Consider the following 109,939-nt stretch of genomic DNA (forward strand, 5'->3'; position numbering starts at 1 on the left):
CTGCCCCAGCGCGACGTCCATGTGCACGATGCCGGTCCGGCGTGCCCGCACCCAGCCGCTGCGCCAGCAGATGTCGCTGGGGCTCTCGGCCGGGTCGACGGTGACCTCCTCGGGGTCGATCATCCCGAGGTGCGCCAGCACCCGCAGGACCCCGTCCACCCCCGCGACGATCGCCCACTCGTCGAAGCGCCAGGCCTCGCCGCCCTCGTAGAGCAGCACCCGGGCACCCCGCTCGCGGGCGGCATACCGCAGCGAGCCGTCCCGGAGCTTGGCGTGGTAGGCCACCGGCGCGCCGAAGGCCTCGGCGAGCGCCCGCGTCTGCTCGTCCTCGAGGTCGCAGCGGATCTGCGGCAGGTTGGAGCGGCGGTCGGCGCCGGTGTGCAGGTCGATGCCGACATCGGAGGGGCCGATGACCTCGGTCATCATCAGGTGCGCGATGCGGCCGGCGAGCGACCCGCGGGCCGACCCGGGGAAGCTGCGGTTGAGGTCGCGCCGGTCGGGCAGGTAGCGGTCGCCCGACATCACGCCGAGCACGTTGACGATGGGCACGGCCAGCACGGTGCCCCGGATGGTCTTGGGGTCCAGCCGGGCCAGCACCCGCCGCACCACCTCGATGCCGACGACCTCGTCGCCGTGGATCGCGGCGGAGAGCCACAGGGTCGGGCCGTCCTCGTGGCCGTGCAGCACGTGCACCGGCAGGCTCACCTCGGCCCCGGTGACCAGGCGCGAGATCGGCAGCGACACCTCGCGACGGCTGCCCGTCCGCACCTTGACGGTGCCGATGGGGAAGGAGGGCCGCAGCTGGCGGGAACGCCGGGCCGGGGTCCGCGCGGCGGCTCCGCCGACAGCGTCCGGGCCGCCGTCGGTCCTCGCCGCGCTCACCGCTTGCCCCAGTTGCGCCGCCGCACGGCCCGGTCGGGCCGCCCGCCCGCATAGCTCAGCGCCGGGTCCACGAGGAACCCCTGCACCAGCGCCTCCCGCCCCACGAGCATCCGGAAGCCCATCTCGTCACGATCGGTCAGCGTGACCTCGGCCCGCACCTCACGGCCACCGAGGACCAGGGGGAGGAGCACGACATACCTCTGCTCCTCGTGCCCGGAGGACGAGCGGACCGAGCGCGAGTCGTGCACCGGCAGCTCGACGGAGACGGAGTCCTCGGCGCTGGCCTGCCAGGGGTGGACGCTGAAGCTCACCCAGTCGCGTCCACCGCGGTCGAAGCCGCGCAGGTCGAAGGCGTGGATCGCCGAGGTCTTGGCGCCGGTGTCGATCTTCGCCTTGATCCACGGGACGTCGATCTGCGGCATCTGCACCCACTCCCGCCACCCGACGACCCTCTGGTCTGTGGTGAGATGGTCTGGCCCTGTCACCCGCACATCCTCTCAGGACGCCTCGATGAAGCTCGCCATCCTGTCCCGGTCCCTGCGCGCCTACTCCACGCAACGGCTGCGGACCGCCGCGCTCGAGCGCGGGCACCAGGTCAAGGTCCTCGACACCCTGCGCTTCGGCATCGACCTGTCCGGGGACGAGCCCGACCTGCACTTCCGCGGGCGTCCGCTGTCGACGTACGACGCGGTCCTGCCCCGCGTCGGCGCGTCGGTGACCTACTTCGGGACGGCGGTGGTGCGCCAGTTCGAGCAGATGGACGTCTACACGCCCAACACCGCCAACGGCATCATGAACAGCCGCGACAAGCTGCGCGCCACGCAGATCCTCTCGCGGCACAACATCGGTATGCCGGCCACCGCCTTCGTGCGCAACCGCGCCGAGATCCCGCACGCCATCGAGATGGTCGGCGGGGCCCCGGTCGTCGTCAAGCTGCTCGAGGGCACCCAGGGCATCGGCGTCATCCTCGCCCCGACGATGAAGGTCGCCGAGGCCATCATCGAGACCCTGCACGGCACCAACCAGCAGGTGCTCATCCAACGCTTCGTCAAGGAGTCGAAGGGCAAGGACGTGCGAGCCCTCGTCGTCGGCGACCGGGTCGTCGCGGCGATGCGGCGGCGCGCGCAGGGCGATGAGTTCCGGTCCAACGTGCACCGCGGCGGGAGCGTGGAGCGCGTCGAGCTCGACCCGGAGTACGAGGAGATCGCCGTCCGCGCCGCCCACATCATGGGCCTGCGGGTCGCCGGCGTCGACATGCTGGAGGGCAACGACGGCCCCCTCGTCATGGAGGTCAACTCCTCCCCCGGCCTGCAGGGCATCGAGGCCGCCACCAAGCTCGACGTCGCCGGCGCGATCGTCGACTACATCGCCGACCAGTCCGGCTTCCCCGACATCGACGTGCGCCAGCGGCTCGCCGTGTCGACGGGGTATGGCGTCGCCGAGATCGCGGTCCTGTCCGGGTCCGACATGGTCGGTCAGACGATCGAGGCCTCCGGCCTGTGGGAGAAGGACATCCAGGTGCTGACCCTGCACCGCGGCACCCGGGTGGTGCCGAACCCCGCGGGCGCCAAGGTGCTGGAGGACGGCGACCGGCTGCTGTGCTTCGGCAAGCACGAGCACATGCGCTCGCTCATCCCGGCGCGGTCGCGGCGACCCCGGCGGGTCCGCACGCTGCCGAAGACCCCGATCCTCGAGGACGTGCCCACGGGCTGAGGGACGACGAAGGCCAGGCCCGGGATGCCCGGGCCTGGCCTCGCCGTCTGTGGCTCTTGGCCGTGCTGCCTGTCGGTCAGGCCTTGCCGGCGACCGCGTCCAGGGCCTCGGCGATGGGGGTGGGCCCGCCCAGGAACTCGATCATCCGGCCGGTGAGGTCGTCGCGGTCCAGCGCGAGCGCGAGCAGGGCGGCGACGTCGGCGCGGGGCACGTCACGACCCTCGGCGCCCTCGACCGTGCCGGTGCCGTCGCCCATGACCTCGATCTGGCCGGTGCCGGCGTCCAGGCTCAGGGCGCCCGGGGCGACGATCGTCCAGTCGAGCTGGGAGGAGCGCAGGTGGGCATCTGCGGCGGCCTTGGCCTCGGCGTAGGCGAAGAACGGGTTGTCCTCGGGCACACCGTGGTCGGTGCGGGCGCCCATGTAGCTGACCATGAGGTAGCGCTCCGCGCCGGCCTCCTGGGCGGCGTCCATGGAGCGGATCGCGGCGTCCCGGTCGACGGCGTAGGTGCGGTCCGGGTCACCGCCCCCGGCCCCGGCCGTCCACACGACGGCGTCGTGCCCGCGGAGCACCTCGACGAGCTGCTCGCGGCTCATGGTCTCGATGTCCGCGACGACCGGTCGCATGCCGGCGGCCTGGACGTCGGCCTCGTGGTCCGGGTTACGGACCACCGCGTCGACGTCGTGCCCGGCCAGCAGGGGGCCCAGCTGCAGGGCGATCTTGCCGTGTCCTCCGATGATGGCGATACGCATACCGGGGCCAACACCGCGGCGGCCGGTGCTGTTCCGTTCGGTGCTGCCCCTTCTGCAGCGACCCCATCGCAGCTGTCCGTCCGGTGCCGTTGCCTCAGCCGGCGGGGCGGGCGAGTCCGGCCCGCGCCGAGCGCATCATCAGCGCGTGGTTGGCGCGCAGCGCCCAGCGGGCCGGCGGCAGGGCGGCGAGGTGGCGCACCCCGGGCTTGGCCAGCAGCACCCGCTGCTCCCAGACCATCCGGCACCCGCCGGGGGCGGGCGCGACGTGCACCTCGACATACCCCTGCAGGTCACCCTCGATGCCCACCCGCAACCGCCCCGCCTGCCGGTCCTCGTGCTCGCGGACGAGGACGAGGTCCAGCGGGACGGGCAGGAGGCTGCGGGCCCGGACCCGAGCCCGGTCCGAGCTGAGCTGCTCGACCGAGCGCACCTGCCGCCACCACGTCGGGTAGGCCGCGAGGTCGACGAGCCGGTCGAGCACCGCCTCGGGAGCGACGGGCAGCGTCCAGTCCTCGCGGAAGGTGAACCAGCGGCCCCGGTCGGGGGTCTGGGGTGGTGTCGGCACACCTCCATCCTCGCGCAACCGGCCGGGGCCCCCGGGGGTCAGACGTGGCCGAAAGTTCATGGTCGCCGCCCCGTGACCTGCCTAGCGTCGTGGGTGTTCGACCGGCGGACCGTCCGCCGCAACGACCAGAGGAGAACGTCATGACCGCCGTCACCGCCGAGTCCATGCGGACTCACCACCCCGCACCGCTGGCCAGCCAGATCCGCTCGGAGACGCCACCCGGCCGCCGGCCGCTCACCCTCGCGGAGCGCACGCTGGCCATGATGCTGCTCATCAGCACCAGCCCCGCGTCCGCCATGGAGTCCCTCCAGGAGCGTCGCCGCAACAGTGCCGGCCCGATCGTGGTCATCTTCGTCGTCGCCATCGCCGTGCTCCTGGTCCTGGCCGCGGCGATGTCCGTCGCCGTGGTCATCTACTGCGCCAACAAGGCCATGGACTTCGAGTGGTTCGTCAAGACGAGCTGGTTCGAGGTCAAGATCGCCTGCAGCACCTGAGCACGCCGCTGCCGCCCAGCCCTCGTCCGACCCTCGTTCCGCCAGCAAGGAGGAGACAATGACCACCATGGTGGGATCACCCTCAGACAGCAACGGCGCCCTGATGCGGCGCACCGTCGGCTTCAGCGCCCTCGGGGCCCTGGCCGGCTTGCTCCTGGGCGTCGTGGTCACCCTCGGCATCGCCCTGTGGGGTATGTCGCAGGTGTCCAGCCAGGGCGGGTCCGTGGACCTGCTGCCGATCATCGAGCTGCAGCGCAGCGCCGCCGGGGACGTGACGGCACAGTCGGGCAACGGCATCGTCGTGCTCCCGCTGGCCGGCATCCTGCTCGGCACCGCGAGCGGGCTGCTGCTGGGGTTGCGTCGTCCCCGATGAACCCCCGCGGACCGGCGGGCCACCCGGGCGGCACCACGCACCGCCCGGGTGGCCTGCTGCGCCGGTGTGCGGGGCCGCCGCTCCGGGTGGCGGCGCTGCTCGCACCGCTGCACCTGCTCGCCGGCTGGGTGCTGCACCCCTTCCTCGGCGCCGGCCCGGCCCTGCTCTGCGCGGCTGCGGCGCTGACCTATCCCACGTCCTACCTGGCCCACGAGATGGGTCACGTGCTCGCCTACCGTCGCCTCGCCCCGCCCGGTGCCGCGGCGGCGCTCGCCGCCCCGCAGCGGTGGACCGTCGTCATCGAGAGAGACCGGTTGCCCCGGCGCGAGGACGTGCTGGTCACCCTCGCCGGCCCCCTGGCAGGCGGCCTCACGTGCCTGGCCCCGCACGCCGTGGCCGCGCTGCTGGGTGCCGGCGTCGAGGTGCACCTGGCCCTGCTGCCGGGGACAGCCAGCCTGGTCCAGCACGTGGGCTCGCTCTCGGGGGGCGCGGCCGACCGCCAGGCCCTCGTCGCGGCGCTGCGCGAGCCCGAGCACCCCGTCGCCGTGCCGCGGCAGCCCGGGCACCCCGTGGCGCCACACCTCCCGACCCAGATGCGAGGAGAACCGTCATGACCCCCGACCAGCCCCTCCACCCGTCCGGCGCCCGCACCGGCCTCACCGTCGAGGCGGTGACCAGCGGGTACCGCTCCGGGCCGGACGTCGTCCACGAGGCGTCGTTCCGGGCCCCCGCCGGCCAGATCACCGCCCTGGTCGGCCCGAACGGCTCCGGCAAGTCGACGCTGCTGCACACGGTGCTCGGCCTCGTCCCGGCCCGGTCCGGGCGCACCCTGCTGGACGGGAGCGACCTGCGACCGCAGGTCTCGGAGGCGGTGGGCTTCTGCGCCGACGACCTGCCGCTGCCGGAGCTGCTGACGGGCGTGGAGTACGTGCAGACCATGGCCCAGCTGCGGGGCCGTCACGTCTCCCAGGTCGAGATCGGCGAACACTTCGAGGCGTTGCGGATGGGCTCGGCCACCGACCGGCTGCTGGGGACCTACAGCCACGGGATGAAGCGCAAGGCGCAGCTCGTCGCGAACCTGCTGCACATGCCCTCGCTGCTCATCCTGGACGAGCCCTTCCGCGGCCTCGACCCGGAGACCACGGCGCTCCTGCGGCGGGTGCTCACCGACACCGCGGCGGATGGCCGAACGATCCTGGTCTCCACCCACGACCTCGGCGCGGTGGCCTCCTTCTGCGACCGGGTCACGGTGCTCAGCGACGGCGTGGTGGTCCTGGACGAGGAGGTCGGCGCGCTGCGAGAGGCCGCAGGTCGCGACGAGCGCTTCCTGGAGGACGCCTTCCTCGAGGCGACCGGCTTGCGGAGCGCCGTCGAGGAGTCCGCGCAGCGCGCGGCCACCCTGCTGCGAGGCGGCACCCGATGAGTGCCACCCTGCTGCTGGTCCGCGCCGAGAACCGCCAGCTGCGCCACCACGTGCAGCGCCGGCTCCCGTCCCGGGCCGCCTTCCCCGCTCTGCTGGTGACCGTCGCGGCAGCGGCGACGTCGCTGAACCTCATGGTGTACCTGATGCTGCGGGAGGCGCTCACCGGCGTCCAGTCGACCCTCGCGGGCAGCGACTCCTCGGCAGATCTGCTCCAGCGCGCCGTCTCGGTCCTTCCCTTCGCCCTGGCGCTGGGACCGGCGGCGGCCGTCCTGGTGCTCCACCTGGTCAGCCCGCACGGGTCACCGCTGCTCCTGCACGCTCGGATGGCCGGGGTCAGCCGGCGCGCCTGCGGGGCCGCCCGCTACCTGGGGCATCTCGCGTGGGGGCTCATCCTGGGTCTGGGGCTGCTCCTCGGCGGCGGATGGGCACTGGCCTGGCATCTCTCACCCCGCCCGGCGATGGCCATGGTCGGGATGATCCTGCTCGGCGCCGTGGCGACCGCGGCGGCCACCACCGTCCTCACCCTGACCCAGTCGACCCTGACCCCGGTGCTGCGCTCGGCCGAGGCCACCAGGTCCGTCGGTCTGCTCCTGGTCTGTCTGGCCGTCGGGCTGCTGCTGGCCGACGTCATGCACGCCGTCACCGGCTCCGGCTCCGGCTCGGTGGTGCTCGCCGTCTCCGGACTGTGGGGAGGGCCGCTGCCCGACCACCCGGGCGCGCACCTGGTCCTCGTCGCGACGACGGGTGCCCTGGTCGGGGTGGGACTGCTCGCGGCACGCAGTGACGCCGCCGGCGGGGGGCTCCCCGTCCTCGGCCGCGCGCACAGCGTGCCGCAGACGGGCTACCTGCCGCTCGACCTGACCGCTCGAGAGATCGCCCAGGTGCTCCGTGACCCGGTCACCCGCGTCGCCACCCTCACCACGATCTTCGTGGCCGGGCTGGCGGTCCTCGGGGTATTCGCCGTCGACCTGCACCCGGGCGTCGCGGTGCTCCTCGTCGTGCTCCTCACGGCGCTGGGTGCCGAGACGGTCCACGGACGGTCCCGCCAGACCGCCTGGAACCTGCTGCTGGCGGGGGTCTCGCCCGCCCGTGCGGCGCTCATCCGGACGCTGCCCTACCTGCTGCTGCAGGGGTCGCTCTTCCTCGTCCTCTTCGCCCCGGTGGCCGTGTCGTTCGGGGGTCCGCTGGCCTGGGCCGAGGCGGTCAGCCTCTTCGCGCTGACCTTCAGCGTGGCCCTGCTCTCCGGCACGGTGCTCCCCCTCGACCGGCACGTGCCCACCGGTGTGGCGATCACGTCGGTGCTGACGCTGTCCATCGAGGCCATCGTCATCCTGGCCATCACCGTGCTCCTGCGGCTCGAGGGGCTGGCCCTGGTGCTGGTGGACCTCGGGCTGGCCGTGGGCGTGGCCGCCGTGGCGCTGCGGCTGATGGCCCGCGCCCTGTCACGGATGGACTGACCGGGCCACCCCCGCGGCTCACGACAGGGGTCAGCCCAGGTGGTCGCGGGGCAGCTGGGGCTGGACCAGACCGAGCTCGGTGGACCGGATCAGCAGCTGCACCCGGTCCCGGACCCCCAGCTTGCGGCAGCACGAGGCGAGGTAGCTCTTGATCGCCCCCAGCGAGACGAACATGGCGTCGGCGATCTCCTGGTTGGACATCCCGCGGGCCAGGTGGTCCACGCACTCGCTCTCGCGCTCGCTCAGGCTCTCCCACATGGGGTCCATCGGGGCGGGCGAGGCGACCCGCCTGCCCGCCTCCTCGTCCCGCAGCCGCTGCGCCACCCAGGTGGTGAGGGCGCGCGCCGCCTCTGGGGACAACGGCATACCGTCCTCCAGCACCGCGCGCACCGCCGGGCCGAGCTCCTGGGCGGCCCGGTCCTTGACCAGGTACCCGCTCGCGCCCGCCGCCATCGCCGCGAGCACGGTCTCCTCGGCGCTGAAGGTGGTGAGCGCGAGGACGGGGAGCTCGGGGTCGCTGCGATGCAGCTCGCGGATGGCCTCCACACCATCCAGCCGAGGCATGCCCAGATCCATGAGCACCAGGTCGGGGCGCGTCGCCGCAGCCCGCAGCAGGGCCTCCTCGCCGTCCCCCGCGACGTCGATCCGCGTCACCTCGGGCTGGGCGAGTGTTTCCAGCAGCCGGCAGATGCCGTCGCGGACGGTGGCGTCGTCGTCCACCACCAGCACGCTGATCCCACCCACGACCAGCATGGTATGCCGCCGAGCCCGGGCGTGCGCCGTCGGACACGGGGCATCGTGGCCGAAAGTTCATGGCGCGCCGCGTGCCGGTGCCAGCACGGTGGGTCCATGCGCTCCTCATCCACACCCCGCACCTGGATCCACCGCTTCGCCCACGCCGGGGCCGCCGGCTCGCTGGTCGCGTCGGCGATCGCCGGCCCGGCGCAGACCACGGTCCTCGGCCCGGGGGTGGGTGGGCCCGGTCAGCTGTTCTGCGAGATCTTCGACTTCCTAGACTGTGACTGACGTGACCTCCCCGACTCCGGGAGGCTGACTCCGCACTCCCGGGAAGGAGAGGGCGTGGGCACGCCTGACGCGACCCACCGTCCGCCGCAGGTCGCCGTACGGCTTCCTGCCGTGGCGACCGCCGCGCTGGCCGCTGTCGCCGCCGTCTCGACCGTGGACGACCTGCGGTTCGCCTCCGGCGACCCCGCGAGGGTGCTGGTGCTGGTGCTGGCCGGGCTGTCCCTCGCCTTCGTCGGGCTGACCCCCTGGGCCGGCGTCCCGCTGCTCTGGCTGGCTCTGGTCCTGTCCGCCGTCACCGGGGCAGTCGCACCGGTGCTGCTCCCGGTGGCGCTGGTCACCTGTGTGACCCAGGCGACGGCGCCGCGCTGGCTGTCGCTGATGCACCTCGGTGCCGCGACCGTCGGGGTGCTCGTGACGCTGGCCCGGCACACGGAGCTCAGCACGTCGTCGGCCCTGTGGGGCGCGGCGTTGCTCGTGCTGGTGGCCGCTGCCGTCGGGGAGCTGCTGCGCTGGGTGCTGGTCGCGCGCCGTCAGCAGGCCGTGATGCGCGAGGAGGCGCGGCGCCGGGAGGAGGCGCACCGGGTCGCCGTCGAGCAGGTGCGGCAGCAGGAACGGGCCGCGCTGGCGCGAGCGCTGCACGACGTCGTCGCCAGCGAGCTCACGGTCATCGCCACCAGCATCGGTGCGGCCAGGACCGAGGTCGACCGCGACCGGTGGGAGGAGACGCTGCAGGTGGTGGACGAGGCCTCCTCGGCAGCCCTCCTGGAGCTGCGCGAGCTGCTCGAGGTGGCCACCGACCGTCCGGGCGGTGTGGTGGGCGGCACACCGGGCCACCGCGGTGAGGACGAGGCCCGCGAGCTGCCGTCGGACCGGGTGGCACGCCTGGCGGGGACGGCGCGCAAGCTGGGGCGGGAGGTCGAGCTGCAGCTGGACCCCTCCTCCCGTCTCGACCAGACCCCCGGACCGGGGCCCGAGACGGTGGTGAGAGTGGTGCGCGAGGCGATCACGAACGCCATCCGGCACGCCGGCCCAGGCCCCATCCGGGTCGTCGTGACCGGCTCGGGGGACGGCCCGTCGGGCGAGCTGCGCGTCGAGGTCAGCAGCCCGCTCGCGGAGCCGGGCACGGGGACGCCCTTCGACGACGGCGCCCGTCGTGGCCTGGCCGGGCTGCGCACCAGCGTCGAGGACGCCGGAGGGGAGCTCGGGGCGGGTGCCACCGAGGATGGGAAGTGGCAGGTGCGCGCCCGCGTACCGCGAGACCCCGCCGCAGCGCCGCACGGCCGGCCAGGCTGAGCGAGCGCCACCTTCCGGCTGCACCTGCAGGCCCGTCCGCCTCAGGGGGACACGGCCTCCCGGTAGCGCCGGACCACGAGGTCGCGGAGCAGGTCGTGGGTGCCGAGCGGCCCGGTGGCGAGCGCGCCTCCGGCCTCGGCGACCCGCCGCGCCTTGGTCGCGAACCAGCCCGGCGAGAGCAGGTGGGTCGCCAGCACGATGCGGGTGTGCCCGGCGATCCGCAGCGCGGTGAGCGCGCAGGCCGCGCGCGGTCCGGGGCCGCTCAGGAACGCCGTTGCGGTGGCCGCGCCCAGCCGGGAGCCGACCAGCTCGGCGACCCGGGCGACCTCCGCGCGGGCGGCGTCGACGCTGGAGCCGGCCCCGACCACGAGGACGGCGTCGGCGTCCGGGTCGACCTCGCGGACCCGGTCGGCCAGGGCGTCGACGACCTCGTCGGCGGCCCCGAGGGCCGGGGTGAGGGTCGACCCCGGCAGCGCCTCGAGCGCCGAGGGCACGTCGTGCTTCACGTGGTATCCGGAGGCGAGGAAGAACGGCACGACCACCGGGTCGGTCACGTCGGCCAGCACCTCGTCCAGGGTGGGGCCGCAGACGTCGACGTAGCCGACGCGGGCGGGGACGGGCATACCCAGCGCCGCGGCAGCACCGTCGGCGCACCGTCGCACCACCGCCTGCCCCTCGGCGCTGGCGGTGCCGTGCGCAGCGACGACCAAGGGCCTGCTCGTGCGGTCGCGCGGATCGGTGGTCGAGGCAGCCGGGGTGGCAGCTGGTGCCCGGCTCATGCGACGGCGTGGGCGGTGAGGTGGTGGCCGGGCCGCCCGTCGCCGACCCCGGAGCCGGGCCGGCCCGCGCCCTCGACCTGCTCCGCCCATCCGTGCGCCAGGGTGACCACGTCACCAACGACCACCACTGCCGGCGAGCTGACGCCGACCTGCTCGGCCCGGTCGCCGATGTCGGCGAGAGTGCCGAGGGTGACCCGCTGATCTGCGGTCCAACCGCGCTCGACGATGCCCACCGGGCAGGTCGGGGGCCGCCCGGCGGCGACGAGGCGGGCGGCGGTCCCGCGCAGCCCGGCGACGCCCATGAGCACGACGAGGGTGTGATCGGTGCCGGTGGGCAGCCCGGGCAGCTCCTCGTGGCCGGTGACCACGGTGAAACCGCGGGCGACCCCGCGGTGGGTGACCGGGATGCCGGCCGCGGCGGGGACCGAGACGGCGCTGGTGATGCCGGGCACGACCTCGACGGTCACCCCGGCCTCCTCGCACGCGGCCCGCTCCTCCCCGCCGCGACCCAGGACGTAGGGGTCGCCGCCCTTGAGCCGCACGACCCCGTGCCCGCGCAGCGCCTCCTCCACGAGGATGCGGTTGATCTCCTCCTGCGGCACCGGGTGGTGCTGCGGCTGCTTGCCCACGTCGACGACCCGCACGGTCTCGGGCAGGCGCGCCAGCACGGACCGCGGCACCAGCCGGTCGGCGACGACGACGTCGGCCGCCGCCAGCAGGGTGGTGGCGCGGCGGGTGAGCAGCTGCTCGTCCCCGGGGCCGGCACCCACCAGCGCGACCCAGCCGCCGTGCGGGCGCCGGGCCCGCAGGTCGACGACTCCACCGGTCAGGTGCTCGGCCAGGTCGGTGCGGATGCTCGCGGCGCGACGGGGGTCACCGCCGGCGTGCACCGCCACCCGGACCTCGCCGGTCGGGGTCGGCACCGCCGCCCGGGCCGGCACCTGCGCGCTGCCCGCGGCGGCCTCGCCGGCGGCGATGCAGAAGGTATGCCGTGCCTCCGCGTCGGCGGCGACCCGCCGGTCGGTCTCCGGGTCGCCGGTCGCGGTGTGCACGAGGAAGGCGCCGTCGAGGTCGGGGGCACCGGCATACCGTCGCGGGGTCCACGAGAGGGTGGTGCCGCCGACCAGCAGCGCGGCCAGCGCGGGGCACAGCGCGGGGGCGACGACCTCGACGACGGCGCCCTCGGCCAGCAGGTCGGTGACCCGGCGCTCGGTGACGGGCCCGCCGCCCACGGCGACGACGCGTCGGCCCGACAGGTCGAGGCCCAGCAGGAACGGCCCGCTCATGACGCCTCCCTCCGTCGCTCCTCGGCTCGCGGCCCGCCGTGCAGGCCGCACTCGGTCTTGGCGAAGCCCGACCAGCGGCCGGCCCTCGGGTCCTCGCCCGGGGCGACCCTGCGGGTGCACGGGCCGCACCCGATCGAAGGGTAGCCCTGCTGGAGCAGCGGGTTGCCCGGCAGGTCGTGGAGCTCGGCGTAGAGCGCCACCTCCTCGTCGCTCCACGCCGCCAGCGGGCTGATCTTGACGACGCCGAAGGACTCGTCGAAGGCCACCACGGGCGTCCCGGCACGCCCCGGGCTCTCGACCCGGCGCACCCCGGTGACCCACGCGTCGTACCCCGCGAGCGCCCGGCGCAGCGGCTCGACCTTGCGCAGCGCGCAGCAGGCACCGGGGTCGCGCTCGTGCAGGCGCGGTCCGAGCTCGGCGTCCTGCTCGGCCACGGTGCGCTGCGGCCGGACGTCGACGACGGTGACGTCGAGCTGCTCGGCCACCCGGTGGCGGGTGCGCAGCGTCTGCGCGAAGTGGTAGCCGGTGTCGAGGAAGAGCACGTCCACCCCCGGCCGGTGCCGGGACACCAGGTGCGCCAGGACCGCCTCCGACATGCTCGACGTCACCGCGAGCCGGTCGCCGAAGGTCCGCGCGGCCCAGGCCAGGACGGAGTCGGCGTCGGCGTCGGCGAGCTGCTCGGCGGCGTGGTCGGCGAGCGTCCGCAGACGGGCGTTCTCGGCCCGGCCGGTGCGGGTCGTCAGGGGCAGGGTGGTCGTGGTCATGTCACCTCGGGCTGCGTGTCGCTGGGAGGTCGCGCGGGGGCGCACGTCGGCGGGGTCGTGCACGCCGGTGCTGCGGTGGGTCCGCGGCGACCCAGGGGGGCGGGGTTCAGCGACAGGGGCACATCAGCATGCTGCTGACGCGCAGGAGGTCCACTTCGTGGCACGTGGTGAGGCGCCATCCGCCGGAAGACATGCGCCCATCATGCCCAGTTATCGATCCGGTCACAAGTCGTTGGGTCACCTTCCCCCTCTCCACCCCCCGACCCCCCCTCCCCGCGACTCCTCCCTCCTCCCGACCCCCCTCCCCGCACCGGACGCGCGGCCAGCACACACCGGACGCGCGCCCAGCTCACACCGGACGCGTCGTCAGCACACACCGGACGCGCGAGCGGCATACCGGACCGGGGGTTGACGCCGCTCGACGTCCTGTGGTTCATTAGTGAAGTAATGAACCACAGAAGCGAGGGCTGATGTTCGACGGACGAGACCCGATCTACCTGCAGATCGCCGAGGCGATCCGCGGTGAGATCCTCACCGGCGCCCTGCAGGAGGGGAACCAGGTGATGTCCACCACGCAGTACGCCACGACCTACCGCATCAACCCCGCCACCGCCGCCAAGGCCTTCGCCGAGCTGGTCGCCGAGGAGATCCTCGTCAAGCAGCGCGGCGTCGGGATGTTCGTCGCCGAGGGCGCGACGAGCCGGCTGCGCGCCGCCCGGAGGGAGGCGTTCTTCGACGAGCGCCTGGCCCCCGTCGTGCGCGAGGCCGCCGCCCTCGGGATCACCGCCGCCGAGCTGACGGCATACCTGCACACCCACCTCGACCAGGAGGACGACCGATGACCGGCCTCTCCGTGACCACCCGGGACGCCACCGTCCGGTATGGCGCCACCCACGCCCTCGACGGCGTCACCCTCGACCTCGCGCCGGGACGCATCCACGGCCTGCTCGGCCGCAACGGCGCCGGGAAGACGACGCTGCTGTCGCTGCTCGCGAGCTTCCAGCGCCCCGACTCCGGCGCGGTCGCCCTCGCGGGGCGCGACCCCTTCGAGGACGCGACCCTCATGCAGGACACCTGCCTCATGCGGGCCACCGGGGACCTCGCCGCCGACCTCAAGGTCCGCGACATCCTGCGCCTGCACCAGACGGGCCGCCCGCGCTTCGACCAGGGCCTGGCCGATCACCTGCTCGACCGGTTCGACATCCCGCGACGTCGCAGCCTCGCCCGGCTCTCCCGCGGGCAGCAGTCGGTGGTCGCTGCGACCCTCGGCCTGGCGAGCAGGGCACCGCTCACCATGCTCGACGAGGTGCACCTCGGCATGGACGCGCCCACACGGCAGGAGTTCACCGAAGCCCTGCTGGCGGACTTCGCCGAGCACCCGCGGACGATCATCGTCTCGAGCCACCTCATCCAGGAGATCGAGCACGTGCTCGAGACCGTGACGATCCTGCACCGGGGCCGGGTGGTCCTCTCCGAGGAGGCCGACGACCTGCGCACGCAGGGCACCACCGTCACCGGCCGCGCCGACCGCGTCGAGGCGATGACCCGGGACCTCCGGGTGGTCGGTCGCCGGGACCTCGGCCCGACCCGCGAGGCGACCGTGCTGGGCCGGCCCCACCCCGCCTGGGTCACCGAGGCGGACCGTCAGGGCCTGCAGCTGGGCGCCGTGCCGCTGCAGGACCTCTTCATCCACCTCACGAGTGACAAGGACGCAGCATGAACACCCCCACCAGCCCTGCTCGGTCCGGCAGCCTCGGCCGGTCCTCCGCCTCCGTCACGGGGAGGTCCACGCCGGGTGGCTCAGCAGCGGAGCCGGCGCCGGGGACGACGGCCGGTGACACCGCGGCGACCCCGCCGGCGGCCGCTCCCTGGGTGCGCCTGACCCGCTACGTCCTGCGGTGCATGCTCGGCATCACGGTCGGCACCCTGGTGGTGCTCGCCGTGGCGTGGGCGGTGGCGGTGGGTGTGGCCGCGGGCGGCAGGGGAGACCTGCTCGCCCAGATCACGCACTACGCCACCATGTCGACGGTGCCGTGGATCGCCTTCACCGCGCTCGTCATCTGCGTCGGCGCCCAGGTGCGGCACTACGTCCACGCCGGCTTCACCCGGCGCGCTGTGACGGTGGCCGGGCTGGTCGGCTCGCTCGTCGTGGCGGTGGTCTTCGCCGTCGGCGCGACGGTCCTGGACCGGGTCGGGCTGGGGCTCATGGAGTCGGCCCTCGGGGACGAGCTCTTCGTCCACGAGGCGCCGTGGTGGGCGCTGCTCGGTGCGATGCTGATGGTCTGCCTGACCGGGGCGGTCTGCGGGGTGCTCGTCGGCGCCAGCTTCGTCCGGTGGGGCGGGTGGGCGACGGTGCTGCTGCCGCTGACGGTGGGCCTGCCGTACTTCGTCCAGGACGTCCTCACGCGGTCGGTGACCCTGCGTGGGGAGGGGCCGGGAGGCAGGCCGAGCTGGCTGCAGGACCTTCAGGACGCCCTTCCGACGGCGCCCACCGCGGTCTTGTCGCTGCTCGTCCTCGGACTCGTCGCAGCCGGCGCCTGGCTGGTCCTGCGGCGCCTCCCGCTCCCCCCGCGCGCCTCCGCCTGAGGCACGCCTGCGGCGGTGGGCCCTCGCGGCTGGGAGGCGCCTGAGCAGAGAAAGGTTCCCCACTCGGCGGTTGCTACACCTGCGCTGAGCACTTTTCTCTGCTCAGGTCGGGCGGGTCCAACCTGAACAGAGAAGGGTCACCCACTCAAGTGTTGCAGCACCTGTGTGGGCGGCCCTTCTCTGCTCAGGTGCCTGCTGGTGGGGCAGGCCCGGCGTCTGCCCGCAGACCCCTCAGGCCCGCCGCGTGCCGACCGCCTCGACCGGCACCTCGTCGCCGTCGAGCCCCGCGGGAGCGAGGCCGGCAGCGGCTGGCCGGCCTCGCCGGGCCGCCCAGAGCACACCGCCCACGACGAGCGCCCCGCCGGCCAGCTCGAGCACGGCGGGCCGCTCCCCGAGCACCCACCACGCCGCGGAGATGCCGACCACCGGCACCAGCATCGAGAAGGGCGCGACGACACCGGCCGGGTGCCGCGCCATGAGCCACACCCAGATGCCCGAGCCAACGACCGTGCCGAGCACCACCGTGTAGGCCAGCCCCAGCCACGCCGGCAGCGCCACCGCCGTCCCGGACGTCGCGAGCGCCTCCCAGATCTCGCCCGGGCCCTCGACCAGCAACGACACCACCAGCATCGGCAGCGGCGGCACGACCGACATCCACAGCGTGAGGTGCAGCGGGTTCGGCGGGGCGGCGAGCCGGCTGGACAGGTTGCCGATGGCCCACCCGAAGGCCCCGAGGACGACGAGCAGGAAGGGCACGAGCTGCCCGGCGCTCCCGTCGGCCCGGCTCACCCCCACCACGGCCAGCCCCAGCACCGCGACGCCGACGCCGACGGCCCGTCGGGGCGTGAGCCGCTCCCCCAGCAGCAGCACGCCGAGCAGCACGGTGAACGGCGCCGACGCCTGCAGCACCAGCGAGGCCAGGCCGGCGGGGAAGCCGGCCGCCATCCCGAGGTAGAGCCCGACGAACTGCAGCGTCCCGAACCCCAGCCCGTACCCGACCAGCCAGCGCACCGGCACCTGCGGCCGCGGCACCAGCAGCAGGGTCGGCACCGCCAGCACCGCGAAGCGCAGCGCCACGAGGAACAGCGGCGGGAAGTGCTCCAGCGAGGCGTGGATGGCCAGGAAGTTGAGCCCCCACAGGGCCGCGACCAGGACGGCGAGGAGGGTGTGGCGCATCGGCATACCTCCGAGTTTGCGGTCGCCGACCGGGAAGGTCTAGCGAGTCTTCATGACGTGAATGCTTAGGCTGGCTTCATGGACGTGCGCCATCTGGAGCTGCTGCGCGAGCTCGCGGTCCGCGGCACCCTCGCCGCCGTGGCCGAGGCCACCCACCGCACGCCCTCCGCGCTGTCCCAGCAGCTGCGCACGGCCGAGCGCGACCTGGGCGTCACGCTGGTCGAGCCGGTCGGGCGCGGGCTGCGGCTGACCGCCGAGGGACAGCTGCTCGCCGACGCCGCCGACGAGGTATGCCGTGCCCACGCCCAGGTGCAGGCGCGCCTGGACGCGGCGCGCGGTGAGCCGCGGGGGCGGGTCAGCATCGGCACGCTGCCCAGCGCCGGGGAGGCGCTGCTGCCCGACCTCGTCGACGCCCTGGCCGGCAGCGCGATCGACCTGTCCCTCGACGACTTCGACCTCGCCGAGGCCGACTTCGCCACCCGGACCCTGGACGCCGACGTCGTCATCGCGCACAGCCTGCGCGGCGACGTGCCGACCGGCGCCGAGCGGCTCACCTCCCGGGTGCTGGCCCGGGAGCCGATCGACGTCGCGGTGCCGGCCCGCCACCCCCTCGCCGACCGCGCCCGGCTCACCCCCGACGACCTCGTCGGCACCACCTGGATCGGCGTGCCCGAGGGGTACCCGTTCGACACGATCCTGCTGGCCGTCGAGGCGCTGACCGGCCAGCCCCTGCGCCGCACCCAGCGACTGCGCGACAACGCCCTCATCCGTTCGCTCGTCGCCCGCGGGGTCGGCCTGGCGCTGCTGCCGCGCTTCACCACGCCCTCGGACGAGCAGGTCGTGCTGCGGCCGCTGGACGGGGTGCCCGCGCGGCGTGCGGTCGTGGCCCTGTGCCGGCCCGACCGCTACGCGCGCCTCGCCGTCCGCACGGTCGTCGACGAGCTCGAGCGCATCGGCGCCCGCCTCAGCTGACCGGCTCCCCCTGCTCCGGGAGACCGAACGCGGCGGCATACTCCCCGCTCATGGCCAGGTAGCCCTCCCACTCGGCCGCCGCCTGCTCCCCGGTGCGCACGACCTCCTCGAGCCGGTCGAGGTAGTACTCCCAGCCCGGTCCCACGTCTGTCACCACCGACCGGTCGGTCAGCACCTGGGCGAAGCGCAGCGTCGTGACGCCGGCCGTCTCGGACAGCTGCAGGTCGAGGGTCCACACCTGCGCGGGGTCGTCGTTCTCGTTGTGGACACGCAACCGGGTGGGAGCCTCGCAGACCTCGATGACGTAGGTCTCGGTGGGCATCTCGTCCTCGTAGACCCAGGTCACCCGCACCCTGCCGGAGGCGGGGTCGCCGCTCCAAGTCGCGAACCACCGGCCCAGCCGCTCGCTCTCGGTGACCGCCGCCCACACGTCCCCGACCGGCGCGCGGAAGGTGCGGGTGAGCACGAGGTGCTCCTGCCCGTCGATGGTCTCGGGTGCTCCGGTGATCATGCGGTCTCCTCGGTGTCGTCGTCGGCTCCGGTATGCCGTGCCTCGCCCCCGCGCTCCCGGACGGTGCGCCGCACCTCGAGGTCGAGGGCGTCCAGGTGGTGCGCGCCGACCGGCGGGGCGGGGGTGAGCGCGTCGGCGGGGGTGAGCGCACCGGTGGGGCTGGTCATCGCAGCGGTCGGCGTGGGCGAGTCACTCGCCGGCGTCGCGCCCCCCAGCCGCCGCGCGTAGTCGACCATCTCCTGCAGCGGGGCGGTCTCGAGCCGGTAGTGCCGCTCGCGCCCGACGTCCCGGGCCTGCACCAGCCCGGCCTCGCCGAGCACCCGCAGGTGCCGGCTCACGGCGGGCCGGGAGATGCCGCGGCCGGCGGTGAGGTCGACCACCCGGCAGGCGCCGTACTCGGCGAGCTGCTCCAGCAGCGAGCGGCGCACCGGGTCGGCGAGCGCGGCATACACGTCCATGAATATAGGTAACCATGCAGTTACAAATAGCGCAAGGGTCGGTCTGGCCCGCGCCCGAGCAGAGAAACACCGCCCGCTCGGGGGTCGCAGCCCCTGCGTCGACGAGGTTTCTCTGCTCAGGTTGTCACCGCGACAGGACCGGCCCCCTACCTGACGAGCCGCCCCGCCCTCACCGCCCCCGTCGAGCCGGGGCGCGGGGCTCAGGCCGAGTCGCCGAGCCCTCGGATGTGCTCGGGCAGCCGCGCGTTGTCGCCGTACATGAAGTGGTTCTGCATCTTCTCCGAGAAGCGGCTGGCCTCGGTCTCCAGCCCGACCGCCTCGGCCACCTGGCGGATGAGCATCGGGGAGGCGCCGCAGCACACCCCGAGGTAGCTGACCCCGAGCGCGAAGGCCTCCGCCGCGAACGCGCCGATCTCGTACCGGTTGCAGGACAACGGGTCCAGGGCCGTCGGGAAGGTCCGGCCGTGCGGCGAGGGCACGAGGACGCCGTTGTCGTCGCTGAGGTTGAAGAACGTCGGCTCGGCCTCGGTGGTGCGGTAGGGCACCGGGAGCGCGGCGACGTGGCAGCTCACCGCCTCCCGGATCTGCCGCAGCCACGGCAGCATGGTGGCCGGGCCGCGGAAGCAGTTCATCCCCACGACGTCGGCCCCGCCCTGCTCCAGCCGCTGGCACACCTCGACGATGCCCACCCCGTCGCGCATCTCCTCGCCCGCCATCGGTGCGACGGTCAGCACCACGGGCAGCCCGCTGGCCCGCGCGATCTCCAGGGCGGCCTCGGCCTCGCCCGCGTAGTAGAAGGTCTCGCCGATGATGAGGTCGGCGCCCTCCTCGACGGCCCACCCGACCATCTCCTCGAACATCCCGCGCACCTCGCGCTGGGCGTCTGGGCTGTCCGGGTCCCACACGTTGCTGTTGGAGATGTTGCCGGCGACGAGGTCGCCGGGCTTCTCGTCGGCGACCTCCCGGGCGATCTGCAGCGCGGCCCGGTTGAGCGGCTCGAGCAGCTCCTCCTTGCCGATGACCCGCATCTTCTCGCGATGCCCGTTGTAGGTGAAGGCCTCGACGACGTCGCTGCCGGCGCGCTGGAAGTCGCGGTGCAGCGTGCGCAGCGCGTCGGGGAACTCGAGCGCGACCTCGGGGACGAACTCGCCCGCGGTGAGGTAGCCGCGGCGCTCCAGCTCGAAGAGGAAGCCCTCGGCGCAGATCACCGGGCCCTGGTCGAGGCGCTCGACGAGGCCGGTGGGCGTGGTGGTGGTGCGGGGGTCGTCGGTCTGCGGGTCGCTCATCCGTGCCCCTCCTCGCGAGCTCGTCGGTCACCGGGCCCGGTCGGGCCCGGCAGCCACGGCGGTCCCGGGACGGGTGGGCCCTGGGCGCAGCCGGGCGGCACCGCGATGCTACTCCCGCGAGGCCCGCGCGGGGAGGGATCCGTCAGCCGCCGAGGTGCGCCGGCAGCTCGGGGTCCAGCCCGAGCCACGCAGCCAGGTCGTGCACCTCGGCGAGCACGCGCTCGCGGCGGGCGGCACTCCATACCCCGTCCTCGTGGAGGGCGTCGACCCGCAGCACGCCACGCCGACGGTCGGCGGTGGCGTCGAGCTTGCCGACCAGCTCGTCCCCGTCGAGCACGGGCAACGCGTAGTAGCCGAACCGGCGCTGGGCCTTCGGCTTGTACATCTCCAGGACGTAGTCGAACTCGAACAGCTCGGCCATCCGTTCCCGGTCGAAGACCAGCCGGTCGACCGGGCAGAGCAGCGCGGCGCGGCCGGCGAACGTCTCCGGCGGGTCGAGGTAGGCCGGGTGCACCCGCCAGCTGCCCCGCACCCCCTCGACCTCCGCCTCCTCGCCCGCGGCCCGTGCGTCGGCCGGCTCCACCGGGCACTCCGGCCCCCGGGCCCGCAGCAGCCCGAGCGCCGCCAGGCGCCGCTCGTCCAGCTCGGCCCGCGCCTGCTCCAGCGGCACGGCGGGGAGGTCGGGGTAGACCCGCTCGGCCAGGTCCCAGAGCCGCTGCCCGCCCTCGCGGCCGGACACGGCGACCTCGCCGCGGGCGACCATGAGATCCAGCAGCCGCTGCACGTTCTTGTCGTCGGTCCAGCCGCTCGAGCGCCACGGCACCTCGGTCGCGTCCGGCAGCGCGGCGGTGGGGGTCGCGCCCTCGGCCGACAGGTGGGCGAGGATCTCGCGGCGCGCGCGGTCGTTGGCCGCGACCCAGCGCGCCTGGCCCTCCTGCCACGGGCGCAGCGTGCCGTCCCGCCGTGACGGCGCGGGCCAGGCCTGCATCTCGGCCCGGAAGAGCGCGACGTCCTCGGCCGGCCGCACGAAGCCCAGCAGCTCGACGAGGACCCGGTCGGCGAGCAGCCGGTCCAGCTCACCGGTGTCGTAGGCGCTGCCCAGCCGGCTCCACAGCACGAGGTGCTGGGCCGGCGCGAGCGCCTTGACCGGGTCGATCTGCAGCAGGGTCAGCTCCCGCACCGTCTCCACGACGTCGCCGGGCCGGTGCCGGGTGAGCAGCTGGGCCCGCACCCCGACCCGCCGCGCGTCCCGCCGGGACAGCCGGTGCACGCTCACGGCGTCGGCGGCTGCGCGCGGCCGCCCACGAGGAACGCGAGCCCGCCGAACATCCGCCGCTCGGCCACCCCGGTCTCGTCGGCCAGGAGGTCACGGATCCGCTGCGCGAGCCCCTCGTCATACCCCATGAGCCGAGTATGCCGTCGCTCACGCCCACGCGGCGGGCGGCGCCCAGTCCTCGGGCGGGTCCTCGCCCACCCGGCCGTCCACCGCCTCCCGGAGGAGGTCGGCGTGACCCGTGTGCCGGCCGTACTCCTCCAGGAGGTCGAAGAGCATCCGGCGCAGGCTGAGCTCGATCCCGAACTCCTGGCCCCAGGAGATGATGCGGTCCAGCCCGTCGGCCGCGACGACCTCCCGGTGCCGGGCCCGGGTGGCGGCGACCGTCTCGACGTAGCGCGCGTAGAGCTGCTCCGGGGGGTCGTCCGCGGCGCTGGCGAAGTCCCAGTCCGGCGTCGTCCCCCAGTCGACCTCCGCCCACGGGCTGCCGGGTGAGGAGCCGTCCAGCCGCCAGGTCGCGGCGACCGCCTCCACCCCGGCGAGGTGCTTGAGCAGCCCCCCGAGGGTGAGCGAGGAGGCGCCGATGCGGGTGGAGAGACCGGCGGCATCCAGCCCCTCGGCCTTCCACCAGAAGGTCATGCGCTGCCGGTCGAGGGCACCGACCAGGTGGGCGGTCTCGTCGCCGGTGCGCGGCGGCTCCCACACGGGTGAGGTGTTCATGACCGCGACGCTAGCCCTGGTGGCGGACAGTCGGCGTCCGCCACCAGGGCCGGTCACGTCGTGCTCAGGCGACCATGCCGTGCGGGTCGATGACGAACTTCGTCGCCGCCCCCTGGTCGAACTCCGCGTAGCCGCGCGGAGCGTCGTCCAGGCTGATCGTCTGCGCGTTGACGGCCTTCGCGATCTGCGCCCGGTCGTGCAGGATCATGTTCATCAGCTGCCGGTTGTAGCGCTTGACCGGGCACTGGCCGGTGGTGAAGTGCTGCGACTTCGCCCAGCCCAGGCCGAGGCGCACCCCGAGGGTGCCCTGCTTGGCGTTGTCGTCCACGGCACCGGGGTCGCCGGTGACGTAGAGCCCCGGTATGCCGATCCCGCCCGCCGCGCGGGTGACCGCCATGGCGTCGTTGAGCACGGTGGCGGGCGCCTCCTGCGCGTCCTGGCCGTGGCCGCGCGCCTCGAAGCCGACGGCGTCGACGGCCGCGTCGACCTCGGGCTCCCCGACGACCTCCTCGATCATGTCCACCAGGGCGTTCCCGGTGCTGAGGTCGATCCCGACGCACCCGAAGCTCTCCGCCTGCCGCAGCCGGTCGGCGTTCATGTCGCCGACCATGACGACCGCGGCGCCCAGGAGCTGCGCGGAGTGCGCGGCCGCCAGGCCCACCGGCCCGGCGCCCGCGACGTACACCGTCGACCCGGTCGTCACCCCGGCCGTGTAGGCGCCGTGGTAGCCGGTGGGGAAGATGTCGGAGAGCATCGTCAGGTCGAGGATCTTCTCCAGCGCCTGGTCGCGGTCGGGGAACTTCAGCAGGTTGAAGTCGGCGTAGGGGATCATGACGTACTCCGCCTGCCCGCCGAGCCAGCCGCCCATGTCGACGTAGCCGTAGGCGGCACCGGCCCGGGCCGGGTTGACGTTGAGGCACACGCCGGTGTGCCCCTCGTTGCACATCCGGCAGCGGCCGCAGGCGATGTTGAAGGGCACCGAGCAGATGTCGCCCTCCTCGACGAAGAGCACGTCCTCGCCCTTCTCGACCACCTCACCGGTGATCTCGTGACCGAGGCTCTGCCCCACCGGGGCGGTGGTGCGGCCGCGGACCATGTGCTGGTCGGAGCCGCAGATGTTGGTGGTGACCAGCTTGAGGATCACCGCGTGCGGCGCCGCCTTCGCGATGCCGAAGTGGTCGGCCACCTCGCCGGGGATCTCCAGCTTCGGGTAGTCCACGCCCTCGACGGCCACCTCCCCCGGCCCCTTGTAGACGACGACGCGGTTGCCTTGTGCCATGACGCTCGACTCCTTTGTCCGCTGGCGGCGCGCCGGCCGGCGCGCACGGTGCGGCTACGGCGTGTCCACGGGCGGGAGTCGTCTCCCCTCGTGCGGCATACCGTCCGCACCCCACCCATGCTGGCCCCCGCCCGGCGCTCCCCGCAAGCGCCCAGCCGCACCTGGCACCCTCGTGCCGTGCTCCTCGACCTGTGGGACCGTGCCACCACGACCCAGCCGCCGCTGACCTGGCCGGTCAGCCTGCTCGTGGGCGTGGCCGCGCTGGCGCTGACCTGGAGCCCGGCGGGCTACCGCCTGGTCCGCCACCTCGTCACCCTGGTGCACGAGGCCGGGCACGCGCTGGTGGCCGCGCTCGTCGGCCGGCGGCTGACCGGGATCCGGCTGCACTCCGACACCTCCGGCGTCACGGTGTCCCGCGGCCGCCCGCGCGGGCCGGGCATGGTGGCGACGGTCCTCGCCGGCTACCCGGCGCCGGCCCTGGTGGGGCTGGCCGGGGCCTACCTGCTGGGGGCCGGGTATGCCGCGGGCCTGCTCTGGGCGCTCGTCCTCACCTGCGCGCTCATGCTGGTGCTCATCCGCAACCTCTACGGGCTGTGGGTCGTGCTCGCGACCGGCGCCAGCGTCGCGCTGCTGTCGTGGTCGGTGACCGGGCGGATGCTGTCGGCGGCGGCCTACCTCGTCGTGTGGTCGCTGCTGCTCGCCGCGCCACGCTCGGTGGTGGAGCTGCAGCGGCAGCGGCGCCGGCGGGGCGGGCAGGGCAGCGACGCCGACCAGCTCGCGGCGCTCACGGGGCTGCCGGCGCTGGTGTGGATCGTGCTCTTCTGGCTGGTCTGCGCGGTCTGCCTGGTCCTGGGTGCGCGCGAGCTGACTCAGGGCCTGGGGTAGTCGAACGTGCGGAAGTCACGCTGGTAGAACCGGCGGGCCAGGCGACGGGTGGCGGCCGAGATCTCGACGTCGGCGGAACGGCGGGGGCCCGAGCCGCTGTCCTTGAACTGCTCCGGGCCGCCCTCGAGGCCCAGCCGGTGGACGTCGCTCAACCGGCGCAGCCCCTCGGCGAGCCCGTCCTCCAGCCGCAGCACCTCGGCGCCCGGGACGAGGAACTCGTGCTGCGGGCGCAGGTGGTTGTCGAAGAGATAGGGGTTCTCCCGCGAGCGCTTCACCGACCGGCGGAACCACGACGCGACCGCCGAGCCGCGCAGGTCGACCTCGTCCTTCTTGCGGTGCCGCCAGACGTACTCCGAGCGCAGCCGCGCCATCGGCTCGCGGACGACGGTGAAGACCAGGTCGAAGCGCTCGAGCCGGAAGAGCTGCCGCAGCGGCTCGCCGTGCAGGTGCTGCGGCCCGCAGACCATGAGGTGGTTGAGGGTGCCCTGGCCGTACTTCGCGCTGAAGAAGCCCTGCTCCCAGCCGTTGGCCCGGAAGAGGTGCTCGACCGAGGTGCCGCCGGTCTTGGGCACGTGGATGAACAGCACGGACCGGCCGTCCTTGCGGTAGACGGGCACGAGGGGCTCCTCACGGGTCGGGGTCGAGGGTCAGGCTACGACGATCCCGGTCCCGGCGGGAGGCGGCTCACTCGGACGGCATGATGACCCACAGCACGAGGTAGGCGAGGATCTGCGGACCCGGCAGCAGCATCGAGAGCAGGAAGAGCACCCGGACGAGCCAGGGGCTCATGCCGAAGCGCCGGGCGAGACCGGCGCAGACACCGGCGAGGACGCGGCTGCGGGGGCGGACGAGGGCGGGTGAGCGTGCCATGGCCCCACGGTAGGGCGGCCCGCTCCCGGGGACCAGGGGGGCGGCCTCCCGGGACGGTGGGGCCTGACCCCCGTGCCCGCGGTGCAGGGGGCCGACCCCGCGGAGGTGCCGAGCCCGCCGCGGGGGCCTCAGGGCTGGTGCCGCGGCACCCGGGCCAGCCGGGCCACCTCGTCGGTCGGCACCTCCTGGGCCTCGTTGGGGTAGCGCTGCGGCACCGCGTCGGCGACCCGGTAGACGCCGTCCGCGCGGACCAGCCAGCGGTAGTCCACGAGCTCGCGCCGCAGCGAGGCGACGTCCTCGTGCGCGGTGGCGAGCAGGGCGTTGACCTCTGGCTCGGCATACTCCCGTCCACGCTCGAAGCGCAGCAGCAGGTGCATGAGCACCGCTGCCCGCGGACGGCGCCGGGTGGGGATCGACCGCAGCCGCTCGCCGTCGAAGAACGAGGAGACCGCGCGGTCCGCAGCCAGGTCGGTCTCGACCACCAGGGCGCGCGGCGGCGGGTCCTCGGCCTCGGGCCGGGCCTCGGCGCGGGGCGGGCGCGCCGGTGGCGGCGCGGCGAGCAGCGCCTCGCGGGCGGCGGTGTAGGTCTCCCCGGTGCGGGTCATCCGCTCGCGCACCCGGGCCTTGAGGTCGGCATCGGTGGTCATGGTCGTGCTCACGCATCCTTCGCGGACCGCTCGCCCCAGCCGCGGCAGGTCCTGGTGCGGTGCTCGACAGGTATGCCGTGTGCTCGCCGCGAGGATCTGCTCCCCTTCGCCCGGGTGACCGGCCGGCTGGGGGCGGGTCGGGCTGGGCGCTGCGGTGACGCCGGCCCCAGCATACCGACCTGTCGGGTGCCGACCTCAGGAGAAGAGGTGCAGAGCGCGCCCCAGCAGCAGCACCGCCCCCGCGGCGCAGGCCAGCACGGGCAGGAGCCGGCTGAGGGTGCTCTGCTCGCCGCCGTGCCGACGGTGCTCGAGCAGGCGCGGCGCGACCCGCACGAGGACGAGGGGCAGCCAGGCGGGAGCGAGCGCCAGGAGGACCAGGACGACCAGGAGCGGGACGGTCTCCGGGAGCGGCAGCCGGGCGGCTCCCACGTGCTGTCCGGCGGAGAGCATGAGCGGCAGCGTCGTGAGGTTGGTGGCCATCGCGGTGACCCCCAGCACCAGCGGGTTCTGCGCCCGAGCGGACCCGGAGGACTGCGTCGGGCGCTCCGCACGGCGGACCTTCACCACCAGGTAGCCGGCGTAGAGCAGGAGCAGCGCCCCCAGCGTGCCGTCCACGACCCGCGAGGCCAGGTCACGCTCGACGACCGTCGTCAGACCCGCTCCCAGCAGACCCGCCCCGAGCGCGACCACGAGGCTGAGGACGAGCGCGCCACCCAGCCCGTACCGCGCGGACGCGGCCCGTCCCTGACCCGTCAGCAGCGCGCTCGAGGTGGCGAAGATCAGCGGTGAGACCGCCCCGAGCAGCGCCAGGGGGAGGACCGTGCGCAGCAGCTCCACCATGGGCCGAGCCTAGACGAACGGCCCGGCCGCCGGACCCGAGCCGCCGGCTCCCGCAGGAGCTGGGGTGCGCCCCGGACATCCACCGCCACCCGGGTCCGGTGACCCTCATCCGGCCCGGGGACCGGTGTAGACCCCGCGCAGGCGGAAGCGCATCCCCGGCTCGGCGAGCTCCTCGATGGCGTGCGCCGTCCACCCGGCGGTGCGGGCGCAGGCGAAGATCGCCGACCCGGCGTCCCGCGGCAGGTCGTGGGCGAGCATCAGCGCGGCGAGCGCGAGGTCGACGCTGAGCACCCAGCCGCGCCGCTCGGCGAGCTCGCTCTCGAGCAGCGACACGGCCTCCCGCAGGTCGTCACCGGCCTCGGGCAGCACGCGGTCGAGCAGCAGCTGGGCCCGGGGGTCGACCTCGGTGTAGACGACGTGCCCGAACCCCGGCGGCGGCCCGTCGGCCAGGGCCGCGGCCAGCGCGCCGCGCGGGTCCTCGACCGCTCCGCGCAGCCAGTCCAGCGCCTGCACCGAGGCCCCGACGTGCTGCGGGCTGTCCGCGGCGGCGAGCCCCGCCAGCAGGGCGGAGTACCCGTCCGCGCCCGCCGACACCGCCACCCGCACCGCCGTCGTCGACACCGCGAGGTCGTGGTCGGCCAGCAGGACCAGGGCCAGGTCGACGAGGTCGGCCGGGAGTCCGAGGTATGCCGCGAGCGCCACCGCGGTCCTCTCACGGTCACCCCCCGCGCCGGCCGGTGTCCCGGCCCCGACGGCCGCCACCATCGCCGACAGCGAGCGCGCCCCGGCCGTCGCGAACGCCTCGGGGCTGCGGTCGTGCCTCCCGAGGTCCTCCGCCCCGGCGACCAGGACGGCGTGCTTGAGGCGGTCGAGGAGCCGGGCCCCTGGCGGCAGTGCGGCCATGACCGCGTCGAGGACCGCGTCCGGCGGGCCGGCTGCCGCGGGCACGCCGGTGAGCAGGTCGCGCACCTCCTCGAAGGTCGAGGCGCCGGCGAGGCCCCGGACGTCGTGGCCGCGGTAGGCCAGGCCGCCCGGTCCGACCTGCGTGATGGCGGTCCGCACGTCGTCGCTGGTGGCCCGCGCTCCCCGTCGCCCCGACCGGCCCCTCCCGAGGGCCTGCACGTCGGCGAGCGCGAAGACGCTGCCCACCCCCGGGTCGCGCCGCAGCGGCGCGAGCACCCCGCGGCTGACGTAGGCATACACCGTCTGCGTCTTGACCCCGAGGTAGTCGGCCACCTGGGCGGTGCTCAGCTCGCCGCTCATGTTGACGTGATCAACGTTGACACGAGATCAACCCTAGCGGCACGCTCGCCCCATGAGCACGCAGATCGCCCCGCCCGGCCTCAAGGGCCTCGTCGTCGCCCGCACCGCGACCGGCGACGTCCGCGGGGAGGAGGGTTTCTACCACTTCCGGCAGTACTCCGCCGTCGACCTGGCGCGGCACCGCAGCTTCGAGGACGTCGCGCACCTCATGGTCGAGGGTCACCTGCCGGACGAGCAGGAGTCCGCCGCCTTCGCCACCGAGCTCGCGGCCGCCTCCACCCTGCCGCACGCGCTGCTGGAGCAGCTGCTCGCCATCGCCCGGTCCGGCCCGGACCGCGGCGCCCTGGCCCGGCTGCGCACGGCCCTCTCCCTGCTGGGGTCGGTCGAGGAGTTCCCGGCGACCTACGGCGCCAGCCCCGCGCAGGTGCGCGCGGGCGTCCTCCGGCTCATCGGGGTCGTGCCGGTGCTGCAGGCCGCGCTCTTCCGTCTGCGCTCGGGTAGGCCGCCGCTCGAGCCGCGCCCGGAGCTCGGCGCCGGCGGCAGCTGGCTGTGGATGCTGACCGGTCAGGAGCCCGAGCCGGAGCACGCGGCGGCAGTGACGGCATACCTCACCAGCACCGTCGACCACGGCTTCAGCGCGTCGACCTTCACCGCCCGCGTCGTCACCTCGGCCGGCGCCGACGTCGTGTCCGCGGTCTGCGGCGCGATCGGGACGTTCTCCGGGCCGCTGCACGGAGGGGCGCCGGACCGCGCGCTGGACTCCCTCGACGAGATCGGCACGCCGGACCGGGCGCGGGAGTGGGTGCGCGAGCGGGTCGCCGCCGGCGAGCGCATCATGGGCTTCGGCCACGCGGTCTACCGCACCGTCGACCCCAGGGCGGTCCTGCTGCGCGAGCACGCGCAGGTGCTCGGCGGCCCGCTGGCCGAGCTGGCGGTGCAGGTCGAACGCGAGGTGGTGGACGCCCTCGCCGAGCTCAAGCCCGGGCGCGAGCTGCACACCAACGTGGAGTACTACGCCGGCGTCGTCATGGAGCAGTGCGGGATCCCCCGGGAGATGTTCACCCCGACCTTCGCGACCGCGCGGATCGTCGGGTGGGGCGCCCACGTCCTCGAGCAGGCGGGCGACCCGCGCATCATCCGCCCGGCGGCGGAGTACGTCGGGCCTCAGGCCCCCGCGCCGCTGCCCTGAGCCGGCGGCCGCCCGCCCGCTCCCCCGCGCGGCTAGGCTCCGGCCCAGGGTCCGCACCGGCCCCGTCGACCCGACCCCGAGGACGCCCATGCCCGAGCAGCCCACGAGCCTCACGCTCACCGCCCCCGGCATCCAGGTCGGCCTGCTCAGCACCGGCGCCGCCGTCACCCGCGTCGAGCTGACCGACGCGCACGGCGAGGGCCCGGTCGACGTCGTCCTCGGCCACCGCGACCTCGCGGCATACCAGGAGGTCAGGGACTTCCACGGCGCCACCATCGGGCGGGTCGCCAACCGCATCGACGGCGGCCGGTTCCAGCTCGGCGACGAGCAGGTCGAGGTGCCGCTGGACCCGGACGAGCCGCACGCGCTGCACGGTGGACCGGACGGCTTCGACCAGCGCGAGTGGACCCTCGTCGAGGCCACCGAGGACCGTGCCGCCTGGTCGCTCACCTCCCCGGACGGCGACCAGGGCTTCCCCGGCGAGGTCGAGGTCGAGGTGCGGTATGCCGTCGCGCCCGGCCTCCTCACCGTCGAGCACCGCGCCACCACCTCGGCGCCGACGGTGGTGAGCCTGACGAACCACAGCTACTGGAACCTCGACGGCGAGGGCTCGGGGGACGTGCTGGGCCACACCCTGCAGGTCGACGCCGACACCTACCTGCCGCTGCGGGCCGACCAGATCCCGACCGGCGAGCTGCGCGACGTCACCGGGACGCCCTTCGACCTGCGTCGCCCCGTCGCCCTCGGCGACGCGATGGCCGAGGACGACGAGCAGCTCACGATCGGCCAGGGCTTCGACCACCACCTCGTCGTCTCCGGCGACGGCCTGCGCCGGCACGCGGTGCTCGTCGGACGTTCGGGCCGCCGTCTGGAGGTGTGGAGCGACCGGCCCGGGGTGCAGGTGTATGCCGGTGCCCACTTCGACGGCACGGTCACCGGGCCGCGGGGGGTCGCCTACCGTCCGCGCGCCGGGGTCGCGCTGGAGACGCAGGCCCACCCGGACGCGGTGAACCACCCACGCTTCCCGTCGGTCGTCCTGCTGCCGGGACAGACCTACACCTCCACCACGCAGTGGCGATTCAGCTGACGCGGACCCGGCGTCCTCCACCCCCGGGTGGTGCGGGCGACGGCGCCCGTCAGCTCACCGGCACGTCGCGACGCCGCAGGCCGGCGAACCCGGCCACCAGCAGGCCGAGGCCCAGCACCGTGAGGACCACCAGGCCCGCGGGCTGCGGACCCTCCCCCACCACGTCCCGGCCGACGGTCAGGAAGGGCGTGAGGTCGAGCAGCCAGGACGGCAGGTCGAGGCCGGGGCCGAGGTAGGCCAGGACGGCGGCGACGGCGAAGGCGGCCCAGCCGAGGGCCTGGGCCCGGGGGAGCCAGCCGAAGAGCGCGACGCCGAGGCCGAGGAAGACCAGCACGGCCGGGAGCTGCGCGGTCCCTGCGCCGACCACGTCGCCGAGCCAGCTGCCGTCCTCGAGCGCGGCGGCGGCACTGGCCCCGAGGGCGAGGGCACCGACCGCGCCGACGACGACCGCGCCGAGCACCAGCACCAGCAGGCGCGGACCCAGCCATCCCGCCCGGGAGCGGCTCGCCGACAGCTCGACCTCGAGCCGGGAGCTCTCCTCCTCGCGGCGCAGCGCACCGACGCCCAGCAGGACGTAGGCGGTGCTCAGCAGGGCCAGCATGACGAGGAACGTCGACATCATCGGCGCCAGGACGAGGTCGGCGGCCCGGCCCTCCGCCTCCGGGCCGGCCCCGAGGAACCCGCCGAGCGCGGGGTTGTCGAGCACGGCGTCGACGATCTCCTGGGCGAGCGACCCGAAGACCGCCATGAGCGCGGCGGCACCGAGAGCCCACCCCGCGACCGCCGTCCGCTGCTGGTGCCACGCGAGCCCGAGAGGGGTCCGCAGCGCGGCCGAGGCACGCGGTCGGGCCCGGCGCGGACGGAGCAGACCCGCCCCCACGTCACGGCGGTCCCGCAGCACCGACGCCAGGGCGAGCAGCCCGGCCCAGAGCGCCACCGGCACGGCCAGCGGCCACCACCGGGCGTCCACGCCGAAGGCCTGCACCTCGTCCACCCAGCCGTGCGGGCTGGCCCAGACCAGCGCGGTGTCCCGCAGCGCCCCCACTCCCCTGACCAGGTAGGACACGAGCGTCAGGGCCAGGCCCACCCCCCACACGGCGCGGGTGTGCTCCACCACCTGGGCGGCCACGGCGGTGACGCCCAGGAAGACCAGCCCGAGGCCGGCGACGGCCAGGCCGTAGCGCAGCGACCCGGCGGGATCGGCACCGAAGGGCAGCATGGCCGCCCCGATGCCCACCCCGGTGACGACCATGGCGGCACTGGCGACGAGCACCGCGGCGCCGAGCGGCGCGCGGCGGCCCACCCGGGCCGCCAGCAGCAGCTCGAGCCGGCCCGCCTCCTCCTCACGGCGGGTGTGCCGTGTGGTGAGGGCGATGGCCATGACCGGGACGCCGAAGGACAGCACGAAACCGAACTCGTTCGCGAGCACACCGCCCAGGGTGTCCAGCCCCGCCACCCTCCCGTTGACGGCGGTGAGGGCGTCGCCGCCGAGGGTCTCGGCATACCCCGCGATCTTCTCCGGGGTGTCGTAGAGGGCGCTGATCGACGAACCGGTGAGCACCATGACCGCGACGAGCCCGAGGGCCCACGCGAGCAGCGACCGCCACCCGGTGCGCAGCGCGATACCGGCCATCGGGCCCACGCCCACCATGGCGCTCATCGCGCGGCCGCCGTCCCGCCGTCGCCCGCGTAGGCCCGGAGGAAGAGGTCGTCCAGGCTGGGCGGGGTCACCGTGAGCGTATGGATGCCGGCCTCGTGCAGCGCACCGACGAGGTCGGCGACCGCGTCCGGCTCGACCGCGGCGGTCACGTCGGTCCGCCCCTGCTCGTCGGTGCCCGTCTCGACGTCGCCGAGCCCGGGCATCCCCGCGAGCGCCGGCGTCCGCTCGGTCACGGCGCGCACCGCCGAGTGGGTGTGCCGCCGCAGGTCGGTCAGGGTGCCGGTCGTCACCGTCCGGCCCGCCCGGATGATCGAGACCCGGTCGGCCAGCGCCTCGACCTCCCCCAGGATGTGGCTGGAGAGCAGCACCGTGGTGCCCTGCTCCCGCCGCTCCCGCACCACCTGCTGGAAGACCTCCTCCATGAGCGGGTCCAGCCCCGAGGTCGGCTCGTCGAGGACGAGCAGCTCGGCGTCGGTGGCGAGGGCCGCGACCAGCGAGACCTTCTGCCGGTTGCCCTTGGAGTAGTCGCGTGAGCGCTTGGTCGGGTCCAGGTCGAAGCGTTCCACGAGCTCGGCACGGCGGCCCTCGTCGACGCGGCCGTGGGCCCGGGCGAGGATGTCGATGCACTGACCACCGCTCAGGCCGGGCCAGAGCGTGACGTCACCCGGCACGTAGGCGAGCCGCGAGTGCAGCTCCACGGCCTCGGCCCACGGGTCGCCGCCGAAGAGCCGCACCGTGCCGCCGTCGGCCCGCATCAGGCCCAGCAGGATGCGGATGGTGGTGGACTTGCCGGCGCCGTTGGGGCCGAGGAAGCCGTGCACCTCGCCGCGGTCGACGACGAGGTCGAGGCCGTCCAGGGCCGTCGCCGCGCCGAAGGACTTGCGCAGCCCGGAGATCTCGATGAGGTGGTCCGACGGGGCGGTCATGGCGTGCGTCCTTCCGGTGCGGGTGGGTCGGTCAGCATGAGCGTGAAGAAGGAGTAGGCGTCGCGTCCCCACCGGTCGATGCCGCCGGAGCCCAGGGGGTCGAACCCGAGCAGCTCGGTGAGCGGGTCGCGCAGCAGGACCGCTCCGAGGTCCATCGCCAGCAGCAGCGCCGCCCGGACCTCGGGGTCCGGGCCCGGGTCGAGCACCCCCGCCTCGCGCCACCGGGTCAGCAGGTCCACGGTCATCCGGTGCCACCCGCGCAGCACCTCGCGGGCCCGCTCGTCGTCGGCCAGCAGCATCCGGCGCAGGTAGGGCAGGACCGGCGAGTCGTCCGGGAAGAGGTCGGCGAAGGATCCGAGCTTGGCGTCGACGGCCGCATCGAAGGCCCCGGGAGCCGGGCTGCTGGTGGCGGACGCGGAGTCCTCGGGGGTGGGCATGAGCGCCTCGGTGAGCCCGAGGATGTGGTCGTCGCAGGCCGCGCGCAGCGCGTCCTTGGAGCCGTAGTGGTGCAGCACGAGGGCCGGGGAGACCCCTGCGGCGGCGGCGATCCGGCGCACGGTCACGGCGTCGAAGCCGTCGTCCGCGAAGAGGCGCAGCGCCGCGTCCCTGATCCGCGCCTTCGGCGTGAGGTCTGAACGCATGTTCAGCATCCTAAACGACTGTTCAGTGCGCTGTCCAGCATCCTGACGCCGCCCCGCGTCCTGGGGGATACTGGCGAGGTGAGCAGCTCGAGCCCGGCCACCTGGCGCCGCGACGCCCCCGCGTGGGTGCGACGCGTCATACCCGTGCTGCTGCTGGTCGCGCTGATGTGGGTCACCGAGATCGTCGACCTCGTGCTGCCGCTGAGCCTGGACCAGTTCGGCATCCGGCCGCGGGACCTCGGCTCGCTGACCGGCATCGTGCTGAGCCCGTTCCTGCACCTCGGCTTCGGCCACCTCATGGCCAACACCGTCGCCCTGCTCGTGCTCGGCTCGCTGCTCGCACTGACCACCCGGCACCTGTGGGTGGTCACCGGCGGGGTGGTGCTGGTCAGCGGCCTGGGCGTGTGGCTGCTGGGGGCGCCCGGCACGGTGCACATCGGCGCGAGCGGCGTCGTCTACGGGTATGCCGCGTTCCTCGCCGTCTACGGCTTCGTCTCCCACCACCTGTGGCGGGCGCTGCTCGGGGTGCTGGTCATCCTGGTCTACGGCTCGATGATCTGGGGGGTGCTGCCCCTCCGCGAGGGGGTCTCGTGGCTCTCGCACCTCTTCGGCGCCGCCGCCGGGGTCGGGCTGGCGCTCTGGCTCGGCCGCCGCGACCGGGTCGGCCGGCGCTGACCGGCGACGCCCCGCCCCGGCAGCAGGACCACGCCCACCCCGGCACGTCGACGTCGCGGAATCCCCGCGCGGGCGAAGTCGTTGACGTGTCCATGAAACGCATCGGCTTCCTCTCCTTCGGGCACTGGACCCCGCACCCCCAGTCGGCGACGCAGTCGGCGTCCGACGTGCTGCTGCAGTCGATCGACCTCGCGGTCGCGGCGGAGGAGCTCGGCGCAGACGGTGCCTACTACCGCGTGCACCACTTCGCCCGGCAGCTGGCCTCGCCGTTCCCGCTCCTCGCGGCGGTGGGCGCCCGCACGAAGCGGGTCGAGATCGGCACCGGCGTCATCGACATGCGCTACGAGAACCCGCTCTACATGGCCGAGGACGCCGGCGCGGCCGACCTCATCTCCGGCGGCCGGCTGCAGCTCGGCATCTCCCGGGGGAGCCCCGAGCAGGTCGTCGAGGGCTACCGCTACTTCGGCCACGACCCCGCGGAGGGCGAGACCGACGCCGACATGGCGCGGCGGCATACCGCGCGCTTCCTCGAGGCGCTCTCCGGCGAGGGCTTCGCCCAGCCGAGCCCGCGCCCGATGTTCCCCAACCCACCGGGCCTGCTGCGCCTCGAGCCGCACAGCGAAGGCCTGCGCGAGCGCATCTGGTGGGGCGCCGGGACCCGCGCCACCGCCGAGTGGGCGGGCACCCAGGGCATGAACCTCATGAGCTCGACCCTGCTCACCGAGGACGCCGGCGTGCCCTTCCACCAGCTGCAGGCCGAGCAGATCCATCTCTTCCACGAGGCGTGGAAGACCGCCGGCCACGCGGGCACCCCGCGGACCTCGGTGTCGCGCAGCATCTTCCCGCTGGTCGACGAGCGCGACCACGCCTACTTCGGGCTGGAGCGGCGCAGCACCGACCAGGTCGGCGTCATCGACGGGTCACGCTCGACCTTCGGCAAGACGTATGCCGCCGAGCCGGACGAGCTGGCCCGCCAGCTGGCCGCCGACGAGGCGATCGCGGCCGCGGACACGCTGCTGCTGACCGTGCCCAACCAGCTCGGCGTCGACTACTGCGCCCACGTCATCGAGGGCGTGCTCGACGTCGCGAAGGAGCTGGGCTGGCGCTGACCGTCTCGCTGTGAGGCGGGGTCTCGCCGTGGCCGCTGCTGGGCCGTCACCGCGCGGGTGACGGGGTCAGTCGCCGACCCGGAAGGCCGCGACCTCGCGGTGCGTGAGGGCGACCCAGGCACCGACCGCGAGGCAGCCGACCGCCCCGAGCAGCGCCGACCAGGCCGGGGTCGTGAGTCCGGCGACGAGTCCTGCGCGGGCGTTGCCGATGTCCGGGCCCGAGACCCCGATGACGTGCTCGACCGACGACACCCGCCCCAGGTGGCTGTCCGGTGTGGCGAGCTGCACCATCGCGGCCCGGCTCGTCACCGAGACCGTGTCGGCCGCACCCGCCACGACGAGCGTGGCCAGCGCCGCCCAGGCCCACCCGGCCAGCGCGGCGAGGCCGAAGCCGAGCAGCGCCACGCCCCAGACCGCGACCGCGCCCAGCTGCACCACGCCCAGCCGGGACCGCCGGGTGACCAGCCCGGACCCCAGGCCGGCGCTGACGCCCCCGACGGCGACGCAGGTGAGGAAGAGCCCGAGGGTGCGCGGGTCGCCCCCGAAGAGCTCCTGGTTGACCATGGGGAAGAGGGCGACCGGGAAGGCCAGCAGCGTCGCGGCGAGGTCGAGCAGGAACGACCCGCGCAGCACCGGGTTGTGGCGCACCGCGTCGACCCCCTCGCCGAGCATGACGAGCGCGGTGCGGGTGCGGCGGCGCAGCCGGGTGGTCGGGCTGGTCCGCGTGGGCGGGTCTGCTTTCGCGCGTGCCCCGGTCGGCGCCCGGCGCTCCGGCGGCATCGCCGGCAGCGCCCGGACGGTCCACCAGCTCACGGTGAGCGCGAGGGCGTTGACCAGGTAGCAGACCGCCGGGGAGGCGACGCCGAGCAGCAGCCCGCCGACCGCCGGGCCGACCATCATCGCCGCCTGGAAGCTGATCATGTGCAGGGCGATGCCGGCCGGCACCTGCTCGCGCGGCATGAGGCGGGTGATGAAGGTCCGTCGCGCGGGCGCGCCGAGGGCGTTGCAGGCCGTCTGCACGCTGAGCAGGCCGAGCAGCAGGGGGAGCGGGTAGAGCCCGGTCACCAGCTGCGCACCGAGCGCGAGCGCCGCCAGCGCCTGCCCTGCGGTGGCGGCCAGGGCGACGCGCCGGCGGTCGAGCACGTCGGCCACGGGGCCGCCGACCAGGCCGAGCAGGATCATCGGCACGGCCTGGGCGATGCCGATGGCGGCCACCCAGAACGGGCTGCGGGTCATCTCCCACACCTGGAAGAGCACGGCCACCACCGCCACCTGGTGCCCCAGCCCGGACAGCGCCCCGCCGACCCACAGGCGGCGGTAGGCGGGGCTGATCCGCAGGGGTGTCAGGTCCAGGAACGCGCCCCGTGCCCGCCGGGTGGCGGACGCCCTCACGCCCCGTCGTCCCCGAGGTGGTCCTCCAGCCGCTCGGCGAACGAGCGCCGGCCCAGCGCCTCGGCGACGTCCGCGGCGACCCGGCTCAGGGCATACGGCAGCTCCTCCTCGAGCTCGGCGATCGCGGCCTCGGTCGCGCGCCACTCCGCCTCCGCGAGGGGGACGAGGGCCCGGCCACGCCCGGTGAGCGTGACCACGCGGGTGCGGCCGTCATCGCCCGCCTCGCTGGTCACCAGCTCGGCCTGACGCATCTGCGTGATCGTCTGCGAGAGCGCGGAGTGGGTCCGGTCGAGCTCGCTCGCGAGCTGGGTGATGGTCATCGGTCCGAGGTGCGCGAGCCGCACCAGCGGCAGCACGAAGCGGCTGCGCACCTGCCCCTGACCCCGCTCGCGGTAGGCCTCGTTGATGGCCGCGTCCATGCCCGCGAGCACCTCGAAGAGCTGCCGCAGCCGACTGCTGCGGGTCGGGTCGTCGGTCGATGTCACAGCGCTAATATAACAGCGCTGTCAGGTATGCCGTGTCGCGCCGGACGTCGACCGATGAGTGCGGGCGGCCCGGGAGGTCATACCGGCATGGATCCAGACACCAGCTCTCCCCTGACCGACCTCGACGGGGTCTTCAACGGCTTCTCGGTCGACGACCTCGACGCCGCCGAGGCGTTCTACCGCGACGTGCTCGGGGTGCCCGTCGGGCGGGAGGACGAGCCCATGGGCATGCTGGAGCTGCAGCTCGGGCAGCGTCGGGTGCTCGTCTACCCCAAGGGTGAGGCCCACCAGCCGGCGACCTACACCGTCCTGAACTTCCCCACCGACGACATCCAGGCAGCCGTGCGGGCGCTCACCGACCGCGGGGTGGAGTTCCTGCGCTACGACGGCATGCCGCAGGACGACCTGGGCGTGGTGACCTCCGGTGAGGGTCCGCCCATCGCCTGGTTCGCCGACCCCGCGGGCAACGTGCACTCCGTCATCGAGCTCGGCCCGGAGCCGAGCCAGGAGTAGCTCGACCGGCCGCGTCGCCCCGCGGGCGGCGTCGCCCCGCGGGCGGCGTCGTCCATCGACCGGTGGGTCTCGTCGCGGCGTCGTCCGTCGGGCGGTGCGGCGCCACCGGCCGCGCGCTGCCGGGCCGGGTGGTAGACCTGCGGTATGCGCATCCTGCTGCTGGGCGGCACCGCCTTCCTCTCCCGTGCGACCGCGACCGAGGCGGTGCGCCGCGGGCACGACGTCACCTGTCTCGCGCGGGGCTCCGCCCCGGCGCCGGGGGGCGTCCGCTTCGAGCGGGGCGACCGTGACGAGGCGGACGGGCTCGCCCCGGTCCGGGACGAGCGGTGGGACGCGGTCGTCGACGTGTCGCGCCAGCCGGGGCAGGTGCGGCGGGCGGTCGCCGAGCTCGACACGCCGCACTGGGTCTTCGTGTCGACAGCCAACGTCTACGCCCCGCCCGCCGAGGGGACGGCGGGCCGGGCCCCGACCGAGACGGACCCCCTGCTCGACCCGCTCGAGGCGGACGTCATGTCCACGATGGAGGAGTACGGCCCCGCCAAGGTGGCCTGCGAGCAGGCGGTGACCTCGGGGGCGCGGCGACACCGAGGCACCGCCACCCTCGTGCGGGCCGGGCTCATCGGTGGGCCGGGGGACACGTCCGGACGCGTGGGCTACTGGCCCTGGCGCTTCGCCCACCCGAGCGGTCCGGACGTGCTGGCCCCGGACGACCCCGACTTCCCCGTCGCCTTCGTCGACGTCCGCGACCTGGCCGCCTGGCTGGTGGACGCCGCGGAGCAGCGGGTGGACGGCGCCTTCAACGCCACCGGGCCGGTGGCGCCGCTAACCGACGTGCTCGATGCGGCCCGCGAGGCAGCCGGGGCTCAGGTCGGTGTGCGGCCGGTGGCGCCTGCCCGGCTCGCCGAGCTCGGCGTGAACCCCTGGATGGGCCCGCGGTCGATGCCGCTGTGGATCGACGACCCCGCGCTGCGGTCGTTCGCCGCGCTCGACACCACCCGCGCGCGAGCTGCCGGGCTGCGCACCCGACCGGTTGTCGAGACGCTGCGCGACACCCTCGCCTGGGAGGAGACGCGCCAGACGCCCCGGGCCGCCGGGCTCACCGACGACGAGGAGCGGGAGATCCGCGAGGTGCTGGACGCTCGGGCCTGAGCCGGGTCAGCCCGGTGGAGGGGGCAACCATCTGCGGCGCCCGGACGGCCCGTAGGCAACCACACGCGGCGCCCGGACGGCCCGTAGGCAACCACACGCGGCGCCCGGTCAGAGCTGCACGGAGCGCGCCCAGTTGGCGCCGTTGCCGGTCTCGGCCCGGGCGACCTCCTGGAGCAGACCCCCCTCGTCGACGGCGACCAGCGCGACCGCCGTGTCCCGCTCGCCCGTGACGAGGGCATACCGGTCGTCGTGGAGCACGACGAACCCCCGGGGCTGCGCGACCGTCCCGACGATCGACGCCGCCTCGCCGAGCGAGCCGTCCGGCGCCACCGGCAGGCACGCGAGGGTCGACTCGGTGCGCTCGCTGGCCAGCAGGAAGGTCCCCTGCCGCGCCAGGTGCAGGTCGGCTCCCCAGACGAGGTGCCCCTCGACGGGGTCCGCCCCGAGCTCGCTGTGCTGCAGACCGCGGTCCTGGGCGTAGGCGGGCGTGGCCTCGCGCATCGTGAGGTCGCCGCTCCCGTCCCGGTCGTAGGTCAGGACCTCGCCGGAGAACTCGGTCATCACGTAGGCCCGCTCCTGCGTGTCGTCGAGCACGAGGTGGCGCGGGCCGGACCCGTCCGGCGCCGCGGCGGTGGGCGGGGCGAGCGGGGTGAGGCCGCCCCCGGGCGACAGGGAGTACTGCGCGACGACGTCGGCCCCGAGCGAGACGACGTAGAGGTGCCGCCCGTCCCCGGCGAGCGCGGCGCAGTGCGCGTTGGGCCAGGACACCTCGGCCGTCGGCTCCTCGACGTGCCCCTCATCGCCGACGGGGAAGACCTGTGCGCTGCCGCCGCCGTAGGACGCGCCCACCAGCAGCGTCCCGCCGTGCGCGAGCGCGAGGTAGCTCATCGAGCTCGCGACGTCGGTGCGGTCGAGGTGCTCCAGGCGCCCCGACTCGCGGTCGAGCGCGAAGACGTCGATGCCGGGCGGGTCGCCCTTGGCCGCGGCATACACCAGGTCACGCTCGGCGTCGACGGCGAAGGTGCCGCACCCCTGCCCGACCTCGCTCACCGCGACCCGCTCGAGGGTCGGCGGCTGCGCGCGGGTGTCGACGCGGAAGGTGCTGATCGTGCTGTCGGCGGCGTTGGCCACGAGGACGAGTTCGGTCATGCCCCCACGGTATGCCGTGCCACCCCCACCCGGCAGGCGCGGGCGGCGCAGCCCCCCTCGAAACCTGAGCAGAGAACGGTGCCTCACGCAGGGGTTGCAGCCCCTGCCTCGACGGCCTTTCTCTGCTCAGGTGCGGCTCCGGCCAGACGACCCGGCCCCCTCGAAACCTGAGCAAAGAACGGTGGCCCACGCAGGGGTTGCAGCCCCTGCCTCGACGGCCTTTCTCTGCTCAGGCTCGGCGCGAGCCCGCGCCCAGGCTCAGCCCCCGGAGGCCCAGCGGAAGACCTCGCCGTCCGGGCCCGTGACGGTCACCGACGCCGTCGGCGCGAGCGTGACCTGCACCCGGAGCCACTGGTCCTGCCCCGAGGAGACGTAGGTGAGCTGCTCGTTGGTGCGGTCCTCCACCTGGGTGCGGGCGCGGGCGAGCCACGGGTGCCGGCGGCGCAGCCCGATGAGCTCGCGGTGCAGCGCGAGCATCCACGCCCCGTCCTGGCCGAGGTCGGCAGGGCTGTCCGGCAGCGCCGGGCGGATCGCGTCGTCCCCGCCGAGCCGCTCCTCCTTGACCCCCTGGAAGGCGTGCTCGTCGCCGTAGTAGACCGACGGCATACCGCCGACCGTCATGAGCACGGCCAGCCCGATCACCGCCCCGTCGTCCCCCACCTTGCTCGCGATCCGGGTGACGTCGTGGTTGCCGACGAAGGTCTGCGGCACGAACGAGCCCAGCAGGGTGTCGTGCTCGCCCAGCGCGTGCGCCAGCTCCCAGCAGTTGGTGTCGGCGACCGAGCTCCAGATGGCCTTCCAGAGCATGTACTGCGTGACGGTGTCCACGCCGCTGGCCTCGACGAACCCGGCGTAGTCGCCGTGGATGACCTCACCGACGAAGAGCGCGTCCGGGAACTCCTCGCGCACCCGCGCGGTGACACGTGCCCAGAAGTCGGTGGGGACGGCGTACGCCACGTCGAGCCGCCACCCGGCGATCCCGCGCCGCAGCCAGCGCAGCATGACGTCGACGACGAGGTCCTCGACGCCAGGATGCCCGTGGTCCAGCTCGACGAGGCCTTCGTGCCCCTCCCAGGACGCCGGGCGGCCGTCCTCCCCCTGCTTGAGCATCGAGGAGGTATGCGGGTCGCTCACCATCGGGTGGTCCGCGCCGACGTGGTTGAACACACCGTCGAGCAGCACCGACAGGCCCCGCTCGCGGCACTGCTCGAGCAGGTGGTCCAGGTCGGACTCGTCCCCCAGCCGCGGGTCGACGCGGCTGTGGTCGAGGGTGTCGTAGCCGTGGCTGCGGGAGGCGAAGACCGGACCGAGGAGCAGACCCGAGCAGCCCAGCTCGACCGCCTCGTCGAGCCACGCCTCGAGCCTGGGCAGCCGGTGCTCGACCGTCGCGTCCGCGGGGTCGCCCTCCAGGACGGCGGGCGCCCCCACGGCGCCGAGCGGGTAGACGTGCCACCAGATGGCGTGGTCCAGCAGTCGGTCGGCGCCGGGGGCGGGAGGACGAGGCATGGCACCCAGTCTCCCAGCACCGGCGGGTCAGCCGTCGGTCAGCCTTATCTCACCACCGGTGGGCGACGTCGACCACCAGCCGCTGACCGGACCCGGGACCGTCGAGGACGAAGACCCGCATCGGCAGCCGGGCCCGCACCCCGAGGCCGATGGACGTCTGCCCCTCGAAGCTCCCGCCCAGGCGCACCTGGCGCAGCGTGCTGTAGCCGGCGGTGCCGACGAGCTCGGCGGGATTGGCCGGGTCGTAGGTGGCGTCGCCGTCGGCGTCGTAGGCCGGGTTGCCGACCAGGACCTCGATCTTCGCGCCGCCGCGCAGCGACAGCGCCTGCCCGCTGCCCGGGGCGCGGTAGGTGCTGACGTAGCGCACGGCATACTCCCCGGCGTCGCCGGAGATGTCGACGACGACCCGGTCGAAGCAGGTGTGCCGGCCGGACCGGACATTCGTGATCGGCGACTGCGCGGTGTCGTAGCCGGTGACCTTGGGCAGCGAGCCCCAGGTGATGCCGCAGTAGGGCGCGGCCTGCGCGGCCGGGGCGGCGACCGCCAGCGGAGCCAGCGCGCCGACGGCCAGCAGCGCGCCGGCCAGCAGGGTGCGGGGTGTCGCGCACAGCGCGCGGCGGGGGGTGGGGCGGGTGGTGCTCATGACGACCTCCTTGTCGGGTGACGTGGGTGTGCACGTCCCTGGCCCAGAGCACGCGGGACGCCGCCAGATACCTCCGTCCGCCCGGCTGGACGCACGACCGGTCGGGATCGACGCGCCGCCGCCGTGGCTACCCTGTCGACATGCCCGGCCCGAGCGCCTACCCGCACCTGCTGAGCCCCGTCCGCCTCGGCCACCTCACGCTGCCCAACCGGGTCGTCATGGGGTCGATGCACACCAAGCTCGAGGACCGCGCGCGCGACATCGACAAGCTGGCCGCCTTCTTCGCCGAGCGCGCCCGGGGCGGGGTGGGGCTCATGGTCACTGGCGGGTATGCCCCGGGCTGGCGCGGGTGGCTGCTGCCGTTCGGCTCGAGCATGGTCAGGTCGGCGCAGGCCCGGCGGCACCGCACGGTCACCGACGCCGTGCACGGGCACGACGGCCGCATCCTGCTGCAGCTCCTGCACGCCGGCCGCTACGCGTACCACCCGTTCGCCCAGGGGGCCTCCGCCGCGAAGTCCCCCATCACACCGTTCCGACCCTCGGCCCTGACCACCCGCCAGGTGGAGCGCACGGTCGACGACTTCGCGCGCTCGGCCCGGCTCGCCCAGCAGGCGGGCTACGACGGCGTCGAGATCATGGGCTCCGAGGGCTACCTCGTCAACCAGATGCTCACGGCGCGGACCAACGACCGGACCGACGCCTGGGGCGGCTCGGCGAGGGCCCGGATGCGCTTCCCGGTCGAGATCGTGCGGCGCACCCGCGAGCTGGTGGGGGACGACTTCGTCGTGCAGTACCGCATGAGCCTGCTCGACCTCGTCCCCGACGGGCAGGACTGGGCCGAGACGGTCGACCTGGCGCACCAGCTGGTGGAGGCCGGCGTGACCTGCATCAACACCGGCATCGGCTGGCACGAGTCGCGGATCCCCACCATCGTCACCTCCGTGCCGAGGGCGGCCTTCACCTGGGTGACCGCGCGGCTACGGGCGGAGATCGGGATCCCCGTCATCGCCTCCAACCGGATCAACCGGCCCGAGGTGGCCGAGCGCATCGTCGCCACCGGCGAGGCCGACCTGGTGTCGATGGCCCGGCCCCTGCTGGCCGACGCCGACTGGGTGCGCAAGGCGCAGGAGGGGCGCAGCGCCGAGATCGTCCCGTGCATCGCCTGCAACCAGGCCTGCCTGGACCACACCTTTGCCAACCGCCGCGCGACCTGCATCCTCAACCCGCGCTCGGCGCACGAGACAGAGCTCGTGCTGGAGCCGACGCGCCGGGCCAGGACGGTCGCCGTCGTGGGTGCCGGACCGGCCGGGCTGGCCGCTGCGGTGGAGCTGGCCGGGCGCGGGCACGCCGTCGAGCTCTTCGAGGCCCAGGAGCAGGTCGGTGGGCAGTTCCGGCTGGCCGCGCAGATCCCGGGCAAGGAGGAGTTCTGCGAGGCGCTCGCCTACTACGAGCACCTGCTCGGGGTCCGCGGCGTCACCACCCACCTGGGTGCGCCGGTCACGCCGGAGCGGCTCGCCGGCTTCGACGAGGTCGTCGTCGCCACCGGCGTCGTCCCGCGGGTGCCCGACATCCCGGGGGTGGACCACCCCAGTGTCCTGAGCTACCCCGAGGCCATCCGCGACCCCGGCCGGGTCGGGAAGCGGGTGGCGGTCATCGGGGCGGGCGGCATCGGCTTCGACGTCAGCAGCGCGCTGCTGCACGAGCACGACGAGACGGTGCAGCAGTGGCGCGAGCGCTGGGGGGTCGCCGACCCCTGGGTGGTCCGCGGCGGGGTGGGCGAGAAGCAGCAGCCACCGGCCCCTCGGGAGGTCCACCTCGTGCAGCGCAAGACCTCCCGGCACGGCGCCGGGCTGGGGAAGACGACGGGGTGGGTCCACCGGGCCGAGCTCGCCGACGCCGGGGTGCGGCTGGTGGGCGGCGCGGAGTACGTCCGGATCGACGACGACGGGCTGCACCTCACCCTGCCCGCGGGCGACGGGGAGAAGGAGGAGCGGGTGGCGCACGTCATACCGGTCGACAGCGTGGTCCTCTGCGCCGGGCAGGAGTCGGTGACCGACCTCGTCGAGCCGGTGCGCGCGCTGGGGATGCCGGTGCACGTCATCGGCGGGGCCGACGTCGCCGCCGAGCTGGACGCCGAGCGGGCGATCCGGCAGGCGACCGAGCTGGCCGCCCGCCTCTGACGGCGGGTGGGGGTCAGGGGCGGCGAGCCCAGGCCGCCGTCACACCGGGCTCGGGTATGCCGCCCGGGTCGCGGTCACGGAGGCCGGCTCCGAGGCGGTCGTGCCGGGGGTCGGCTGCGGGGTGCCGGCGGTCAGCGCCAGCGGGACGACCCCGGTCCACACGGTGGGGTCCTCGGCGGGGTCGGTGCCGCCGGTACGGGCCTTGAGCAGCCAGGAGCCGTCGACGATCGGGAGCGCCAGGCAGCTGGTCGCCCGCAGCTCCTTGCCGGTGCTGGACCGGACCTCCGCCGTCCTCCCGGGCAGCAACCGGTCGGTCAACCGCTCCAGCGCCCCCGTCGCCTCCTCCTGGCCGAGCTCGACGGTCGTGCCGCGCAGCACGGCGCTGCGGTAGTTCGCCGAGGAGTCGAAGGCGGTCTCCGCCACCACCAGCCCGTCGAGGGCTACGACGGTGAGCGTCACCGGGGCACCGGTGAGCACATGGCGCAGCGCCCCCGCACCGGTCGAACCGTGCAGCAGCACCCGGTCACCGTCCCGGGCGACCAGCAGCGGCACCGACCACGGCTCCCCGTCGACGACGGTGGACAGCACGCCCACCGGCATCGCGTCGAGGAGGTCGTCGAGCGCGGCGCGGTCGGCGAGGTAGCGGTCCGGCTTGCGGGTCGGGGTCGAGAGATCCGGCACACCGTCATCCTGCCGCACCGGGCGGTCGCCGTTCACGCACCGGCACCCCGCCACGGCGAGTCGCTCCGGCCCCCTCGCTAGGAGGTCTGGAGCAGGTCGACACCGAGCACCGCGAGGGCCCCGAAGGCGACGCCCCAGATGACGATGGAAAGGACCTGCCACCCGATGACCCCCCGGGTGCTCGCGCCGAAGGCCACCAGCGCGCCCGAGGTGATCTGGCTCGGCAGCACGGTCTGCCCCAGCAGGCTCACCCCCGGCACCCCGAACCGGTCGAGCATCCGGCGCAGACGCTGCTTGCGGGGGGACATCTCCTCGAGGGGCTGCACCCCGCGGCGCGCGCGCAGCCGGTCGGCCGACAGCACCACCAGCACCATCGACAGGACGTTGCCGACCACCGCGGCCAGCACGGCCACGACGGGGTTCATCCCGGCCACGATGCCGATGACCGACCCGACGTAGCTCTCGACGAACGGGATGGCGGCGGCGAGCATCACCCCCAGCCACCGGAGGAGGGCGGGCAGCCCGGAGGTGAAGTCCTGCAGGTTCTCGATCATGGTGTCCCTGGGATGGCGGTGGGCTAGTACGCTCTGCTAACACCCACGCTAGCACGCTGTGCCAGTACGGCGTACCAATGAGGGAGCACCATGAGCCAGGACCGTCGCGAGCAGATCGTGTCCGCAGCGCGGGAGATCGTCGCCGAGGAGGGTCTCGAGGCGATGAGCGTGCGCAACGTCGCCCGTCGTGCCGGGATCGGCCCGAGCACGCTGCGGCACTACTTTCCCACCCAGAAGGACCTCTACGAGGAGGTCCTGCGCCCGGCCCTCGACCACGTCGTGTCCGACCTGCGCATCGAGGACCGCCAGCTGCCCCCGCGCACCCGCCTCGCCGAGTGCCTCGTGCAGTTCGTCCCGCCGGGTTTCCGGCAGGCCGACACGTTGTCGCTGTGGCTGGCGTCCTACGCCGCCGCGGTGGGGCCGAACGCCAGCGAGCCCGAGAGCAGGACCCTCGAGTCGCTGGCCGCCCTGGGCCGCGAGCGGATCGACACGTGGCTGGGGGTCCTGGAGGAGGAGGGCGCCCTGCTGCTGGGGCGGGAGCGCGCGCTGCGCCTCCTCCTGTCCACGCTGGACGGCATCTGCCTCCAGCTCCTGACGCCCGGGACGGTCTTCCTGCCCGAGCACGTCGAGCCGACGGTCGCGGACGTCGTGTCCCTGCTCGTCCCGGGGTGAGGCGCGCAGGCCCGACCGGATGCGCCCCCTTCTGCGGGCCGGGCCTCAGGCGAGCTGCCAGGTGCCGTCCGGGGCACAGCGGACCACCCGGTCGGGCGCGTCCGAGCGCTCGCGGATCCGGCGCGCGTTGGCCTCGTCCACCCGCTCGACCCAGGCCTCCGCCTGCGCCTGCGTCTTGCCGAACTCGACGTGCCGCGCCACCAGCTGGGTGTGCCGCTGCTCCTCGTCGACCTCGACGCTCCACACCGCGTCCAGCCGGGCCCGCGCCGCCCGCCACCGCTCGTCCGGGTCGAGCAGGTAGTTGCCCTCGGTGACGACGAGGCGCACCGAGGGCAGCACGGCCAGCGCGGCGGCGAGCGGCTGCTCCAGGGTGCGCTCGAAGCCGGGGGCGTAGACGGTGTCGGTGGTGTCCTCGCGCAACCGGGCGAGCAGAGCGGCATACCCCTCGGCGTCGAAGGTCTCCGGGGCGCCCTTGCGGTCGATGAGGCCCAGCCGCTCCAGCTGGGCGTCGGCGAGGTGGAAGCCGTCCATCGGCACGTGCCCGACGTGCTCCTCCCCGTGCCGCTGCGCGAGGGCGGCGATGAGCTCGTCGGCGAAGGTCGACTTGCCCGAGCCGGGCAGCCCCACGATCCCGAGCAGCCCCCGACCCTCCCCGGGGACGAGCGCGTCGGCGAGGTCGAGGAGGTCGGGCGCGAGCGGCATACCCCTCACTCTGGCAGATGCTGCGCCGCCGGACGGGCACCACGACCCTGCTCCCGGCAGGACGCGCCTGGCTCTGGCCGTGGTGCCCGCCGGTCCGCACCGGGTGGGGCTCAGTCGCGGCGCCAGACCGAGACGTGGCTCTCCGACTCCGCGGTGAACGGCGCCCCGGACCAGTCCGACGACCGCGACTCCAACGACATCCCGGCCATCCGGGCCATGAGGTCGAGCTCGCTCGGCCACACGTAGCGGAAGCGGTGCGGGTGGTAGCGGTAGGTTCCGTCCGGCTGTCGCTCGTAGTGGTGCGAGGTGGCCCGCTGGGTCACCGGGTCGTAGGTGTCGAGGCCGACGTGCCCTTCGCTCACGTCGAAGGGCACGGTCGTCTGCCCCGGGGGCAGCCGCCGCAGTGCCGGGACGCCCACCTCGACGACGAACCGGCCGCCGGGACCCAGGTGCCGTGCGGCGTTGGCGAAGCAGGCGACCTGCTCGTCCTGCGTGCAGAGGTTGCCGACGGTGTTGAAGACGAGGTAGACGAGCGCGAAGGCGCCCTCGACCCGGGCGGTCGCCATGTCGCCGACGACCACCGGCAGGGCGGGGCGCTTGCGGTGCAGCTGCTCGACCATCGGCGCGGACAGCTCGATGCCGGTGACGTCCACGCCCCGATCCGCGAGCGGTATGCCGACCCGGCCCGTCCCGATCGCGAGCTCCAGCGCGCGGCCCCCACCGGCCAGGTGGGTCAGGAGGTCGACCGTGGGGTCGAGGACATCGGGGGCGAACATCGCGGCGCTCGCCTCGTCGTACCGGGCGGCCGTCTCGGCGTCCCACCGGTCGCTGGAGGTCATGCCCCCAACCTCGCCCTCCCTCGCCGCCCGAGCAACCGGATTTCGGCGAGGGGCGAGCTCGGCCACCAGCGGGCACACTGGTCGCATGGGCAGCTTCACCGGCATCCCGCACGCCGCGACCGACTTCTACGCGCGGCTCGAGGAGGACAACACCAAGGAGTTCTGGGCCCGGCACAAGGACGACTACGAGGCCCACGTCCGCGGCCCGATGGAGGCGCTGCTGGCCGAGCTGGAGCCGGAGTTCGGCGCGGCCAAGCTCTTCCGGCCGCACCGCGACGTGCGCTTCGGCCCGGACAAGACCCCCTGCAAGACGCACCAGGGCGCCTACGTCGCGGCCGCCGAGTCGACCGGGTGGTACCTCCAGGTCTCGGCCGACGGGCTGATGCTCGGCGGCGGCGCCTACCGGATGGACCCGGCCCGGCTGCGGTCCTACCGCGCCGCCGTGGACTCCCCCGCCACCGGCCAGCAGCTGGAGCAGCTCGTCGGGGAGCTGCGCGCGGGCGGGTGGGAGATCGGCGGCGAGCAGGTCAAGACCGCCCCGCGCGGGTGGGACCGCGAGCACGAGCGGATCGAGCTGCTCCGGCACAAGGCGCTCACGTGTATGACGTGGGTCGAGGACGGCGACGTCGTCACCACCCCGCGGCTCGTCGAGGAGGTACGGGCCCGCTGGGGGGTGGTCCGGCCCCTCGTGGAGTGGCTCGCCGCGACCGACACCGGCCCGGCGGGCGGACAGGGTGCCGACGGCAGCACCACCTTCGACCCGGGGCGGGACGTCGCCGGGGGCCCGCCGTGATGATCCGCCCGGCCGAGCTCGCGGCCATCCGGGCGGGGGAGGTCGACCTCGCGTTCCGCCGCTGGGACCGCCCGCGGGTCAGGGTCGGCACCCGGATGCGCACCGCCGTCGGGCTGGTCGAGGTCACCTCGGTCGAGCCGGTCACCCTGTCCGCGCTGCGGGCGGAGGACGCCCGCCGGGCCGGCGCCGCCAGCCTGACCGCGCTCAGGGAGGGCCTCGCCGCGCGGCCGGGAGGCACGGCATACCGCGTCGGGCTGAGGTATGCCGGGCCCGACCCGCGCGCGCAGCTGCGGGAGCAGGTCCCCGACGCGGGGGAGGTCGAGCGTCTGCGCGCGTGGCTGGACCGGCTGGACGCCGCCTCCTCGCACGGCCCGTGGACCCGCGCCACCCTCGAGCTCATCGACGCCCACCCGGAGGTGCGGGCGCCCGAGCTGGCCGCCCGGCTGGGGCGGGAGACGCCGTCGTGGAAGGCCGACGTCCGCAAGCTCAAGGAGAAGGGCCTGACCGAGTCGCTGGCGATCGGCTACCGTCTCTCGCCGCGTGGCGAGGCGGTGCTCGACCACGGCGGCCCGCCGCGTGAGCGCGCCCCGCGGCCGGCGGGCACCCCGCTGCCCCGGGAGATCGGCGCCCCGGCCACCCGGGCGCTGCGGGAGGCCGGCCTCACCACCCTCGAGGCGGTCGCCGGGCTCACCGAGGACGAGCTGCGCGCCCTGCACGGCGTCGGCCCCGTCGCCGTCGAGCGGCTCCGCGCGGCGCTCGCCGAGCGCGGGCAGGGTTTCCGCGGCTGACACTGCTCCGGCGTGGGTGGGCGGCACGGGCTCGGCCGGCACCCGCCCGGCCAGCACCCGCCCGGCCGGCCATCTCCGGCACAGCCTCCACTGCCGTCGCCACGTGCGTCACTCTGGCCCCACGCGCACCACGCTGCGGGCATCTGCGCAGCTGCGGGGGATGTCACCCTGTCTGGCGGACATGTCCCCGCACCGTGTGGCCTGTGTGGCTTCAGGGGTTCCCGGGAGGAGCGCCGACCCTCCGTGCCGGACGGCGAGCTACCCCCGGCGGTGCTGGGGCCAGCGGCCGGGGTCGTCCTCGAGGGCCGCCCGGTCCCACCCGCCGAGCTCGGCGGCGGCGGCATACGTGTCGTGGAGGAACCGGCCGAGCGCCGCGTCCGGGTCGTCCGCGTCGGCGACCACCTCGTAGGGCAGGAGGTACTGACCGTTCGCCTCGCTCCAGAAGGCGCCCTCCGGACCGACGCGGGCCGCCTCGAACCCCTCCGGCTGCGGGTAGGCGTAGGCGTAGAACGCGCCCTCCTCGCCGCCGCCCGGCCAGAAGCCGCAGCTGGCCAGCTCGCGGGAGTACCCCTCGACCATGACCCAGTCGCCGCAGTTCGGCGCCCCACCGGGGTGCTCGGGGGCGGGGCGACCCGAGAAGCGCGTGCAGGCCAGGTCCATCGCGCCCCAGAAGAAGTGCACCGGGCTCACCTTGCCGACGAAGTGCGACCGGAACTCCCCCAGCACGCGGTCGGCCTGGACCAGCTGCTGCCAGAACAGGTGGACCGCCTGCGCGTCGTAGGCCGCGTGCTCGTGGTCCTCGGCGAACGGGATCGCGGGGTCCACCTCGTTCGGCGTCGCCTGGATGCGCGGCTCGAGCCCGAGCCGGCCCAGCGCCGCCAGGGTCTGCGCGTGGAAGTCCGCGACGGTCATCGGCCGCAGGTCGAAGGCCTCCTCGGCGCCGGTGCTCAGCCGCATCCGCAGCCGGTGGTCGACCAGGTCGAGCTCGAGGTCGAGCGCCCCCGCCGGCGTGTGGACCGTGCCGGTGGTGAGACCGCGCGGGCTGACGTAGAGCGTGACCTGCCACCAGTGGTTGACCAGGGGCGCGTAGGCCATCCGCACCTTGCCGACGACCTGGGTCCACAGGTGGAAGGTGTCCCGGGTGTCGGTCCAGTCGGCCACCTTGAGGCGCGGCCAGGGCTGTCGGCTCATGAGCGTTCCCTTCGCTGGGTGCTGCTCACGCTAGAGCGACCGACCGCCCGCCACAAGGACCCGCCGACGGCCTCAGCAGTCGACGGTGCCCGAACGGTGCTTGGACGCGGTGAAGGTGCAGGTGTCCTGGATCGACCCGCGGCTGTTGCGCAGCGTGGCCTTGTCACCGGGCGTGTTGTTCCAGACGTAGTTGCCCTGGCCCCAGTAGAGGTCGGTCGAGGAGTTCGTGCCCTTGCCGGTGTGCAGGACGATGGTCTTCCCCGCCTTCAGACTGACCCCCCGCGGGACGGTGTAGGTGTGGTTCTGCTGGTCCCGCACCGTCCAGCCGGTCAGGGTGACCGAGGTGCGGCCGGTGTTCTTGATGGCGATCTTCTCGCGGTTGATCTTGGCGTTGGTCCGCTCGTCCTTCCCGGAGGGGTCCGCGACGAAGGTGGTGAAGCGCACCGCCGACGCCGCATCCGCGCCGGGCACCGGGCCGGCGCCGAGGGCCAGGGTGACGCCGAGCGCCATCGCGCTGACGAGGGCGGGGAACGGGCGGGCAGGCAGAGCGGGCACGAGAGCCTCCTGGGACAGCGGTGGGGTGACACCGGGGTCCCGGGCAGCGACAAGTTACCAGACGGTATGGAGGTGGACCTCACCCCTCGGGGTGGGTCACCAGCCCCACGCTGCGGACCGGCTCACGGGCCCGGGTCGCGGCGGCGACCGCAGGCTCCTAGGGTCCCTCGCATGAGCCAGCACGGGACGAATGACTCCAGCAGCAGCAGCAGCAGCAGCAGCGACGACCTGGTCCTGCACCTCGGGCACGAGGAGCTCGTGGTGCGCCAACGGTTCGAGACCCTGAGCATCGCCAACGACGTGCTCATCGGGCTGTGGTTCCTCGTCGGCAGCGTGCTGTTCTTCAGCGAGTCGACGGCGACCGCGGGCACCTGGCTGTTCGTCATCGGCTCGGCCCAGATGCTCATCCGCCCGGTCATCCGGCTGGCCCGCCGGCTGCGCCTCCAGCGCTACCGGCCCGCCGGCGAGGGCTCGGAGCACGCCTTCGACTTCTGAGGTCTGCCGTCGACGCCTGAGGTGCGCCGGTCGGCGCGGCTCAGGCGCCCCGGCCCTCGGCGGCCTCCCACGCCTCCAGCACACGACCCGGGGTGAACGGTAGCTCCCGCAGCCGCACCCCCGTCGCGTCGAAGACCGCGTTGCCGATGGCGGCCGGCACCCCGACGATGCCGACCTCACCGATGCCCTTGGCCCCGGTGGCGCCCATCCAGGGGTCGGGCTCACCGACCCAGCCCACCTCGAGGTCGACGACGTCGGCGTGCGCCGCGACGTGGTAGCCGGCGAGGTCGCCGTTGACGACGTGGCCGAAGCGGGGGTCGCGGTAGGACTCCTCGAAGAGCGCGCCGGAGATCCCCATGGTCATGCCGCCGATGAACTGGCTGCGGGCGGTCCGGGGGTTCATGATCCGACCGCCGTCGAAGTGGCCGTACATCCGGCGCACCCGCACCTTCCCGGACACCTCGCTCACGGCGACCTCGGCGAAGTGCGCGCCGAAGGCCATCCGGGTCACGCCGCGTACGCCCTGCGGCATCCGGGTCCGCGCCCGGGCGGTCGCCCCCTCCTCGGGGTGCTCGCCGTGCTCGGTGCGGAAGGCGTGCGCCGCCTCGACGACGGCCGAGCCCCACCCGAAGGTGCCGGTGCTGCCGCCGGCGATGATCGCCGCCGGGGCGTCGGTCGTGCCGATCCGCGCGTCCACCGCGTCCTCCGGCACCCCCAGCGCCTGCGCGGCGATCTGGGCCAGCACCGTGCGGGCGCCGGTGCCGATGTCGCTGGCCTGCATGCTCACGACGTAGCGCTCGTCGGCGAAGGTGACCCGCGCCAGGCTGGGCCCCATCGACATCTGCGGGAAGCTCGCGGCCGCCACGCCCTGACCGATCCACCACTCGCCCTCGCGGCGACGGCGCCGCTGCTGCTCGAAGCCGAAGATCCGGGCGCCCTCGGTGAGGCAGGTGGTGACGTGCCGGCTGCTCCACGGCCGCCCGGACTCCGGGTCGGCGCCCGGTTCGTTGCGCAGCCGCAGCTCGACCGGGTCGACCCCGGTCGCGTGCGCCAGCTCGTCCATCGCGGTCTCCAGCGCGAACATCCCGGTGTACTCCCCCGGCGCCCGCATGAAGGTCCCGGGAGCGATGTCCAGGTCCTGGGTGCGGTATGCCGTCCGCCGGGTCGACGAGGCGTACATCGACAGCGTCGGCCCGGCCGTCGGGTCCATCCACGGGATCACCCGGGAGACGGGGGCGTAGACCTGGTGGTCGATCGCGGTGAGCCGGCCGTCGGCGTCGGCGGCGAGCGCCACCCGCTGCGTCGTCGGCGGGCGGTAGCCGGTGCCGGCGGACATCTGCGGCCGGGTCAGTGCCACCTTCACCGGGTGGCCCGGCAGCAGCTTGGCGGCCATGACGGTGGCCATGGTGTGCGGGTGCGGGACGCCCTTCGTGCCGAAGGAGCCCCCGATGTAGGGCGAGACCACCTCGACCTGGGTGGGGAGCAGCCCGAACGCCCCGGCGATGACCCCTTGCGGGGCGATGACGCCCTGGTTGGTGTCCCAGAGGGTGAGCCGCGTGGTGCGCGGGCCGGACAGCCGGCCGGCGCCGTGGTGCCAGAGCGCGGTGACCGCGTGCGGCTCGATGGGGTGGTGGTGGTTCGTGGGGGTGGTGTAGGTCCCCTCGACGCGGTGGGTGGCCCCGGCGAGGGCGCCGTCGACGTCGCCGTCGCGGTAGCGGCCGGGGTAGATCGCCATCACCCGACGCAGCTCACGCACGTCCTCCCCCTCGGGGTCGGGCCGGGTCGCGGCCTGCTCGGGGGCGTAGTCGACACGCAGCAGGGACGCGGCATACCGGGCCTGCTCGGCGCTGTCGGCGACGACGGCCGCGACGATCTCGCCGCGGTACCGGACCCGTGACCGCCGCAGCACCGTCAGGGTGGGCAGGGTCGGGGCGATGCGCGGGGCGTTCTCGTGGGTGAGGACGAGCCGCACGCCGGGCACCGCCCGCGCCGCCTCGTCGTCGATCCGCGTGATGCGGCCCAGGGCGACCGTCGCCAGGACGGGTGCGAGGTGCAGCGCCCCCTCCTGCACGTGCTCATCGGCGTAGGGCGCCAGGCCGGCCACCTTGAGGGGGGCGTCCACCCGGGTGCGGTCGCGGGCGCCCTCCATCGCCGCCTCGCTCATGCGCGCGACCCGCTCGGGGCGTGCTCGGCGAGCTCCCGCAGCACGGCGGGGACGACCCGCCGCAGCTGGATCACCTTGTAGCGGTTGTCCTCTCCCGGCCGGGCCTGCTCGAGCTCGGCCTCGACCGCCGCGGCATACGCCTCGTCGGTCGCCGGACCGCCCCGCAGCGCGTCCTCGGCGCGGTGCGCCCGCCACGGCTTGTGGGCGACGCCGCCGAGCCCGATCCGCACGTCGTCGACCCGCCCCTCGCGGACGTCGAGGGCGGCGGCGACGGAGACGGTGGCGAAGGCGTAGGACTCTCGCTCACGCAGCTTGCGGTAGCGCGAGTGCCGCGCGAAGCCGGGTCCGTGGATCTCGAGCGCGGTGATGAGCTCGCCCCGCTCCAGCGTGGTGTCGACCTCCGGACGGTCGCCGGGGAGGCGGTGCAGGTCGGCGAAGTCGAGGCGCCGCTCGCCCAGCGGTCCCTCGGTGACGACGGTGACGTCGAGCGCGGCCAGCGCGACGCACAGGTCGGAGGGGTGCACCGCGACGCACGAGGGCGAGGCCCCGATGAGCGCGTTGTAGGTGCCGAACCCCTCGATCGCCGAGCAGCCGGAGCCGGGCTCGCGCTTGTTGCAGGGGGTCGAGGCGTCCTGGAAGTAGACGCAGCGGGTGCGTTGCAGCAGGTTGCCGCCCATGGTCGCCATGCTGCGCAGCTGGCCCGAGGCGCCGGCCAGCATCGCAGCGCTGACCAGCGGGAACGCGGCGCGCACGAGCGGATGCGCTGCGACGTCGGAGTTGCGCGCCAGCGCACCGACCCGCACGCCCCCGCCGTCGAGCTCACTCACCTCGGTGAGGTCGAGGTGGCTGACGTCGATGAGCCGGTCGGTCTCCCGGATGCCCAGGCGCAGGTGGTCGATGAGGTTGGTGCCGCCCGCGAGGTATGCCGCCCGCTCCCCCTCGCCGGAGGCCGCCACGCTGCGGCGCAGGGCGTCGGCGACGCTCGTCGCCCGCTCGTAGGTGAACGGCTTCACGACGACTCCTCGCCGGTGCGCGCGGGCCCGTCGGCGGCGTCCTGCGCCTCCCGCGCCCGGCGGGCCGCGGTGTCCCGGATGGCCGCGACGATGTTGACGTAGGCACCGCAGCGGCACAGGTTGCCGCTCATCCGTTCACGGATCTCCTCGTCGGTGAGCTCGAGGACGGCGTCGGGATCGGCGAGCGCGTCCGGGTCGGTGACGTGGCTCGGCATACCCGCGGCCGCCTCGGCGAGCATCGCCTGGGCCGAGCACACCTGCCCCGGCGTGCAGTAGCCGCACTGCAGCGCGTCCCGGTCGACGAAGGCCTGCTGGAGGTCGCTGAGGTCCCCCGGGCGTCCGAGCCCCTCGGCCGTCACGACCTCGGCACCGTCCAGCGACGCGGTGAGCGAGAGGCACGAGACCACCCGGCGGCCGTCGACGAGCACCGTGCAGGCGCCGCACTGGCCGTGGTCGCAGCCCTTCTTCACCGAGGTGACCCCCAGGTGCTCGCGCAGGGCGTCGAGCAGGGTGACCCGCACGTCGTGGGTGAGCTCCTGCGGAGCACCGTTGACGACGAACTTGGTCGAGAGGTGGGTGTCGCCCGCGGTCTGGTGCATCACCTCATTCTGCCGCTCGGCCCTGCCGTTCGCGCGTCGAGCCCGTCAACGTCCCGACCAGGTACGCGCCCGCCAGCCGGTGCCAGGTGCGGGCGTGCCGGACCAGCCCGTGGGTGTCCGCCAGGTCCGTGCGCACGCTCACGTCCGCACCCAGGGCGCGCAACCGGTCGGCGGCCGCCAGGGTGCCCTCGGGCGAGGTCACCTCGTCGCGGGCGCCGTGCAGCAGGAGCACCCGACCGCTACGGGGCGGGCGCAGCAGCGGCAGGTCGGCCCGGTCCACCCAGGCGGCGGCGGTGACGACGGTGTCGACCTCGCCTCCGAGACGCAGCGCGGCCCGCCCGCCCATCGAGTAGCCGAGCAGTCCGGTCGGCACCTCGGGGTCCTCGGCGCGCAGCTGCTCCAGCGCCCACCGGGCGTCCCGCAGCGGCGCGCCGTCGTTCCAGCCGCGTGCGGCATACCGCAGGAGACGGACGTCGACCCGGTGCCGCGCGCCCGCCCGGGCGACCGCGGAGGCCAGGACCCGGCTGCGCAGGACCGACAGCTGGCGCCAGCTGGTGGGCTCGGTGCCGTGCTGCTGACCGCCGTGCAGGACGAGCACCCGGGCGACCGGGTCGGCGTGCCGGCGGACGTCGAGGAGGCGGGCCGTCACAGGACGTAGGCGTACATGAGGACGAAGTGCAGACCCGCGGCGGCCATGACCAGCAGGTGCCAGATCTCGTGGAAGCCGAAGACCCCCGGCACCGGGTTGGGCCGCTCGATGATGAAGATGACGAAGCCGACGCTGTAGAGCACGCCGCCGACGGCCATGAGCAGGAGGGCGCCCAGGGGGAGGGTGAGCCCCGTGAGGACCAGCACGACCGGCATCCAGCCGAGCACGATGTAGAGGGTGTTGGTCACCCACTTGGGCAGGTCCGTCCACACCGAGCGCGCCGCGATGCCGAGCGCGGCGATGCCCCAGACGGTGCCGAGCACCGCCCAGCCCGCGACCGTGCGCTCGAGGACGAGGACGATCGGCGTCACCGTCCCGGCGATGAGGCCGAAGACCGAGGTGTAGTCCAGGGTCCGCAGCAGGTCGTTGACACGCGGGCCGCGGTCGAGGCCGTGGTGGGCCGTGCTGGCGACGAAGAGGGTGACGAGCGAGGCGCAGTAGATCGACAGACCGACGATGCGCCACGGGTCTCCCGTGGCGCCCGCCTGGGCGATGAGCAGTGCCGAGCCGAGGAGGGCGAAGCAGGAGCCGGCGAGGTGGGAGATCGTGTTGATCCGCTCGTCGGTGACGTGGACGCTGCCGTCGCGGCTGCGGTGGACGGGGTCCATCACTCACCTCCCAGGGGTAGGACATGGGTCTCCAGCGTAGTCGGGCACCGATGAGTCCCGGACGGCCCGAGAGTCCCACCCCCGTGACCACCAGCGCCTCCGATGCGCAGGGACGAGGAGAGGGAGCAGACCATGACGACCAGCCTGTCCAGCAGCAGCCGCAAGGCCCACCAGCCGGAGGCGGCGCCGCCGGTGGTGGGCCGCGACGCGTTCGACGCCGCCCTGGCCGACCAGGTGGCCCGGGAGAAGGAGGTCACCCGGCTCAATGACCAGGTCTCGGCCGCCCGGCGGCGCCTGCCCATGGTGGAGGTGGAGGACTACACCTTCGACGGACCGGACGGGCCGGTGCGGCTCACCCAGCTGTTCGGCGGGCACTACCTGCTCCTCGTGCAGAACGTCATGTTCGGGCCCGACTGGGAGGAGGGCTGCCCGAGCTGCACGTGGGCGGTCGACACCCTCCCGGCGCGGATGGAGCGGCTGGACGAGGAGGGCATCGCCTTCGTGATGATCTCGCAGGGGCCGGTCGAGAAGCTGCAGCGGTGGCGGGCCGAGCGGGGCTGGTCGCACACCTGGGTGTCCTCGGGCGGCACGACCTACCACGACGACTGGGGGTGGACGCGTCGGGACGAGGACGGTACGCCCTTCCAACTCCCCGGCTACTCCTACTACCTGCTGCGCGACGGGGTGCCCTACCTCACCTACGCGACCACCGCCCGCGGCACGGAGGCCACCCTGCCGGTCGCGCACATCATGGACCGCACGGCATACGGACGCCAGCAGGACTGGGAGGACAGCCCGCAGGGCTGGCCGCAGTACCCGACCTACGGCTGAAGGCGGCTCGGGGCGGGCCAGGCCGCTGCGGGCCGGGGTGGCCAGAGGCGACCGCCGCGGGCCGGGCAACCGTTGCCCAGACCCACGCCTCGCTCTCGTCACCGTCGCCACATGGTGCGGGGACGTGCACAGACGCACGGGATATACCTGCTGCATCGGTGCACATCCCCGCATCCCGGTGCCACTGTGGTTGTTGTGACTGACGGTATGTCGATCCTCCAGTTCAGGGGCCTCTCACCCAGGGCCAGGCGGCGCGGCGGCCTGGTAGGGGGCGGGAGCTGCGGACGTCAATCTGGGCGGCACGGCGGTCAGGCGCAGGCTCCGGCAGCCGCGGACCTCAGCCGCGGCGTGCAGCGGAGCGGGCGAAGGCGGCCGTGAGCTTGCGTTCGACGACCCGCGGGTCACCGAGGTCCGCCCACGTCAGCCGCACGACCTCGTAGCCCAGCTCCCGCAGACGGTCCTCGCGGAGCTTCTCCTGCCGCAGGGCAGCAGGATCGTCGTACTTCAGCATCCCGTCGAACTCCACGACCACCCTCCGGTCGCGGTAGAGGAAGTCGACCCGCGCCACGAAGGCCCCCTCACCGTCCACGATCTGAGCCTGCTGCTCGGGAAGCGGCAGGCCCAGGGTGAGCAGCACCCATCTGGTGCGGGACTCCCCCGCGGACTCGCTCAGCGCCGAGGCGAGCTCAGCGGTGCGGGCGGCACGGAGCTGCCCGCGACTACCGCCGAGGACCGGGAGCGCACCGTCCAGCTCCGCGCGTGTCGCCCGACCCTCCCGCAGCGCCGCGTCCGCGCTCACCAGCCCTGCTTCCACCCCGAACAGGGCTGCCACCTGCAGGACCGCCAGGGCGACCTGCACCGAGGGCCCGCACGCCGTGCGCACGACGAACGCCTCGGGCACGCGGCGGTGCACCACGACGACGGCGTCGTGGAAGGACCTGCCGCCGTCGGTGCGGCACAGGTGCGCCCGGTCGTCGACCCCGTGCACGGCCAGCCCCCGCGCTGCCAGCGCGCTGTGGTGGCTCCGGGCCACCGGGGCCCCCGGCCCGAACGCCCGGAGCACCGCCCGGGCGCGCATCTCGTGCCGGTCCCAGGGTGCGGCCGCACGCCATACCGGCCCCTCGACGAAGGTGCCACGGCGCAGACGCACCAGGACGCCCGACCTCACCAGCGCCTGCGTCTCCCGCGGCCCCACGCCCAACGCCGTCAGGTCCGCCGTGGCCGCGACATGGCCGAGGCTGCCCAGCAACGTCATCACGTCCCCCTCCATCGCCCCAGGATGCCCGGATCGGAGGTGGGCCGGCCGCCGTCGTCCACAGGCGGAGACGTGACAGGCCGCGGCCCGACCTCGCGCGCACCACGCGTCGCGTCGGCACCAGACTGCGCCGTTCTTGCCCCCACGCAGGGAAATCACCCCGGCCTCTGTACATATCCCCGCACGCTGATGCTCGTGGTGCCAAGGGGAGGTGTGGGGCCCTGGCCGTGCGCCACCCCGACGCGCAGTCTCATGCTCGTGGCGCGGGGGGACCCCTGGGGCTCATGCTCGTGGCGTGGACCCCTGGGGCCCGACCGGACGCGCGTCTCGTGAGCTGGCAGCCCGCCGCTCAGCCCGGCACGACCCGGCGGCCCTCCCAGGTGCCGTGCTCGGACAGCGGCCGGAAGCGCAGCGTCGTGAACTCGTGGTGGAAGTCGCGCCGCTCCCGCTCCACCATGGCGCGGGCGTGCCGGGCACCGACCTCCCCGCCGTGCGGGCCGTCCGTTGACGCGTCACGACCGTGGACCATGCCGGTCATCTCGCGGGCGCTGCGCCATACCGAGAAGGTGGAGACGGTGCGCGGCGGGCGGTATGCCGCCAGCGCCAGCGTCACCGCGGGGTGGTCGCGGACCTGGCGCTCCACGGGCCGGCCCCAGTGGACGAATCGCGGCACCTCGGGGATCCGCATCCTGGCCACCGTCACGGCCACCACCGGCTCGGCGGGGTCGGACCGACCCGCAACCTCCGGCAGGTCGCCGAGCCGCGCGACCCTGCCCCACCGGCGGAGGAACTCCATCCTGACGTGCCAGCCGTCCGCGAGGGTGCGCCCCAGCCGGTCGGCCGCGAGGAACCGCTCCAGCGCCGTCTCGTCCTCCCAGCGCGCGAACACCGCCAGCCGGCGCACCTGCAGCCGCTGCGGCGAGACCACCGGGGCGCCCAGGGTCATCGTCGCCATCACCTCGGCGTGCCGCAGGCCAGGCACGTCCCGTGGGGGCCGCGCGACCGCCCGGGTGCCGACCGCGGCCGGCACCCGCACGAGGTGGAAGGAGTGCATGCCGGCGAACCTACGCGAGCCGCATCGACGGCGCGGCGCGAGCCGGCCCCGCACGAGATGGCCTCGGCCCATCCCACCCCTGCCCCTGGTCGCGACGCGCCGACGGGGCCATGATGGCGACATGGACCCCGCGCTGCGCGACATCCTCACCGCCGGCTCGAACGGCGCCCTCACCACGATCAAGCGCGACGGCCAGCCGCAGCTCTCGCTCGTGACCTACGTCATCGACCCGGACGCCTCGCTGGTCCGGGTCTCCACCACCGACGGTCGGGCCAAGGTCGCCAACCTGCGTCGCGACCCGCGCTCCAGCCTGTTCGTGACCAGCACCAGCGGCTGGTCGTATGCCGTGGCGCAGGGCACGGTGGAGCTGTCGCCGACCGCCGCTAACGAGCAGGACCCGACGGTGGCGGACCTCGTCCAGCTCTACCGCGACGCGCAGGGCGAGCACCCTGACTGGGACGAGTACCGCCGGGCGATGGTGGCCGACCGGCGTCTCGTCCTCCGGTTGCGGGTGGAGCACGTCTACGGCGTGGCCCAGGGGTAGGGCTGACCCGGTAGGCCGCGGCCCCGGGTCCACCGCGACGGGTCGGGACCGTGTCGTGCCGCCCGGAGCTGCTGCAGCTCGGCGCCGCGGGGTCAGAGCCGCTGCAGGTCGGCCACGAGCCGGAAGGCCGGCGGCCCCATCTCCACCTGGGTGAGGACGACGGCATACCGGCCGGTCGCGGGGTCGACCCAGAAGTCCGTGCCGAGGCCGCCCGACCAGCCGAACCTCCCGGCGTGCTCCCCGCCGACCTCGACTCCGACGCCGTAGCCCCAGCCTGAGGTCTCCCAGAAGCCGGAGAAGAACCCGGCCGGGTCCTTCGCGGTGGCGGGGACCTGGTCGGTGCGCATCGCGAGGAGGAGCTCGGCGTCCACGACCTGCTCCCCCTCGTGCACCCCGCCGGCCGCCAGCATCCGGGCGAAGGCGGCGTAGTCGGCGACCGTCGAGACGAGCTCGTCGTGGCTGCGGGTGGAGGTGTCGTCGGCGACGTCGTGGCCCGCCCCGGCGGGCTCGATCTCCACGAGCCCGTCCTCCATCAGCCGGTATGCCGCGGGGAGACGGTGTGCGCGGGCGGGCGGCACGGCATACCCCGTGTCGGTCATGCCGAGGGGGAGCAGCAGGTCGTCACGCAGGTGGTCGTCCAGCGGCCGCTGGACGACCCTGGACAGCAGGATGCCGAGGACGCCGAAGGAGTGGTGGTAGCGCCATGTCTGGCCGGGTTGCGCGACCAGGGGCAGGCTCGCCAGCGCGGCGAGCCAGTCGTCGGCCGCGAGCGTCACCGGCTCGGGGCCGGCCTCGACCCCGGCCGTGGCCATCGCCCGGGCCAGCGGCGAGTCGTCCAGGACCATGCCGTAGCCGCTCGTGCAGGTCAGCAGGTGCCGCACGGTGATCGGCCGCTCGACGGGCACGGTGTCGTCGACCTCGGCCCCCGGCGAGCGGAGGACCCGGCGGTCGGCGAGCTCGGGCAGCCAGTGCGCCACCGGGTCGTCGAGGCCCAGCCGGCCGCGCGCCACCAGCCGCAGCGTCGCGACCGCGACGACCGGTTTGGTCATCGACTGGATGCGCACCACCGCGTCGGGCTCGAGGTCCCCCGCCGCGGCCACCTCCAGGGCGCCGGAGGCGTCACCCAGGGCGGCGACCACGCCCGGCGCGGTGCCTTCCCGGACGTGCCGCTCGGCCAGGTCGGTCAGGTCGCTCACGCATCCTCCTCGTCGATGGGCCTGGTCGTGGGACCACCCCGACCGTCGGTTCTCATCGGCAGCAGCACCGGCGCGGGCACCGGAAGCGGGCGCATGCGAGGCGCGCGCAGGGCCCGAGGGTGAGTTACACGGGTGTAGTTCTCCACACCCTGTGCACACCGTGTGGACAACCCACGCACCACGCGTCCTGTGCGGCCTGGCGACCCGTCCTGTGCGGCCTGGCCACGCGTCCTGTGCGGCCTGGCCACGCGCCCTGTGCGGCCCGACCACGCGTCCTGTGCGGCCTGGCGACCCGTCCTGCGCGGGCCGGCCTCAGCCCACCCGGACGGCGCTGCGGCGCAGGGCGCGGTCGGCGACGCGGTAGCCGTCGCGGGCGACGGCGCGCCACACCTGCACCCCCAGAGCAGGGTCGTCCTCACCGATGCGCGCGAGGTCGTCGGCGGACAGGACGAGCAGCTCGAGCTCCTCGACCGCCCGGATGGTGGTCCGCTGCTCGTCGTCGGTCCCGAGGGCCAGCTCCCCGAAGGACGTGCCGGGCCCCATCGACACCAGGGTGACCGGCTCTCCGTCCGGCCCCGGGCCCTGCGCCTCCGCCAGGCCGCGCACGATGAGGTGCACCCCGGCGAACGGCCCGCCGGCCTGGAGCACGACCTCGCCGGCCGGCACCACCCGGTGGGTCATCGCGGAGCGGACCGCGTGTGCGGCCGGCTCCTCCAGGTCACGCATGAGCGGGTGGTCCTCGACCGGGTCGGGCTCCGGGCGCGGGCCGCAGTGCGCGCGGATGAGGGCGCGCTCGCACCACTCGATGGCCGACGGCAGGTCGGTGAACCGTGGCGAGGCGCTGTCGGTGCCGGCGTCCGGGTCGGGGACCACCCCGCCCGGGTCGACGACGACGCCCTCGGACCCGTCGGCACGCAACCGGTCGCGCAGGGCCAGCAGGGTCAGCCGGCTCACCTCGGCGACCTCGTTGACGTGCGAGAAGTCGAGGACGGCCAGCTCCGGCTCGTCCCGGACGACGGACCGGACGATCGCCTCGGCACCGGCGAAGAGCAGGTCGCCGTGCAGCTCGTAGACCCAGGCCCGGTCCGCCACGCGGTCCAGCACCTCCTCGTCGGCACCCTGCCGACGCGTCGTCGACCGGGCGGTCGCCAGGGAGTAGCTGCTGCGCACCGCGTTGCGCGAGCCCCGGCTCACGTGCATGAGGTGCATCTCCATGTCGCGCGACATCCGCTCGAAGATGGTCACGCCCCGGGCGCTGTTGCCGTGCGCGTCCAGCCGGGGCGAGAAGACCGCCACGCCCACCTGGCCCGGCAGGACGCCGATGATGCCGCCGCTCACCCCGCTCTTGGCCGGCATCCCGACCGCGCTCACCCAGTCCCCTGCTGCGTCGTACATGCCGCAGGTCGTCATCACCGCCAGCAGGTGCTCGACCAGGGCGGGCTCCAGCACCTCGCGCCCGGTGCGCGGCTGGCGGCCCCCGTTGGCCAGGGTGGCCGCCATCATCGCCAGGTCGCGGGTGTCGACGGCGATCGAGCACTGACGGACGTACTGCTCCAGCACCGGCTCGGGATCGCCCTCGAGGATGCCGAACTCGCGCAGCATGTGCGCGATGGCCCGGTTGCGGTGGGCGCTCGCGAGCTCGGAGGAGAAGACCGCCTCGTCGACGTCGAGGTCGCGCCCGGCGAAGGCGCCGAACCACTCCAGCGCCCGGGCGAAGCGCTCCTCGCCGTCGCTGCCGGCCACGAGCGAGGCGGCGGTGATGGCGCCCGCGTTGATCATGGGGTTGCGCGGGCGGCCCGTGCCCGGGGCGAGGCTGATCTCGTTGAACGCGTCGCCGGACGGCTCGACGTCGACCTTGCGGGCGACGGCGTCCAGCCCCTGGTCGTGCAGCCCGAGGGCGTAGGTGAACGGCTTGGAGATCGACTGGATGGTGAAGCGGTGCCCCGCCTGCCCCACCTCGTAGACCTGCCCGTCGACGGTCGCCAGGCACAGCGCGAAGGTGTCCGGGTCGGCCGCCGCCAGCTCGGGGATGTAGGAGGCCACCTCGCCGCCGGCGTCCCCGCACCGCTCGACGATCTGCTCCAGGTAGTCCTGCACCGGGTTGCGCACGGGCCCCTCCTCGTCGTCAGGCCGTGTCCCGGAGCCTATCGTCGCCGCCACCCGCTGGCCGGGGTGGCAGGATCGGCCTCATGGACAGGCACGAGGACGCCGGGGCGGTCACGGCGGTCCGGCGGTATTCCGTGCGCTTCGACGCGCACGTGCTCGGCGGCCCGGGCGTGGGGTCCGGGCTCGGGGCGTGGCTGCTGCTGGCGCTGGTCGCCGCCCAGGCGGGACCGGCGGACCGGGCCGCGCTGGAGGAGCAGGTCGGGCTGCCGGCCGAGGCGGCCAGGGCTGCCGTGGCCGAGCTGCTCGCGGACCCGCACCCGGCGGTGGCCGCAGCCGTGGCGCGGTGGGCCGACGCGGCGGACCTGACCGAGGAGTTCGCCGCCTGGGCGGTGCCGGACGCCGTCGAGGACGGGCCCCTCCCGGACCAGGCCGGGGCCGACCGGTGGGCCGACGAGCGCACGGGCGGCCTCCTCGACGCCTTCCCGCTCGAGATCACCGAGGAGACCCGCCTCGTGCTCGCGTCGGCGCTGGCGACCCGGATCTCCTGGCGCACCCCGCTGGCGGAGCTCGACGACGGCGGCCTCGGCACCGACGCGGGCACGGCCCGCCACCTCGTGATGGAGACCGAGGCGGGCCCGGTCGGGGTGGTGGCGCCGACCTCCACCTCCGGGCTGGCCGTGGTGAGCGTCGTCGCGGACCCCACGGTGGCGCCCGAGCGGGTGCTCGCGGCGGCCCACGAGGTGGCGGCCGCCCTCGCCTCGCCGCGCCTGCCGCAGGCGGTCACGGTGACCGAGGACGGGCACGCCTGGACGGTGAGCGAGCACCGCGAGGTGCGGGCCGCGTCCCAGGAGGTGGTCGAGGAGTGGAGCGGCTGGCTGCCGCCCTGGCGGCTGACCTCGCAGCACGACCTGGCCGACGCACCGGGCTTCGGCACCGCGCTGGCCTCCCTCGCCCGCTACGTCCGGCCGGCGGAGCGACCGGCGGTCACCGAGGCGCGGCAGGCCGCCGTCGCGGCCTACTCCGCCACCGGGTTCGAGGCGGCGGCGGTGACCGGGATGGGGATCCGGGCGACCAGCCTGCAGCCGGAGCAGGAGGTCCTGGTCCGCCGGATCCACCTCCGCCTCGACCGCCCGCACGCGGTCGTCGCGGTCGCCCTGGACACCGGGGCGGGCGGCGCGGCCTGGCAGGGCCTGCCGGTCTTCACCGCCTGGGTGGACCCGGCCGCCGGCTGACCCGCGGGCGGCGCCTACATGCTGCCGAGGTGCCCCGCGAGCTGCTGGTGCCGCGCCCGGCTGGCGTCGTTGAGGCCGTGGATGTCGACCGTGGTGCCGTGCGCGGCATACCGACGCTCGATCGCGTCGAGGGCGGCGACCGTCGAGGCGTCCCAGATGTGCGAGTCGCTCATGTCGATGACGACCGTCCGCGGGTCGCCCGCGTAGTCGAACTGGTGGACCAGGTCGTTGCTCGAGGCGAAGAACAGCTCGCCGACCACGCGGTAGCGCGCGACCCCGGGGTCGCCGCTGTCGACGCGCACCACCTGGGTGAAGTGCGCCACCCGGCGGGCGAAGACGACCATGGCGGTGAGCACCCCGACGACCACGCCGATGGCCAGGTTGTGCGTGGCGATCGTCGTGACGACCGTGGCGAGCATGACGAGGTTCTCGCTCTTGGGCATCCGCCGCAGGGTCCCGGGGGCGATCGAGTGCCAGTCGAAGGTCGCGACCGAGACCATGATCATCACCGCGACCAGGGCCGCCATGGGGATCGAGGCGACGAGGTCGCCGAGGGCGACGACGAGCACGAGCAGGAAGACGCCGGCGAGGAAGGTGGAGATCCGGGTGCGGGCGCCGGAGACCCGGACGTTGACCATCGTCTGGCCGATCATCGCGCAGCCGCCCATGCCGCCGAAGGCGCCGGTGACGAGGTTGGCGACGCCCTGGCCCCAGCCCTCGCGGGTCTTGTCCGAGCCGGTCTCGGTGATGTCGTCGACCAGCTTCGCGGTCATGAGCGACTCCATGAGGCCGACCAGGGCCATCGCCAGGGCGTAGGGACCGATGACCTGCAGCGTCTCCCACGTCAGCGGCACGTCCGGGACGAAGAACGACGGCAGGCTGTCGGGCAGCTGCCCCTCGTCGCCGACGTCGGGCAGCCGCCAGCCGGCGAGCAGCGCCATCCCGGTGATCAGGACGATCGCCACGAGCGGCGCCGGCACGGCCGTGGTGGCCCGGGGCAGCATCACCATGACGGCGATCCCCAGCCCGACCAGCGGGTAGACCAGCCACGGGACGCCGACGAGGTAGGGGATCTGCGCCATGAAGATGAGGATCGCCAGCGCGTTGACGAACCCGACCATGACCATGCGCGGGATGAAGCGCATGAGCCGGGCGACGCCGGCCAACGACAGCACGATCTGCAGCACCCCGGCGAGCAGCACGGTCGCGATGAGGTAGTCGAGCCCGTACTGCGCCATGACCGGTGAGATGACGAGGGCGATGGCGCCCGTGGCCGCCGAGATCATCGCCCGCCGCCCGCCGACGAACGCGATCGTCACGGCCATGGTGAAGGAGGCGAACAGCCCGACCCGGGGGTCGACCCCGGCGATGACGGAGAACGAGATGGCCTCGGGGATGAGGGCCAGGGCGACGACCAGGCCGGCGAGGACCTCAGTGCGCAGCCGCGCGGGCGAGCGCAGCGCGGCGCGGACCGAGTGCGGGTCGGAGGTGCTGGTGGTGGAGGGCGCGGGGGCAGGCAGCATGGACAGGGCGGTCCTCGCAGGATCGTCGGTGGTGTCGGGGAGGTATGCCGTCGCTCCGGTCCGGGTGCTCCCCCACCGACGACGGCAGGTCCAGTCTACCGGCCGGCCGGACGCTCCCCGGTCGGCGTCGCGACCGCCCGGTCCCGGTCCTGGTGCTCCAGCACGCCCACGTCCCTGTCCTCCAGCATGCGGTGCTCGTGCTCACGGGCCCGTCCACCCGCGCCGGAGGTGCGCCCGTCGAGGGCGATGAGTCCGGCGCACCCCGGGTGTCTCACCGTGCACAAGACCCCCGGCCAGGACGGACACCATGACCACGACCCAGCGCAGCACCGCCACCCGCACCGTCGGTGAGGGCGACGACCTCATCACGTATGACGTGCACGGCGACCTCACGCAGGCCGCACCCGACCGACCGCTCCTGCTGGCCGTCGGCTCGCCCATGGACGCCGCGGGCTTCGCCGCGCTGGCCGAGCGGCTCGACGACCGCCCGGTCGTGACGATGGACCCCCGCGGCGCCGGCCGCAACCCGACCGGTACCGACCCGGTGACCCCGGAGCAGCACGCGGAGGACCTGCACCGCGTCGTCGCAGCCCTCGGGGTCGGCGCGGTCGACGTCTTCGCCAGCAGCGGAGGTGCCGTCAACGCGCTGGCGCACGCGACGGCATACCCGCAGGACGTCCGTCGGGTCGTGGCGCACGAGCCCCCGCTGGCGACCTACCTGCCCGACCGCGAGGTGGCGCTGGCCGCCTGCGAGCAGGTGCGCCGGACCTACGAGCAGGACGGCCACGGCGCGGCGATGGCCCGCTTCATGACCCTGGTCATGGCCCCGGGCGAGCTGGACGAGAGCTTCCTGGACCGACCCGCACCCGACCCGTCCGCCTTCGGCATGCCGACCGGCGACGACGGGTCGCGCGACGACCCGCTCTTCCGCAACATGCCCGCCTGCAACGCGCTCGAGCTCGACCTGGACCGGCTGCGCGACCTGGGTGACCGGGTGGTGCTGGCGGTGGGCGAGGACTCCGGGCAGGCCCTCGCCGCACGGGGTGCGCGGTCCGTGGCGCAGGCTCTCGGCGCCGAGGCGGTGGTCGTGCCGGGCGACCACGGCGGCTTCATGGGTGAGGTCTACGGGCGCCCGGCCGGACGGCCCGACGAGTTCGCGGCCGCGCTGCGCCGGCTGCTCGCCTGAGCGCATGCTCGGGCCCCGAGGGTGCTGCCGCCGGGGTCAGCCCTCGAGCACGGCCTTCATCCGCTCCAGCGTGGTCCGCATGCCTCGCTCGTTGGTGCGGCCGCGCGCCCGCCCGAGCACGGCCCAGTAGAGACGCAGCGGCAGGACGGGCTCGAGCCGGAAGTACTCGGTGACCTCGGTGCCCTCCTCCGACGGCCGCAGCCGGTAGCCCCAGTTGTTGACGACGACCTTCTTGGTGCCGACCGAGAACTCGAAGAGCCGCTCCGGCTCGCACCGGGTCACCCGGCACGCGGACCAGTAGGTCGGCCCCACCCCGTTGCGCACCACCTTGCCGGCGAAGGTCGCGCCCACCTCCGGGCCGGTCGAGCCGCCGGTCCACCGGCCCGCCACGGTCTCCGGGCTGAACTCCCCGATCCGGGTGACGTCGCTCACGAGCGACCAGACCTCCTCGGGGGTCGCGTCGATGTGCAGGGTGACCTCTCCGCCGAGCGAGCGCATACCCGCATCATCGCAGGCCGGACGGCTCGGCTCAGTGCTGCTCCAGCAGCCTCAGCCAGATCTCGCTGACGGTCGGGTAGGCGGGCACCGCGTGGCGCAGCACGCTCAGCGGCACCCCGCCGACGATCGCGACGGTGGCCGCGTGCAGCAGCTCGCCGGCGTGCGGTCCGACGAAGGTCGCGCCGAGGAGGCGGTCGTCCTGGACGACGAGCCGCGCCCACCCGGTGACGTCGTCGCGCTGCAGCGAGGCACCGGCGACGGCCGACATGTCGGCGTCCAGCACCCTGGCGTCGGGCGCCTCCGCGCTGGTGCGCCCCACCCACGCGACCGGCGGGTCGGTGAAGACGACCTGCGGCACGGGGACCTCGTCGGGCTCGCGCAGCGGTGTCCCGGCGAGCCGGGAGCCGACGAGCCGGGCCTGGTACTTGCCCCAGTGCGTCAGGGGCGCCCCGTCGGAGGCGTCTCCGACGACCTGCAACCAGTCCGGCAGGTGCTCCGCGGCGAGGCCGCCGCGCTCCGGCACCGTCACCCCGACCGACCCCAGCCCCAGGTCGCGCAGCGCCGGACGCCGACCGGTGGCCACCAGCACCTCGGCATACCTCTCCTCCCCGCCGTCGACGACGAGGGTGACCTCGGTGCCGCGCGGATGGCCGACCGCGGTGGTGAGCGGCGGGTCCCGGTATGCCGACCCCACCTCGACCCCGAAGCGCACCGTGATGCCGGCGTCCCGCAGCGAGGTGGCCACGATCTCGGCGGCGACGTCCTCCGCGCGCGCCAGCAGCCGGTCGTCCCGGACGAGCATCGTCACCTCGGCGCCCAGGGCGGCGAGCCAGCGGGAGGCCTCGCACGCGACGACACCTCCGCCGACGACCGCGATCGTGGCCGGGACCTCGTGGATGCCGGTGGCGTCGCGGCTGGTCCACGGCGCGACCTCGGCGTAGACCTCGGGCACGACCGCCTCGCTCCCGGTGGCCACGACCACCGCGCGACGGGCCCGGAGCACCCGGTCGCCCACGGTGACCTCGCGCTCGCCGGTGAGACGTCCCCGCCCGCGCACGATGCTCAACCCCGCCGATCGTGCCCAGTCGACCTGGCCCTCGTCGTCCCAGTCGGAGGTGAAGGAGTCGCGTCGGTCGAGCAGGGCGTCCCGGTCGAGGGCGGGCGCCTCCAGGCCGCCGAGATGGTCCGCCTGGGCGGCGACGTCGAGCGGGGTGAGCAGGGCCTTGCTCGGCATGCAGGCCCAGTAGGAGCACTCACCGCCGAGCAGCTCGGCCTCCACGACCACGACGTCGAGCCCGCCGCGGGCCGCGTAGTCGGCGGCGTTCTCCCCGGCGGGGCCCCCGCCGATGACGACGACGTCGTGGTCGGTGGTGTCCTGCCGACTCATGTCGCGCTCTCGACGACCTTGGCGAGCCGGTCCAGCGAGGCCTGCAGCTGGGCCTCGCCGGTGGCGCGGGCCCGCTCCACCCGGGACTCGTCGGTCAGCTCGGTCCAGTCGTAGGTGTGGGTGACGCGGCTGGCGCCGTCGCCGACCGGCTCGACCTCCCACCGCCACTCGTGCCCCGCCGGGTCCTTGCCCTCGCTGGCGGGCCGCCAGGCGATGAGCCTGCCCTCCTCGAAGGCGACCACGTGGTTGTCACGGACCTTGCCGCTCGTCACGCGCATCGCGAACACCTCGCCGACCGCCCGCACCCGGTCGCCGTGCACCACCTCGGCCACGTTGTCGTTGCCGTCCCACGCCGCGTGCTGCGCCGGGGTGGCGATGAGCTCGAAGACCGCCTCCGGCGGAGCGGCGACCTCACGGCTGACGGACACGATCTGCACTTCCTCGTCCATGGGCTCAGTCAAGCGGTCGGAGGGAAGTGCTGTCGACCGCAGGGAGCAGGCACGCGACACACCGGGGTGCTCACCGGGACCGCGATCGGCTCGGCCGGCCCCGTGCGGCCATGGTCACGGCGTTGGCGAGGACGACGAGCGTCATCCCGACCCACTCGTGCACGGCGAGGAACTGCCCGAGCAGGACCATGCCGACGAGCGCGGCGAGCACCGGGTGGGCGCTCATGGCGACCCCGAAGACGGCGGCGGGCACCCGCCGCAGGACCAGCAGGTCGAGGGTGTAGGGCACCACCGTCGACAGGACACCCGCTACCACGGCGAGTCCGAGCGCCGCCGCGGTGAAGCGGTCACCGGCCACCAGCCACACCAGCACCGGGAGGTATGCCGTGGCCGACACCGCGGTCGCGAGCGCGGTGCCCTGCACACCGGGCAGCGCCGCGCCCACCGAGCGGTTGGCGAGGATGTAGCCGCCCCAGCACGCCGCCGCGGCCAGCCCGAAGGCGATGCCGAGGACGTCGCTGCTCGGTCCCGGCAGCACGAGGACGTAGACACCCACCCCCGCGAGCACCGCCAGCGCCAGGTCGCGCACCGACCTCGACCCGAGCAGGGCGACGGCCAGCGGCCCGAGGAACTCCAGGGTGACCGCCAGCCCCAGGCCGATGCGGTCGACGGCGGCGTAGAGGCCGAGGTTCATCCCGGCGAACATCGCCGCCAGCCACGCCACCCGGACCCACTGTCCGCGGGTCAGCCGCCGGACGTCCGGCCGGGTGAGCGGCAGCAGGACCGCGGAGGCCACGAGCTGACGGACCGCGACCACCCCGGCCGGGCCGATCGCCGTGAAGGCGTGGCTGCCCCAGGCCGCGCCCATCTGCGTGCTCGTGGCGGCGGTGAGCATGAGCAGCACGTCGCGCGGGCTGGTGCTCCGTGGCGTGTCGGCCACGGGCGCGTCGGCCACGGGGGCGGGGGCGGGCTGGGTCTGGCTGACGGACATGCCCCGAGTCTGCTGACCGCCGAGGCATACGAGAAATGCACGACGCGCACGCTGCATACACTTGTCGTATGCCGACACCGGAGGTCTCGCTGCGCGACCTGCGCTCCTTCCTCGCCGTCGTGGAGGAGGGCACCTTCACCGACGCCGCCATCGCCCTGGGCACCACCCAGGCCTCGGTCTCCCGTCACGTCGGCGCCCTGGAGCGCTCGCTCGGGGTGCGGCTGCTGGCGCGCGGTGGACGCGTGGTCACCGTGACCACGGCCGGCCGCCGGGTGCTGCGGCACGCCCGGGCGAGCGTCGAGGAGGCGCGGGCCGTGGTCCGCGCCGCGCACGACGAGGGGCGCGAGGTGCGGGTGGGGTATGCGTGGGCCGCCCTCGGTGAGCACACCGCCACCGTGCAGCGCGAGTGGACCCGCCGGCACCCCGGCTCCGAGCTCACCTTCGTCAACACGGCCACCCGCTTCGCCGGGCTCAACGAGGGGACGGTCGACCTGGCGGTCGTGCGCCGTGACCCGGGGGTCTCGCAGATCGCGACGGCGGTCCTCGGCCGGGAGTCGCGGCGGGCGGCGCTGCCGGCGGAGCACGAGCTGGCGCGGCGGCGCAGCCTGCGCATGGCCGACTTCACGAGCCGGACCGTCGCCCTGGACACCTCGACCGGCACGACGACGACCGATCTCTGGGCACCCGACCAGGCCCCCGGTGACTACCGCCTGGTGCGGGGCACCGACGAGTGGCTGACCGTCATCGCCGCCGGTCACGCCGTCGGCCTCACCTCGGAGGCGACCGCGGCGCAGTACTCCCGCCGCGGGGTCGTCTTCCGGCCGGTCCTCGACGCACCACCGGTGGAGGTGCTGCTCATCTGGTGGCGTGAGGACCCGCCCAGCGTGCTCGAGGAGCTCCTGGAGCTGGGCCGCGCAGCCTACGGCGCCTGACCCGGGTGGTGCGGCCCAGCGTGGTCAGCCCCGACCGGCCGCGGCGGACGAGGTCCTGCTGTGCTGCTCCACACCACTGGGGGACTGCGTCATCGAGGCCTGAGAGCCTGGTCGCGCATGACGGGGGCATGTCGTCGCCGGCTCAGCAGTCGGGTCGGCTGAGCCTCGCCGAGCCACCGCGGCCGGCGCAGGGCCGCTCGGCTGCAGCCTCACGAACCTCACGAGCCACTGGCTGCCGGGATATGGCCATCCGCGCGCGTTGTCTCCCGGGCGGATGCACATTCCCCCGCAGCGTGCTGCGCGTGGTGCCCACGTGACGCACGTGGCGGGGACATCCAGGTGGGTGACGGCCTGCAGCTCGGTGCGCTCGCGTCCCCACCTGCCCGCCCCGAGGGGTCGCCCCAGGTGTACCGACCTGTCCGGTCAGGACACCTAGGCCGAGAGGTCCTGCAGCCGCGGGCGCAGCTCCTCGCTGAAGAACCGCATGAAGCCGTCGACGTCCGGCCCGGCGTTGATGAGCGCGAGGTGGTCGAAGCCCGCGTCGGCGAACTGCCGCACGACCTCCAGGTGGCGCTCCACGTCGGGGCCGCAGGCGAAGACCTCGCGCATCGAGTCCGGGGTGATGAACTGCGTGGCGGCGTCGAAGTGGGGCGGGTTGGGGAGCTCGCTGTTGACCCGCCAGCTGCCGAGCCCGAAGCGGAACATCCGGTGCGCCGACTCGGCCGCTGTCTGCTCGTCCGGGGCCCAGGCGAGCGGCACCTCGTTGTAGCGCGGGCCGGACCCACCGGCCTGCTCGAAGGCCTCGATGAGCGAGGCGTCCGGGTCGGTCGCGAAGATCCCGTCGCCCTGCTCCGCGGCCACGCGCGCCGCCTGTGGTCCGCCGATGGCCACGACGATGTCCGGCAACGTCTCGGGCAGGTCGAAGACGCGGGCGTCCTCGATGGTGAGGAACTCCCCGCGGTAGGAGTGGTAGCCGCCCTGCCAGAGCAGACGGATGATCTCCAGAGCCTCGCGCAGCATCTGGTGGCGGTCGCGCACCTCGGGCCAGCCCTGACCGACGACGTGCTCGTTGAGCCGCTCGCCCGACCCCACCCCGAGGGTGAAGCGGCCCCCGGAGAGGATCTGGGTGGTCGCCGCGGCCTGCGCGATGATCGCCGGGTGGTAGCGGATCGTCGGGCAGGTCACCCCGGTCGCGATGCGCAGACGGTCGGTCGACGCGGCGATCGCGGCCAGCACCGACCACGCGAAGGGCGAGTGCTCGTGCTCGGGCAGCCAGGGGTGGAAGTGGTCGCTGATCTCGACGAAGTCGAAGCCGGCCCGTTCGGCCTCCACGGCCTGCCGCACGAGCTCGGTGGGAGAGAAGTTCTCGGCGAACAGCTTGAATCCGATCTGCATGGCTCCAGCCTATGAGCCGCGCCCCCCGGCCGCGCGGCGTGCCGCCACGGGGCTGGGCGGGGCGTGCGGTGAAGGCCTGTGCGGAAACAACCGCGGCGCCGGGACGTTGAAGCGGTGACAGGTCCGCCATACCCCGAGCAGAGGACGAGACATGCCGTTCCGCAAGATCGCCGCCCTGGGCGCCGCCGCCGACGCGGCCCGCCGCTTCGCCCGCAAGGACCCGCAGAAGACGCAGTCCTACCTCGACAAGGCCGCCGACTTCGCGGACCGGCAGACGAAGGGGAAGTACACCAGCCAGATCCGCTCCGTCTCCGACAAGGCCGGTCAGGCGGCCCTGGGTGACGAGGGCCGCCCCGGCCCGGGCGACGAGGACCGGCCGGGAGGCTCACGCCCCTGAGCCCCGCCCGCGCGTGGCGGATGAGCGCGCGGGACCCCCCTCAGGGTGGTTAGCGTCGAGGGAGTTCCACGTCGCCGGCTGCCGAGGTCGACGCGTACGCACGCCCGACCCCCGAGGAGACCGCCATGGGCCCCAGCGAGCACGACGCCACCGTCCCCGCAGCGCACCGGCACGAGCCGGCAGCTCCCTCCTACCCCCCGGCGCCGGAGGTGCCCCGCCCGCCGAGCCCCAGCACCGCGGGGCAGGCCGCCGACAACGCGCTCTACACCGACCGCACCGAGCCGGGGCAGGGGGGCGAGCTGCATCAGCAGCCCGGACCCGACCAGGAGGTCCTGACCACGGCACAAGGGGTGCCGCTCGCCGACGACCAGAACTCTCTCAAGGCCGGTGACCGCGGCCCGACCCTGCTCGAGGACTTCGCGCTGCGCGAGAAGATCTTCCACTTCGACCACGAGCGCATCCCGGAGCGGGTGGTCCACGCCCGCGGGTACGGCGCGCACGGCACGTTCACCGCGACCGAGGACCTCTCCGACCTGACCTGCGCCTCGCTCTTCGCCGAGGCGGGCAAGCAGACCCCGGTCTTCGTCCGCTTCTCGACCGTCGCGGGCAACCTGGGGTCGTTCGACCTCGCGCGCGACGTGCGCGGCTTCGCGACGAAGTTCTACACCGACGAGGGCAACTGGGACCTCGTCGGCAACAACATCCCCGTCTTCTTCGTCCAGGACGCGGTGAAGTTCCCCGACCTCGTCCACGCCGTCAAGGAGGAGCAGGACCGCGGCTGGCCGCAGGCCCAGTCCGCGCACGACACCTTCTGGGACTTCGCCAGCCTCATGCCCGAGTCCACGCACATGCTGCTGTGGCAGATGTCGGACCGCACCATCCCACGGTCCTTCCGCTTCATGCAGGGCTTCGGCGTGCACACCTTCCGGATGGTCGACGCGGACGGCCGCAGCACCTACGTGAAGTTCCACTGGGTGCCCCGGCAGGGCCTGCAGTCCGTGGTGTGGAACGAGGCCGTGAAGATCAACGGGGCCGACCCCGACTTCCACCGCCGTGACCTGTGGCAGGCCATCAACAACGGGGACCTGCCGGAGTGGGACCTCGCCGTGCAGACCTTCGACGACGAGTTCGCCGACCAGTTCGAGTTCGACGTGCTCGACTCGACCAAGATCATCCCGGAGGAGCAGGTGCCGCTGCGCGTCATCGGGACCATGCGCCTGGAGCGGGTGGTGGACAACGTCTTCAGCGAGACCGAGCAGGTCGCCTTCTGCACCCAGAACATCGTGCGCGGCCTCGACTTCACCAACGACCCGCTGCTGCAGGGCCGCAACTTCTCCTACCTGGACACCCAGCTCAAGCGGCTGGGCAGCCCCAACTTCACCCAGCTGCCCATCAACGCCCCCCGGTGCCCGGTGGCGCACTTCCAGCGGGACGGGCACATGCAGACCGGCGCGCAGTCCGGCCGTGCCACCTACGAGCCGAACTCCTTCACCGGGGCGGCGGCCGGTCCCCGGGCCGACGCCGAGCGGGGCTACCGCAGCGTGGCCCGGCACGAGAGCGGCGACACCCGTCGCGTCCGCCCGGAGTCCTTCGCCGACCACTACTCCCAGGCGGGGCAGTTCTGGCGCAGCCAGAGCGCGACCGAGCAGCAGCACATCCGGATGGCCTTCGTCTTCGAGCTCTCCAAGTGCGAGATCCCGCAGATCCGGACCCGCGTGGTGGCCAACCTGCGCAACGTCGACGAGGGACTCGCCGCAGCGGTCGCCGACGGCCTGGGGATGGACCTGCCCGAGGCGACGCCGCCGCACGCGCAGCCGAACCACGACCTGCCCGACTCGCCGGCACTGAGCATGATGTCGCGGGCACCGCAGAGCTTCGCCGGACGCAAGCTCGGGGTCCTCGTCACCGACGGCGTGGACGCCCAGGTCCTGGACGGCCTGCGCGAGACCTTCGAGCAGGGCGGTGCCCTCGTCGAGACGATCGGCCTCAAGGTCGGCGGGGTCACCCTCGCCGACGGCGAGCGCCGACCGGTGGACCACAAGATCGACGGAGCACCCTCGGTCCTCTTCGACGCCGTAGCGCTGCTGGGCGCGGACGGTGCCGCCGACGAGCTCGCCGGGCACCCCGCGACCCGTGACTTCGTCTCGGACGCCTTCAGCCACTACAAGGTCATCGGCCACCTGCCCGGCGCCCAGGCGTTGCTGCGGGCCGGTGGCATCGACGGCAGCCTCGACGAGGCGTGCCTGGACCTCAGCGACGCCACGTCCCAGGACTTCCTCGAGGCCTGCGGCGCGCTGCGCCACTGGGCCCGCGACGTCTGAAGCCGACCACCCCGTCCGCACGGAGGAGAACCATGACCCGAGCAGACCTGTCCTCGCTCCCCGGCCAGCACCAGGACTGGCCCGGCACCGTCGCCGACCTCGACCCGCAGCCCGACCACGGCGAGCACTCCTGGACGGGCCGGGACCGCCTCCCGGGGCGCCGGGCGCTCATCACCGGCGGCGACTCCGGGATCGGGCGGGCCGTCGCGCTCACCTTCGCCAAGGAGGGCGCCGCCGTCGCGGTGGCGCACCTGCCGGAGGAGCAGGCGGACGCCGAGCGCACCCGGCAGCTGGTCGAGGAGGCCGGGGGCACGTGTCACCTGTTCCCCGTCGACCTGCGGGACCGTGAGGCCAACGAGCAGGTCGCGCAGGACGCCGTCGGGGCCCTCGGCGGGCTGGACGTGCTCGTCGCCAACGCGGCCTACCAGATGACCCACGACCTGCTCGAGGACTTCCCGCCCGAGCAGGTCGAGCGGACCTTCGCGACCAACGTCTTCTCGCCGTTCTGGCTGGTGCGGGCGTTGGCCGACGAGCTGAGCCCCGGCGGGTCGGTCATCGTCACGACCAGCATCCAGGCCTACTCGCCGTCGGACCACCTGCTCGACTACGCCGCCACCAAGGCCGCGCTCAACAACCTCGTGGTCAACCTGGCCGCCGAGCTGGGGCAGCGTGGCGTGCGGGTGAACGCCGTGGCGCCGGGGCCGATCTGGACCCCGCTCATCCCGTCGACCATGGCCGCGGACAAGGTCGAGGGCTTCGGCTCGGACACCCCGCTGGGTCGGGCCGGTCACCCGGTCGAGGTCGCGGCGGCCTACGTCTTCCTGGCCTCCGACGAGGCGAGCTACGTCTCCGGCACCGTGCTCGGGGTGACCGGCGGCAAGCCGGTCTTCTGAGCCCCGCAGCAGGGTCCTCCGTCTCGGCGGCCTCGATCCCGACCGCTCCCGGATGAGAAGGTGGGGCGACCGGGACACGGAGGAGGCGCAGCGATGGTGGCGGACGGGCTCGACCCAGGGGAGCGCGAGCAGCTGACCTACGCGCTCGACTCGCGTCTCGGGCCGCACCTCGAGGCAGCCACCGCCGCGGTGCGCGAGGCCGAGCGTGGCCTGGCCGACGCCCGGGAGCGACTGGCCGCGGCCGAGCGTGCGGTGGAGGAGTCGGCCTACACCTCGGACCCGTTGCCGTTCATGCGGCAGGGGGTGCAGGAGGAGGTGGACGGCCTCGCCCGCAAGACCACCGAGAAGAAGGTGCGCGCGTCCTACCGCTTCCTCGTCGACCGGGCTGTCGACCTGGCGGCGGCGGAGGTCCAGCGCTACCACGACGACCGGTCCGCCGACCGCCGGGAGCAGGAGCAGGGCGTGGAGGCCTGTCGGGAGGCCGAGCGGCGCGCCGTCCTGGCGCTCGAGGCGGCCCGCCAGATGCACGAGCGGGTCCGGCAGGCCGAGCAGTCGGCCCGGCAGGGGCTCGACATCATGGTCGCCCAGCTGGACGAGCCGCCGCAGAACGGCTGACCACGCCCCGTCGTCACCCACCGGCCCGCCGGGGACCGCCGTCGTCAGCGGCGTGGGTCGATGAGCGTCATCCCGGCGACGACGGCGGTGTCGAACACCGGGAGCAGCTCCGCCGCCTCCTGCAGCCCGACCGTGCGCTCGACGAGCCGCTCGGGCGCGAGCGAGCCCTGCTCGATGAGGGCCAGCATCGCCGGGTAGTCGACGGCCGGCATGCCGTGGCTGCCCAGCAGGTCCAGCTCCCACCCGATGACCCGCTCCAGCGGGACCCGAGGGTGGCCGACCACCCCCGGCAGCAGCCCGACCTGGACGTGGCGCCCGCGCCGACGCAGCCCGAGCAGGGCGTCGCGGCAGGTCTGCTCGCTGCCGACGGCGTCCACCGTCACGTGGCTGCCGCCGCCGGTCAGGTCGTGGATGGCCGCGGGGACGTCGGTGCCGTCGGCGAGGACGGTGTGCTCGGCCCCCAGCCCGGCGGCGACGGCGAGCGCCTGGGGGTTGCGGTCGACGGCGACCACGCGGGCCCCCCGCGCCCGGGCGACCATGACGACGCTGAGGCCGACACCTCCGGCGCCGACGACGCTCACCCACTCCTCGGGCGTCACCCGTGCCCGGTCGACGACGGCCCGGTATGCCGTGGCGAACCGGCACCCCAGGCTCGCCGCCGTGGTGAGCTCGATCGTCGGTGGGACGGCCACGAGGTTGGTGTCGGCCGCGTGGAGGGCCACCTGCTCGGCGAACGACCCGTCGTGGGTGAACCCGGGCTGCTGCTGGTCCGGGCAGACCTGGGCCTGGCCCGTGCGGCACCAGTGGCACCGGCCGCACCCGCAGACGAAGGGCACCGTGACCCGGTCCCCCTCCCGCCACCGTCGCACCTGCGCACCCACGTCGGTGACGACCCCGGCGAGCTCGTGACCGGGCACGTGCGGGAAGGCGATGTCGTCGTGGCCGGCCCAGGCGTGCCAGTCGCTGCGGCACAGCCCGGTCGCGTGCACCTGCACGACGACACCGTCCGGCGGGGGGACCGGCTCCGGGATCTCCCGCACCTCCGGCGTCGCACGGGCCGAGGACAGGACGATGGCGCGCATGCCGCCAGTCTGGCAGCGCTCAACCGGTGAGCCGCGCCAGCCTGGCGGTCAGCAGGTCGTGGCGGTGGGCGTTGCCGTGCAGCCCGACGTATCGCTCCCCGTAGACCGAGAGCAGCGAGTCGTCGAGCCGGCGCACCGCACCCGGGGGGTAGCGGTAGCCCATCCGGGCGTCGATCGCGTTGTCGTCGACGTCGCGGAGCACGTCCCGCAGCTCGGCCAGCGAGGTGACGCCGAGCTCGAGCAGCAGGCCGCTGATCCACGTGTAGTGGTCGGTGCGCGACCACCCGGCCTCGGTGAACTGGCCGGCGAGGAAGGCGGCGAGGTCGGTGGCGCCGATCCGCGGGTCGTCGTCCGCGACGTCCGGGGGCGACGTCAGCTCGCGGCGGTGCCGGTCGCGGATCGCGGAGAACTGCTGGTCGGCGAGCTCCAGCAGCCCGGCCGCGAGGGTGAACCGCCGGTCGAAGTCGTGGGCGTGCTCCTGCGGCACCGACCCCTTGTAGCGGATGTCGTGCTCGAACTCGGCCCAGGCGTGCTGGAGCACGGTGCGGATCTGGACCGACGCCGGCCGCCCCGGGGGTATGCCGGCCGCCCGGGCCCGCTCGTCGTCCAGGGCGACGAGCAGGTGGCGGCTGGCGTAGCCGAAGCGGCCCTCGGCCGCGGTCTCCTGGCCCATGTCACGGTCGTCGCGGACCTCGAGCTGGGCGTCGAGCAGCTGGGCCACCGCGTCGACGTCGTCCTGCACGTAGGTCACCACGCGCACGCCGATCTGGTCGGTGATGTCGGTGAGCGGCTTGGGGAAGGCCAGCCGCCCGGTGCTGGTGCGCCGGGCGGCCTTGCCGGCGAAGGACTCCACCGACTTGGTCCGACCGGTCACCGCCAGGTAGTTGATGCCGGCGTCGTCGAGCAGCTGGGTGACCAGCGCGACGTAGGAGTCGGTGGCGGCGCGCAGGGCCTCGTGCCCCGCGGCATACCGCGTCACCGCCCTGCGGATCCGGACCGACTGGTTGCTCGACACGGGCCCAGCCTGCCGTATGCGCGGTGCGGACGCCCAGGGGTGGGTGCGACCTGCCGGCTGCGGGGACCCGGTCACACGGACCGTCGACGGGCTGCGCGCCGCCGGGCCCGACGCTGGTGCCGGTCGGCCCGCAGGGCGGCCAGCCAGCGCGACGCCGACCGGTCGGAGAGGGCGATGAGGGCCACGATGGAGGTCGACACCAGGAGGAGCTGCAGCGGACCGAGGGCGGTCAGCTCCCGTGCCGGCCTCAGCATCGTGGCCGCGCCGTCCACGGTGAGAGCGGTCAGCACGACGTAGCGGGCCCAGGCGTGCCCGCGCAGGATGAGCACGAGCATGGGGACCTGCACCACGGCGAGCAGCAGAGCCGTGAACGTGGCCAGGAGGAAGCGGTTGTCCGGCGTGGTGCCCGTGCGCAGGTCGTCCGGCACGCCGGTGCCGAGCACGCTGCCGACCTGGAGCAGGGCCCCCGTGGCGATCGCCGCGACCGCCACGAGGAAGACCGCGGGCCGCGGGGGCACCGCGCTGTTGTCCTGGAGCTCCGCGCTGGCCCGGCTCGTCCAGGACGCCACAGCACCCTCCGGCTCGGGGGCGGGGGGTGCCTCGGGGACGCCCACGGCGGAGACGTCGAGGACGGGCAGGTCGCCGTCGGTGTGGATGGCGTCGCCCCCGCCGTTGCGGTGGTGGTAGCCGGTGGAGAAGTCCTCGATCACCTCCACCCTGACCGGGAGGCCGGTGGCCCGCACCGTGTCCACGATGTAGTCGCGCTCGGCGTCCGTGTCCGCGTCGATCTTGTGGGTGACCTGGAGCGTGAAGAGGGAGAGGCCGACGGCCCGGTCGTAGGTGCCGGCCGCCACCCAGTCGACCTGGTGACCGCCCGGGAGGAACCAGCCCGCCGGGCAGCGCCAGAGCCGCACGTGGTGGCGCTTGGCGCGGCTGTCGGCGACCTCCTGCTGGAAGGCGACGTCCTGCTGCCGACCGAAGAGGAACAGCGAGCTCACCGGCGCCCGAGGGTAGGAGCGCCGGGTCACCGAGCCGGTGATGATGCGCCAGGAGGTCCGCAGGGTGATGGGGTCGGCGACCACCCAGCCGGCCTGACGCATGACGGTGTCGACCTGCTCGGCCGATCCTCGGAGGGCGAGGTTGACCGGGTCCCCGAGCAGGCCGTCGGCCGTGTGGACGCGGCCGATGAAGTACTCCGGGACGTAGATCTCGGTGAGCACCCGGTGCAACCGGGGCAGGGCCAGGTAGGCGGTGATGACCCAGAACGCCACGAGGTAGGCCAGGTGCCACCAGTCCAGGTCCAGGCTGAGCCGCAGGAGCAGGACGGCGAACCACACGGCATACACGGCGCCGAAGACGAAGAGCGCCCGGTCGACCACCACCGCGAGCCCGTTCGGCCCGTGCCTGTCCACCCTGACCTTGGTCGGGTCGCTGCGGTACCGGGGCCGTGGCCGCGAGGTGGGCACGACGAAAGCGTAGGGCGCGGGGGCGCCTCCGCGCACCAGGTCGACAGCCGGGCCCTACGGCCCGGAAGGCGGGTCCCCCCACTCGCGCGCCAGCGCGGTGCGCAGACCAGCCACGCCGTCGGTCCCGATGCGACCCGCCAGCACCTGCTCGATCTCGGCGAGCGTGGCCACGGCGACGCCGACCAGCTCCTCGCCCTGGTCGGTGAGGCGCACGAGGCGGCTGCGGCCGTCGGTGGGGTGGCCGACCAGCTCGACGAGGCCGAGGCCGGCGAGGTCCCGGACCAGCGCGTGCGCCGACTGCCGGGTCATCCCCATGCGGCGGGCGAGCTCGGCCGGAGTCGACCCGTCCTCGCCGAGGTTGACGAAGACCTGGGCGTGGCCGCGCGACAACGCCGGCCACCCGGCGTCGTGGAGGCGCGTCAGCAGGGCGTCGTTGAACCAGTCGGCCGCCCGCAGCAGGGCCGCAGCGAGGCTGCCGCCCTCCAGGGGTGCCTCCCATCCGGTCATCCCGTCACCCTAGCCCTGGGCAAATCCGTCAGGTAGACTGACGATCAGTCGATCTGGACGGAGCTCATCATGCGGATAGCGGTTCTCGGGGCCACCGGACGGACGGGACGACCGTTCGTCGAGCTGGCCCTGGCAGGCGGGCACGAGGTGACGGCGCTCGTGCGTTCTCCGCACAAGCGGTCCCTGCTGCCCGCAGGTGTCGACGTGGTCGACGGCGACGCGACCGACCGGGCGGCCCTCGAGCCGCTGGTCGCGGGCTGCGACGCCGTGGTCGACCTCCTGGCGCCCGAGCGCGGTGGGCTCCCCGACCTGCGCCGGCAGGTGGTGCCCGGACTGGTGGCGGCGATGCGGGCGGGTGGGGTCCGGCGCCTCCTCCTGCTCACCGGTGCGGGGGTCCGCGTCCCGGCCGACACCCCGAAGGTCGCCGACCGGCTCATCGTGGGGGTGATGAGGCGGGTCGCGGCGCAGACGTTGGAGGACGCCGAGCAGGCGGTCGCTGCGCTCACGAGCCACGACGACCTCGACTGGACGGTCGTCCGGGCGCCGCGGCTCCTGGACGGTGACCCGACCGGCCGGGCGCGGACGTTCCCCGGCGTCGGTCGGGGGTCGTCCACCTCCGTCCGCCGTGCGGACCTCGCCCGCTGGCTGCTGGAGGAGGTCGAGCGACCGGCCTGGGTCCACCAGCACCCGGTCGTGACCTCGTGAGCCCCCGCCCCGTCCTGGTCGTGGGGGCCACCGGTCGGGTCGGTGGCGCCGTCCTCGCGTCCCTGCGCTCGCGGGAGGTGCCGGTCCGGGCTCTCGTGCGGGACCCCCGGGCCCTGACGGCGTGCGAGGCCGGCCTCGAGGTAGGACGGCTGGACCTGCGGGACCCCTCCACGTTCGCCGACGCGGTGGCCGGGGCCGGCAGGCTCTTCCTGGTGCGGCCCCCCGCCATCGCCCGCGTCGGGCCCACCGTCAACGCGTTCGTCGACGCCGCCGTCGGCGCTGGGATCGACCACGTCGTCCTCGCCTCGGTGGCGGGGGCGGACGACAACCGCCTCGTCCCGCACCACCGCATCGAGACACACCTGCGGGCGGCCGGGGTGGCCCACACCCTGCTGCGGCCCGGGTTCTTCGCGCAGAACCTCACCGGCCCCTACCGGCAGGACATCCGTCATGACGACCGCCTCTACGTCCCGGCCGGGCAGGGCCGGGTGGCCTTCGTCGACGTCCGCGACCTCGGCGAGGTGGCGGCGCAGGTGCTCGAGGACCCCACGGGCCACGTGGGTGCGGCCTACGAGCTGACCGGGCCGGAGGCGGTCACCTTCGACGAGGTCGCCGCCCTGCTGTCGGACGCACTGGGTCGGCCCGTCCGGTACGAGCCCGCCACCGTGGTCGGCTACGCCCGTCACCTGCGTCAGGGCGGGCTGCCGCTGACCCAGACGCTGGTGCAGACGGTGCTGCACGTGGGTCTGCGCCGGGGTGACGCCGCCGCGGTCGACCCGACGTTGGGCCGGCTGCTCGGCCGTCGGCCCCGCACGGTGGCCGACGTCATCGCCGACCACACCCACCTCTGGCGACCGGAGGACTGACCCGCGCCGGGACCCCTCAGGCCAGGGTGCGGGGCCGTGAGCCGTGGCGGCGCTCGCGCGCCATCGCCAGCAGCCCCAGGACCGGGCCGGGCAGGAGCAGCCACGCGACCGCGGCGCCGAGACCGGCATACGTGGTGGAGACCAGCAGGATCGACCCGGCGCTGAGGGCGAAGCCGAGGCTGTTCTGGATCGCCAGGGCACTGCCGACGAGGTCCTGCGGGCAGGCGCGGGCGCTGAGCGCCGAGAACTGCGGGGAGTCGGTGATGACCGCGACGCCCCAGACCAGCAGCACCGCGAGCACCAGCCAGGTCGGTCCGCCCGAGAGCAGCGGGTATGCCGCGCACACCAGCCCGGAGACCGCGAGCGCCGTCGCGGCGACCCGCCCGCTGCCCCAGGTGGACGACAGCCGGCCACCGACCACGCAGCCGACCGCGCCGACCGCGATGACGACGAAGGACCAGCCGGGGACGAGGCCGCCGGCGGACGACGCGTCGGCCAGCGCGTCGGCGACGAGCAGCGGCACCAGCGTCCAGAAGGCGTACAGCTCCCACATGTGGCCGAAGTAGCCGAGCGAGGCGAAGCGGTAGTCGGACACCGTGAAGGCGCGCAGCACGGCGCCCCAACGCAGCCCGCCGGGCGCCCCCCGCGGCAGGTGCGGGCCGTCCCCCAGGTGCAGGACCAACGCCGCCGCGACGAGGGCGAGGACCGAGGACGTGAGCATCACCTGGGCCCAGTCCAGGCCGACGCCGGCGGCGCGGATGCCGTGCGGCAGCGCCGTGCCGAGGGTGAGCATCCCGACCAGCCACCCCAGTGTCGCCCCGGCCCGGCCCGGGTCCCAGGAGACGACCATCTTCATCCCGAGCGGGTAGACCCCCGCCAGGGTCACACCGGTGAGGAAACGCCACACCATGCCCTCGGTGAGGTCCGAGGCGAGCAGCGCGAACCCGGCGTTGGTCAGGCCGGCCACCAGGGCGGACACCGCGAAGACCCGGCTGGCGCGGAACCGGTCGGCCAGGCTGGACACCGCCATGAGGATGGTGCCGAGCGCGAACCCCAGCTGCACCGCCAGGGTCAGCCTCCCGATGCCCACCGCGTCCAGGCCCCACTCGACCCGCAGCCCGTCCGCCGCGCTGTTGGCGCTGAACCACACCGAGGTCCCGAGCAGCATCGCCAGGACGATCGTGGCGACGGCGCGCCGTGGGGAGGTGTGGGCCATGGGGCGACCCTAGGTGGTGGCCGGGGCAGGCTCGGCTGGCGCGAGGTGCGAGACCCGGCAACGCCCCCTTGCGGTGCCGGGTCGGCGGTCGCAGACTCGACCCGGCGGACCGGTGTCGAGATCGCGGTGCCGGCTCCGTCCCCCGGGCAGATGGCGGCCATCGGGGCCGGCACCGACACCAGGAGGACCTGATGGCCAAGTACCTGCTGCTCAAGCACTACCGCCGCAGCTCCGGGCCCGACCCGCTGCCCGGCACCGACGTGCCGATGGACCGGTGGACCGAGCAGGAGGTGGCCGACCACCTGCGGTTCATGGACGACGTCGCCGATCGGCTCCGGGAGCGCGGCGAGTTCGTGGACGGGCAGGCGCTCGCCCCCGAGGGCACCTTCGTGCGGCACGGCGGCGAGGGCAGACCCCCGGTCACCGACGGGCCGTTCGCCGAGACCAAGGACCTCATCGCGGGCTGGATGGTCATCGACGTCGACTCCGAGGAGCGGGCGCACGAGGCCGCGGCGGAGCTCTCGGCCGCCCCCGGCGCGGGCGGCGAGCCCATCTGCGAGTGGCTCGAGGTGCGCCCCTTCCTCACCCGCACCCCGGCGACCGACGCCTGAGCGGTCCGGGCGTGGAGGACCTGCTGCGACAGCTGGGGCCGCGGGTCCTGGGTGTCCTCGTCCGGCGTGGGGCGGACTTCGCGTCGGCCGAGGACGCCGTGCAGGAGGCCCTGATCGAGGCGGTCGACCGCTGGTCGGAGGGTATGCCGTCCGACCCGCAGGCGTGGCTGGTCACCGTCGCCTGGCGGCGGTGGCTGGACCACGTCCGTTCCGAGACGGCACGGCACCGGCGTGAGCGCGCGGACCTCGCGGAGCCACCCCCGGGGCCCACCGAGCAGGCCGACGACACGCTGCGCCTCCTCTCCCTGAGCTGCCACCCGGCGCTCAGCCCGGCCTCGGCCGTGGCGCTCACGCTGCGGGCCGTGGGCGGCCTCACGACCCGGCAGATCGCCGAGGCCTACCTCGTGCCGGAGACGACGATGGGCCAGCGGATCAGCCGGGCCAAGCGCACGGTCGCCGAGCACGGCCTGGCACCCCAGGAGGCCCGCGACCTGAACCGGGTCCTGCGCGTCCTCTACCTCGTCTTCAACGAGGGCTACCAGGGCGAGGTCGACCTCGCGGCCGAGGCCGTGCGGCTCGCCCGGGAGCTGGCCCGGCAGACGGGCGACCCGGAGGCGGTCGGCCTGCTGGCGCTCATGCTGCTGCACCACGCGCGCCGCGCCTCCCGCTTCGAGGAGGACGGTTCGCTGGTGACGCTGGCCGACCAGGACCGGTCGCTCTGGGACACCCGGCTCGTCGCCGAGGCGGTCGACCTGCTGCAGGGCGCGCTCGCGGCGGACCGGCTAGGCGAGTTCCAGGCCCAGGCGGCCATCGCCGCCCTGCACGCCGACGCACCCAGCGCGGACGAGACGGACTGGCCGCAGGTGGTCGGCTGGTACGACGAGCTGCTCGCCCTCACGGACAGCCCGGTGGTGGCGCTCAACCGGGCGGTGGCCGTGGGCGAGGCCGACGGGCCGCAGGCGGGGCTGCGGGCCCTGGCGGACGTGCCTGACGGCATACCCCGTCGGGAGGCGGCCCACGCCCACCTGCTCGAGCGGGCCGGGGAGCCGGCGCGTGCCGCGGCGCTCTACGCCCGTGCCGCGGCCCGGGCGAGCAGCACGGCCGAACGCGACCACCTGACGCGGCAGGCGGCCCGGCTGCGCCGGCGATAACGCGCTCGGACGCTGCGCGGAGGACCGTCGGACGGCGCCACCGGCGCGTCCGAGGTACGGTCCACGACGGCTGGCGTGAGCGCCGGACCGCCGAGACGAGCAGCACGGACGAGCACAGGAGGAAGCATGCGCGGAGCAGTCATCCACGGACCGGGGGACATCCGGGTGGAGGACCGGGAGGACCCCACCGTGACCGAGCCCACCGACGCCGTCGTCCGCACGGTCGCCGCCTGCGTCTGCGGGTCCGACCTGTGGCCCTACCGCGGGATCTCGCAGGTGGCCGAGCCTCGGCCCATCGGCCACGAGTTCGTCGGTGTCGTCGAGCAGACCGGGTCGCAGGTGTCGACCGTGCAGGCGGGGGACGTCGTGGTCGGTGGCTTCCTGCACAGCGACAACACCTGCCCGGTCTGCCGGGTCGGCCAGCACGCCAACTGCCAGAACGGCGGTGGGTATGCCGGGTGCCAGGCCGAGCGCATCCGCATCCCGAACGCCGACGGGACGCTCCTGGCCACCCCCGGCCGGCCCGACGACGACCTGGTCCCGAGCCTGCTGGCCCTCTCCGACGTCATGGGGACCGGCTGGCACGCCGCGGTCTGCGCCGGGGTGCGCGAGGGCGGGAGCGTGGTCGTCGTGGGTGACGGCGCGGTGGGCCTGTGCGGCGTGCTCGCGGCGCGCGTCATGGGCGCCGAGCGGATCATCGCCATGAGCAGGTACGAGGACCGGCAGCGGCTGGCCCGGGAGTTCGGGGCCACCGACGTCGTCGCCGAGCGCGGCGACGAGGGGGTGGCCGCCGTCCGCGAGCTGACCGACGGGATCGGCGCGGACGCCGTGCTCGAGTGCGTCGGCACCCAGGACTCCGTGGTCCAGGCGCTGCAGTCCGCGCGTCCGGGTGGGATGGTCGGCTGGGTCGGCGTCCCGCACGTGACCGACATCCCGCAGGAGCACATGTTCTACCGCAACGTGGGGCTGCGCGGGGGGATCGCGCCGGTGCGCGCCTACCTCCCCGACCTGCTGCGCCTGGTGCTGGACCGGGAGATCGACCCGGGCCGGGTCTTCGACCTGGAGCTGCCCCTGGAGCAGGCCGCCGAGGGGTATGCCGCGATGGACGAGCGGAGGGCGATCAAGGCGTTGCTCCGACCCTGAGCCGCCGCTGCTCGCCGATCCCCGGTGATCTTCTGCGCAGACTGCGCACAACTATCGCTTGATCTGCGCAGGCTGGCCTGGCAGACTCGCGGATGGCCTCGGCAGTGCCGCCCGGGCCAGCGCACCCAGGAGAGTCATCGTGGACATTCAGCTGCTGCTCGCCCTCGTCGCCGGCATCGCGACCATCATCGTGCTGGTCCTGCGGACCAGGCTCGACGCCTTCATCGCCCTCCTGGTGGCCTGCGTGGTCACCGGGATCCTGGCCGGCCAGGAGCTCACCGGGATCGTCGGGTCCATCACGACCGGCTTCGGCACGACGTTGGGCAACATCGGCATCGTCATCGGCCTCGGCGTCGCCATCGGCAAGATCCTCGAGGTCTCCGGCGCCGCCGACGCCCTGGCCCGGGCCTTCCTGCGGGCCTTCGGCCGGGGACGTGAGGAGTGGGCCCTCGGATCCGTGGGGTCGCTGGTCTCGATCCCGGTCTTCTGCGACAGCGGCTACGTCATCATGAACCCGCTCGCCCGGTCCATCGCCCGGGTCAAGCGCGGAGGCTACGTGGCCCTCGCCCTGGCCCTGGGCTGCGGCATGACGCTGACCCACCACATGGTCCCGCCCACCCCCGGCCCGCTCGCCGCCACCGGCATCCTGGGCGCCGACCTCGGCCTGGTCATCGTCACCGGGCTCGTCTTCACGGTCATCCTGCTGCCGGTCGTCGTGGTCTACGCCCGGTGGATCGGCCCGACGCTCGAGGACCACATCGTTCCCGAGGTCCGCAACGCCGTCTACCCGCACCTGGCCACGGTCGGGTCGGACCGGTCGACCGGCGGCCCGGGCTCGCGCCGGGGGTCCGGTGGGGACCGGCACGGCACCGAGGCCGGCCGCCGGGAGGACGACCACGACCTGCAGGCCGAGGACCAAGAGGTCCAGACCTACGACCCGGAGACCTACTTCGGTGAGCCGCCGGCCGGCGAGGAGCACCGTCGCGTGGGCGCGCTGCTGGGCTCCCTGCCGTTGGCGATCCCCCTCGTCCTCATCGTGGCCAACACCGTGACCGCGGCCGTCGACCGGAACCAGCAGGGGACGCTCGCGGGCGACTACGAGGCGAGCGACTGGACGGCTCCCTTCGCCTTCCTCGGCAACCCCGTCGTGGCTCTCGTCATCGGCGCCATCCTGGCCGTCTACGTCCTGCTGCCCCGCTGGACCCCCAGGGGCAAGGTGCAGGGCTGGTTGGCCGAGGCGGCCGCGTCCGCGGGTCTCATCCTGCTCATCACCGGTGCGGGCGGCGCGTTCGGGCAGGTCCTGCGCGACTCCGGCGTGGGCGACGCGCTCGCCGAGGCCATCGCCTCCACCGCGCTCCCGGCCTTCCTGGTGCCCTTCGTCATCGCGACGGTCGTCCGTATCGCCCAGGGATCCGGCACCGTCGCCATGATCACCGCCGCCTCCGTCACCGCACCCCTGGTCGACACCCTGGGGGTGGACCCCGTCGTCGCAGTCCTGGCCTGCACGGCCGGGTCGATGGTCTTCAGCTACTTCAACGACTCCTACTTCTGGGTCGTCACCCGCTTCACCGGCCTCGAGGGGACGGCCGCCCTCAAGGGCTGGTCGGGCATCACCACCGCGGTCTGGGTGGCGTCGATCCCGCTGCTGTTCGTGCTCAACCTCGTCATGGGCTGACCGGTGGCCCGCGTCCTCGTCGTCGCCGACGACCTCACCGGGGCCAACGCCTGCGCCGCGGGCTTCGCCCGTGCCGGTATGCGTGCCGTCACGCTCGGTCAGAGCGACCCCGCGGGCACCGTGGCCGAGTTCCACCCGAGGTTCGACGTGGTCGTCGTCACGACGGAGTCGCGGCACGCCCCACCGCACCAGGTGCGTGAGCGGGTCCACGAGGTCGTGCGGGCCGGGTGGCCGGTGGACCTGCTCAGCACGCGCATCGACACGACGCTGCGGGGCAACGTCGGGATCGCGACCGAGGCGATGCTGACGGTGGCCCGGCAGGTGTCCGACCGTCGGGTGGTGGCGCTGTGCATGCCCGCCCACCCCGACGCGGACCGGGTGACCGTCGAGGGCCACCAGCTCCTGCGAGGGATGCGGCTGGAGAGCACCGAGCTGGCACAGGACCCCCGCGCCCCGGTCGACACCTCGGACGTCGCCGAGGTGCTGTCACGCTCCACGGACCTGACCGCCCGCCACCTGCCGCTGCGGGTGGTCACCGGCTCGGAGGACGAGCTGGCCGCCACGGTCCGCGAGCTGGTGGACCAGCAGGTCGACGTCATCGTCGCCGACGCCATGACCACCGAGCACCTCGACCGGGTCGCTGCGGCCGCTGCCTCCGCCGGGGACGACCTGCTGTGGGTCACGGTGGACCCCGGCCCGGGGGCGGCGGCGATGGCCTCCGCGCTCGGTCTGCGGAGCGCCCATGTAGCCGGGTCCCTGCTCGCCGTGTCGGGATCGGCCACCGAGCTGACCCGCCAGCAGCTCGCCCGTCTCGTCGCCGAGCGCACCTGTCACGTCGTGCGGCCCCGGACGACGGGGGACTCGGTCGTCCCCGACGTCGACGCGACGGTGTCGCTGGTGCGGGAGGCGCTCGAGGCGGCCGAACCGGGAGCCGTCGTCCTGCTCGCCACGGTGATGGACGGCAGCGAGGTGCGCAGCATCTCGGCCGCTGAGGGCGCCGAGCTGCCCGCCGCGCTGGGGCGCATCACGCGCCGCGTCCTGCAGGAGACCAGGATCGACGGCCTCTACACCACCGGGGGCGACATCACGGCGGCCGTCCTCGAGGAGCTGGACGGCCAGGGCCTGGAGATCGAGGACGAGGTCGTCCCGCTCGCGGTCGCCGGGGAGATCGTGTCCGGACCCTGGGCAGGCCTGCCCATGGTCACCAAGGGCGGTCTCGTCGGTGACGCGGAGACGACGCTGCTCTGTCTCGACCGGCTGGCCGGCATGGCCAGGGACCGCCTGCGCTCGGTCCGCACCGCCACCTCGCACGAGCGCGCGAGACGATGACCCCGACGACACTGACGACCTCGCACCACCGCATACAAGGAGATGAGTTCGCATGAGCACCACCCCGGTCCTCGCACTGACCGTCGGTGACCCCGTGGGCATCGGCCCGGAGATCACCGCCTCGACCCTGGCCGAGTTCGCCGGGACACCAGATCACCACGGGATCGCCGTCGGCGACCGCGTCGCCCTCGAGCGGGCGGTGCAGGTCCTGGGTCTGGACGTCGAGGTGCGGGTGGTGTCCGACTGGTCGACCCCGTCCGCGGGCGAGGGCACCATCGACGTCTTCGACATCGGCGTCCTCGAGGGCGACATGCCGGAGTGGGGCTCGGTCGACGGCCGGGCGGGCCGGGCCGCGATCACCGCCATCGAGGTCGCGACGCGCGCCGCCATGGACCAGGAGATCGACGGGATCGTCACCGGCCCCATCAACAAGGAGGCCATCTGGGCCGCCGGGAGCGAGCACCTGGGACACACCGAGATGCTCGGGGAGCTCACCGGCGTGACCAAGCAGGACACGATGTTCGTGGTCCGCGACGAGGCCGAGGGAGCCCACCACCTGCGCATCTTCTTCGCCACACGGCACCTGTCGCTGCGCAAGGCCCTCGACGCCATCACGCTGGACTCACAGGTCGACTCGATCATGCGGGCGTACCGTGCCCTCGAGGTCTTCGGGGTCGAGAACCCGCGGCTCGCGACCGCCGCCATCAACCCGCACGGGGGCGAGAACGGCGCCTTCGGCGACGAGGAGATCGAGATCCTCCGCCCGGCCGTCGCCGCGGTCGCCGAGAAGGGTCTGGAGGTGGCCGGCCCCATCCCCGCCGACTCGGTCTTCCACCACGGCCTCACCGGCCGCTACGACGGGGTGCTCTCGCAGTACCACGACCAGGGTCACATCGCCGCCAAGACCTACGACTTCGACGGCACCATCTCGGTCACCGTGGGGTTGCCCATCCTGCGCACCTCCGTGGACCACGGCACCGCCTTCGACATCGCCGGCCAGGGCAGGGCCGACCACGGCACCATGCGGTCGGCCTACCTCGCCGCGGTCGACTACGCTCCGTTCGTCACGGGTATCCGGGAGGAGTACCTCCCCCGCTGACACCGGAGCCGCAGCAGCCGCCATCGCGGGGGAACGAGGGCATGAGCGAGACCCCCAGGACGCAGCACCGCAGTCGCAGGGAGCGGCTGCGGGAGATCGTGGCGCTCCTGCGGTCCGGCACCACCAGGGTCGAGGACCTCGCGCGGACCGTCGACGTGTCGGAGTCGACCATCCGGCGCGATCTTGCCTCCCTCGAGGCCGAGGGTCACATCGACCGCACCTACGGCGGAGCGCGTCCGTCCGGGCCCTACAGGGAGACCCGGCTCGGCGAGCGGATGAGGATCGAGGTCGCCGCCAAGGCCCGTATCGGTGCTGCTGCCGCAGCCTGGGTGGAGGAAGGGTCGACGATCTTCGTCGACGCGGGTTCGACCTGCGCCCAGCTCGTCGAGCACCTGCGCGACCTGCGCGACCTCACGGTCGTCACCCGGGGGCTGGAGATCGGGCTGATGCTGGCCGACAGCCCGATCGACGTCATCGTCGTCGGCGGGGAGGTGTCGCCGTCGAGCCACGGACTGGCCGGGGCCGTCACCCTCTTCACGCTCGAGCGCCTCGCGGTGGACCTCGCCTTCCTCGGGTGCGACGCGGTCCACCCGTCCCGCGGCGTGGGTGAGCCGACCCTCGAGGAGGCGGCGACCAAGGAGATGGCCTCGCGCCAGGCCAGGCGCACCGTCGTCCTGGCGCACGCGGCCAAGCTCACCGTCGAGGCGGTGCCCGCCTGGGCGCAGCTACCCCCTGGCTGGACCCTCCTCACGGACGAGTCCTCCGAGGACCGCCTCGCCCCCTTCCGGGACGAGGGGGTCCGTGTCGTGAGCGTGCCGTCCTGACCGTCCGCCCGACCCACCCGGTCCGAGCCACCGACGTCGCCACCACGGGGGCAGGTCCGGTCCTGTCGTCCTCATCACGGAAGGAAGCACGCGTATGAGCACCATCGCCTTTATCGGGCTCGGCATCATGGGGAGCCCCATGGCCGTCCATCTGCAGAAGCACGGGCACGCTGTCCGTGGCCACAACCGCTCGCCCGCCAAGGCTCGTGCCCTGCAGGAGGCCGGCGGGACGGCCTGCGCCTCCGCGGCGGACGCCGTCAGCGGCGCCGACGTCATCTGCCTCATGCTGCCGGACAGCCCTGACGTGGAGGAGGTCCTGCTCGGCGAGGGCGCGGTGCTCGACCACGCCGAGCCGGGCGCACTCGTCATCGACTTCTCCACCATCCGACCCGACGTCACCCGGCGGCTCGCCTCGGCCGCCCGCGAGCGCGGTCTGCGGATGCTGGACGCGCCGGTGTCAGGAGGTCAGGCCGGCGCCGAGGCGGCGACCCTGTCGATCATGGTGGGTGGTGAGTCCGCGGACGTCGAGGCGGCCGACGACGTGCTGGGTGTCCTGGGAGGCACGGTCGTGCACGTCGGCCCTCCGGGTGCGGGTCAGACCGTCAAGGCCGCGAACCAGCTCATCGTCGCGGGCCATCTGCAGGTGCTCGCCGAGGCCGTCGTGCTCCTCGAGACCTCAGGCGTCGACCTGGCGCGGGCCCTCGACGTCCTCGCCGGAGGGCTGGCCGCCTCAGCCGTCCTGATGCAGAAGCGGGACAACCTGCTCGAGCATCGCTTCGACCCGGGTTTCCGGGTCGAGCTGCACGACAAGGACCTCGGCATCGTCGTCGAGACGGCGCGGTCGGGCGGAGTGGTGGCACCCATGGCGGGGCTGCTGGCGGCGCTCATGAGCTCGATGGTGGCCAACGGCGACGGAGGGCTCGACCACTCCGCCCTGCTGCGCGGTGTCGAACGACTGAACGGACAGACTCCTCCCCGGCCCGACACCGCGTGAGGGGTCCGGCCCGGCCCAGCCCGGTGCCGGACGCGCAGCACCGGGGGGCGCTCAGCGGCTCCTGACCGCCCGCAGGACCACGTCGTCGACGTGGTGCGTCGACACCGCGCCGGACGGGCGGGGACGGGTCTCGTGCACCTGCACGGTCCACCCGCCCTGCGTCGCGAGCGCTGCGGCGACCTCCTCGACACCGACATAGGCCTCGGGGTCGAACATGCGGGTCTGCTCGGCGGGGTCCACGGGCTCGCGCATCGGGGACAGGTCGTGGCCGACCACCAGGAGCGTCCCGCCCGGGGCGACGGCACCGAGCAGGGTGCGCAGACCTCGCTGCTCCGGGGTCCGCAGGAACGAGCCGTACTGGAGCGAGACGAGGTCGTAGGTGGCGCCGCCGACGGCGTCAGGAGCGTTGACGTCCCGGTGCAGCAGGCTCACCACGAGCCCCCGGCGCTCCGCCTCCGCACCGACGTGCTCCAGCGCCGCACCGGAGATGTCGGCAGCCGTGACGTCCCACCCCTGCTCGGCCAGCCACAACGAGTCGCCACCCTCACCGGCACCGACGTCGAGAGCCCGGCCGGGCGGCATACCCTCGACCTCGGCGACGAGGGTGCCGTTGGGGTTGCCGCTCCACATCCGCTCCCCGGTGCCGTAGCGCGCGTCCCAGTCGCCCTCCTCCCCCGCGGTGCGCTGCGCGGAGCGCAGGTCCTCGTCGGCCAGGCTGAAGGCGATCATCGCGCCGATGCGACCGCCGTGGGCGGCCGACGGCAGCACCTGCAAGGACGGGTCGGTCAGGTTGCCCGCGCCGTACACGCCCGGCACGGCGGTCTCCCCGGTCACGGGGTCGACCTGCAGCACCTCACCCAGACCGGTGGGGTGCGCGCTCGCCTCGATCCCGAGCGGCGCCAGCGCCTCGATCCGGGCGTGGAAGCGGGTGCCGACCACCACCGCGTCGGCCTCGAGCTGTGTCCCGTCGACCAGCTCCACGGCAGTCACGGTGCCGTCCGCCCCGGTGACCACCCGCCGCGCGCCGGTGCGCACGACGGGCACGCCGGCGGCCTCGAGCGCGGTGAGAGCAGCCTCGTCGACGCCCGTCACGTCGGGCAGCACGACGGTCAGCCGGTCGGTCAGGTGGCGGAGCAGCGCGGTCGGGTGCAGGCCCATCGGGTGCGTGACGATCTGGACGAGGCGCTGGTCGCGGACCTCGTAGCCGTGGCAGAACGGGCAGTGGATGACGTCCTGGCCCCAGCGCGGCGCGACCCCCTCGATGTCGGGGAGCTCGTCGACGATGCCGGTGGCGGCGAGCACCCGCCGGGCCAGGAGGGTGTGCCCGCCGCTCAGCTCGACGCGGAAGCGACCGTCCTGCACCGGTCGGACGGCGAGCACGCGACCGGCCAGGATCTCGCCCCCGTAGCTGCGGACCTCCTCACGACCGACCGCGAGCAGCTCGGAGGGCGCCGCCGCCTCCCGGCCGAGGTAGCCGTGCATGTGGGCGGCCGGGGCGTTGCGCGGGGTCCCGTCGTCGACGGCGATGACCGTCCGCCGCTGCCGGGCGAGCTGCAGGGCCGCGGCCAGCCCGGCGGCCGAGGCGCCGATGACCGCGACGTCGCAACGGCGCTCCATCGTGGGCCCGGGGTGGTCGTGGCCGTGCGCGCGGGACTCGTGCTGGGGAGGATGCTGGGGCGTCGACATGGCTCTACCCTACCGACGTCGTGCGGTATGTGGGACAGCATTTGCAGGATTCGCAAGAACACGGCAGACTGTCCGGATGAGCACCACCGATGTCGAGACGTTGGCGCGCACCCGGCTGCGCAGCCTGCGCAGCACCCTGGGCTACTCGCTGGAGGAGCTCGCCGAGCGGACCCACCTCAGCCCCTCGACGATCAGCCGCATCGAGACCGGCAAGCGCACGCTCGGGTTGGACGTCCTCGTGCCGCTGGCCCAGACCCTCGGGGTCAGCCTCGACGCCCTCTTCGAGCGACCGGGCGACGAGGACGTGGTCATCCGACCGGCACCGCACAGCTCCGGCGGGCACACCACGTGGCCGCTCAGCCGATCCGACGGCCGCACCGTGGCCATCAAGATGCGCCTGGAGCCCTCGACGCGTGCCCCCGAGCAGCGCGTCCACCCCGGGCACGACTGGTTCGTCGTCATCGAGGGTCAGGTCCACCTGCTGCTCGGGGACCGGGAGATCGAGGTCGGCACGGGGGAGGCCGCCGAGTTCTCCACCATGACCCCGCACGCCATCCGGGCCGTTGGCGGGCCGGCCGAGCTCATCATGATCTTCGACCGCGAGGGGCAGCGGGCGCACGTGCACCAGTGACGCGGCAGACGCCGTCCGGGGCACGACGGACAGCGGCCCGTCACGTCGCCGGCGCGGCCACCTCGATCGACATCACGCAGTTCTTCAGGCCCTTGGGGCGCACGTAGGTGAAGCCCAGTCGCTCGTAGAGCCGGCGGGTGCCGTTGTAGAGGAACGAGGACGACATCTTCTTCGTCTGGTGCGTCAGGTCGTGCGGGTAGGCCTCGACCACGCCCCCGCCGGCCTGCGCGATGAGGTCGAGCGCACCGCGGATCGCGACCTCCGTCAGGCCCCGCCGCCGGTACCGTCGGTCGACGAAGACGCAGGTGATCCGGTAGTCCGGGTCGCGGTCCTTCTCCTTGTCGTACTGCTTGCGGTGATGGATGTTGGGCAGCTCCTCCGGCGTCCCGAACTCCGCCCACGCCACCGCCTGGTCACCGTCCATCACGAGAGCGGCGTGCGCGAGGCCCGACTCGACATACTCCCGCTTCATCGCCCTGCTGCCCTCGGCGCCCGGCAGCCGGTCTTCGCAGGAGGGTTGGAAGTAGGTGCACGAGCACCCCCCGAAGATGCCGTTGTGCCGCAGCACGAGGTCGTCGAAGGCCGACCACGTCTCGGGCGTCAGCGCGCGGACCTCCAGCTGGGCGACGTCGCCCGTGTCGGTGCTCATGCCCACAACCTAGGGGGTATGCCGGACACCTCGCGTCCTACGCGATGCGTCCCGGTTCGTGCCAGGCTCGGAGGATGAGGAGCCGTCACATCAGCCGTGTCATCGCCGCGGACCGCGACCGGGTCTACGACGCCGTCGCCGAGCCGGACAACCTGCCCCTGTGGGCACAGGGCCTGGCGACCGCAGAGGTCAGCCGGGACGGTGACGACCTCGTCGTGGAGTCGCCGATGGGTGAGGTCCGCGTGCGCTTCGTCCCGCGCAACCACCTCGGGGTCGCCGACCACGACGTCCTGCTCCCCTCCGGCACCATCGTCACGAACCCGCTGCGGGTCCTCGCCCATCCCCACGGCAGCGAGGTGGTCTTCACCGTGCGCCAGGTCGAGCTCACCGACGAGGAGTTCGAGCGCGACTGCCGGACCGTGGCCGAGGACCTCGACCGTCTGGCTGGGCTCGTCGAGGGCTGAGCCGCGCCGGCCGTGTCAGACGCGCCCGGTGTGGTGGGCCCACATGGCGATCTCCACCCTGTTGCGGACCCCGAGCTTGGACAGCAGGGAGGCGACGTGGGTCTTGGCGGTGCTGAGCCCGATGTAGAGCTCGGCCGCGATCTCGGCGTTCGTGCGCCCACGGGCGACCAGCACCAGCACCTGCTCCTCCCGCTCGGTCAGCGGGTCCAGCGGTTGCGCCGGAGCCGTGGGCGCCCGGTCGGCGAAGGTCGCCAGCAGGCGCCGGGTGACGTTGGGGGCGATGAGGGCGTCACCGCGGGCCGCGGCGTGGATGGCCTGGACGAGCAGCTCCGGTCCGGCGTCCTTGAGCAGGAACCCGCGGGCGCCGGCCCGGAGGGCCCCGAGGACGTACTCGTCGAGGTCGAAGGTCGTGATGACGACGACCGCCATGGGGTCGGGCACGCCCGGCCCGGCCAGGCGGCGGGTCACCTCGACGCCGTCGAGGCCGGGCATCCGGATGTCCACGAGGAGGACGTCGGGCCGCAGCCGGGCCGCCAGCTCGAGCGCACCGGGTCCGTCCGCGGCCTCTCCCACGACCTCCAGGCCGGGCTGGGCCCCCAGGATCAGCACCAGGCCGGTCCGCACCAGGTCCTGGTCGTCGGCCACGACGACACGGATGCTCACGTCGGACCTCCCGCGGGCAGCTCGGCCTCGACCACCCAGCCGCCCTCGGGCCCCGGCCCTGCGGAGAGGGAGCCGCCGAGCAGCTCGGCGCGCTCCCGCATACCGGTGAGACCGAAGCCCGGAGCCGGCCGCGGCACCGCCCCTGCCACCCCGTCGTCGACGACCCGCAGGACGACCGCGTCGTCGACCCGGCGGACGTCGATCACGACGCGGGTCGCGCCCTGCGCGTGCCGCAGGGCGTTGGTCAGGGCCTCCTGCGCCAGGCGGTAGGTCGCGGCGTCCACCGGACGCGGCAGCCGGACCAGGGGGCCGGTGAGCGCCACCTCGACGACCGGTATGCCGTCCGGCCGGGCCAGGCCGGAGAGGTCGGTGATGCCCGGCTGCACCGCGAGGGTGTCCCAGCCGTCCTCGCGGAGCACCCGCACCACGGAGCGCATCTCCGCGAGGGTGCGCGTCGCCTCGGTCTCGATGGCGGCGAGGATTCCCGCCGCCCGCTCCGGCTGGGTACCGGCGACGACACCCCCGGCCTGGGCCTGCACGGCGATGGCAGAGACGTGGTGCGCCACCGTGTCGTGCAGCTCCCGGGCCAGGGTCAGGCGCTCGTCGTTGCGGATCTCCTGCTGACGGCGGCGCCACACGTCGGCGCGGTAGCGGAACACCGCCGCGAGGGCGACGACGAGCAGCAGGAGCACGCTGCCCCCGACCACCTCGGCCACGTCCGCCGCCGCGGCATACATGCCCAGTGTCGCGACCGTCGCGACGACGAGGATCCCGAGGCCGATCTCCCGACCCGAGCCCCACCGCGCCAGGGAGTAGAGCAGGACGAGGATGACCATCATGGATCCGAGGCCGAGGTCGTCGCTCCGGGTCAGCAGCTGCACGAGGGACAGCGACCCGGCCGCGCCGAAGCCGACGACGCAGGCGACGAGGGGACGGCTGCGCCGCCACAGGAGGACGGGCATCAGCGCCACGGCGAGCACGGTCACGAACGGCTGCCCCGCGAGGCCCGGACGCGCGATCCCCTCGACGAGCGCGGCGACCCCGAACCCGGCGACCAGCCACCCGTCATGGCGCCCCACGGGTGGGGGGTCAGGTGGCCTGGGCTCCCGCCAGAAGGAGCGCCACAGCGCGTTCATCGCCCCAGCGTAGGGACCGGCGTGCCGCGGTGCACCTGTCGCGCCGACGACCCGGCCGCCGACCCTCGGGCCGGTCGGTCGGGGCGGGTCGCACGGACCACCGTCACGTGGTGACCTGGGCACGGCGGGTGGTGGCGGCGTCCTCCGCGGGCACCGAGCTGGTGCGGGGCCAGGCCCAGGCGGCACGGATGATGAACCCGAGCAGGACGAGCTCGAGTCCCAGCCCCAGGCCGTAGTAGACGAGCCACTGCTCTCCGACCAGGTTGAACGCCGAGTAGGGGATGTAGAGGACGGCGACCACGAGGTTGAGCACCCGGTTGACCCGGGCGGGCAGGGTCGCCGAGAGCACGATCATGAGGATCGGGACGGCCACGCTGGCGAGCGCGCTCGCGGCGAAGGTCTGGGTGATCTCGAACTCCCAGACGACGCCGTCGAGGATGTCGTCGACGACCCCGGGCTTGTAGAGGGTCAGGTAGTCGACGTAGATGTAGAGGAACATGAAGCTGGTCCACGCCGCGGCGAGCTGGGCCGTGACCGGGACCGCCGGGTTCTGCAGCGACGTGGGGTGTGCTGCGGACTGAGTACTCATGGGCGACTCCTTGGTGGGTCGAGGACTGGTCACACCACGATGGCCGGTCGGCAGCTCAGAGGACATCGGCCATGCGGCTCGACGTGCCTCGCCCGGAAGAACGGCTGCCGGAGCGGACCACTCTTCCGCACGGCCCTGCTCGTCACGTGTCAGGGCTCGTGGGCAGTCACCCCAGGGAGGCCGCCGAACCGGGCCGAGGCGTCCCGGGTGAGCAGCACCCGGCGCGACTGGGCCGCGGGCGCGGCGAGGATCAGGTCGTGCGCCCCTCGCGGTTGCCCGGACCGTCTCGCGTGCGCGACGAGGCGGGCGTGATGAGCGGCCGTCCTCTCGGTGTAGTCCAGGACGCCGACGGCGTCGACGATGGCCATGAGTGCCCGCATCCGGGTGTCGGCGCGCTCAGCGGTGTCGGCCAGCTCGATCACGGTGCGGTACTCGGCCACGGTGAGGGCGGCGATGGCGATCTGGTCGTCGTCCAGCGACGCCACGTCGACGTGACCTCGCTCGTAGTTGATCAGGACGTTCGTGTCCAGGATCAGGCGTCGCCCCACGGGTCCGGCACCTCCTGCGCGACCGCCCCCATGGCCTCGGTCAGATCGGTGACGAACTGCTCATCCAGCGTCGCGACGCCTCGGTGGCGGTGATCGTCCTCATGCCACCTCTGTCATCCGACAATCAGATTTCCTGTAGCACCGTCATCCACAGTCTGTGGCGAACCTTGTCGAGAAGCCCCGGGATGGACGCGCTCAACATCTCTGGTCCGCCGCGGTCGGGCTGGCTCTCGGACGGTCTCACCGTGGGCAGCACCCCACGGCCGCCCGCCTCGTGCCGGGCTAGAAGTTGCTCGCCATGTTGGTGAACCTGCTGTAGTGCCCCTGGAAGGCGACCACCACGGTGTCCGTCGGTCCGTTTCTGTGCTTGGCGACGATGACGTCAGCTTCGCCCTCTCGGGGTGACTCCCGCTCGTAGAGCGATTCCCGGTGCAGCAGGATGACGACGTCCGCGTCCTGCTCGATACTGCCTGACTCGCGAAGGTCGCTCATCTGGGGCTTCTTATCCGTCCGCTGCTCCGGCCCACGGTTGAGCTGGGAGAGCGCGATGACCGGGACCTCGAGCTCCTTGGCCAGCAGCTTGAGCGCCCGGGAGAACTCGGCGACCTCCTGCTGGCGCGACTCCACCCGCTTGCCCGAGCTCATGAGCTGCAGGTAGTCGATGATGACCATCCGCAGGTTGTTGCGTTGCTTGAGCCGTCGGCACTTGGCCCGAATCTCCATGAGCGACATGTTGGGGCTGTCGTCGATGAACAACGGCGCGTCGGTGATGCGACCCTGCGTCTCGGCCAGCCGCGTCCAGTCGCGGTCGCGCATGTTGCCCTTGCGCATGTTTTGCAGCGGGATCTCCGACTCCGCCGACAGCAGGCGCATGGTGATCTCGGTCCGGCTCATCTCCAAGGAGAAGACGACCGTCGCCATCTGGTGCTTGATCGCCGCGGCCCGGGCGAAATCCAGGGCGATGGTCGAGTTGTGGGTCGGGATCATCGAGCGGCCAGCGAGGTAGAGGTGGTCACGTGCGGCCACCTGCACGCATCGCACTGGAATGCTGTCGACGGGACGAACAGCACAGATGAAGCGTGAGTTGCGCCGCTGGAAAGATCTGGCGCGACGTTCTTTGTGGACAAGACGCTTCCGCTCGAGCCGGAACACGTCCTCGTCACTGGAGAAGGTCAGGGTGTGCGCGACTGAGGAGGCTGCAGTATGTCCTGCGACAGTCCTCTGGCTCCGCCCGCACCGGTAGCCCAACCCGACGACGAGCTCGTAGACGTCCTCGGCCAGTCGAGGCGAGGTGGTCGTGAACTGCGGGCAGCCACTCGCGGCCACCGTGCCGTCGGTGTCAAGGAGTCCCGCCAGTAGTGCTCGCCGTTGCGGCTCGCTCGCACGGAGGTATGGCGTGGGGATGTGCTTGTAGCCCAGCACCCCGACGCGTCGCAGGAGGGCTCGCACCGAACCGTGGTCGGCGTAGCAAGCACGACACCTCCGAGACCCGCTGGAAGGGCCCCCGCAGTCTGGACAGAACGCCGCAGATGGTGATCCCACACCCCTCGACCGGCCACCGCAGACGCGACCGCACGTCTTCACCTGCGAGGTGTGCGGGGTGAAGGGCTCACCACACACGACGCAGTCACGTTGAGGGACGGGCTCTGTAGGAACGTGGAGGGAGTAAAGGTAGTCACCGTGATGACGCACCTCGACACCCTCGGCCTCGAGGTGCATGACGATCTCGGGATCAGCAGAGGTGAACCGCGCACCAGCAGACTCACCGTCGCCCAGCCAGACGCCCAAGACGTAGGGCGGCAGGACCAACTGCGCCTCAGGGAGGTCGAGAGGCTTCGCGAGAGCGACGCTGTGGTTGAGACGTCGTTCTGCAGTAGCGCAGCGGAGGGTTCGCGCGATATCGCCCGTGGTGCGGGCGGACGACACATCCTGCCTAAGGCCCCGCCGCTCTGCTCGCGTGCTGGTCTCCCACAGATGCTCCTCGTCAGCCACGATGACCGACCCGTCGGAGAACTCCACTTCGTAGCAGGGACGATCGTGCATGACCTCGGTCGCAGCGACCACCAAGGTCGGCCGACCATCGGCCCCCAGCAGCTCGTCGCCTACGACGACGTCCCCCATCGTTGTCCACCCCGTCGGTGTCGGCAGCGGGGTCTCCAGCGCGAGCGCCTTCCCGACAGCAGGCCTGGCCGCGATGATGACCATCTGCCCCGGGTGCAGGCCGTTGGTGAGCTCGTCGAGCTCGGTGAACCCGGTCGGCACACCGGTCATCTCCCCCGAGGACCCGGCCGCGTGCTCGATCTCGTCCATCGTGGGCTCGATGAGCATGCCGAGCGCGTGGTAGTCCTCACCGCCGCGCTTGTCCGCGACGGCATACACCTCCGCCTGGGCGGCGTTGACGATGTCCTCGACGTCGCCCCCCTGGTAGCCGATCTGGACGATCCGCGTGCCGGCGTCGACCAGGCGCCGCAGCACCGCACGCTCGGCGACGATCTCCGCGTAGAACGCCGCGTTGGCGGCCGTCGGCACCTCGGCGATGAGCTGGTGCAGGTATGCCGTGCCCCCGATGCGCTGCAGGTCGCCCCGCTTGGTCAGCTCGTCGCCGACGGTGATCGCGTCGACCGGCTCGCCCCGCGAGTAGAGGTCGACGCACGCCTCGAAGATCGTCTCGTGCGCCGGGCGGTAGAAGTCCTGCGCCTTGACCATCTCCGAGCACTCGGCGATGGCGTCCTTGGACAGCATCATGGAGCCGAGCGCACTGCGCTCGGCAGCGACGTCCTGCGGCGGCAGCCGGTCCTCCGGGCCCCCACCCGTGCCCTGGTCCGGAGGTCCGTAGACCTCCATCTCGCTCAGCGCCATACCGGCCTCCCGACGTTCGAACTCGTGTGCGGGCCAGTCCAGCACCGCCTGCCGACAGACCCGCGCGCCCTACTGCCGACGGCCCACCGTACGGCCCCGGAGCGCTCCGCGCAGCACTGCCCTGTGGAGGGGGTGTGGACACCCTGGGGACACGGTGGGGACGAGCGGAGGACGCGCCGCGCGGCGGTGTGGACAAGACTGTGGACGGTCCAGGAACTTGGGTCACACCGGCGCTCTCACCTGCGACGACGCTCCCCACAGCCTGTGGACGAAAAGTCGTCGGAGCACGCCTGGGAAGGTTGACACCCCCAGCCGCGTTTAGCACTCTATAAGCACGAGTGCTAATGCACCCGCGTCGAGACAAGGAGGAACCTGATGAACCGCTTCGACCCGCTGCGCGAGATGGACCGCCTGATGTCCGAGCTGCGCACGGCCCCCACCACCGCGTCCGCCATGCCGATGGATCTGTACCGCGCCGGCGACCACTTCGTCGCGCGTGTCGACCTCCCCGGCGTCGACCCGGGGTCGATCGACATCGACGTCGAGGACCGCACCCTGACCCTGCGCGCCGAGCGGCGGGAGCAGACCGACGTCGAGCAGTGGCTCTCCCACGAGCGGCCCGCCGGCACCTTCGCCCGGCAGCTGACCCTCGGCTACGGGGTGGCGCTGGACCGCATCGAGGCCGACTACACCGACGGCGTCCTGACGCTGACCTTCCCCGTCGCGGAGGAGGCCAAGCCGCGCAAGATCAACGTCACCCACCGCGGTCAGCACAGCATCGAGGGCGAGAGGGTCCCCGAGGGCGCGTCCGCAGGGCAGTGACGGGCTCCGTCGGACCCCGGTGACACACTCGGGCGGGTGACCCCACCCGCCCCGCGGGACGGCCAGGCCAGGGAGATCCTGCGCCTGGCCGTCCCCGCTTTCCTCGCCCTGGTGGCCGAGCCCCTGTTCCTGCTCGCGGACTCGGCGATCGTCGGCTACCTCGGCACGTCCGCCCTGGCCGGTCTCGGGGTCGCGAGCGCGGTCCTGCTGACCGCGGTCAACATCTTCGTCTTCCTGGCCTACGGCACGACCGCCGTCGTGGCCCGTCGTCTCGGTGCGGGAGACCAGCGGGGCGCCGTCAGCGCGGGCATCGACGGCATCTGGCTCGCCCTGCTGCTCGGAGCCGTGGCGGCGGTGGCGACCGCGCTGCTCGCCGGGCCGCTCGTCCAGCTGTTCGGCGCGGGCCCGGCGGTCGCCGAGGAAGCGGTGACCTACCTGCGCTGGTCGGCGCTCGGCATACCGTCGATGCTCGTCGTCCTGGCGGCCACCGGCGTCCTGCGGGGACTGCAGGACACCCGCACCCCCCTCGTCGCGTCGGTCGTCGGCTTCTCCGCCAACGGGCTGCTGTCGCTGCTGCTCGTGCACGGCGTCGGGTGGGGGATCGCCGGGGCCGCGATCGGCACCGTCCTCGCGCAGACCGGTATGGCGCTGGGTCTCGTCCTCGTCGTCGTCCGGGGGGCCCGCCGGCTGGGGTCGTCCCTCACCTTCCACGGGGCCGGGGTGCTGCGCGCGGCGCGCGGCGGGGTGCCGCTGCTCGTGCGGACCGCCGCCCTGCGCGCGGCCCTGCTGCTCACCACCTGGTCGGCCGCCGGGCTGGGTGACGAGCAGCTCGCCGCCCACCAGGTCGCGATGACGGTCTGGTCCACGCTCGCCTTCGCGCTCGACGCCCTCGCCATCGCCGCCCAGGCGCTCACCGGCAAGACGCTCGGCGCCAGCGACACCGAGGGCACCCGCGCCGCGACCGCCCTCATGGTGCGGTGGTCGATCTGGTTCGGGGTCGTCCTCACCGGCGTCATCCTGCTGCTGCACCGCGTCATCCCGCTGGGCTTCAGCCAGGACGCCGACGTCCGTTCCGCCCTGGGTGCCGCACTCGTCGTCGTCGCGGTCGGACAGCCGATCGCCGGCATCGCGTTCATCCTCGACGGCGTGCTCATCGGCGCCGGCGACACCCGCTGGCTGGCCTGGGCGCAGACCGCGGCGACCGTGGCCTACCTGCCGATGGTGCTGGGGGTCCGGCTCAGCGGTGTCGACGGCACGACCGGGCTCGTCTGGCTGTGGGTCGCCTTCACCGGCTTCATGAGCGTCCGGGCCCTGCTCATGTGGCGGCGGGCCAGCGGGGAGCAGTGGATGGTGGTCGGCGCCGAGCGCTGAGCGGCAGGGGGCAGTGCCCGACACCGTCACCATCGGACGAACCCCCGCCGGGGCCGCTCGACGACCGTCGGTGACAGGCGTGGCAACCTCCGCTCAGCCGCGGTGTCCCTTCACCAGGCCTTCGCGGGTCACGGTGAAGCCGCGTGCCGGCACGACGACGGTGCCGGTCGCCGGCTGCCGCCCCTCGAACTCGCCGTCCTGGTCGAAGCGCGCGCCGGCCGTGCTGCCGAGCGCAGTGACCCGGGCGGGACGCGAGGTGGACCCGGCGTACAGCACGGCGTCGGCCCCGGTGGTGTCGTAGACGACCGTGGCGACGGCGGGACGGACGATCAGCGCGTCGAGCCGGAGCGCGCCGGCGCTCGTGCAGCGCAGGGTCAGCGGGCCCTCGGGGAGCGGGCGCTCGAGCAGCTGCGGCACGAGGCTGCCCTCGACCTCGGTGAGCCCGGCCGGGCCGGTGCCGCCGTTGGCCGTCGTCCCCAGCACCGCACCGCCCACGACCTCCCAGGTCGCGTCACCGGCCTCCTCGGCGGTGCGCCAGGCGAGCGGATGCGCCCAGCCGCCGTCGGCGACGTCGACGTCGAACTCGACCCAGTCGCCCGCAGGCACCTCGACGTACCCGCCTCCGACCAGGTTGCCCTCGCCGATCCAGGCACCCTCCTCCCGCTGCACGACCCGGCATCCCGGGCTCAGCCGCGCCGCCTCGGCGTCCAGCACCTGCAGCCCGTCGAAGGAGGCGATGCCGGTGATCGAGCGGGCGACCTCGGCCACCCGGGGGCGCTCGTCCAGCAGCAGCATGGTGAGCAGCCCGTGGATGGTGGACTCAGCACCGGAGTTGCGGTTCACCCGACCGTCGGTCTCCACCCCGTCGACGGTGACGCCGGTCGACGGGTCGTAGGTCGGCACCCCGGCCGTGTTGGCCCCGAAGAACCAGCCCGCGGCGAGCCCGGCGATCTCCAGCAGCCCCCACCCGCCGCCGGCCTCAGCGGCCGCCACCGCCCCCGCGACACGTCCGTGCGCGCCGTAGGCGATCTGGGCCTCGGCGGGGGCCGGCGCCCAGGCGTTGTGCGGACCACCCGCCGTGAGCACCTGCGGGGTGAAGGTCCCGGCGTCGGCGACCGCCGCCCGGACCCAGGCCCGCCGCCGACGGACCTGCCCGGCCGTGGCGAGCGCCTCCGGCGCGGCGGCACCCCAGGCGTGCCAGAAGCCGAGGGACCCGGTCCAGGGCAGCACGGCACCGAAGGGCCACTCGCCGTCCCGGTCGGTCGCCATCGCCGCGATGCCCTCGGCGTAGCGGTCCAGGGCGCGCAGCACCCGTCGGTCCTTCGGCCCGCGGTCGACGACGGCCACCAGGCCGAGCACGGCCTCTGCGGTGGCGTCAGCCCCGCCGGCGATGAGCCAGGCCGGCAGCCGCACCCCGTCGCTGGTCACCCACTGCCCGTACCGGCCGAGCGACTCCCGCTCCAGCGCGTCCAGGCACAGGTGCAGCCGGCGCAGCAGGAAGCGGGCGAAGCGGGGCTCGCCGCGCCGGAACACGGCATACCCCTCCCCCAGGGCCCACACCGTCCGGGCGAGCCAGTACGACTCGGCCGAGTCGGACGGGTCCGGCAGCTCGACCGGCTCGGCGCTGGGGTTGAGGGTGCCGTCGGCCTGCTGCCAGAGGACCACCCGGCCGGCGTCGGGGCCGCTGTCGTTCTGCAGGTAGGTCAGCGTGCGCAGCAGCTGGTAGGCCTCCTCCTTGCTCCTGCGGTCCCTGGTCTGCTGCCAGTCGCGCAGGAAGACCACGGCCGCGCGGCTGATGTCGTCGGCGTTGTAGGCGCCCTGCGTCCAGTCGCCGGTGGCCGGGTCCAACGTCCCCCCGCCCACCCGGCGGTAGCCGTCGCCGTCGGCGTCCGCATACGTCCACGGGGCGAGACCGGCAGGGTCGTCCTCGATGTCGAACGTGGTGTGCGTCCCGTCCCGTCGCAGGGGCACCTCGTCCAGCAGGAAGCGCAGGTGCGCCAGGTTGGTCAGCCTCGTCCTGCCCCCGGGTCGCCGCCCGGTGGTCCCTGGCGCGGCGGTCGCGGGTCCGGCGAGGGTGGGTTGCGCGAGGACCGCCCCGGCGGGCGCGGCGGCGGAGAGGGTGAGGAAGGTGCGTCGGGTGGTCATGATCGGGTCTCCTGCTCGGTGAGGGCACCGAGGGAGGAACCCCAGCGCTGGTTCGGGTCGTGCACGGCGACCGCGAGGGTCGTGTCGGACTGGCCGTAGTAGGCGAACCACTTCCCGTGGAAGTGGACCAGCCCCTCGACGAAGGTGACGTTGGACACCAGCCCGTGGGTGTCCTCGAAGGTCTGCGGTCGCAGCCACGGCTCCTGGAGGCGGGCCAGCACGCGGGTCGGGTGGTCGGGGTCGATGGCGATCTGGCCGCACCGGTAGTCGACATCGACCGAGCCGTCGTCGTGCACCGTGCGCGTCGCACCGTTGGTGAGCATGAGCAGCAGGCCGTTGTCGGTGAGCACCGGCGAGGTGCCGATCTCGACGAGGTCGGCGTCGAAGGAGCCCGGCGTCGGGGCATACATCGGCTCGGTGTCCGGGGTGCCCGGGGTCCAGTGGACGAGGTCGTCGCTGGTGGCCCAGTAGATGCCGCCCTCGCCGAAGTACATCCACCACTTCCCCTGCATCTGCACCGGCACGATGACCCCGGCCTTGGACCAGGTGTGGCCCCGGGGGTCGACGGTGGCGAAGGTGTCGAAGTCCTCGAAGAGCGGCCCGTGCTTGGTCCAGGTATGCAGGTCGGTCGAGGTCGCCAGGCACAGCTGGGCCGCGCGTCGGTCCCATCCGGTGTAGGTCAGGTAGTAGGTCCCGTCGATCAGGGCGATGCGCGGGTCCTCGCAGCCGTAGCGCTCGTAGTCCTCGCTCGGTGACAGGACGGGCTCCTCCTCCCGCTCGAAGGTGAAGCCGTCGCTGCTGCGCGCCAGCCCGACGTGCGACACGATGTCCTCGGCGTGGGCGCGGTAGAGCAGCACGACCTCGTCGCCGTCGACCAGCGCCGCGGGGTTGTAGAGGTTGCCGGACTCCCACGAGCCGCCGCGCGGGCGCAGGATGGGGTTGTGCTCGTAGGGCGTGAACGGCCCGAGGGGGAAGTGTGCTCCGGTGAACATGGATCAGCCCTTCACGGCGGTGCCGAGGTCGGAGGCGGTGAAGTACCGCTGGAACAGGACGAAGAGGATGACGACGGGGAACGCCAGCGCGGTGGCGCCGGCCAGGATGGCCCCGTTGGGGTTGGCGGTGGACTGGGCGACGTTGGAGATGTAGTTGGCCAGGGACACCGCCATGGGCTGGAGGCTGGCGTCCTTGGTGATGAGGAAGGGCCACAGGAACTCGTTCCACGGGCCGATGAAGGTCACGAGCACCACCGTCACCAGGGCGGGCCGGACCAGCGGCGCGGCGATCGAGGTGAGGATGCGCAGCTCACCCGCCCCGTCGACGCGGGCCGCCTCGAACATCTCCTGCGGCAGTGCCCGGAAGAACTGGGTGAAGATGAACACGGCCGTGGTGTTGATGGCGAACGGCGCGATCATGCCGAGGTAGGTGTCGCCGAGCCCGAAGCCCCGGGTGATCTGCACGTAGAGCGGGATCATCAGCAGCTGGAAGGGCACCATCTGCACGAGCAGCATGAGCACCCACGTCGCCCCGCGACCGCGGAAGTCGAGCCGCGCCATGGCATACCCCGCGAGCAGGCCGAAGACGACCGTCCCGAGCAGGACGCCCACCGTGAAGATCAGCGAGTTGACCAGCGAGCGGACGAGGTCGATACGGGCGTCGATGGCGGCGAAGTTGCCCAGTGTCCACCCCGAGGTGGGCACGAGGGACTCCGGGGAGTTGGTCGGCGCCTGCTGGAAGGCGCCGACGACCATGAAGTAGAAGGGGAAGGCGAAGACCAGCGCTGCCGTGGTGAGGAGCAGGTAGCGCACCCAGGTGGAGCGTCGGTGACCCATGTCAGGCCTCCCTGTTGATCCGGTTGGCGGCCAGCGAGAGCATCCCCACGACGATGACGAGCAGCATGCCGATCGCGGCTGCCGTGTCCGGGTTCTGCTGCTGGATGCCCTGCTGGTAGATGAGCAGGACGGGGGTCGACGACGCGCCGTCGGGCCCGCCGCCGTTGGTGAGCAGGTAGGGCTCGGTGAAGAGGTTGGCGCCGGTGATGATGGCGAGGATCAGGACGAGGGTGGTGACCGGGCGCACGCCGGGGACGGTGACGTGCGCGAAGCGCTGCCACGCGTTGGCGCCGTCGGTCATCGCCGACTCGTGCCGTTCCCGCGGCACGTTCTGCAGCGCCGCGAGGTAGAGCAGGATGTAGAAGCCCAGCTGCTTCCACGTCACGTAGAGCGCGATCGTCGGCATGGCCAGGGCGGAGTTGATCAGCCAGGACGGGTTCGGCGCGAGCGGTCCGAGGACGCTGTTGACGAGCCCGCCGGAGGAGAAGAGCAGCATCCACACCCCCACCAGCGACACGCTCGCGGTGAGGTAAGGGACGTAGAACGCGACCCGGTATGCCGCCACCCAGCGGATGCCGCTGTCCAGCGCCGTGGCGAGGACCAGGGCGAGGACGACGGTGAGCGGCACGTTGATGACGAGGAAGACCGCGGTGTTGCGGAACGACTGCAGCACCTGCGGGTCGGTCAGCACGCTGGCGAAGTTGTCCAGCCCGACGAAGGGCTTGGGCACGTCGACGCCGGGTGCGGTGAAGAAGTAGTCGTGGAAGGCGATGTAGACCGCGAAGCCCAGGGGGTAGGCGAAGATGACCGCCACGAACACGAGGTAGGGCAGCGCGAAGAGGGCCCCGATCGGCTGCGCACCCAGGAGGCGGGTGCGCAGCCGGGGGCGACCGGCTGCCGGGGCAGCGGTCACCGGCTCAGCCCTGGGCGAGCTCGTCGACCTGGGCCGACGTCTCGCTGAGGAAGTCCTCGATCGGGGTGGTGCCGAAGATCACCGCGGCGGAGTAGCCGTCGCGGAAGGTCTGCCACACCTCCACCGAGTTGGGGATGCTGGGCACGTCGCCGACCCGCTCGGCCTGCTCGGCGAAGGAGACGTAGTCGGGGTTCGCCTCGAAGTAGTCGGCGTAGGTGTCGGCGAGGTCGGTGCGCAGCGGCATCTGGCCGGTCAGCTCGAGCAGCTGGCCGTCGCTGTCCGTGCTCGTGGCGAACTGGAGGAACTCCCAGGCGGTGCCCTGGTTCTCGCAGGTCGTGAACATCGAGACGTTCTTGGAGTCCGCGAAGGTGTAGACGTCGTCGGTCCCCGTGCTGGTGGGCACCGGCATGAAGCCGACGTCCACGGTCTCGGCGTACGACGGGATGGCCCACGGACCGGCGAGCTGCATCGCGGTCGTGCCCGCCGACATGGCGTCGTCGGTCGAGGCCTCCTTCGGCGCGAGCCCGTCCTCGTACACCGTCGCCCAGAACTCGGCGACCGTGCGCCCCTCCTCGCTGTCGAAGGTGGCCTCACCGTCCTCGACCAGGACCGTGCCGCCCGTCTCCGCCAGGTAGAGCGGGTAGTAGTCGAACCAGGGCTGGTAGAACTCGTTGGTCGGCGCCGGCCAGATGGCGCTCTCGGACGCCCCCGAGTCCACGATCTGCTGCGCCCCGGCGAGGAAGTCCTCGTAGCTGGCCATCTGCGGGTCCTCCGGGTCCAGCCCGGCCTCCTCGAAGATCGTCTTGTTGTACATGATCATCACCGGGTTGGACTTCCAGGGAAGCTGGTAGTAGCTCCCGTCGATGGCGTAGGCCTGGGCGCCTTCCCCGCCGCGCTCCTCGATGTA

At 73.8% G+C, this 109,939-nt stretch carries 114 protein-coding genes (2 of these 114 running past the window's edge); 47 read left to right on the top strand and 67 right to left on the bottom strand.

The window, feature by feature from the left end; all coding sequences use genetic code 11:
- Both EUS26_RS03035 and EUS26_RS03040 read right to left on the bottom strand, forming a co-directional pair.
- On the bottom strand, window positions 1–783 hold the 5' portion of the coding sequence (locus EUS26_RS03035; RefSeq protein WP_130011836.1) for a succinylglutamate desuccinylase/aspartoacylase family protein. The gene continues 210 nt to the left of window position 1, outside the view; 783 of the gene's 993 nt are visible here — the first part of the coding sequence; it begins with the start codon at window positions 781–783; its stop codon lies beyond the left edge, outside the window.
- 95 nt (window positions 784–878) lie between these two features.
- On the bottom strand, window positions 879–1,367 hold the full coding sequence (locus EUS26_RS03040) for an ATP-dependent zinc protease family protein (RefSeq protein ID WP_130011705.1): 489 nt from the start codon (window positions 1,365–1,367) through the stop codon (window positions 879–881).
- A gap of 25 nt (window positions 1,368–1,392) precedes the next feature.
- On the opposite strand from EUS26_RS03040, the gene rimK reads away from it, so the two are divergent.
- On the top strand, window positions 1,393–2,595 hold the full coding sequence (rimK, locus tag EUS26_RS03045; protein WP_130011706.1) for a 30S ribosomal protein S6--L-glutamate ligase: 1,203 nt from the start codon (window positions 1,393–1,395) through the stop codon (window positions 2,593–2,595).
- 76 nt (window positions 2,596–2,671) lie between these two features.
- On the opposite strand, the gene EUS26_RS03050 is transcribed toward rimK, so the two are convergent.
- Window positions 2,672–3,346: an NAD(P)H-binding protein gene (locus EUS26_RS03050; protein WP_130011707.1), complete on the bottom strand. Its 675-nt coding sequence runs from the start codon at window positions 3,344–3,346 to the stop codon at window positions 2,672–2,674.
- A gap of 94 nt (window positions 3,347–3,440) precedes the next feature.
- Window positions 3,441–3,911 (bottom strand): SRPBCC family protein, encoded by a 471-nt coding sequence (locus EUS26_RS03055; RefSeq protein WP_165368485.1) that lies wholly within the window; start codon window positions 3,909–3,911, stop codon window positions 3,441–3,443.
- Window positions 3,912–4,051: 140 nt separating this feature from the next.
- On the opposite strand from EUS26_RS03055, the gene EUS26_RS03060 reads away from it, so the two are divergent.
- The 5 genes from EUS26_RS03060 to EUS26_RS03080 are packed head-to-tail and all read left to right on the top strand — an operon-like array spanning window position 4,052 to window position 7,658.
- Window positions 4,052–4,405: a hypothetical protein gene (locus EUS26_RS03060; protein WP_130011709.1), complete on the top strand. Its 354-nt coding sequence runs from the start codon at window positions 4,052–4,054 to the stop codon at window positions 4,403–4,405.
- 58 nt (window positions 4,406–4,463) lie between these two features.
- Window positions 4,464–4,778 carry a hypothetical protein gene (locus EUS26_RS03065; RefSeq protein WP_130011710.1) on the top strand — a complete coding sequence of 105 codons (315 nt, stop codon included), beginning with the start codon at window positions 4,464–4,466 and terminating at the stop codon, window positions 4,776–4,778.
- Entirely contained in the window at window positions 4,775–5,392 is a 618-nt protein-coding gene (locus tag EUS26_RS03070; protein ID WP_130011711.1) for a hypothetical protein, read from the top strand. The genes EUS26_RS03065 and EUS26_RS03070 overlap by 4 nt, the downstream gene beginning before the upstream one ends.
- The gene (locus EUS26_RS03075; protein ID WP_130011712.1) at window positions 5,389–6,201 is read left to right on the top strand and encodes an ABC transporter ATP-binding protein; all 813 of its coding nucleotides are present in this window, start codon (window positions 5,389–5,391) and stop codon (window positions 6,199–6,201) included. Before EUS26_RS03070 ends, EUS26_RS03075 begins: the two co-directional genes overlap by 4 nt.
- The gene (locus EUS26_RS03080) at window positions 6,198–7,658 is read left to right on the top strand and encodes a hypothetical protein (RefSeq protein ID WP_130011713.1); all 1,461 of its coding nucleotides are present in this window, start codon (window positions 6,198–6,200) and stop codon (window positions 7,656–7,658) included. Before EUS26_RS03075 ends, EUS26_RS03080 begins: the two co-directional genes overlap by 4 nt.
- A gap of 30 nt (window positions 7,659–7,688) precedes the next feature.
- Here the strand turns inward: EUS26_RS03080 and EUS26_RS03085 are convergent, their stop codons facing one another.
- The gene (locus EUS26_RS03085) at window positions 7,689–8,402 is read right to left on the bottom strand and encodes a response regulator transcription factor (RefSeq protein ID WP_238148787.1); all 714 of its coding nucleotides are present in this window, start codon (window positions 8,400–8,402) and stop codon (window positions 7,689–7,691) included.
- Window positions 8,403–8,507: 105 nt separating this feature from the next.
- On the opposite strand from EUS26_RS03085, the gene EUS26_RS16835 reads away from it, so the two are divergent.
- Window positions 8,508–8,684 (top strand): hypothetical protein, encoded by a 177-nt coding sequence (locus EUS26_RS16835; RefSeq protein WP_165368486.1) that lies wholly within the window; start codon window positions 8,508–8,510, stop codon window positions 8,682–8,684.
- A gap of 54 nt (window positions 8,685–8,738) precedes the next feature.
- Window positions 8,739–9,977, top strand: a complete 1,239-nt coding sequence (locus tag EUS26_RS03090; RefSeq protein WP_130011715.1) for a sensor histidine kinase — start codon at window positions 8,739–8,741, stop codon at window positions 9,975–9,977.
- Window positions 9,978–10,018: 41 nt separating this feature from the next.
- Here EUS26_RS03090 and EUS26_RS03095 read toward each other — a convergent pair whose 3' ends face one another.
- The 3 genes from EUS26_RS03095 to EUS26_RS03105 all read right to left on the bottom strand — a co-directional run bounded on the left by EUS26_RS03095 (window position 10,019) and on the right by EUS26_RS03105 (window position 12,806).
- Entirely contained in the window at window positions 10,019–10,687 is a 669-nt protein-coding gene (locus tag EUS26_RS03095; protein WP_165368487.1) for a sirohydrochlorin chelatase, read from the bottom strand.
- A gap of 65 nt (window positions 10,688–10,752) precedes the next feature.
- Complete coding sequence (cobA, locus tag EUS26_RS03100) at window positions 10,753–12,042, bottom strand: uroporphyrinogen-III C-methyltransferase (protein WP_130011717.1); 1,290 nt, start codon at window positions 12,040–12,042, stop codon at window positions 10,753–10,755.
- Window positions 12,039–12,806, bottom strand: a complete 768-nt coding sequence (locus tag EUS26_RS03105; protein WP_130011718.1) for a phosphoadenylyl-sulfate reductase — start codon at window positions 12,804–12,806, stop codon at window positions 12,039–12,041. Before EUS26_RS03105 ends, cobA begins: the two co-directional genes overlap by 4 nt.
- A gap of 470 nt (window positions 12,807–13,276) precedes the next feature.
- On the opposite strand from EUS26_RS03105, the gene EUS26_RS03110 reads away from it, so the two are divergent.
- From EUS26_RS03110 to EUS26_RS03120, 3 genes are read left to right on the top strand one after another with little or no spacing between them, the layout of a single operon-like run.
- Window positions 13,277–13,648, top strand: coding sequence for a GntR family transcriptional regulator (locus tag EUS26_RS03110; protein WP_130011719.1), 372 nt, complete (start codon window positions 13,277–13,279; stop codon window positions 13,646–13,648).
- Window positions 13,645–14,526, top strand: coding sequence for an ATP-binding cassette domain-containing protein (locus tag EUS26_RS03115; RefSeq protein WP_130011720.1), 882 nt, complete (start codon window positions 13,645–13,647; stop codon window positions 14,524–14,526). Before EUS26_RS03110 ends, EUS26_RS03115 begins: the two co-directional genes overlap by 4 nt.
- Window positions 14,523–15,392: a hypothetical protein gene (locus EUS26_RS03120; RefSeq protein ID WP_130011721.1), complete on the top strand. Its 870-nt coding sequence runs from the start codon at window positions 14,523–14,525 to the stop codon at window positions 15,390–15,392. The genes EUS26_RS03115 and EUS26_RS03120 overlap by 4 nt, the downstream gene beginning before the upstream one ends.
- Before the next feature lie 231 nt (window positions 15,393–15,623).
- Here the strand turns inward: EUS26_RS03120 and EUS26_RS03125 are convergent, their stop codons facing one another.
- Complete coding sequence (locus tag EUS26_RS03125) at window positions 15,624–16,574, bottom strand: EamA family transporter (RefSeq protein ID WP_130011722.1); 951 nt, start codon at window positions 16,572–16,574, stop codon at window positions 15,624–15,626.
- Between the two features lie 72 nt (window positions 16,575–16,646).
- Between EUS26_RS03125 and EUS26_RS03130 the strand changes: the two genes are divergently transcribed.
- Entirely contained in the window at window positions 16,647–17,540 is an 894-nt protein-coding gene (locus tag EUS26_RS03130; RefSeq protein WP_130011723.1) for a LysR family transcriptional regulator, read from the top strand.
- Here EUS26_RS03130 and EUS26_RS03135 read toward each other — a convergent pair.
- The 7 genes from EUS26_RS03135 to fdhA form a co-directional block, all read right to left on the bottom strand.
- A complete protein-coding gene (locus EUS26_RS03135) occupies window positions 17,533–18,051 on the bottom strand; it encodes an SRPBCC domain-containing protein (protein WP_130011724.1) in 519 nt (172 codons plus the stop codon). The genes EUS26_RS03130 and EUS26_RS03135 overlap by 8 nt on opposite strands.
- Window positions 18,048–18,509, bottom strand: coding sequence for an ArsR/SmtB family transcription factor (locus tag EUS26_RS03140; protein WP_130011725.1), 462 nt, complete (start codon window positions 18,507–18,509; stop codon window positions 18,048–18,050). The genes EUS26_RS03135 and EUS26_RS03140 overlap by 4 nt, the downstream gene beginning before the upstream one ends.
- A 200-nt stretch (window positions 18,510–18,709) precedes the next feature.
- Window positions 18,710–19,795 carry a homocysteine S-methyltransferase family protein gene (locus EUS26_RS03145; protein ID WP_130011726.1) on the bottom strand — a complete coding sequence of 362 codons (1,086 nt, stop codon included), beginning with the start codon at window positions 19,793–19,795 and terminating at the stop codon, window positions 18,710–18,712.
- A 142-nt stretch (window positions 19,796–19,937) separates the two neighbouring features.
- Window positions 19,938–21,071: a DNA glycosylase AlkZ-like family protein gene (locus tag EUS26_RS03150; RefSeq protein WP_130011727.1), complete on the bottom strand. Its 1,134-nt coding sequence runs from the start codon at window positions 21,069–21,071 to the stop codon at window positions 19,938–19,940.
- A complete protein-coding gene (locus EUS26_RS17270; RefSeq protein ID WP_238148788.1) occupies window positions 21,068–21,199 on the bottom strand; it encodes a TfoX/Sxy family protein in 132 nt (43 codons plus the stop codon). Before EUS26_RS17270 ends, EUS26_RS03150 begins: the two co-directional genes overlap by 4 nt.
- A 19-nt stretch (window positions 21,200–21,218) precedes the next feature.
- Window positions 21,219–21,788, bottom strand: coding sequence for a mycothiol transferase (locus EUS26_RS03160; RefSeq protein ID WP_130011728.1), 570 nt, complete (start codon window positions 21,786–21,788; stop codon window positions 21,219–21,221).
- Between the two features lie 64 nt (window positions 21,789–21,852).
- Window positions 21,853–23,067: a formaldehyde dehydrogenase, glutathione-independent gene (gene fdhA, locus EUS26_RS03165; protein WP_130011729.1), complete on the bottom strand. Its 1,215-nt coding sequence runs from the start codon at window positions 23,065–23,067 to the stop codon at window positions 21,853–21,855.
- 177 nt (window positions 23,068–23,244) lie between these two features.
- Here fdhA and EUS26_RS03170 point away from each other — a divergent pair, with 177 nt between their 5' ends.
- Entirely contained in the window at window positions 23,245–23,952 is a 708-nt protein-coding gene (locus EUS26_RS03170) for a M50 family metallopeptidase (protein WP_130011730.1), read from the top strand.
- Here EUS26_RS03170 and EUS26_RS03175 read toward each other — a convergent pair.
- The 5 genes from EUS26_RS03175 to EUS26_RS03195 all read right to left on the bottom strand — a co-directional run bounded on the left by EUS26_RS03175 (window position 23,937) and on the right by EUS26_RS03195 (window position 27,572).
- Complete coding sequence (locus EUS26_RS03175; RefSeq protein ID WP_130011731.1) at window positions 23,937–24,569, bottom strand: sulfotransferase family 2 domain-containing protein; 633 nt, start codon at window positions 24,567–24,569, stop codon at window positions 23,937–23,939. The two genes, EUS26_RS03170 and EUS26_RS03175, sit on opposite strands and share 16 nt — an antisense overlap.
- A gap of 67 nt (window positions 24,570–24,636) precedes the next feature.
- Window positions 24,637–24,822 (bottom strand): PspC domain-containing protein, encoded by a 186-nt coding sequence (locus EUS26_RS03180; protein WP_130011732.1) that lies wholly within the window; start codon window positions 24,820–24,822, stop codon window positions 24,637–24,639.
- A 128-nt stretch (window positions 24,823–24,950) separates the two neighbouring features.
- Window positions 24,951–25,481, bottom strand: a complete 531-nt coding sequence (locus EUS26_RS03185; RefSeq protein ID WP_238148789.1) for a DUF2087 domain-containing protein — start codon at window positions 25,479–25,481, stop codon at window positions 24,951–24,953.
- 183 nt (window positions 25,482–25,664) lie between these two features.
- On the bottom strand, window positions 25,665–26,309 hold the full coding sequence (locus EUS26_RS03190; protein WP_130011733.1) for a hypothetical protein: 645 nt from the start codon (window positions 26,307–26,309) through the stop codon (window positions 25,665–25,667).
- Window positions 26,310–26,414: 105 nt separating this feature from the next.
- A complete protein-coding gene (locus EUS26_RS03195; protein ID WP_130011734.1) occupies window positions 26,415–27,572 on the bottom strand; it encodes a citrate synthase in 1,158 nt (385 codons plus the stop codon).
- 52 nt (window positions 27,573–27,624) lie between these two features.
- On the opposite strand from EUS26_RS03195, the gene EUS26_RS03200 reads away from it, so the two are divergent.
- Both EUS26_RS03200 and EUS26_RS03205 read left to right on the top strand, forming a co-directional pair.
- Window positions 27,625–28,761: a citrate/2-methylcitrate synthase gene (locus EUS26_RS03200; protein WP_130011735.1), complete on the top strand. Its 1,137-nt coding sequence runs from the start codon at window positions 27,625–27,627 to the stop codon at window positions 28,759–28,761.
- 88 nt (window positions 28,762–28,849) lie between these two features.
- Window positions 28,850–29,848, top strand: a complete 999-nt coding sequence (locus EUS26_RS03205) for an aldose epimerase family protein (RefSeq protein WP_130011736.1) — start codon at window positions 28,850–28,852, stop codon at window positions 29,846–29,848.
- A 49-nt stretch (window positions 29,849–29,897) separates the two neighbouring features.
- On the opposite strand, the gene EUS26_RS03210 is transcribed toward EUS26_RS03205, so the two are convergent.
- The 3 genes from EUS26_RS03210 to EUS26_RS17085 are packed head-to-tail and all read right to left on the bottom strand — an operon-like array spanning window position 29,898 to window position 33,075.
- On the bottom strand, window positions 29,898–31,508 hold the full coding sequence (locus EUS26_RS03210) for an ABC transporter permease (RefSeq protein ID WP_165368488.1): 1,611 nt from the start codon (window positions 31,506–31,508) through the stop codon (window positions 29,898–29,900).
- Window positions 31,505–32,434, bottom strand: coding sequence for an ABC transporter ATP-binding protein (locus EUS26_RS03215; RefSeq protein ID WP_130011738.1), 930 nt, complete (start codon window positions 32,432–32,434; stop codon window positions 31,505–31,507). The genes EUS26_RS03210 and EUS26_RS03215 overlap by 4 nt, the downstream gene beginning before the upstream one ends.
- Window positions 32,431–33,075, bottom strand: coding sequence for a TetR/AcrR family transcriptional regulator (locus tag EUS26_RS17085; RefSeq protein WP_238148790.1), 645 nt, complete (start codon window positions 33,073–33,075; stop codon window positions 32,431–32,433). The genes EUS26_RS03215 and EUS26_RS17085 overlap by 4 nt, the downstream gene beginning before the upstream one ends.
- Window positions 33,076–33,153: 78 nt before the next feature.
- Between EUS26_RS17085 and EUS26_RS03225 the strand changes: the two genes are divergently transcribed.
- Both EUS26_RS03225 and EUS26_RS03230 read left to right on the top strand, forming a co-directional pair.
- On the top strand, window positions 33,154–33,750 hold the full coding sequence (locus EUS26_RS03225) for a rhomboid family intramembrane serine protease (protein WP_130011739.1): 597 nt from the start codon (window positions 33,154–33,156) through the stop codon (window positions 33,748–33,750).
- A gap of 92 nt (window positions 33,751–33,842) precedes the next feature.
- Window positions 33,843–34,859, top strand: coding sequence for an LLM class flavin-dependent oxidoreductase (locus EUS26_RS03230; RefSeq protein WP_130011740.1), 1,017 nt, complete (start codon window positions 33,843–33,845; stop codon window positions 34,857–34,859).
- A gap of 66 nt (window positions 34,860–34,925) precedes the next feature.
- Here the strand turns inward: EUS26_RS03230 and EUS26_RS03235 are convergent, their stop codons facing one another.
- Together EUS26_RS03235 and EUS26_RS03240 are read right to left on the bottom strand one after the other, a co-directional pair.
- Complete coding sequence (locus tag EUS26_RS03235; RefSeq protein WP_130011741.1) at window positions 34,926–36,251, bottom strand: MFS transporter; 1,326 nt, start codon at window positions 36,249–36,251, stop codon at window positions 34,926–34,928.
- Window positions 36,248–36,736, bottom strand: a complete 489-nt coding sequence (locus EUS26_RS03240) for a MarR family transcriptional regulator (RefSeq protein ID WP_130011742.1) — start codon at window positions 36,734–36,736, stop codon at window positions 36,248–36,250. Before EUS26_RS03240 ends, EUS26_RS03235 begins: the two co-directional genes overlap by 4 nt.
- Window positions 36,737–36,823: 87 nt before the next feature.
- On the opposite strand from EUS26_RS03240, the gene EUS26_RS03245 reads away from it, so the two are divergent.
- A complete protein-coding gene (locus tag EUS26_RS03245; protein WP_130011743.1) occupies window positions 36,824–37,249 on the top strand; it encodes a VOC family protein in 426 nt (141 codons plus the stop codon).
- A gap of 144 nt (window positions 37,250–37,393) precedes the next feature.
- Window positions 37,394–38,398, top strand: coding sequence for an NAD-dependent epimerase/dehydratase family protein (locus EUS26_RS03250; RefSeq protein WP_130011744.1), 1,005 nt, complete (start codon window positions 37,394–37,396; stop codon window positions 38,396–38,398).
- A 108-nt stretch (window positions 38,399–38,506) separates the two neighbouring features.
- Here the strand turns inward: EUS26_RS03250 and EUS26_RS03255 are convergent, their stop codons facing one another.
- From EUS26_RS03255 to EUS26_RS03265, 3 genes are all read right to left on the bottom strand, one after another.
- Window positions 38,507–39,547 carry a lactonase family protein gene (locus EUS26_RS03255; protein WP_130011745.1) on the bottom strand — a complete coding sequence of 347 codons (1,041 nt, stop codon included), beginning with the start codon at window positions 39,545–39,547 and terminating at the stop codon, window positions 38,507–38,509.
- A gap of 258 nt (window positions 39,548–39,805) precedes the next feature.
- On the bottom strand, window positions 39,806–41,053 hold the full coding sequence (locus EUS26_RS03260) for an alpha-amylase family protein (RefSeq protein WP_130011746.1): 1,248 nt from the start codon (window positions 41,051–41,053) through the stop codon (window positions 39,806–39,808).
- A 49-nt stretch (window positions 41,054–41,102) separates the two neighbouring features.
- Window positions 41,103–41,696: an AMIN-like domain-containing (lipo)protein gene (locus tag EUS26_RS03265; RefSeq protein WP_130011747.1), complete on the bottom strand. Its 594-nt coding sequence runs from the start codon at window positions 41,694–41,696 to the stop codon at window positions 41,103–41,105.
- Between the two features lie 140 nt (window positions 41,697–41,836).
- On the opposite strand from EUS26_RS03265, the gene EUS26_RS03270 reads away from it, so the two are divergent.
- Window positions 41,837–43,876 carry an NADPH-dependent 2,4-dienoyl-CoA reductase gene (locus EUS26_RS03270; protein ID WP_130011748.1) on the top strand — a complete coding sequence of 680 codons (2,040 nt, stop codon included), beginning with the start codon at window positions 41,837–41,839 and terminating at the stop codon, window positions 43,874–43,876.
- 39 nt (window positions 43,877–43,915) lie between these two features.
- Here the strand turns inward: EUS26_RS03270 and EUS26_RS03275 are convergent, their stop codons facing one another.
- Both EUS26_RS03275 and EUS26_RS03280 read right to left on the bottom strand, forming a co-directional pair.
- Entirely contained in the window at window positions 43,916–44,557 is a 642-nt protein-coding gene (locus tag EUS26_RS03275) for a pyridoxamine 5'-phosphate oxidase family protein (protein WP_130011749.1), read from the bottom strand.
- Between the two features lie 77 nt (window positions 44,558–44,634).
- Window positions 44,635–45,111 (bottom strand): hypothetical protein, encoded by a 477-nt coding sequence (locus tag EUS26_RS03280; RefSeq protein ID WP_130011750.1) that lies wholly within the window; start codon window positions 45,109–45,111, stop codon window positions 44,635–44,637.
- 90 nt (window positions 45,112–45,201) lie between these two features.
- Here EUS26_RS03280 and EUS26_RS03285 point away from each other — a divergent pair, with 90 nt between their 5' ends.
- On the top strand, window positions 45,202–45,783 hold the full coding sequence (locus EUS26_RS03285; protein WP_130011751.1) for a TetR/AcrR family transcriptional regulator: 582 nt from the start codon (window positions 45,202–45,204) through the stop codon (window positions 45,781–45,783).
- A 45-nt stretch (window positions 45,784–45,828) separates the two neighbouring features.
- On the opposite strand, the gene EUS26_RS03290 is transcribed toward EUS26_RS03285, so the two are convergent.
- Together EUS26_RS03290 and EUS26_RS03295 are read right to left on the bottom strand one after the other, a co-directional pair.
- Entirely contained in the window at window positions 45,829–46,485 is a 657-nt protein-coding gene (locus EUS26_RS03290) for a nucleoside/nucleotide kinase family protein (RefSeq protein ID WP_130011752.1), read from the bottom strand.
- A 110-nt stretch (window positions 46,486–46,595) separates the two neighbouring features.
- The gene (locus EUS26_RS03295) at window positions 46,596–47,324 is read right to left on the bottom strand and encodes a class I SAM-dependent DNA methyltransferase (protein WP_130011753.1); all 729 of its coding nucleotides are present in this window, start codon (window positions 47,322–47,324) and stop codon (window positions 46,596–46,598) included.
- A gap of 85 nt (window positions 47,325–47,409) precedes the next feature.
- Between EUS26_RS03295 and EUS26_RS03300 the strand changes: the two genes are divergently transcribed.
- Window positions 47,410–48,117 (top strand): DUF2461 domain-containing protein, encoded by a 708-nt coding sequence (locus tag EUS26_RS03300; RefSeq protein WP_130011754.1) that lies wholly within the window; start codon window positions 47,410–47,412, stop codon window positions 48,115–48,117.
- Window positions 48,117–48,905, top strand: a complete 789-nt coding sequence (locus EUS26_RS03305; protein ID WP_238148794.1) for a helix-hairpin-helix domain-containing protein — start codon at window positions 48,117–48,119, stop codon at window positions 48,903–48,905. The genes EUS26_RS03300 and EUS26_RS03305 overlap by 1 nt, the downstream gene beginning before the upstream one ends.
- Before the next feature lie 258 nt (window positions 48,906–49,163).
- On the opposite strand, the gene EUS26_RS03310 is transcribed toward EUS26_RS03305, so the two are convergent.
- Entirely contained in the window at window positions 49,164–50,096 is a 933-nt protein-coding gene (locus EUS26_RS03310) for a DUF5996 family protein (protein ID WP_130011756.1), read from the bottom strand.
- 72 nt (window positions 50,097–50,168) lie between these two features.
- Window positions 50,169–50,651, bottom strand: coding sequence for a lamin tail domain-containing protein (locus tag EUS26_RS03315; protein WP_202865025.1), 483 nt, complete (start codon window positions 50,649–50,651; stop codon window positions 50,169–50,171).
- A gap of 171 nt (window positions 50,652–50,822) precedes the next feature.
- On the opposite strand from EUS26_RS03315, the gene EUS26_RS03320 reads away from it, so the two are divergent.
- Window positions 50,823–51,146 carry a YrhK family protein gene (locus tag EUS26_RS03320; RefSeq protein WP_130011757.1) on the top strand — a complete coding sequence of 108 codons (324 nt, stop codon included), beginning with the start codon at window positions 50,823–50,825 and terminating at the stop codon, window positions 51,144–51,146.
- 40 nt (window positions 51,147–51,186) lie between these two features.
- Here the strand turns inward: EUS26_RS03320 and EUS26_RS03325 are convergent, their stop codons facing one another.
- Genes EUS26_RS03325 through trhA form a run of 5 tightly spaced genes read right to left on the bottom strand, consistent with a single transcriptional unit; the run spans window position 51,187 to window position 56,239 of the window.
- Window positions 51,187–53,310, bottom strand: a complete 2,124-nt coding sequence (locus tag EUS26_RS03325) for a xanthine dehydrogenase family protein molybdopterin-binding subunit (protein WP_130011758.1) — start codon at window positions 53,308–53,310, stop codon at window positions 51,187–51,189.
- Window positions 53,307–54,323, bottom strand: a complete 1,017-nt coding sequence (locus tag EUS26_RS03330; protein ID WP_130011759.1) for an FAD binding domain-containing protein — start codon at window positions 54,321–54,323, stop codon at window positions 53,307–53,309. The genes EUS26_RS03325 and EUS26_RS03330 overlap by 4 nt, the downstream gene beginning before the upstream one ends.
- Window positions 54,320–54,922 carry a 2Fe-2S iron-sulfur cluster-binding protein gene (locus EUS26_RS03335; protein WP_130011760.1) on the bottom strand — a complete coding sequence of 201 codons (603 nt, stop codon included), beginning with the start codon at window positions 54,920–54,922 and terminating at the stop codon, window positions 54,320–54,322. The genes EUS26_RS03330 and EUS26_RS03335 overlap by 4 nt, the downstream gene beginning before the upstream one ends.
- Window positions 54,923–54,926: 4 nt before the next feature.
- Window positions 54,927–55,571 (bottom strand): dienelactone hydrolase family protein, encoded by a 645-nt coding sequence (locus tag EUS26_RS03340; protein WP_130011761.1) that lies wholly within the window; start codon window positions 55,569–55,571, stop codon window positions 54,927–54,929.
- Window positions 55,568–56,239 (bottom strand): PAQR family membrane homeostasis protein TrhA, encoded by a 672-nt coding sequence (trhA, locus tag EUS26_RS03345; RefSeq protein ID WP_130011762.1) that lies wholly within the window; start codon window positions 56,237–56,239, stop codon window positions 55,568–55,570. The genes EUS26_RS03340 and trhA overlap by 4 nt, the downstream gene beginning before the upstream one ends.
- A gap of 132 nt (window positions 56,240–56,371) precedes the next feature.
- Between trhA and EUS26_RS03350 the strand changes: the two genes are divergently transcribed.
- Window positions 56,372–57,070: a DUF899 family protein gene (locus EUS26_RS03350; RefSeq protein WP_130011763.1), complete on the top strand. Its 699-nt coding sequence runs from the start codon at window positions 56,372–56,374 to the stop codon at window positions 57,068–57,070.
- A gap of 337 nt (window positions 57,071–57,407) precedes the next feature.
- Here EUS26_RS03350 and EUS26_RS03355 read toward each other — a convergent pair whose 3' ends face one another.
- Both EUS26_RS03355 and EUS26_RS03360 read right to left on the bottom strand, forming a co-directional pair.
- On the bottom strand, window positions 57,408–58,340 hold the full coding sequence (locus EUS26_RS03355) for a hypothetical protein (RefSeq protein ID WP_130011764.1): 933 nt from the start codon (window positions 58,338–58,340) through the stop codon (window positions 57,408–57,410).
- Window positions 58,341–58,674: 334 nt separating this feature from the next.
- Window positions 58,675–59,379: a hypothetical protein gene (locus tag EUS26_RS03360; RefSeq protein WP_130011765.1), complete on the bottom strand. Its 705-nt coding sequence runs from the start codon at window positions 59,377–59,379 to the stop codon at window positions 58,675–58,677.
- 121 nt (window positions 59,380–59,500) lie between these two features.
- On the opposite strand from EUS26_RS03360, the gene EUS26_RS03365 reads away from it, so the two are divergent.
- Entirely contained in the window at window positions 59,501–59,923 is a 423-nt protein-coding gene (locus EUS26_RS03365; RefSeq protein ID WP_130011766.1) for a PPOX class F420-dependent oxidoreductase, read from the top strand.
- Window positions 59,924–60,015: 92 nt separating this feature from the next.
- On the opposite strand, the gene EUS26_RS03370 is transcribed toward EUS26_RS03365, so the two are convergent.
- Window positions 60,016–61,119, bottom strand: a complete 1,104-nt coding sequence (locus tag EUS26_RS03370; protein WP_130011767.1) for a serine hydrolase domain-containing protein — start codon at window positions 61,117–61,119, stop codon at window positions 60,016–60,018.
- 312 nt (window positions 61,120–61,431) lie between these two features.
- Complete coding sequence (gene glsA / locus EUS26_RS03375; protein ID WP_165368489.1) at window positions 61,432–63,228, bottom strand: glutaminase A; 1,797 nt, start codon at window positions 63,226–63,228, stop codon at window positions 61,432–61,434.
- Between the two features lie 80 nt (window positions 63,229–63,308).
- Between glsA and EUS26_RS03380 the strand changes: the two genes are divergently transcribed.
- Window positions 63,309–64,457: a hypothetical protein gene (locus tag EUS26_RS03380; protein ID WP_130011769.1), complete on the top strand. Its 1,149-nt coding sequence runs from the start codon at window positions 63,309–63,311 to the stop codon at window positions 64,455–64,457.
- Between the two features lie 14 nt (window positions 64,458–64,471).
- Here EUS26_RS03380 and EUS26_RS03385 read toward each other — a convergent pair whose 3' ends face one another.
- Entirely contained in the window at window positions 64,472–65,980 is a 1,509-nt protein-coding gene (locus EUS26_RS03385) for a SulP family inorganic anion transporter (protein ID WP_130011770.1), read from the bottom strand.
- 307 nt (window positions 65,981–66,287) lie between these two features.
- Between EUS26_RS03385 and EUS26_RS03390 the strand changes: the two genes are divergently transcribed.
- On the top strand, window positions 66,288–67,166 hold the full coding sequence (locus tag EUS26_RS03390; protein WP_130011771.1) for an alpha/beta fold hydrolase: 879 nt from the start codon (window positions 66,288–66,290) through the stop codon (window positions 67,164–67,166).
- 36 nt (window positions 67,167–67,202) lie between these two features.
- On the opposite strand, the gene EUS26_RS03395 is transcribed toward EUS26_RS03390, so the two are convergent.
- The 4 genes from EUS26_RS03395 to EUS26_RS03410 form a co-directional block, all read right to left on the bottom strand.
- Window positions 67,203–67,664 (bottom strand): SRPBCC family protein, encoded by a 462-nt coding sequence (locus tag EUS26_RS03395; protein WP_130011772.1) that lies wholly within the window; start codon window positions 67,662–67,664, stop codon window positions 67,203–67,205.
- A 31-nt stretch (window positions 67,665–67,695) separates the two neighbouring features.
- The gene (locus EUS26_RS03400; protein ID WP_130011773.1) at window positions 67,696–69,051 is read right to left on the bottom strand and encodes a dihydrolipoyl dehydrogenase family protein; all 1,356 of its coding nucleotides are present in this window, start codon (window positions 69,049–69,051) and stop codon (window positions 67,696–67,698) included.
- Window positions 69,048–69,500: an SRPBCC family protein gene (locus tag EUS26_RS03405; RefSeq protein ID WP_130011774.1), complete on the bottom strand. Its 453-nt coding sequence runs from the start codon at window positions 69,498–69,500 to the stop codon at window positions 69,048–69,050. Before EUS26_RS03405 ends, EUS26_RS03400 begins: the two co-directional genes overlap by 4 nt.
- Before the next feature lie 70 nt (window positions 69,501–69,570).
- Complete coding sequence (locus EUS26_RS03410) at window positions 69,571–70,491, bottom strand: EamA family transporter (protein WP_238148791.1); 921 nt, start codon at window positions 70,489–70,491, stop codon at window positions 69,571–69,573.
- A gap of 68 nt (window positions 70,492–70,559) precedes the next feature.
- On the opposite strand from EUS26_RS03410, the gene EUS26_RS03415 reads away from it, so the two are divergent.
- On the top strand, window positions 70,560–71,423 hold the full coding sequence (locus EUS26_RS03415; RefSeq protein ID WP_130011775.1) for a LysR family transcriptional regulator: 864 nt from the start codon (window positions 70,560–70,562) through the stop codon (window positions 71,421–71,423).
- A gap of 432 nt (window positions 71,424–71,855) precedes the next feature.
- On the opposite strand, the gene EUS26_RS03420 is transcribed toward EUS26_RS03415, so the two are convergent.
- Complete coding sequence (locus EUS26_RS03420; protein ID WP_130011776.1) at window positions 71,856–72,818, bottom strand: TIGR03557 family F420-dependent LLM class oxidoreductase; 963 nt, start codon at window positions 72,816–72,818, stop codon at window positions 71,856–71,858.
- Between the two features lie 151 nt (window positions 72,819–72,969).
- Between EUS26_RS03420 and EUS26_RS03425 the strand changes: the two genes are divergently transcribed.
- From EUS26_RS03425 to EUS26_RS03440, 4 genes are all read left to right on the top strand, one after another.
- Entirely contained in the window at window positions 72,970–73,215 is a 246-nt protein-coding gene (locus EUS26_RS03425; protein ID WP_130011777.1) for an antitoxin, read from the top strand.
- Window positions 73,216–73,340: 125 nt separating this feature from the next.
- Window positions 73,341–75,536: a catalase gene (locus tag EUS26_RS03430; RefSeq protein WP_130011778.1), complete on the top strand. Its 2,196-nt coding sequence runs from the start codon at window positions 73,341–73,343 to the stop codon at window positions 75,534–75,536.
- 32 nt (window positions 75,537–75,568) lie between these two features.
- Window positions 75,569–76,429 (top strand): SDR family oxidoreductase, encoded by an 861-nt coding sequence (locus tag EUS26_RS03435; protein WP_130011779.1) that lies wholly within the window; start codon window positions 75,569–75,571, stop codon window positions 76,427–76,429.
- 93 nt (window positions 76,430–76,522) lie between these two features.
- Window positions 76,523–77,044: a hypothetical protein gene (locus EUS26_RS03440; RefSeq protein ID WP_130011780.1), complete on the top strand. Its 522-nt coding sequence runs from the start codon at window positions 76,523–76,525 to the stop codon at window positions 77,042–77,044.
- 44 nt (window positions 77,045–77,088) lie between these two features.
- Here the strand turns inward: EUS26_RS03440 and EUS26_RS03445 are convergent, their stop codons facing one another.
- The 4 genes from EUS26_RS03445 to EUS26_RS03460 form a co-directional block, all read right to left on the bottom strand.
- Entirely contained in the window at window positions 77,089–78,126 is a 1,038-nt protein-coding gene (locus EUS26_RS03445; RefSeq protein WP_130011781.1) for an alcohol dehydrogenase catalytic domain-containing protein, read from the bottom strand.
- Window positions 78,127–78,145: 19 nt separating this feature from the next.
- A complete protein-coding gene (locus tag EUS26_RS03450) occupies window positions 78,146–79,141 on the bottom strand; it encodes a GTP pyrophosphokinase (protein ID WP_130011782.1) in 996 nt (331 codons plus the stop codon).
- Between the two features lie 71 nt (window positions 79,142–79,212).
- On the bottom strand, window positions 79,213–80,607 hold the full coding sequence (locus EUS26_RS03455; RefSeq protein WP_130011783.1) for an LssY C-terminal domain-containing protein: 1,395 nt from the start codon (window positions 80,605–80,607) through the stop codon (window positions 79,213–79,215).
- Window positions 80,608–80,661: 54 nt separating this feature from the next.
- Window positions 80,662–81,114: a MarR family winged helix-turn-helix transcriptional regulator gene (locus EUS26_RS03460; protein ID WP_130011784.1), complete on the bottom strand. Its 453-nt coding sequence runs from the start codon at window positions 81,112–81,114 to the stop codon at window positions 80,662–80,664.
- A 69-nt stretch (window positions 81,115–81,183) separates the two neighbouring features.
- On the opposite strand from EUS26_RS03460, the gene EUS26_RS03465 reads away from it, so the two are divergent.
- On the top strand, window positions 81,184–81,819 hold the full coding sequence (locus EUS26_RS03465; protein WP_130011785.1) for an NAD(P)-dependent oxidoreductase: 636 nt from the start codon (window positions 81,184–81,186) through the stop codon (window positions 81,817–81,819).
- Window positions 81,816–82,685: an SDR family oxidoreductase gene (locus EUS26_RS03470; RefSeq protein WP_130011786.1), complete on the top strand. Its 870-nt coding sequence runs from the start codon at window positions 81,816–81,818 to the stop codon at window positions 82,683–82,685. Before EUS26_RS03465 ends, EUS26_RS03470 begins: the two co-directional genes overlap by 4 nt.
- Window positions 82,686–82,701: 16 nt before the next feature.
- On the opposite strand, the gene EUS26_RS03475 is transcribed toward EUS26_RS03470, so the two are convergent.
- Window positions 82,702–83,901, bottom strand: coding sequence for an MFS transporter (locus EUS26_RS03475; protein ID WP_130011787.1), 1,200 nt, complete (start codon window positions 83,899–83,901; stop codon window positions 82,702–82,704).
- Between the two features lie 191 nt (window positions 83,902–84,092).
- Here EUS26_RS03475 and EUS26_RS03480 point away from each other — a divergent pair, with 191 nt between their 5' ends.
- The 8 genes from EUS26_RS03480 to EUS26_RS03515 all read left to right on the top strand — a co-directional run bounded on the left by EUS26_RS03480 (window position 84,093) and on the right by EUS26_RS03515 (window position 92,727).
- On the top strand, window positions 84,093–84,512 hold the full coding sequence (locus EUS26_RS03480) for a YciI family protein (RefSeq protein ID WP_130011788.1): 420 nt from the start codon (window positions 84,093–84,095) through the stop codon (window positions 84,510–84,512).
- 11 nt (window positions 84,513–84,523) lie between these two features.
- Window positions 84,524–85,663: an RNA polymerase sigma factor gene (locus EUS26_RS03485; protein WP_130011789.1), complete on the top strand. Its 1,140-nt coding sequence runs from the start codon at window positions 84,524–84,526 to the stop codon at window positions 85,661–85,663.
- A 126-nt stretch (window positions 85,664–85,789) separates the two neighbouring features.
- Complete coding sequence (locus tag EUS26_RS03490) at window positions 85,790–86,806, top strand: zinc-dependent alcohol dehydrogenase family protein (RefSeq protein WP_130011790.1); 1,017 nt, start codon at window positions 85,790–85,792, stop codon at window positions 86,804–86,806.
- 139 nt (window positions 86,807–86,945) lie between these two features.
- Entirely contained in the window at window positions 86,946–88,481 is a 1,536-nt protein-coding gene (locus EUS26_RS03495; protein WP_202865026.1) for a GntP family permease, read from the top strand.
- Between the two features lie 3 nt (window positions 88,482–88,484).
- Complete coding sequence (locus EUS26_RS03500) at window positions 88,485–89,810, top strand: four-carbon acid sugar kinase family protein (protein ID WP_130011791.1); 1,326 nt, start codon at window positions 88,485–88,487, stop codon at window positions 89,808–89,810.
- Between the two features lie 52 nt (window positions 89,811–89,862).
- Entirely contained in the window at window positions 89,863–90,909 is a 1,047-nt protein-coding gene (gene pdxA, locus EUS26_RS03505) for a 4-hydroxythreonine-4-phosphate dehydrogenase PdxA (RefSeq protein WP_130011792.1), read from the top strand.
- Window positions 90,910–90,950: 41 nt separating this feature from the next.
- The gene (locus EUS26_RS03510; RefSeq protein ID WP_130011793.1) at window positions 90,951–91,733 is read left to right on the top strand and encodes a DeoR/GlpR family DNA-binding transcription regulator; all 783 of its coding nucleotides are present in this window, start codon (window positions 90,951–90,953) and stop codon (window positions 91,731–91,733) included.
- A gap of 94 nt (window positions 91,734–91,827) precedes the next feature.
- Window positions 91,828–92,727, top strand: coding sequence for an NAD(P)-dependent oxidoreductase (locus tag EUS26_RS03515; RefSeq protein WP_130011794.1), 900 nt, complete (start codon window positions 91,828–91,830; stop codon window positions 92,725–92,727).
- A gap of 51 nt (window positions 92,728–92,778) precedes the next feature.
- On the opposite strand, the gene EUS26_RS03520 is transcribed toward EUS26_RS03515, so the two are convergent.
- Complete coding sequence (locus tag EUS26_RS03520; protein ID WP_130011795.1) at window positions 92,779–94,413, bottom strand: FAD-dependent oxidoreductase; 1,635 nt, start codon at window positions 94,411–94,413, stop codon at window positions 92,779–92,781.
- 76 nt (window positions 94,414–94,489) lie between these two features.
- Here EUS26_RS03520 and EUS26_RS03525 point away from each other — a divergent pair, with 76 nt between their 5' ends.
- A complete protein-coding gene (locus tag EUS26_RS03525) occupies window positions 94,490–95,044 on the top strand; it encodes a helix-turn-helix domain-containing protein (RefSeq protein ID WP_130011796.1) in 555 nt (184 codons plus the stop codon).
- Between the two features lie 40 nt (window positions 95,045–95,084).
- Here EUS26_RS03525 and EUS26_RS03530 read toward each other — a convergent pair whose 3' ends face one another.
- On the bottom strand, window positions 95,085–95,693 hold the full coding sequence (locus EUS26_RS03530; RefSeq protein WP_130011797.1) for a GNAT family protein: 609 nt from the start codon (window positions 95,691–95,693) through the stop codon (window positions 95,085–95,087).
- 74 nt (window positions 95,694–95,767) lie between these two features.
- Here EUS26_RS03530 and EUS26_RS03535 point away from each other — a divergent pair, with 74 nt between their 5' ends.
- Window positions 95,768–96,157 (top strand): SRPBCC family protein, encoded by a 390-nt coding sequence (locus tag EUS26_RS03535; RefSeq protein ID WP_202865027.1) that lies wholly within the window; start codon window positions 95,768–95,770, stop codon window positions 96,155–96,157.
- A gap of 15 nt (window positions 96,158–96,172) precedes the next feature.
- Here the strand turns inward: EUS26_RS03535 and EUS26_RS03540 are convergent, their stop codons facing one another.
- The 5 genes from EUS26_RS03540 to dnaB form a co-directional block, all read right to left on the bottom strand.
- On the bottom strand, window positions 96,173–96,820 hold the full coding sequence (locus tag EUS26_RS03540) for a response regulator (protein ID WP_130011798.1): 648 nt from the start codon (window positions 96,818–96,820) through the stop codon (window positions 96,173–96,175).
- Entirely contained in the window at window positions 96,817–97,956 is a 1,140-nt protein-coding gene (locus tag EUS26_RS03545; RefSeq protein WP_130011799.1) for a sensor histidine kinase, read from the bottom strand. Before EUS26_RS03545 ends, EUS26_RS03540 begins: the two co-directional genes overlap by 4 nt.
- Before the next feature lie 103 nt (window positions 97,957–98,059).
- Entirely contained in the window at window positions 98,060–98,545 is a 486-nt protein-coding gene (locus EUS26_RS03550) for a DUF6326 family protein (RefSeq protein ID WP_130011800.1), read from the bottom strand.
- 149 nt (window positions 98,546–98,694) lie between these two features.
- Window positions 98,695–99,093, bottom strand: a complete 399-nt coding sequence (locus tag EUS26_RS03555) for a PIN domain-containing protein (protein ID WP_130011801.1) — start codon at window positions 99,091–99,093, stop codon at window positions 98,695–98,697.
- A gap of 282 nt (window positions 99,094–99,375) precedes the next feature.
- Window positions 99,376–101,952: a replicative DNA helicase gene (dnaB, locus tag EUS26_RS03560; RefSeq protein ID WP_130011802.1), complete on the bottom strand. Its 2,577-nt coding sequence runs from the start codon at window positions 101,950–101,952 to the stop codon at window positions 99,376–99,378.
- 372 nt (window positions 101,953–102,324) lie between these two features.
- Between dnaB and EUS26_RS03565 the strand changes: the two genes are divergently transcribed.
- Both EUS26_RS03565 and EUS26_RS03570 read left to right on the top strand, forming a co-directional pair.
- Window positions 102,325–102,774: an Hsp20/alpha crystallin family protein gene (locus EUS26_RS03565; protein WP_202865037.1), complete on the top strand. Its 450-nt coding sequence runs from the start codon at window positions 102,325–102,327 to the stop codon at window positions 102,772–102,774.
- A gap of 36 nt (window positions 102,775–102,810) precedes the next feature.
- Entirely contained in the window at window positions 102,811–104,145 is a 1,335-nt protein-coding gene (locus tag EUS26_RS03570) for an MATE family efflux transporter (protein WP_130011804.1), read from the top strand.
- Between the two features lie 93 nt (window positions 104,146–104,238).
- On the opposite strand, the gene EUS26_RS03575 is transcribed toward EUS26_RS03570, so the two are convergent.
- The 5 genes in view from EUS26_RS03575 to EUS26_RS03595 are tightly spaced (at most 4 nt apart) and all read right to left on the bottom strand, a layout consistent with a single transcriptional unit that may run on beyond the window.
- Window positions 104,239–106,290, bottom strand: coding sequence for a hypothetical protein (locus tag EUS26_RS03575; RefSeq protein ID WP_130011805.1), 2,052 nt, complete (start codon window positions 106,288–106,290; stop codon window positions 104,239–104,241).
- On the bottom strand, window positions 106,287–107,282 hold the full coding sequence (locus tag EUS26_RS03580) for a glycoside hydrolase family 130 protein (protein ID WP_130011806.1): 996 nt from the start codon (window positions 107,280–107,282) through the stop codon (window positions 106,287–106,289). Before EUS26_RS03580 ends, EUS26_RS03575 begins: the two co-directional genes overlap by 4 nt.
- 3 nt (window positions 107,283–107,285) lie before the next feature.
- Window positions 107,286–108,119: a carbohydrate ABC transporter permease gene (locus EUS26_RS03585; protein WP_130011807.1), complete on the bottom strand. Its 834-nt coding sequence runs from the start codon at window positions 108,117–108,119 to the stop codon at window positions 107,286–107,288.
- A 1-nt stretch (window position 108,120) separates the two neighbouring features.
- Window positions 108,121–109,032 (bottom strand): carbohydrate ABC transporter permease, encoded by a 912-nt coding sequence (locus tag EUS26_RS03590; RefSeq protein WP_165368490.1) that lies wholly within the window; start codon window positions 109,030–109,032, stop codon window positions 108,121–108,123.
- A 4-nt stretch (window positions 109,033–109,036) separates the two neighbouring features.
- Window positions 109,037–109,939: the 3' portion of an extracellular solute-binding protein gene (locus tag EUS26_RS03595; RefSeq protein ID WP_130011808.1), read on the bottom strand. Its footprint extends 384 nt past the window's final position; the window shows 903 of its 1,287 coding nt (coding positions 385–1,287); its start codon lies beyond the right edge, outside the window; the stop codon is at window positions 109,037–109,039.

Source organism: Serinicoccus sediminis, from assembly GCF_004153545.1.
GTDB lineage: Bacteria > Actinomycetota > Actinomycetes > Actinomycetales > Dermatophilaceae > Ornithinicoccus > Ornithinicoccus sediminis_A.

Bases quoted from the DNA above. Each gene is read 5' to 3' on its own strand.
- EUS26_RS03120 (WP_130011721.1), top strand. From the start codon at position 14,523: ATGAACACCCCCACCAGCCCTGCTCGGTCCGGCAGCCTCGGCCGGTCC.
- EUS26_RS03305 (WP_238148794.1), top strand. From the start codon at position 48,117: ATGATCCGCCCGGCCGAGCTCGCGGCCATCCGGGCGGGGGAGGTCGAC.
- EUS26_RS03360 (WP_130011765.1), bottom strand. From the start codon at position 59,379: ATGCACTCCTTCCACCTCGTGCGGGTGCCGGCCGCGGTCGGCACCCGG.
- EUS26_RS03325 (WP_130011758.1), bottom strand. From the start codon at position 53,310: ATGAGCGAGGCGGCGATGGAGGGCGCCCGCGACCGCACCCGGGTGGAC.
- EUS26_RS03525 (WP_130011796.1), top strand. From the start codon at position 94,490: ATGAGCACCACCGATGTCGAGACGTTGGCGCGCACCCGGCTGCGCAGC.
- EUS26_RS03145 (WP_130011726.1), bottom strand. From the start codon at position 19,795: ATGAGCGACCCGCAGACCGACGACCCCCGCACCACCACCACGCCCACC.
- EUS26_RS03105 (WP_130011718.1), bottom strand. From the start codon at position 12,806: ATGACCACGACCACCCTGCCCCTGACGACCCGCACCGGCCGGGCCGAG.
- EUS26_RS03290 (WP_130011752.1), bottom strand. From the start codon at position 46,485: ATGCCGCTCGCGCCCGACCTCCTCGACCTCGCCGACGCGCTCGTCCCC.
- EUS26_RS03115 (WP_130011720.1), top strand. From the start codon at position 13,645: ATGACCGGCCTCTCCGTGACCACCCGGGACGCCACCGTCCGGTATGGC.
- EUS26_RS03475 (WP_130011787.1), bottom strand. From the start codon at position 83,901: ATGGCCCACACCTCCCCACGGCGCGCCGTCGCCACGATCGTCCTGGCG.
- EUS26_RS03320 (WP_130011757.1), top strand. From the start codon at position 50,823: ATGAGCCAGCACGGGACGAATGACTCCAGCAGCAGCAGCAGCAGCAGC.
- EUS26_RS03445 (WP_130011781.1), bottom strand. From the start codon at position 78,126: ATGCGCGCCATCGTCCTGTCCTCGGCCCGTGCGACGCCGGAGGTGCGG.
- EUS26_RS03440 (WP_130011780.1), top strand. From the start codon at position 76,523: ATGGTGGCGGACGGGCTCGACCCAGGGGAGCGCGAGCAGCTGACCTAC.
- EUS26_RS03510 (WP_130011793.1), top strand. From the start codon at position 90,951: ATGAGCGAGACCCCCAGGACGCAGCACCGCAGTCGCAGGGAGCGGCTG.
- EUS26_RS03405 (WP_130011774.1), bottom strand. From the start codon at position 69,500: ATGGACGAGGAAGTGCAGATCGTGTCCGTCAGCCGTGAGGTCGCCGCT.
- EUS26_RS03390 (WP_130011771.1), top strand. From the start codon at position 66,288: ATGACCACGACCCAGCGCAGCACCGCCACCCGCACCGTCGGTGAGGGC.
- EUS26_RS03280 (WP_130011750.1), bottom strand. From the start codon at position 45,111: ATGATCGAGAACCTGCAGGACTTCACCTCCGGGCTGCCCGCCCTCCTC.
- EUS26_RS03060 (WP_130011709.1), top strand. From the start codon at position 4,052: ATGACCGCCGTCACCGCCGAGTCCATGCGGACTCACCACCCCGCACCG.
- EUS26_RS03195 (WP_130011734.1), bottom strand. From the start codon at position 27,572: ATGAGCGGCGAGCTGAGCACCGCCCAGGTGGCCGACTACCTCGGGGTC.
- EUS26_RS03355 (WP_130011764.1), bottom strand. From the start codon at position 58,340: ATGGAGGGGGACGTGATGACGTTGCTGGGCAGCCTCGGCCATGTCGCG.
- rimK (WP_130011706.1), top strand. From the start codon at position 1,393: ATGAAGCTCGCCATCCTGTCCCGGTCCCTGCGCGCCTACTCCACGCAA.
- EUS26_RS03215 (WP_130011738.1), bottom strand. From the start codon at position 32,434: ATGACCGCCCCGTCGGACCACCTCATCGAGATCTCCGGGCTGCGCAAG.
- EUS26_RS03335 (WP_130011760.1), bottom strand. From the start codon at position 54,922: ATGCACCAGACCGCGGGCGACACCCACCTCTCGACCAAGTTCGTCGTC.
- EUS26_RS03230 (WP_130011740.1), top strand. From the start codon at position 33,843: ATGAAACGCATCGGCTTCCTCTCCTTCGGGCACTGGACCCCGCACCCC.
- EUS26_RS03245 (WP_130011743.1), top strand. From the start codon at position 36,824: ATGGATCCAGACACCAGCTCTCCCCTGACCGACCTCGACGGGGTCTTC.
- EUS26_RS03515 (WP_130011794.1), top strand. From the start codon at position 91,828: ATGAGCACCATCGCCTTTATCGGGCTCGGCATCATGGGGAGCCCCATG.
- EUS26_RS03550 (WP_130011800.1), bottom strand. From the start codon at position 98,545: ATGAGTACTCAGTCCGCAGCACACCCCACGTCGCTGCAGAACCCGGCG.
- EUS26_RS03255 (WP_130011745.1), bottom strand. From the start codon at position 39,547: ATGACCGAACTCGTCCTCGTGGCCAACGCCGCCGACAGCACGATCAGC.
- dnaB (WP_130011802.1), bottom strand. From the start codon at position 101,952: ATGGCGCTGAGCGAGATGGAGGTCTACGGACCTCCGGACCAGGGCACG.
- EUS26_RS03065 (WP_130011710.1), top strand. From the start codon at position 4,464: ATGACCACCATGGTGGGATCACCCTCAGACAGCAACGGCGCCCTGATG.
- EUS26_RS03535 (WP_202865027.1), top strand. From the start codon at position 95,768: ATGAGGAGCCGTCACATCAGCCGTGTCATCGCCGCGGACCGCGACCGG.
- EUS26_RS03300 (WP_130011754.1), top strand. From the start codon at position 47,410: ATGGGCAGCTTCACCGGCATCCCGCACGCCGCGACCGACTTCTACGCG.
- EUS26_RS03580 (WP_130011806.1), bottom strand. From the start codon at position 107,282: ATGTTCACCGGAGCACACTTCCCCCTCGGGCCGTTCACGCCCTACGAG.
- EUS26_RS03420 (WP_130011776.1), bottom strand. From the start codon at position 72,818: ATGCAGATCGGATTCAAGCTGTTCGCCGAGAACTTCTCTCCCACCGAG.
- EUS26_RS16835 (WP_165368486.1), top strand. From the start codon at position 8,508: ATGCGCTCCTCATCCACACCCCGCACCTGGATCCACCGCTTCGCCCAC.
- trhA (WP_130011762.1), bottom strand. From the start codon at position 56,239: ATGGACCCCGTCCACCGCAGCCGCGACGGCAGCGTCCACGTCACCGAC.
- EUS26_RS03160 (WP_130011728.1), bottom strand. From the start codon at position 21,788: ATGAACACCTCACCCGTGTGGGAGCCGCCGCGCACCGGCGACGAGACC.
- EUS26_RS03430 (WP_130011778.1), top strand. From the start codon at position 73,341: ATGGGCCCCAGCGAGCACGACGCCACCGTCCCCGCAGCGCACCGGCAC.
- EUS26_RS03075 (WP_130011712.1), top strand. From the start codon at position 5,389: ATGACCCCCGACCAGCCCCTCCACCCGTCCGGCGCCCGCACCGGCCTC.
- cobA (WP_130011717.1), bottom strand. From the start codon at position 12,042: ATGAGCGGGCCGTTCCTGCTGGGCCTCGACCTGTCGGGCCGACGCGTC.
- EUS26_RS03285 (WP_130011751.1), top strand. From the start codon at position 45,202: ATGAGCCAGGACCGTCGCGAGCAGATCGTGTCCGCAGCGCGGGAGATC.
- EUS26_RS03070 (WP_130011711.1), top strand. From the start codon at position 4,775: ATGAACCCCCGCGGACCGGCGGGCCACCCGGGCGGCACCACGCACCGC.
- EUS26_RS03135 (WP_130011724.1), bottom strand. From the start codon at position 18,051: ATGATCACCGGAGCACCCGAGACCATCGACGGGCAGGAGCACCTCGTG.
- EUS26_RS03080 (WP_130011713.1), top strand. From the start codon at position 6,198: ATGAGTGCCACCCTGCTGCTGGTCCGCGCCGAGAACCGCCAGCTGCGC.
- EUS26_RS03395 (WP_130011772.1), bottom strand. From the start codon at position 67,664: ATGCGCTCGCTCGGCGGAGAGGTCACCCTGCACATCGACGCGACCCCC.
- EUS26_RS03125 (WP_130011722.1), bottom strand. From the start codon at position 16,574: ATGCCGATGCGCCACACCCTCCTCGCCGTCCTGGTCGCGGCCCTGTGG.
- EUS26_RS03350 (WP_130011763.1), top strand. From the start codon at position 56,372: ATGACGACCAGCCTGTCCAGCAGCAGCCGCAAGGCCCACCAGCCGGAG.
- EUS26_RS03295 (WP_130011753.1), bottom strand. From the start codon at position 47,324: ATGACCTCCAGCGACCGGTGGGACGCCGAGACGGCCGCCCGGTACGAC.
- EUS26_RS03180 (WP_130011732.1), bottom strand. From the start codon at position 24,822: ATGGCACGCTCACCCGCCCTCGTCCGCCCCCGCAGCCGCGTCCTCGCC.
- EUS26_RS03110 (WP_130011719.1), top strand. From the start codon at position 13,277: ATGTTCGACGGACGAGACCCGATCTACCTGCAGATCGCCGAGGCGATC.
- EUS26_RS03435 (WP_130011779.1), top strand. From the start codon at position 75,569: ATGACCCGAGCAGACCTGTCCTCGCTCCCCGGCCAGCACCAGGACTGG.
- EUS26_RS03465 (WP_130011785.1), top strand. From the start codon at position 81,184: ATGCGGATAGCGGTTCTCGGGGCCACCGGACGGACGGGACGACCGTTC.
- EUS26_RS17270 (WP_238148788.1), bottom strand. From the start codon at position 21,199: ATGGGGTATGACGAGGGGCTCGCGCAGCGGATCCGTGACCTCCTGGCC.
- EUS26_RS17085 (WP_238148790.1), bottom strand. From the start codon at position 33,075: ATGCGTTCAGACCTCACGCCGAAGGCGCGGATCAGGGACGCGGCGCTG.
- pdxA (WP_130011792.1), top strand. From the start codon at position 89,863: ATGAGCACCACCCCGGTCCTCGCACTGACCGTCGGTGACCCCGTGGGC.
- EUS26_RS03365 (WP_130011766.1), top strand. From the start codon at position 59,501: ATGGACCCCGCGCTGCGCGACATCCTCACCGCCGGCTCGAACGGCGCC.
- EUS26_RS03210 (WP_165368488.1), bottom strand. From the start codon at position 31,508: ATGAGCGCCATGGTGGGCGTGGGCCCGATGGCCGGTATCGCGCTGCGC.
- EUS26_RS03140 (WP_130011725.1), bottom strand. From the start codon at position 18,509: ATGGACGTGTATGCCGCGCTCGCCGACCCGGTGCGCCGCTCGCTGCTG.
- EUS26_RS03480 (WP_130011788.1), top strand. From the start codon at position 84,093: ATGGCCAAGTACCTGCTGCTCAAGCACTACCGCCGCAGCTCCGGGCCC.
- EUS26_RS03050 (WP_130011707.1), bottom strand. From the start codon at position 3,346: ATGCGTATCGCCATCATCGGAGGACACGGCAAGATCGCCCTGCAGCTG.
- EUS26_RS03205 (WP_130011736.1), top strand. From the start codon at position 28,850: ATGCCCGAGCAGCCCACGAGCCTCACGCTCACCGCCCCCGGCATCCAG.
- EUS26_RS03400 (WP_130011773.1), bottom strand. From the start codon at position 69,051: ATGAGTCGGCAGGACACCACCGACCACGACGTCGTCGTCATCGGCGGG.
- EUS26_RS03130 (WP_130011723.1), top strand. From the start codon at position 16,647: ATGGACGTGCGCCATCTGGAGCTGCTGCGCGAGCTCGCGGTCCGCGGC.
- EUS26_RS03265 (WP_130011747.1), bottom strand. From the start codon at position 41,696: ATGAGCACCACCCGCCCCACCCCCCGCCGCGCGCTGTGCGCGACACCC.
- EUS26_RS03190 (WP_130011733.1), bottom strand. From the start codon at position 26,309: ATGGTGGAGCTGCTGCGCACGGTCCTCCCCCTGGCGCTGCTCGGGGCG.
- EUS26_RS03200 (WP_130011735.1), top strand. From the start codon at position 27,625: ATGAGCACGCAGATCGCCCCGCCCGGCCTCAAGGGCCTCGTCGTCGCC.
- EUS26_RS03260 (WP_130011746.1), bottom strand. From the start codon at position 41,053: ATGCCTCGTCCTCCCGCCCCCGGCGCCGACCGACTGCTGGACCACGCC.
- EUS26_RS03250 (WP_130011744.1), top strand. From the start codon at position 37,394: ATGCGCATCCTGCTGCTGGGCGGCACCGCCTTCCTCTCCCGTGCGACC.
- EUS26_RS03385 (WP_130011770.1), bottom strand. From the start codon at position 65,980: ATGCTGCCTGCCCCCGCGCCCTCCACCACCAGCACCTCCGACCCGCAC.
- EUS26_RS03520 (WP_130011795.1), bottom strand. From the start codon at position 94,413: ATGTCGACGCCCCAGCATCCTCCCCAGCACGAGTCCCGCGCGCACGGC.
- EUS26_RS03270 (WP_130011748.1), top strand. From the start codon at position 41,837: ATGCCCGGCCCGAGCGCCTACCCGCACCTGCTGAGCCCCGTCCGCCTC.
- EUS26_RS03575 (WP_130011805.1), bottom strand. From the start codon at position 106,290: ATGACCACCCGACGCACCTTCCTCACCCTCTCCGCCGCCGCGCCCGCC.
- fdhA (WP_130011729.1), bottom strand. From the start codon at position 23,067: ATGGCACAAGGCAACCGCGTCGTCGTCTACAAGGGGCCGGGGGAGGTG.
- EUS26_RS03585 (WP_130011807.1), bottom strand. From the start codon at position 108,119: ATGGGTCACCGACGCTCCACCTGGGTGCGCTACCTGCTCCTCACCACG.
- EUS26_RS03460 (WP_130011784.1), bottom strand. From the start codon at position 81,114: ATGACCGGATGGGAGGCACCCCTGGAGGGCGGCAGCCTCGCTGCGGCC.
- EUS26_RS03410 (WP_238148791.1), bottom strand. From the start codon at position 70,491: ATGTCCGTCAGCCAGACCCAGCCCGCCCCCGCCCCCGTGGCCGACGCG.
- EUS26_RS03415 (WP_130011775.1), top strand. From the start codon at position 70,560: ATGCCGACACCGGAGGTCTCGCTGCGCGACCTGCGCTCCTTCCTCGCC.
- EUS26_RS03545 (WP_130011799.1), bottom strand. From the start codon at position 97,956: ATGAACGCGCTGTGGCGCTCCTTCTGGCGGGAGCCCAGGCCACCTGAC.
- EUS26_RS03490 (WP_130011790.1), top strand. From the start codon at position 85,790: ATGCGCGGAGCAGTCATCCACGGACCGGGGGACATCCGGGTGGAGGAC.
- EUS26_RS03425 (WP_130011777.1), top strand. From the start codon at position 72,970: ATGCCGTTCCGCAAGATCGCCGCCCTGGGCGCCGCCGCCGACGCGGCC.
- EUS26_RS03380 (WP_130011769.1), top strand. From the start codon at position 63,309: ATGGACAGGCACGAGGACGCCGGGGCGGTCACGGCGGTCCGGCGGTAT.
- EUS26_RS03530 (WP_130011797.1), bottom strand. From the start codon at position 95,693: ATGAGCACCGACACGGGCGACGTCGCCCAGCTGGAGGTCCGCGCGCTG.
- EUS26_RS03310 (WP_130011756.1), bottom strand. From the start codon at position 50,096: ATGAGCCGACAGCCCTGGCCGCGCCTCAAGGTGGCCGACTGGACCGAC.